This window comes from Bradyrhizobium sp. USDA 4461 (assembly GCF_054055655.1).
Genome location: NZ_JBSRXM010000001.1, coordinates 5,294,079 through 5,409,421, shown reverse-complemented (window position 1 = coordinate 5,409,421; position 115,343 = coordinate 5,294,079). Strand labels below are relative to the sequence as shown.

Sequence of the window (115,343 nt, the reverse complement as noted above, 5' to 3'; positions counted from 1 at the left end):
TTGCGGGCATAGAAGGTCGCGACCGCGCTACGGATCATCACGAAGGGAATGAGCCCGACCGCATAGGCCGCGAGCGTGGCGCCGGCGCTGGCGGCATCGGCCTTCGAGAACGCGCCGCGGGCAAACATCGCGCGCATGATCGGATCGGCAACCGTCAGGAATGCCGCCACGAACGGCACCGAGAACAGCAGCGTGAAATCGAACGCGCGGCGCTGCGCCGCCATGGCACCTGTGTGATCGTCGGCGGTCAGGCGCCGCGACATCTCCGGCAGCAACACGGTGCCGATCGCAATCCCGATCACGCCGATCGGCAATTGATTGAGGCGGTCAGCGTAATACAGCGCCGACAGCGCGCCCGCAGGCAGGAAGGTCGCGATGATGGTATCTGCAAACAGCGCGACCTGAGTTCCCATCGAGCCCAGCGTCGCCGGCCCCAGTGCGCGGAAAAAGCCGCGGACGTCCTCGTCGAGCTTCAACGGCGCGAACCGCGGCAGGCCGCCATGGCGTGCGAGGTCGCCGGCGAGCAGGACAAATTGCAGGAAGCCCGAGATCAGCACGCCCCAAGCCGCGGCATGGCCGGCGCTCGGGAAGAACGCTGCGAGCGCCAGCGTCATCATCATCGCGAGGTTGAGGAAGATCGGCGCTGCCGCGGCGCTGGCGAAGCGATGCATCACATTGAGCATGCCGCCATACAACGTCACCAGCGTGATCAGCAGCAGATAGGGAAAGGTGATCCGCGTCAACTCGATCGCGAGCTTGCGCTGCTCGGCGTCCTCGGTGAAGCCCGGCGCGAGGATGCTCATCGCCTGCGGCATGAAGGCCATCGCCACCACCAGCAGGATCACCTGCGAGGCGAACAGCAGCGTGAAGATGCGGTCGGCGAACAGCCGCGCCGACGCCTCTCCCCGCTCGCCATGGACATGGGCGTAGGCCGGCACGAAGGCGGCGTTGAAGGCGCCTTCAGCAAAGATCGCGCGGAAATGATTCGGCAGCCGCAGCGCCACGAAAAAGGCGTCGGCGACCGGTCCGGCGCCGAGGATCGCCGCGAGCATGATGTCGCGCGCGAATCCGGTGACCCGCGATAGCAAGGTATAGCCGCCGACGGTGAAGATGCGCCCAAGCATGGCTGCTTCTAGCGCATCATCACCCTACGTCAAAATGACCTATCAGGCCGAAAGCGCGCTGCGCACAGCCGCGATGACGCGGTCCTGCGCCGCCTCGTCGAGATAGGGGTGCATCGGCAGGGCGATGACGTCCTTCGACAACCGTTCGCTGACCGGCAGGCCGCCATCGGCAACCGGATAGTGGCTGTAGGCCGTCTGCTGGTGCACCGACTTCGGATAGTAGATCATGGTCGGAACGCCCTGCGCCTTCAGCGCGGCCGCGAAGGCGTCGCGATCGATGCCCTCGGACAGGCGGATGGTGTACTGGGCCCACACCGAGGTACAGCCCGGGGCAACGCGCGGCACCGCGACGAGGTTGCCGAGCGCGCGCGAATAGCGTTCCGCGACCTTGTTGCGTGCGGCGATCTCGTCGTCGAAGATCTTCAGCTTCTCGAGCAGGATCGCCGCCTGCATGGTGTCGAGCCGCGCGGTGAGGCCGAGCCGCACATTGTCGTACTTGTCCGAGCCCTGGCCGTGGACGCGGATGCTGCGCAGCGTGCGCGCGAGTTCCTCGTCGTCGGTGAAGATTGCGCCGCCGTCGCCGAAACAGCCGAGCGGCTTGGCCGGGAAGAAGCTGGTTCCGGTCGCGAGCCCGAAGGTGCCGAGCCTGCGGTTCTTGTAGGTGGCGCCAAAACCCTGCGCGGCATCGTCAAGTACGAAAAGCCCCTCGGCCTCGGCGACCGCAGCGATCGCATCGTGGTCGGCGCTCTGGCCGAACAGATCGACCGGGATCACGGCCACCGGCTTCAGCCCGCGCGCCCGCGCCGTCGCGATGCCGCGCTTCAGCGAGCTGACATCGATGTTGAAGGTCTCTTCGTCGACATCGACGAACACCGGCGTCGCGCCGGTCAGCGTCACGACCTCGCCGGTCGCACAGAAGGTGAAGGTCGGGCACAGCACCGCATCGCCCGGTCCGACATTCTTCGCCATCAACACCATCAGCAGCGCGTCGGTGCCGCTGGCGCAGCTCACCACATGCTTGGCGCCGGTATAGTCCGCCAGCGCCTTCTCCAGCGCGGTGACTTCCGGACCGTTGATGAACTGGCAGTGATCGAGCACGCGCGCAACCGCGTCATCGATCGACTTGCCGAGCCGCCGGCGCTGCGCGGAGATATCGATGAAGGGAATGGGCTCAAGCTGCATATGCTGGTTCATGGAAACTCTTTGCACGTGTTGAGTGAATGACAGACAGCCGGTGAACGGACGATCAGCCGGCGATGCGGCGCGGTCCCTTGCGGATCGTCGAGGCGGCAGGCCGCGCCGGCGATTCCAGGCAGCGGATCGCGATTTCGAGGCTGGCGACGCCCTCGTCGCCGGACACAGCCGGCAGCTTGCCGCAGCGCACGGCATCGAGGAAGGCGATCAGCTCGGCGCGCAACGGCTCGTCGTGGCCGACCGGCAGATGACGCATCGAATAGCTGCCGTCCGGCTTGAAGCCGAAGCATTCGGTGACCTGGCGGGTGAGCAGATCACCCATCACGTATTTGCCGCGGGTCGCGACCGTGACGTTGCGTGCCTTGAACGGCGTCAGCCAGTTGGTGTTGATGTGGGCGAGCACGCCGGAAGCGGTGCGGAATTGCAGCAGCGCGATGTCCTCACGCTCCGCGACCGCGCTGGAAAGCTGCGGCTGCACCTCGACGATGTCGGACTCGGTGAACCAGCGGATCAGGTCGATGTCGTGCACGGCGAGGTCGATCACGACGCCGACATTGGACATCCGCGGCGGGAACGGGCCGACCCGGGTGATGCCGATCGACAGGATGTCCTCGCCCGAGATCGCCTGCTTGATCGCGGCAACCGCCGGATTGAAACGCTCGACATGGCCGACCATCAGCGTGACGCCGGCGCGCGCGGCGGCCGCGACGATCTCGCGGCCTTCCTCGACGGTGGATGCGACCGGCTTCTCGACCAGGATGTGGATGTTGCGCGCGATGCAGGCGAGCGCGATCTCGTGATGCAGATGGGTGGGAGCCGCGATCGTCACCGCATCGATGCCCTCTGCGAATAGCTGATCGAGGGTTTCAAAGGCGCGGCAGCCGACCAGGTCGATGGCGCGGGTGCGGTGCTCCGGAAGCGGATCGACGATGCCGATCAGCAGGACGCCGGGCAGTCCGGCCAGCACGCGGGCATGGTTGCTGCCCATCACGCCCGCGCCGATCACACCGACGCGCAAGGCGCGGCCGATATCGGCCTTCGCGCCGGCTGCGGACACTTTTGCATTCATATCGTAGACCCCAAGTAACGTTCTGGCGGTTGTCCCGGCTCCTCGGGGAGCCACACCGGCTCCGAGGGAATCAGCACCCAGGCCCCTCTTCCCGATCTGCCCTTCGGCGCAAATCACCCCGCTTCGTTGGCAGCCGCTATAGCACGGCGTCACAAATGTGGCGAATGCCAACAACGAAATCCGGACACGTTTTGATTCAAAGAGTTACATCGCCCGCGGCTCAATTCCGAGCGCGGGGACCAGCTCGACCTCAGGTGCGCTGATAGTCGTCCTCGATGCGAATGATGTCGTCCTCGCCGAAATAGCTGCCAGTCTGCACCTCGATCAGCTCCAGCTGAATCTTCCCGGGATTCTCCAGCCGGTGCACCGCGCCGATCGGGATGTAGATCGACTCGTTCTCGTGCACTGTCTTGATCAGCTCGTTGACGGTGACCTGCGCGGTCCCGCGCACCACGATCCAGTGCTCGGAGCGGTGATGGTGCTTCTGCAAGGAGAGCCGCCCGCCCGGCTTGACGATGATGCGCTTGACCTGGTGGCGGTCGCCATTGTCGACCGACTGATAGGAGCCCCACGGCCGATGCACCTTGATGTGGTCCTCGGTCACCTTAGGCGCCGCCACCTTCAATTTCGCGACCAGCCGCTTCAACCCGTTGGCGTCGTTCTGGCGCGACACCAGCACGGCGTCCTGGGTCGCGACCACGACGAGATCGTCGACGCCTTCGAGCGCGACCAGCGCACGATCGGTCGAGACGTTGCAATTGCGGGAGTCTTCGAACACCGCTGCGCCGCGTGCCGCATTGCCCTGGCCGTCCTTGTCGGAGAGTTCCCAGACCTGGCGCCACGAGCCGATGTCGGACCAGCCGCACGCCACCGGCACCACCGCGGCATGGGCTGTCTTCTCCATGACGGCATAGTCGATCGAGATCGCCTTCGCCGCGCCGAAGGCCGCGGCGTCAAGCTTGTAGAACCCGAGGTCGCGCGTCGCGGACACAACCGACTGCTCCACCGCGGCAACGCTGTCCGCATCGACATTGCGATACTCGTCGAGCAGCACGCCGGCGCGGAACATGAAGTTGCCGCTGTTCCAAAGATAACCCGCATCGATATAGCCGGCTGCAGTTGCGCCATCCGGCTTCTCGACGAATTTCGCCACCGCGCGCACTTCGCCCGCGACCACCTCGCCCGGATTGATGTAGCCGTATTCGGTGGCGGGCCGTTCCGGCTTGACGCCGAAGGTCACGATGCGGCCGGCTTCCGCGGCCACCAGGCCGCCGCGGCACGCGGCGGCGAAGGCCGACGTATCCCGCACCAGGTGGTCGGCGGCGAGCGCCAGCACGATGGCTTCGCTGTCGCGGCTTTGCGCGAACGCCGCCCCGGCCGCGATCGCCGGCCCCGAGTCGCGGCGCATCGGCTCCAGCAACACATCAGCTTCGCGGCCGATCTCGGCCAGCTGCTCCAGCACCATGAAGCGATAGGCCTCGTTGGTGATCACGATCGGCCGCTCGAACAGGCCGGCATCGGAGACCCGCAGCAGCGTCTCCTGGAAGGTCGAGCGCGCCCCGAACAGCGACAGGAACTGCTTCGGATGCACCTCGCGTGACGCCGGCCACAGCCGGGTGCCCGCACCGCCGCACATGATCAGGGGAATAATTCGTCGATCCATCGATGCCTCAAGTCCTGTCGTGCAAGGCCTGCGGTGTCCATCCGCGGACGGACACCAAATTGGCCCGGCCGCCGCGGCTGGCGGCCCTGTTACCTGGGAAGCATTATCCGGGCAGTCACGCGCCCCCACGCGTCTGGTCGGATTTTACCGGTCTTGTAACCTCCCGGCGAGCGGCTGGCCGCCCCCCGTTCCGGCCTGTTTAGCCATCCCTTCGCGCCTGCCGCAATAGGGACCACTACGGGTATTGCCAGATCGGTGCGGAAACCATACCAAGGCGGCGAATTTGGGCGCGCGAAAGCGGTTTGCGCTGTTTTTGACACATCCTGAAACCTTGCAGCGCGAACGGAAATGCGCCGAATCCTGCTTTCGACCGTCAAGATCCTGATCTCGGCTGCGCTGCTGTATTTCTCGCTGCGCAAGGTCAATCTGCATGACCTCGCCTCCCGGATCCAGGCCGAGAGCTTGGGCTGGCTCGGCCTGGCGATTGCGGTCACGTTCCTGCAGATCTTCCTCGGGGTGCTGCGCTGGCGCGAGATCAGCGTAGAGTGCGGCGCGCCGCTGCAGACCGGGCAGGCGATGCGTTATAACGTGATCGGCACCTTCTTCAATCAGACCCTGCCCTCCTCGATCGGCGGCGACGCCGTGCGGCTGTGGCTGGTCGCGCGTGCCGGTGCGGGCTGGCGCGCCGCAACCTATTCGATCTTCGTCGACCGCGCGATCGGACTGATCGCGCTGGCCGTCGTGATCGCTGCCGCCCTGCCCTGGAGCTATCGGCTGATTTCCGACTTCCACGGCTGGACCGCCTTGCTGCTGCTCGACCTCGCCGCGCTCGCGGCCGGATTTGGTTTCCTGCTGATCGGCGTGTTGCCGTGGTCGTGGCTGAAACGCTGGTGGGCAACGCATCACATCCACGCCTGCGCCGTGATCACGAACCGGGTGTTGTTCAGCCGCCAGCACGGATTGTGGGTCGCGACTCTCTCGATCGCCATCCACGTGGTGACCGTCGTGATCGGCTGGTGCGTGGTGAAGTCGATCGCCGCCCCCGTCACCTTCGGCGAGATCTTCCAGCTGCTGCCGCCGGTGATGCTGATCACCATGATGCCGATCTCGATCGCGGGCTGGGGCGTGCGCGAGGCCACGATGGCACTGGCCTTCGGCTATGCCGGATTGATCGCCAATGAGGGCGTCAACATCTCGCTGCTGTTCGGCGCGGTCTCGTTCGTGGTCGGCGTGTTTGGCGGACTGGTGTGGATCGCAAGCCCGGAAAAGGCCGCCAAGGGCGCCGAGCCGATCGAAGTCCCGGGATCGCAATAACCGGACCACGATGAGCCATTTCGAAATCCTCCTGTCGTTGATCGCCGCGGTTATGGCCGCGTCGATCTCCGCTATCCTGATCCGGGCGACACGGCCACTGCTGCTGCGTGTCGCACTGGCGAAGCCGAATGCGCGGTCGTCGCACCGCATTCCAACGCCGCAGGGCGCCGGCATCGCGGTCACGGTTGCCACGCTGCTGGCGGGCGGGATCGTCATCGCGCTCGCCGGATCGCCGGACCTGACGATCCCGTTCATCGTGTTCGCAGCCTGCCTGTTCATCGCCGTGGTGGGCTTTGCCGACGACATCCGCTCGCTGCCGGTCGTGCCGCGGCTGTTGTTGCAGGCCGCCGCCGTCGCGGCCGTGGTGCTGTCGGCACCTGGCGACCTCAGGCTGGTTCCGGCTGTCCCGCTCTGGCTTGAACGCGGCCTGCTGCTGATCGCCGGCCTCTGGTTCGTGAACCTCGTCAACTTCATGGACGGGCTCGATTTGATGACGGCAGCCGAGGCCGTACCGATCACGGTCGCGGTCGCCCTGCTCGGCTGCTTCGGCCAGGTCCCGGCTGCAGCCGCGCTGGTCGCGGCGGCGCTGTGCGGGGCGCTGCTCGGTTTCGCGCCGTTCAACCGGCCGGTCGCGAAGATCTTCCTCGGCGATGTCGGCAGTCTGCCGATCGGCCTGCTGCTCGGCTGGTGCCTGCTCGAGCTCGCCTTGCATCAGCAGTTCGCCGCCGCGCTGCTGCTGCCGTTGTATTATTTGACGGATGCGACGGTCACGCTGATTCGCCGCATGGCGCGACGCGAACCGTTCTGGGCCGCGCATCGCTCGCACTTCTATCAGCGGGCGACCGACAACGGCTTCACGGTATGGCGCGTCGTCGGCGAGGTCTTCGCGCTCAACCTGGTGCTGGCGCTGCTCGCATTCGCTTCGGTCGCCCTCAACTCCCTCGCCGCTGATATCGCGCTGCTGCTGGCCGGCGTGCTCGCCGTCAGCTGGCAGCTGCGGCGGTTCTCGCGGCCGCTCTGATCAGGTCAGGCTTCCGTTTTGCGCAGCGCGCGCTTCAGTCCCTCGTCGAGGCTCAGTGGCTGCCGCCAACCAGTGCCCGCGATCTTGGAGAGATCAAGTTCAAGCGAGGCGTACAGGCTGTCATAGGCCTCCTTGCGCCCGCTCATCGTGAGCGACACCTTCAACAGCGGCGGCGGCAGCCAGAACAGGCGCGGCGAGGTTTCTGCCGCGCGGGCAAGGCGCTCAACGAACTCCCGCGTCGAGACCTGCTCGCGATCGGCCACTAGAAACACGTCGTAATCGTTCCCTGGATGCGACAACCGGTGCAGGATGAACGACGCCAAGTTCTCCGCCGACACGAACGCGCGACGATTCTTGACGTAGGCGAGCGGAAGCGGCAAGCGATTGATCACCGCGCGCTTGAGCAAGGCGAAATTTCCCTTGGCACCGGCCCCGTAGATCAACGGCGGCCGGATCACGGTCACCCTCATGCCGCTGCCTGGCGCAATTTCCTTCAAGCCGACTTCGGCAGCGGCCTTCGAGTTTCCATAGAGGCCGCGGGGCGTCAGGACATCGTCCTCGCGAAATGGCGGGCGCCCGTAATTGCTACGCCCGTGCACCAGGATCGTGCTGACGAAAATGAAATCCCGGACACCCGCCGCGGCCGCGGCACGCGCCAGATGCAGCGTGCCTTCGATATTGACATTGCGGTAAAGCTCGATCGCCTGCTCGTCGGACTGCTGGTGAACGCGGGCCGCAAGATGAACAACGACGTCGACGCCGTCGAGAGCGGCGCGCCAATCGGTGGCTGGACTGAGCGAGCCGATCGCCACGTCGTTGGCGTCTTGCGGCGTGGTTCGCACCGCGCTGCGCACCATCCAGCCATTGCGCGTCAGCGCGGGCACCACATGGCGACCGACAAAGCCGCTGGCACCCGTCACCAGTACCGTCCGCCGACCATCGCTCATGCCGTGCGCTCCACTTCGCGATTGGATAGCAGCTCCGCAACCAGCGCGGCATAGCTCGCCAGCGCCCGCTCCGGACTGAAGGTCCGCGCGGCCGCGACGGCGCGCTCGGCCATCGCAGCGTCCTGCGATCGCGACGCTAGGCGGATGGCGTCGGCGAGTTGATCCGGTCTGCCCGGAGTGACCACCCAGCCCAGCCGGTTTTCGCTGACGGTCAGCGCCGCCTCGGCCTCGGGCTCGGAGACCAGGATGACGGGCCGGCCGGCCGCAAGCAGGTTGTAGAACCGGCTCGGCACCGACACGCCGGCGACGTCCTTGCGATAGGGAATGAGCCAGACGTCCGCGCTGGACAGCAACGCGTCCAGTTCGCCGTCGGCGACACGCTCGACCAGCGTGACGTTGGCAAGCTGCGCCGCGGCTTGCATCTCTTTCAATCGCGCAAAGCCCATACCCCAGCCCGAGAGCAGGAAATGGATGTCGCTCTCGTGGCGCAACAGCTGCGCTGCGTTAAAGACGATGTCCGGATCGTGGGTGAAGCCCAGATTGCCGGACAGGCCGACCACGAAACGGGCGCCGATCGCCTTGCGAAACGGATTGTCGGGGCTGACGGGACGATTGCCCGGGGCAAGCGTAGCCCAGTTCGGGATGAACCTGATCTTGTCCTGTGTCATGCCGCCATAGCGCAGCAGCAACTTCTCGGCATCGCGGCCGATCACGATGACGATGTTCAATGCACGGAACATCAGCGCGTTGATCGCGCGCATCGCCCGCGCTACCAGCGAGGCTGGCCGCAGCAGCCCGGCCATCACGAGCACATCGGGAAACAGGTCGTGCAGGATCAGCGCCGACTTCGCGCCCTTCAACCGTGCCGCGGCGGCGACCGCATAGGGCAGCGCAAACGGGGCGGTCACCGTCAGCGCGACATCGCCGCGCTTGAGCCGCGACAACAGCGCGAAAAAGATTCTGCCGGTGAACAGCGCCTCGGCGAGCGCGCGCTTGACCAGCGCCGCCTTGCCCGGCAGCCAATTTCTGATCTCGACGACGACAGGTCGTCCGGCCTCCGGCGCGCGCGCCGAGCCTGGCATCCCCGAGACCACCATCACGTCCGTCTCCTGCGCGATCCGTTCGGCGATCGCGGCCATGATCGCGGCGGTCGTGCTGTGGTCCGGCGGATAATGCTGGCTGACGACCACGACTTTTCGAGAATGAGGCATCAATAGCTTTCGAAATAGTCCTGCCCTATCCTCCGCAGGACGGCGCGGTCAGGCGGCATTCGATCCGAACTCGGGCACGGCATCCTGCAGCACGGCGCGGATGGTCACTCGATCGTCTCGCTCGATCGCATCCTCCAGCGCCGCGAGCCACTTGCGCAGCGTCGACATCGGCGGCTGGTTCGGCTTGGCCGCCATCACGCCGGCGACGCCGATCTCGAGCGTCGGCTCCTGGCTCGCGAACAGGATCTCGTTCAGCCGCTCGCCGGGCCGGATGCCACTGAACACGATCTCGACGTCGACGCCCGGTTGCAGGCCCGACAGGCGGATCATCCGCTCGGCGAGATCGACGATCTTCACCGGCTGGCCCATGTTCAGCACATAGACCGAGACGTCGGGCCGCGCCGGCGTCATGGCGTGCGTCGCCGCGGTGATCACGAGATCGCAGGCTTCGCGGATCGTCATGAAGTAACGAACCATGTCCGCATGGGTCACCGTGATCGGCCCGCCGGCCTCGATCTGCGCCTTGAATTTCGGCACCACCGATCCGTTGGACGCCAGCACGTTGCCGAACCGCACCGAGATCAACCGCATGTGCGGCTTGCCCTTGGCCTCGGTCATCAGGTCGTGGTCCAGCGCCTGGCAATACATCTCGGCGAAACGCTTGGTCAGGCCGAGCATCGACACCGGCTCGATCGCCTTGTCGGTCGAGATCATCACCATCGCGCTCGCGCCCGCGGCACGCGCTGCATCGGCCACGTTCACGGACCCGAAGATGTTGGTCTTGACCCCCTCGCTCCAGTCACGCTCCAGGATCGGCACATGCTTGAGCGCCGCGGCATGGAACACGATGTCGGGCTTGAACTCGCTCATCAGGCGCGTGATGCGCTCGCGATCCCGGATGTCGGCGATCCGCCCTTCGATCTCGGGCCCGCTGTCGCGCGCAGCCAGCGCCTCGGTCACCGCATAGAGCGCCGGCTCCGAGTTCTCGACCACCAGGAGGCGCGCCGCCCCGAAAGTCGCAACCCGCTCGCAGATTTCCGCGCCGATCGAGCCGCCGCCGCCGGTCACGATGACGGACTTACCCTTCACCAGCGTCTCGAGTCGCGCGTAGTCGATCTTCTGGCTTGGGCGCAGCAGCAGATCTTCGACCGCGACATTGGTGAGCCGCGGCGCGTCGCCGCCCTCCAGCGACGGCAGCCGGCTGACCATCAGGCCGAGCCGTCTGGCGCGCATCAGCACGCTTTCCGGATGCGCGTCCGGCTCAAAGGCCGAGGGTGTCATGACCACGCGCTTGATCGGCCGCTGGCGGCTCTCGAAATCGCGAATCACGGCCTCGATGTCGTCGACGCCGCCGACCACCGGAATGTTGCGGATCATCTGGCCGCGATCCGCGGCCGACGGCGACAGCACGCCGACCGGCCAGAGCCGCTTGATGGCGCCGTTCTCGATGCCGCGCAGCACGACTTCCGCATCGGCGGTGCGTCCGACCAGCAGCGCCGGCGCGGCGTTGTCGGAGCGGGCGTGCAGGCGCGTGCGCGAGTAACGGAAATAACGATAACCGAGCCGCAGCGCGCTCAGCGCGAACACCTCGAGGAAGAAGAACAGGACGATCGTGATCCGGCCGAGGAACACCGGACTGTGCGAGTTCGCTCCCTTGAAGAAGTAGACGTAGTCCAGCACGACCAGCGCCAGCGTCAGCACCGCGGCGACCCGCAGGATATTCACCGCGTCCGGCAGCGAGGTGAAACGCCATTTCGCGGTGGTCAGATTGGAGAAATAGCTGACGACAACGCTGAACAGCACGAACCAGGGCAGAATGCGCAGCAGATGCGGCAGTCGATCGGTGAGCAGGCTGCCTTCGAAACGCAGGTAGAAGCTCGCCAGCAACGCAAACGTCGTCGCCAGAGCGTCATGCGCCAGGATCAGGAAGTTGCGCAGGGTAAGTTGTGAAAGACGCGTCATCTAATGGACGGGTTGCCGGCAACTGGGAATTCGCGATGGGACATTGGCAGGCTGATAGCGTATCTGCAGGGCCCTTGCCAGCGATCACGGACGGATCGGAGGCCCGGGTTCCATATCGGCCCCCGCTCGCCCCTTCAACGCCATGCCGCCGGCAACCCCGACGCCCAGCACATACATCCAGCCTTCGTGAAAGTCGAAGATGTGTGAATTAAACAACGAACTTGAAATATTCTGCACCACGACGAGAAGTCCAATCCAATTGACGAGACCGTCGCCGCGGAACAGCACCAGGTGCAGCAGCCACATCGCGTACAGGATCGCCACACCCACAATGCCCCACTGCACGGCGACGTTCAACGTCTGATTGTGCGGGTTGCCGATCACTTCGCTTGAGGCTTCCCTCACGCCGCCGGTCGCGACGCGCTCGAACAGTCCTCGCGTCGCTCCGGTGCCGTGGCCGATGACCGGAGCCTCGGCGAAGAATCCGAGCGACTTTCGCCAGAATTCGAGCCGCAGACCGAGCGAGGTCGGCTCATTGCGCTCCATGTAGAGCTTGTAGTCGCGCTGGAACGACTCGGCCGTCCAGCGCAGTTGTGGCGATGCGTACCACGCCACCACGGACGCCGCGGCGGCCGCGCACAGGATCAGGACGATGCTGCGCCAGCGCAGATGGAGCAGCGCGAACACCGCGAACATAATCGGAACCGTCACCAACGCCGTCCGCGACACCACCACCATCGCCAAGTTGGCGAACAGGCTGAGCGCAACCGCGATCAACAGCACCGCCGGCCGGACGCGCTTGGCCCGCAGCAGCATCACGATCGGATAGGCCAGCCCGACCGCGCACAGGGTGAATTCCTGGCTCTGGTCGATGTAGTTCTTGACGAAGACGCCCTGCTCGCCCGGAGCCGGCGCCCGCAGCGCGAGATGCGGATAGGCAAGCACCAGCCAGGACATCAGCATCAACAGCGTGCAGGACACGACGAAGGCCGCGAACACCCAGGTGCCGCGGGTCGAGCGCTGGAAATGATAGAGCAGGACCGGAAGCACCAAGAGCTTCGCGGTCGGCCCGACCGCATACAATCGCGCCCCCCAGGCGGCGTCGGACCACAGCGTGCCTGTTAGCGCGAGACAGAACAGCGCGATCGGCGCCACGCAGATCGGCCGTTGCAGCAGCGCCCAGAACGCCTTCAGGTCGACCGTCGGCGCGATCGCGATCAAGAGCACGACGCCGAAGATGCCGACCAGCGAGGTCGACCACGGCAGCGACAGCGCGATCAGCACCGCGACCACGTCGGTCGTGGCCTGCCAGCGCGCCGGATCGCGCCACGCCGGGCACGCCGCGGCGCCTGCCGGGGATGCCACGCTCGCGCTCACGCCTTGCCCTCGCGGGCGCGGGCCACCAGCGAGGTCGTGCTGTGGCCGGCCAGGATCTCGACCAGCACCACCTCGCCGCCGGCGGCCTCGACGATCTCGTGGCCAACCACCTGCTCGCGGGTATAGTCGCCGCCCTTGACCAGCACGCTCGGCCGCACCTTGGTGACCAGGTTGATCGGCGTGTCCTCCTCGAAAATGGCGACGAGATCGACGGCCTCCAGCGCCGCCAGCACCTCGGCGCGGGCGCGCTCGTTCTGCACCGGACGCCCCTCGCCCTTCAGCCGCTTCACCGAGGCGTCGCTGTTCAGGCCGACGATCAGGCGGTCGCAGGCGCCGCGCGCGGCGGTCAGCACCTTGACGTGTCCGGGATGCAGGATGTCGAAACAGCCATTGGTGAAGCCGATGCGCAGATCCCGCCGGCGCCATTCCGCAAGATGCGCGTCGATGTCACCGCCGGCCGGAACGATCTTCTCCTCGGCCACCAGCGAGGCATGCGGCAGGATCCGGCGCCGCAACTCATCGGACTTGACGATCGCTGTGCCGGTCTTGCCGACTGCGACCGCGGCTGCAGCGCTCGCGATCCGCAGCGCGGCTTCCCAATCGGCACCGCCCGCCAGCGCAAGCGCCAGCGCCGCGGCAACGGTATCGCCAGCCCCGGAGACGTCGCGCACCTTGACCGGTAGCGCCGGCACATGGATCGAGCCGCCGTCCCGCGTCACCAGCGTCATGCCGCGCTCGCCCTGCGTCACCAGCATCGCCTCGCAATCGGCGAGATACATCGCGTCGGGCGCAGCCTGCGCGATGCTGTCCTGGCTGTCGGCGCGGCTGCGGGTCGCCTCGGCGAATTCCTTGCGATTCGGCGTCAGCACGGTCGCGCCGCGATAGATCGCCAGATTGGCGCTCTTGGGATCGACGATCACGCGCTTGCCAGCCTGGCGCGCGGCATCGATCACGTTGCGGATCACGCGCGCGGTGAGCACGCCCTTGGCATAGTCGGACAGCAGCACGATATCGGCACGCGCGAGGCACGGCAGGATCGCGTCGATCAGCTGCTGTTCGATCGCGGGCGCGGCCGGCGCGGCGAGCTCCCAATCGGAGCGCAGCATGTGGGTCGAGAACTGTTCGGAGACGAAGCGCACCTTGCGCGTGGTCGGACGCGCAGTGTCACGCACCAGCACGGTCTCGATCCCGGCCTCCTTCGCCAACGCCTCTGACAGCATCGTGCCGGCGGCATCCTCGCCGATCAGGCCGACGAAGATGCAGCGGCCGCCGAGCGAAGCGATATTGCGCGCGACGTTGCCGGCGCCGCCGATATTGGTCTCGCTGCGCCGAACCGCGATCACCGGTGCCGGCGCCTCCGGCGAGATCCGCGATACGTCGCCATAGACGAATTCGTCGAGCATGAGATCGCCGACGCAGAGCACGGTCTGGCCCGACATGGCACGCGAGATCGTTTCAAAATCGAACATCAGTCATCCGCTCTAGCGATAGCGATCGGCACGATCGAGAAAGCCTTTCACATAGGCCCCGACCGCGTCTTCCAACCGTGTGAAACCGCCATTGTATCCGGCGCGCGCGAGGCGATCGACGACGCTCTCGGTGAAGTACTGGTAACTGCCGCGAATCTGCTCGGGCATGTCGACATACTGGATGTTCGGCGAAAGCCCGAGCGCGCCATAGGCCGAGACGATCAGATCCTTGAAGCTGCGCGCCTGGCCGGTGCCGACGTTGAACAGGCCGGAGACCCGCGGCGTCGCGATCAGCCACATCATCACCCGCACGACGTCGTCGACATAGATGAAGTCGCGGCGCTGGTCGCCGTCGGCGATGCCCTCGCGATGCGACTTGAACAGCTGCACGACGCGGCCCGCCCGGATGTCGTCGAAGCGGCGCGCCAGCACGCTCATCATCGGGCCCTTGTGATATTCGTTGGGGCCGAACACGTTGAAGAATTTCAGCCCGGCCCATTGTGGCGGCAGCGGTTCGCGCTTCGCCACGCGCTCGGCAACCGCGAGATCGAACAGGTTCTTGCTCCAGCCATAGAGGTTCATCGGCCGCAGCCGCTTGAGCGCGTCGACCGATCCATCGTCGTCAAACCCCTGCTCGCCGTCGCCATAGGTCGCGGCCGAGGAAGCATAGATCAGCGGGGTTGCGGTCGCGGTGCACCAGTCGAGAAGACGTAGCGGTGTCCTGAAATTGGCTTCCATGACCGCATCACCATCGGTCGCGGTGGTCGACGAGATCGCGCCGAGATGGAGGATGGCATCCAGCCGACGGCCCTGCAGCCAGGCCATCAACTCGCCCGGCGGCACAAAATCGGCGATCTGGCGCTTGGCCAGGTTCCGCCACTTGCCGTCGTCCCCAAGAATGTCGCAGACCGCGACGTCGCTGCGGCCGGCGTCATTCAACGCGGCCACGACGTTCGACCCGATAAAACCGGCGCCCCCGGTTACCAGAAACATGATGAAATCCCGCCAGATTCCTTTGCCAGCCGCCAGCTTTGCCCCACTCCCGCGCCACAGGCAACGACGGCTTTACCTCTCATCGCGAACCGGTTACCGACTGGGCCGCGCCCGGTCCGGCTTTGGCCTATTTAGAAATGAATATTGATTCAATATCTGACATCGAAACACAGGACACCGAGGATACCAGACCGATCCTCGTCGTACCCTATGTTTGGATCGGCGATTTCGTGCGCGGCCACACCGTGGTCCGGGTGCTGCGCAAGCGCTGGCCCAACCGGCCGGTCGATCTGCTGACCACCCGCCAATGCGCCCCGCTGGTGGACTACATGCCCGGGGTCCGGGCCGGGATCGTGTCCGACCTGCCGCGCAGCCGGCTTGCCCTCGGCCGGCAGCGCTCGCTCGCCGCTGAACTGCGCAAGCGCAACTACGCCACCGCGCTGGTGCTGCCGCGCACCTGGAAGGCGGCGATCGCGCCAGCGTTGGCGGGGATTCCCGAGCGGATCGGCTTCTTCGGCGAGGCCCGGTTCGGCCTGATCAACGCGATGCGCTGGGGCGAAAAGCAGCAGCCGCGCTTCATCGACAAGAACGCGATCCTGGCGCTGCCTGAGGGCGCGGCCCGTCCGCCCGAATGGCCGGTGCCGCAGCTTCGGGTTCCGGCAGACGAGATCGGGCGCTGGCGGCAGGCCAACGGCCTCGGCAACGGTCCGGCCATCGCGCTCGGCCCCGGCTCGGTCGGCGTTTCGAAGCGCTGGACCTATTACCCGGAAGCCGCGCGGCTGTTCGCCGAACGCGGTTTCGAGGTCTGGGTGGTCGGCGGCCCCGGCGAGAACGCGATGGCGCAGGAGATCGTGGCGATCGGCGGCCCGCGGGTCCGCGACCTCACCGGAACCGATTTGCGCAACGGCGCGCTGGCGATGGCCGCGGCCAGCGTCGCCATCACCAACGACTCCGGGTTGATGCACATCGCGGCCGCGATCGGCACCCCGACCATGGGCATTTTCGGCCCGACCGATCCCCATCTCTGGGCTCCGCTCAATGGCCTCGCCGAGACGGTGGTGACCAAAAGCAAGCCTTCGTGCCAGCCGTGCCAGCGCACGGTCTGCACCATGAACGACCATCGCTGCATGCGCAGCATCGCGCCCGAAGAGGTCGTGGAGCTCGCGCAGCGCGTGCTGGCTCAGATCAGCGTGCGATAGACCGCAGCGATCGCGTTCGCCTCGGCATCGAGGCTGAACTTATCCACAACTCGTTGCCGCGCCCGCGCGCCCATGGCCACGGCAGATGCCGGATCACGCATCAAGGGCTCGAGCGCCGCTGTCAAGGCGTCCGCATCGCCCGGCGGAATCAGCACGCCGGTGGCGCCATCCTCGACGACGAATTCGGCGGCGCCCGCCCGCGCCGCCACCAGCGCGGCGCCCGCCGACATCGCCTCGATCAGGGTCAGGCCAAAGCCTTCGTTGCGCGAGGTGAAGGCATAGATCGTCAGCCGCTGATACCAGCGCACGACCTCCTCGATCGGCAATTCCCCCGTGACGACGATGCGCGATTGCAGCCCGGCGGCCTCGATCTTCCGCTTCAGCTCGTTGGCAAAGGCCAGTTGCTCCGGCACCACCGCGCCGACGATGATTGCGGTGAAATCGGGATAGCGCGGCAAAAGCCTGCACATCGCTTCGACAAAGACATCGCTGCCCTTCTGCGCGCGCACCCGTCCGAAGCAGCCGATCGCATAGCGCCCCGGCAATCCGCTCTCGGCAAAGGCTGCGGCCCGATCGGCCGGCGGCGCATAACGATCGGTGTCGACGCCGTGCATCACCACCGTCGCCTCGCGCTTCAGGTACGAGGCCGACAGCGGGCTGGTGGCGATGATCGCATCCATGTTGCGGATCAGCCAGCGCGTCAGCCAGGTGTGATGACGTTGCGCCGCTGACGTGAACAGCAGTTTCAGCGGCCAGCCGAGCGCGCGCAGCACGAGGCCTGCGATCATCTCGTCATTGCGACGCGCGTGCCAGATCACGGGCCGTGCGCGCCGCCACAGCCGCATCAGATCGGCAAATCCGATCGCGTCGATGCCGTCGGGGCGATGCGAGCCGAGCCAGGCCGCGCGAAACATCTTGGCAAGCTTCGGCGCGACCATGCGGTTGGTCGCGGTGACACCCGAATAGCGTCGATGCAGATTGGGCACGATGAGCTCAAGCTCGCCGGCTGCTGTGTTCTCGATCGGCACGCAAGTCTCCGTTTCGTGCCAGTTCCTATACGCAACATTAAGCATAGTGGCCAGTTCGGCCGCGGCGAAACCCCCTCTTCACCGCACTCCCGTTAGCATCGTCGGTTAAAGATATCGGGAGAGCTCTCACCATGACCGTGCTCGTGACCGGCGGTGCCGGCTATATCGGAAGTCACATGGTTCATGCGCTGGTCGATGCCGGCGAGAGCGTCGTCGTGATCGACAATCTCTCCACCGGCTTCTCCGCGTTCCTGCCCGAAGCTGTTCCGCTGTTCATCGGCGATGCCGGCGACGAGAACCTGGTCGAGGGCGTGATCGCACAGCACGGCATCGACAGCATCATCCATTTCGCCGGCTCCGTCGTGGTGCCGGACTCGATGCGCGATCCGCTGGGCTATTACCGCAACAACACCATGACGACGCGCAGCCTGCTCAATGCGGCGGTGAAGGGCGGCATCAGTCGCTTCATCTTCTCCTCGACCGCGGCGGTCTACGGCAATCCGGACCAGGTGCCGGTGCCCGAGATCGCGCCGACCCGGCCGCTGTCGCCCTATGGCTCATCGAAATTGATGACCGAGATCATGCTGCACGACGTCGCCTCCGCCCATGGCATGAGCTACGTCGTGCTGCGCTACTTCAACGTCGCCGGCGCCGACCCGAAGGGCCGTGTCGGCCTTTCCACCATCGGCGCCACCCATCTGCTCAAGATCGCGGTCGAGGCCGCGACCGGCCAGCGCGCCAAGATCGACGTGTTCGGCACCGACTATCCGACCCAGGACGGCAGCTGCGTGCGCGACTTCATCCATGTCAGCGACCTGGTCGAGGCGCATCGCTCGGCGTTGTCCTATCTGCGCGGCGGCGGGCAATCGGCCACGATGAATTGCGGCTATGGCCGCGGCTATTCCGTGCTCGAGACCATCGAGGCGGTGCGCCGGGTTTCGATGCGCAATTTCGCGGTCGCCTACGCCGGACGCCGGCCCGGCGACATCATGACCATGGTGGCCGATACGGCGCGGATCCGCTCAGTTCTCGACTGGACCCCGCGGTATGATGATCTCGAGACCATCGCGAGCCACGCGCTGGCCTGGGAGGAGAAGCTGTTCCGGGAGCGCGGCGGCGCCGCGCGACAGGCAGAATCGGCCTAAAAATCAAGCCGTTATCAAGTCGTTATTGGACTTGAAAAAGCCCCGCCAAGCGGGCAAGGAGGACCGCAACCTGACGGCCGGCGCTACCCGCCGTCAATGGAACGCGGATGGCTCAGTTTCCAAAGAAGATTACCGACGATCCCTATGGCGCGGCGATCCTGATTCGCCGCCTGGTCACGGAGCAGGGGATCATCTACTGGCGGCGCTATCTGACGGCGTTCGCCCTGATGGCTGTGGCGGCCGGCGCGACAGCCGGCGCCACCTACGTGCTCGGCCAAGTCATCAACCAAGCCTATGTCGACAAGAACATCCCCGGCATCGCGATGTTCGCCGGGATCACGGTGATCCTGCTGTTCATCAAGGGCGTGGCGACCTACGGCCACATGGTGATCCTGTCGAAGATCAGCAACGCCATCCTGGCGCGGAACCAGCGGCAATTGTTCGCCAAGCTGATGAGCGAGAGCATCGGCTTCTTCTCGCAGCGGCACTCGTCGGAGTTCCTGGCGCGGCTCACCGCCGGCGCCAAGTCGATCACCGACGTGCTCAACATGCTGGTCAATGCGATCGGCCGCGACTTCCTGATGCTGATCAGCATGGTCGCGGTCATGGTCTGGCAGGACCCGCTGATGTCGTTCATCGGACTCGTCGCGGTGCCGCCGGCGATGCTGGTGCTGCGCAAGCTGGTGAAGCGGATCAAGGGCCTTGCCTATAACCAGTTCACCGGCACCGCCGACATCATGGAGACGATGCAGGAATCGCTGCAGGGCATCCGCACCGTGAAGGCGTTCACGCTGGAAGATGCCATGCAGCAGCGTATCGACGAGAACATCGCGATCGTCGAGCGCAACGCCAACAAGATGGCGCATGTCGCCAACCGCTCCAACCCGCTGATGGAGATGCTCGGCGGCTTCGCGGTCGCCGGCTGTCTGATGTATGGCGGCTACAGCGTGGTGGCGCTCGGTTCGACGCCGGGCCAGTTCTTCACCTTCCTGACCGCCTTCCTGATGGCGACCGAGCCGGCCAAGCGGCTGGCGCGGCTCAATATCGATCTCAACAGCCAGCTGGTCGGCGCGCGCATGCTGCTCGAGGTGGTCGACAGCCCGGCAAGCGAGCAAGCCGACGACGACAAGCCGGCGCTGAAACTGTCCGACGCGCGGATCGAGCTGCGCGATGTCGGCTTCGCCTACCGGCCGAGCGAGCCGGTGCTGAACCACATGAGCTTCACAGCCGAGCCCGGCAAGGTCACCGCATTGGTCGGCCCCTCCGGCGGCGGCAAGTCGACGGTGCTCGCACTGCTGCTGCGCTTCTACGAGACGCGCGAGGGCGAGATCCTGATCGACGGCCAGTCGATCCTGTCGGTCTCGCGCAAGTCGCTGCGCCAGCAGACCGCCTATGTCGGCCAGGACGTCTATCTGTTCCGCGACACCATCCGCGCCAACATCGCCTTCGGCAAGCAGGGCGCCACCGAGGCCGAGATCATCGACGCCGCCAAGGCGGCCTGCGCGCACGACTTCATCATGAGCTTCCCGCTCGGCTACGATACGCCGGTCGGCGAGCACGGCACGCAGCTGTCCGGCGGCCAGCGCCAGCGCATCGCGGTCGCCCGCGCGCTGATCAAGAACGCGCCGATCATCCTGCTAGACGAGGCCACCGCCGCGCTCGACTCGGAATCCGAGAAGCAGGTGCAGGAGGCGATCGAGCATCTCTGCCAGGGCCGCACCACGATCGTGATCGCGCACCGCCTGCACACCATCATGCATGCCGATGCGATCCTGGTGGTCGAGGGGGGCACGATCGTCGAGCGCGGGCGGCATGAGGAGCTGCTGCGCCGCGGCGGCCGCTACGCCTCGTTCTTCCGCCTGCAGCACCATCACGACCCGTCGCCGCTGGCACTGGCGCCGATCAGCGCCACCGGCTGAGGCTCATTGCCTGTCGTCCTTGGCGACAAGGCCTGCGCGCAGCACGCGCAGGACGTTGCCGCCCATCACCTTGCGGACGTCGTCATCGGAGAATCCGCGCGACATCAGCGCCTGGGTGACGGCGACGATCCCGCCGGCATCAAAGCCCGTGGTGGTCGAGCCGTCGAAATCCGAGCCGAGGCCGACATGGTCGATCCCGACCAGGTCGCGGACATGGGCGATCGCCTTAGCGACATTGCTCGGATCGAGCGAGCACACCGCCCCTTGCCAGAAACCGATGCCGACCACACCGCCGGTACGCGCAATGCCCCTGACTTCGTCGTCGGTGAGATTGCGGTTGATCTTGCAGGTCGCCTGAACACCGCCATGGCTTGACACAACCGGTCGTGTTGCCATCGCCAGCACGTCGGCAACCGCCGCGTGGCTGGCATGGGCGAGGTCGACGATCATGCCGATCGCCTCCATCCGCTGCACCACCCGGCGGCCGAGCGGCGTCAGGCCGCCCTTGGCGACGCCATGCATCGAGCCCGCGACATCATTGTCGAAGAAATGCGCGAGGCCGGCCATCCTGAAGCCGGCGGCGTAGAGTACGTCGAGATTCTCGATCTTGCCCTCGAGATCATGCAAGCCCTCGATCGACAGCATGCCGCCGACCACCGTCGCGCCGCTGGTGCGGTCGGCAAGCAGGCGATCGATATCGGCCGGTGTCCTGATCACGCGAAGCCGCCCGGCCGACTGCTCGGCGAAGCCTTGCAGTTTCTCGGCATGCCACAGCGAGCGCTGCAGCAGCGAGAACCAGGTCCGCGGCGGTTGCAGATCGATGATCGCGAGGTTCGTGATCGTGTCGCTGTCGCCGCCATTGGCGTCGTAGTTCTGGCCCTTCGGCGACTTGGTCACCGACGAGAACACTTGCAGTGCGTAATGCCCCTCGATCAGGCGGGGCAGGTCGATATGGCCGCGGTCGGATCGCGCGAGCAGGTCGCGCTTCCACAACAGGCTATCGGCATGCATGTCCGCCACATCGAGGCTCGCCTGCAGGGCCTGTGCGGCGGGCGCGATGTCCACGGCCACGTGCTGGACCTTGTTCTGCCCGCGGTCGATCCGTTCCGGGGTGATCACAAAGAAACGGACGGCGGCGGCGACCAGGACCGCTGCGACCAGCGCAACGCCGAGGGAAAGCCATTTCCGCATCGGCATCACCGCCGGCCAGCGATGGGCACACCCGGCGGAAAGCTCGCCTCACATCTGCGTCTGGTGCAGCCGCAGCCCCTAGCCCCCAGCGCCGTAACCGCGTAAACACGGCCCGCGCTGCCTCCTTCAACCCTTCGGGACCCGTTCATGAACGCCGCTTCCACCGTCATTCCGCTTCCCCCGCAGCCCTCGCTTCCCGTTGTCGGCGAATCCGGCACCTATCCGGTCCGCCGCATCTGGTGCGTCGGACGCAACTATCTCGAGCATATCAGGGAGATGGGCAATGACGAGCGCGCGCCGCCGTTCTTCTTCGGCAAGCATGCCGACATGCTGGTGCCTGATGGTGCGACGATCCCCTATCCGCCGCTGACCAAGGACCTGCATCACGAGGTCGAGCTGGTCGTGGCGATGAAGAGCGGCGGGCTGAACATTCCCGCCGACAAGGCGCTCGAGCATGTCTACGGCTATGCGGTCGGCATCGACCTGACCCGCCGCGACCTGCAGATCGCCTCGCGCAAGAAGGAGCGGCCCTGGGAGGTCGGCAAGTCGTTCGACTATTCGGCGCCCTGCTCCGCGATCCAGCCGGCTTCCAAGATCGGTCACCCGACCGCGGGCAAGATCTGGCTCACCGTCAACGGCAAGGAAGCCCAGAAGGGCGACCTCACCGAATTGATCTGGAACGTGCCTGAGATCATCTGGCAGCTGTCGCAGCAGGTGAAGCTCGCCGCCGGCGACCTCATCATGACCGGCACGCCCGCGGGCGTCTCGCAGCTGCAGGTCGGCGACAAGCTCGAATGCGGCGTCGACGGCGTCGGCAAGCTCACTGTGACGATCGGCAAGCCGGAATAGACCCCGGATTCGCCTCATCATCAGGCTGCGGCCCCGAACCTGGTTCGGGGCCGTTTGCTTTTTCAGAATTGCTCATGGCCGGGATGATTGGGGTCGCCCAAATATCCGCCGCCTCCGCTGCCACCGGCACTGTCGCCGCTATAACCACTTCCGAGGCCCGGCGACGGATCGATCGGCTGACGATGCGGGCCGCCCGAGCCGCCCGGGGGCAGTTTCGCGCCCACATTCTTCGGCGGCGCCATGGGAAGTCTGCCCGCCTGCGCGGAGTTCAGCGCGGTCACGCCGAACGCGACAACGGCAACGAAGGCAAGAAGCGAATTGCGTGTCATGCGACGTCTCCTTGAACTCGGGCCGGGCACCATGCACCAGCTCCGACGCCGCAGTCGTCACACGATCGCATCAGCCTGGCTGTGAGGCGGGTCACGCTCAATCCCGGCCCCTTCCCGACGCCCTTGTATCGTCCCGGAAACCCCGGACCAAAGGTCCGGGGCTTTGCGCGGCGTGTACTCAGCGCATCGTGCCGGGCATGCAGGGCGGTTCGGTGAAGGGCGCGGTTGCGAACGAGCCGACGTTCGGCGCCCGCACGCAATCGGTGGTCTTGCTGCTGACCGGTGTCGTCGCCTGAGCATGGGCGCGCCGCGCCGCAGCATTGCTGCCGGCGGCGGACGCCTGAGCCGAATACGCAGCTGCCGCAACCAGAGCAACCGTCACGAGGGTCAATTTGGTCATTGGGTTTCTCCGCAATGGGTGAAGCCGACCAAGCTCGGCTCCTGTGACTAGGGAGCGTCATCGCCCTATCATTATTTCATCACGTGCGATCACCGAACCGAGAGCGCTTCATCACGCGCATCGAGCGGGAATATCGGAACGACAGAGGCACTCCATTTCATCAGGGCCGCCTGCAAGCGCGGCGATGACGGTATGGAGATTCTCATGAGCAATTGTCGGCGGCTTGGCAGGCAGGTTGGCCTGGCCGCAATCCTGTCTGCGACAATGGCGACAGCTTGCTTCGCACAGGTATCGGTGCAGGAGCCTAGCGCCTACGCATCAAACGAGACGGCGACGCGGCCATGGTCGGCGCCGGTCGGCCATCGCCAGCCGCGCGCCGCCGACATCCCCGCGGCAGCGGCGTCGCAGCAGACCATCGATCAGGAAGACGCGATCGTCGATCGGAAGATCAGAGGCATCTGCCGCGGCTGCTAGCTTCTAATGCTTTGCTGTGGCCTGCGACGCTGCCGACCCGAGATGCGTCTTCTCGTACTCGAGCCACAGCTCGAGCAGCGCCATGAACGCGACTACCGCACCCGCCGCAATGGCAAAATGCATCGCGCGGGTGTGGGTGAAGCCGAGCAGCCAGGGCGAGACGATCAGCCAGCATCCGACGACCAGGTTGATCCATTCCTCCCAGATTGAGAACGCTGCGATCGCCGCCAGCGACATGATCGCGATCGCGGCGCCACTGATCCTGAGATCGATCGCGGCCGTCGGGTTGGCGTGTGCGAACAGCCACGGCGCAGCGAGCAGGAAGATCGCCGCGACGAGGTTGTAGAGATCGAGTGCCGATTCCTTGCGCCATTTCACCATCGTCTTCTCCCTTGCTGTCTCGAACTCACCGCCGGTGCGCGGCTGCGGCATTGATGTCCTTGCCGGTGTAGTCGGTCATCAGCGCGGTCGCGACCAGCGTGATGACGGCGCAGAGCGCGACATAGATCGCGATTGCGGTTGCCGAATGATAGCTGCCGAACAGCCAGGCCGCGATCAGCGGCGCCGGTCCGCCGGCGATGACAGATGCGAGCTGGTAACCGAGCGAGGCGCCGCTGTAACGCAGCCGTCCGGTGAAGCTCTCGGCGATCAGGGCGGCCTGCGGCCCGTACATCATGTCGTGCGGGATCAGCGACAACACGATCGCAAGGAAGATGATCGCCGCCGATCCGGTGTTGAGCATTGCGAAATAGATGAAGCCGAAAATTCCGGTCACGACCGCGCCGATCATGTACATGTTCTTGCGGCCGATCTGGTCGGACAGGTGCCCGAACACCGGGATCGAGACGAACGACAGCACCGAGGCCGAGAGCACGGCGGTCAGCAGGAAGTCGCGCGACACGTGCAGCGTGCCGATGCCGTAGGAAAACACGAAAGCGGTGAAGATATAGAACGGCGCCTGTTCGGCCATCCGCGCGAAGGCGGACAGCAGGATCTCCTTTGGATGATCGCGGATGACGGTCAGCATCGGTGTGCGGTCGAGCTGGCGCTCGGCCAGCAGCTTGCTGAACACGGGCGTTTCCAGAATGCCGAGCCGGATATAGAGACCGACTCCGACCAGAACGATGCTGAGCGCGAACGGAATGCGCCAGCCCCAGGCCAGGAACTGCTCGCCCGACATCTGGCTGAACGCCAGCACGGCAAGGTTGGCGAGGAACAGCCCGCAGGGCACGCCGAACTGCGGCCATGACGCGACCAGGCCGCGGGAGCGATCATTGCGCGCCCACTCCATCGACATCAGCACCGAGCCGCCCCATTCGCCACCGACGCCGACGCCCTGGATGAAGCGCAGCACGGTGAGGATCACCGCGCCCCAGATGCCGATGCTGGAATAGGTCGGCACCAATGCGACCGCAGCGGTCGCAAGGCCCATCAGCAGCAGCGTCGCGATCAGGGTCGACTTGCGGCCGATGCGGTCGCCATAATGCCCGAAGATCGCGGCGCCGATCGGGCGCGCGACGAAGCCGACCGCATAGATCGCGAATGCCTCCAGCGTACCGACCCAGGGGTCGGAATGCGGAAAGAACAGTTTTGCGAACACCAGGCCGGTGACGGTGCTGTAGAGGAAGAAGTCATACCACTCGATCGCGGTCCCGACCGTGGAGGCGATCACCGCACGGCGCAGCTGGAGCTGGTGTTCGGATGGCGTGAGCTGGCTGGCGTCGAGGCCAATTGATGGGCCAAATATTGCCATGGGGGCGTCTCCCTTGGACAAGCCCCCGGATGAATTTTTGACCGTTTGGGTCGTTTGAACGCAAACGATACGGCGGACCGGAAGTTCCAACTGAAGGGAACGCAACGGCTAAAACTTTAGTCGAGCCATTGCCGGATAAGGCGTCGAGGCGAGCATTTGCCGCGCGGCCACAAAGTTTTCCAAATTCGAACCTACGCGAAAAACGGGGTGACGAAGATGGCTCGCATGCGTTCATTCTCGATCGGAGTCTTGCTGCTGGTGCTGTCGGCGACCAGTCCTGCCGCGGGCCAGATCCCGGATCTCAGGACCGGCGGTTCGGTCCCGACATTGGCGCCCCTGGTCCGCCAGATCACCCCGGCCGTCGTCAACATCTCCGTGCACGGCCGGATTCGCGAGGACAACCCGCTCTACCGTGACCCGGTCTTCCGTGAGTTCTTCGACATCCCGAAGCAGATCGAGAAGGAGGTCAACGCCACCGGGTCGGGTGTGATCGTCGACGCGCAGCGCGGCTATGTGCTGACAAACAATCATGTGGTCGAAGGCACCTCGGTCGTCCAGATCACGACCAAGGACGGCCGTCAGTTCTCCGCCAAGGTGGTCGGGCGCGACCCGCCGACCGATGTCGCCGTATTGCGGATCCAGGATCCTGGCGGACTCAAGGCGCTGCCGCTCGGCGATAGCGACGCACTGGAGGTCGGCGACTTCGTACTCGCGATCGGCAATCCGTTCGGCCTCGGCCAGACCGTGACCTCGGGCCTCGTCAGCGCGCTGGGGCGCACCGGGCTAGGCAAGCAGGGGTATGAGGATTTCATCCAGACCGATGCAGCGATCAATCCCGGCAATTCCGGCGGCGCGCTGGTCAATTTGCGCGGCGAGCTGATCGGCATCAACTCGGCGATCATCTCGCCGGCCGGTGGCAATGTCGGAATCGGATTTGCGATCCCGGTCAACATGGCACGGCGCGTGATGGAGCAGATCATCGCCACGGGACGGGTCGAGCGTGGCCGGATTGGAGTTGCGCTGCGGGACCTCCATCCGTCCAGCAACAGGGGCCGCACCGAAGGCGCCGTGATCGCCGAAATCGCGGCGGATTCGCCGGCAGAGCGGGCCGGATTGCGCAAAGGCGACGTCATCACCATGGCCGACGACCGCCCGATCCGCACCGCGGCGCAGCTCCGCAATCTAATCGGCCTCGCCCGCATCGGCCAGGAGGTGAAGTTCACACTGCTGCGCGACGGTGCCACCGGCAGCGCGGTCGTGAAGGTGGCGCCGCCGCTGGAGCAAAGCGGCACGCTGACCAGCGGGAATTGGCTTCGCTAACGCCTGATGCGAATAGGTTGAGCAGGAGCGGCGTCGAAGGTTCACCGCTCCCTTTGGACACGCGGATTTCTGAGCCGACGCATATCGCGCCAATACGCGACGGATGGCGCTACTCGTCAGCCCGCCACGCTGCGCCGATGCGGTACGTAGCGCGGGGTCCAGACCTTGGCCTGGATGCGGGCTTCGACCTGGTCGATCGGAATATCCTTGGCGAGCCCTTCCTTGTGCGCCTGCAACGCCACCGCGAGCGCAACGGTCTGTGAGACTTCGCGCAGCGCGCTGACCGGCGGCAGCAGATTGTGCTTCGGGTTGTTGCGCGCCGGCGAGGCGCTGGCCAATGCCTTGGCGGCCGCCATGAACATCCCGTCGCTGACCCGGCTGGCGCCCACCGCGAGCGCGCCGACGCCAACGCCCGGGAAGATGTAGGAGTTGTTGGTCTGGTCGACCTTGAAGCGCACGCCGTCGCGCATGATCGGCGGGAACGGGCTGCCGACGCCGATCAGCGCCCGCCCCTCGGTCCAGGCTTCGATGTCGGAAGGCGTTGCCTCCTCGCGCGACGTCGGATTGGACAGCGGGAAGATCACCGGCCGCTTGTTGCACTCGGCCATCGCGCGCACGATCGGCTCGGAGAACGCGCCGGCCTGGCCGGAGACGCCGATCAGGACCGTCGGCTTGGCGTTGCGCACGACGTCGAGCAGCGCGATCTTGTCGGGATGGCTGAGCTGCCAGCCGGCGATCGCCTCCTTGTTTTGGACGAACGGCAGCTGGAACGGCGCGAGCCCGCTCATGCCTTCGAGCAGCAGCCCGTCGCGGTCGACCATGAAGAAGCGTTTTGCGGCCTCGCTCTCCGACAGCCCGGCATCAATCATCGCGGCACGGATCAGGCTGGCGATGCCGCAGCCGGCCGAGCCGGCGCCAAGCACGGCGACGCGCTGCTCGGTCAGCGGCACACCGGTGACGTTGATCGCGGAAAGCAAGGCGCCGGTCGCCACCGCCGCGGTGCCCTGGATGTCGTCGTTGAAGGTGAGGAGCCGGTCGCGATAGCGCTCGAGCATGCGCGTCGCGTTGTTCTTGGCGAAATCCTCCCACTGCAACAGCACGCGCGGCCAGCGCTTGATCACGGCCGAGACGAATGCCTCTATGAAGTCATCATATTGCTGGCCGCGGACGCGCTCGTTGCGCCAGCCGATATAAAGCGGATCGGCCAGGCAGTCCGGATTGTCGGTGCCGACATCGAGCATGATCGGCAGCGTCGTCGCCGGATGCAGGCCGCCGCAGCCGGTATAGAGTGCGAGCTTGCCGATCGGGATGCCCATGCCGCCGGCGCCCTGGTCGCCGAGGCCGAGAATCCGCTCGCCGTCGGTGACGACGATCGCCTCGACGTGATCGAAGCGCGGATGGGCGAAAATGCGGTCGATCCGGTGCTGGTGAGGAATGCTGAGGAACAGCCCGCGCGGCTTGCGAAACAGCCGGCTGAATTTTTGGCAGCCCTCGCCGACGGTCGGCGTGTAGACGATCGGCAGCAGCTCTTCCAAGTTGCCGACCAGGAGCGCGTAGAACAGCGTCTCGTTGGTGTCCTGCAATTCACGCAGAAAGGCATAACGCTCGATGTCGGTCTCGTAGCCGCGCAACGCCTCGAGACGGCGCGAGACCTGCTCGTCCAGCGTCAGGATGTTGGGCGGCAGCAGGCCATGCAGGTCGAATGCCTCGCGCTCGGCCTCGGAAAACGCCGTGCCCTTGTTCAACTGCGGGTCGGCGAGCAGCTCATAGCCGCTCAGCGCGGTGGTGGCGAAATCTGCAGTGGACTCGGACATGACAAGGCCTTTCGCTACGGAGGTCAGCGGCACTGTAGCACTTCGACGCCAGCGACCGGAACCCGAACCCCGGCTCGCCAGCTCTTGTCAAGCCATGAGGCCGCGCCGGTTGCCTCGCAGCCACTGATGACAGTGCGATGAAGCCGGCACCGATGCCCGGATTGCGTGCGCCGGCTGCGATGCGCCTGTGGAACGTTGCATGGTTGCTAATCACATCATCGCGAGCGCGAGACCGATGGTCGTAGCGGAGAGGCGATCAGGACCGCGAGCAACATGTCGTCCATGTCGAAATCGCAACGCAGGCTTGGCAACTTCCGTTCTGGTTCGACGCCAGCTGCGCCGATACTGTCCGGCAAAACAACAGGTGAGGAAAAACGAATCATGTCGGGAATGCAGTTTGCGACGCCACGTCTGAAATCGATTCAGCGCGTCGCGCTGGCTCTGCTGGTCGTTGCCGGGGTCGTCAACTACATTGATCGCGCGACGCTTGCGGTGGCCAATCCGCTGATCCGCGAGGAACTCGGATTGTCCATTGCGGACATGGGTTATCTGCTTTCGGCGTTCCTCTGGGCCTACGCGTTCTCGCAGCTCCCCACCGGCGCGATGGTCGACCGGCTCGGCCCGCGCCTGCTGCTCACCATGGGCCTCAGCCTGTGGTCGCTGGCGCAGCTCGTCGGCGGGCTGGTGCAGAATTTCGGCCAGTTCTTCGGCGCCCGCGTCCTGCTCGGAATCGGCGAAGCCCCGCAATTTCCGACCGGCGCGCGCGTGGTCCGCGACTGGTTCAATCAGCGTGACCGCGGGCTTGCCACCGGCGTGTTCAATTGCGCATCATCGCTCGGCACCGCGATCGCCGTACCGCTGCTGACCTACCTGATGCTGACCTTCGGCTGGCGCGCGATGTTCGTGATCATGGGCGTCGCCGGCCTTGTCGTCGCCGCCTGCTGGTACCTGCTCTATCGCAATCCCGAGCAGGTCGCGCTCACCGCGCAGGAGAATGCCTACCGGACGCAAGCCGATCCGCCCGGCGGGCGCACCAAGGTCACATTCCGCGACTGGTCGCTTCTGTTCCGCTTCCGCACCACTTGGGGCATGATCTTCGGCTATTTCGGCTGCATCTACCTGACCTGGATCTACACCGCTTGGCTGCCGGGTTATCTCGAGATCGAACGCCATATGAGCGTGAAGTACACGGGATGGGCCGCCGCGGTGCCGTTCGCCTGCGGCGTGGTCGGCGGCGTGCTCGGCGGATACATCGCCGATTTCCTGGTGCGGCACGGCGTCGAGCCGCTGCGGAGCCGGCGCTATCCGGCCGCGATCGCCCTGCTCGGCACAGCCGCGTGCACGGTGGCCGCGGCCTATGTCGAGAGCAACGCGCTGGCGATCGCCTTCATCTCGATCTCGCTGTTCCTGGTCTATGTGACCAGCACCTGCGCCTGGGCTCTGAGCTCGGTCGCGGTCCCGACCAATTGCACCGCCTCGATCGGCTCGGTGCAGAATTTCGGCGGCTATCTCGGCGGCGCGCTGGCGCCGACCGTGACCGGCCTGATCGTGCAGACGACCGGTTCGTTCGTGCCGGCGCTGGTCGTCGGCGCCCTGATCGGCGTCGTCTCGGCCGGATGCTATCTGTTCATCGTCGACCAGCCGATCACGGCGGCCGACATGGATGCCGCGGCCGACGCCATCGGCTCACTCGGCGTCGGCGCGAATCGGGAACCGTAATTCCGAACAGGCAGCGGAGAAATCGTAGGGCGGATTGCGCTTCGCTAATCCGCCCTACCGCATCTTACGCATTCACATCAGCGCGCATTCGACGTCACCGCGGCATGAGGATCGGCGCGTCCACAACATACCTTGGTATGCCGTTCTCATTCGTTGTGATGTCCTGTGCTGACGCGTGTACAGTTGAGCGGTGGCAGGCGATTCTTAAACTCGCAGCTACGTCAACGGATGCGCATGAGTTCCGTGATCGGGATCACTGCTCCGAAGCGTGAGTCGCGAAACGATCGCGACAAGCAAATGCCACCTGGAACGCGGGATCTACGAGGAACACTCCGATGATCGTCAACATTCAGAAGCTGGACGGCCTGTGGCACCTCATCATCGGGTCGTGCAAGATCCGAACGCCGTTCCTGGAGACCCAGGACCGGGAGTGGGTGGTCGCGTACGCCCGGCGCGTCTACCCCGGCGCCAAGGTTTTCGAGCGCGACTGACGCTGCTGCGCCGCGCAGCTTATCCCGCAGACAAAAGCCCCGGAGCATGCTCCGGGGCTTTTGCTTTCAACGTGGCAACGCCGCGGCGATCAGCGCAGCGCCGACATCACGATCAGGCCGAGGATCAGCGCGGTCGCGGAATATTTGAGCGTGTAATATACGTTCCGATTCCATTCCTTGACCTTGCGGCTGGCGAGATGGATCTCGTAGAGCTTCCCGAACACCTTGTTCAGCGCGCCGACATGCTCACCGTCGACGTTCTGGGTCGCCGACGCCTTGACGATGTTGTGGCTGACCCAGCGGTTGATGCGGGTCATGAAGCCATACTTCATCGGACGCTCGACGTCGCAGAACAGGATGATGCGGTTGACGTCGGTCTTGTTCTCGGCGCTGTGGATGAAAGTCTCGTCGAACATGAAGGCCTCGCCGTCGCGCCAGACGCATTCGACGCCGTCGACGAGAATGCAGCACTCATTCGAGTTCGGCGTGACGAGGCCGAGGTGATAGCGCAGCGAGCCGGCGAAGGGGTCGCGATGCGCACCGAGCTTGCCGCCGGGCGGCAGCATCGCGAACATCGCGCCGTGCACGTTCGGGATCGAGTTCAAGAGCTCCACCGTCTGCGGGCACAGCGTGCGCGCCGACGGCAGGAAGTCGTCGTACCATTTCAGGTAGAATCGCTTCCAGCCGCTCTTGAAGAACGAATAGAAGCCCCAGTCGTTGTTCTTGGCGGCGGCGCGGATGAAGCCCTCGTCGAACAGCCGCGTAGCCTCGTCACGGATCGTCTGCCAATTGTCGGAGAGCATTTTGAGCTCGGGAAACTGCTCGACCGGAATCACCGGCGTGTTGGGCACCGCGGAGCCCGCATACATCAGCACATTGTAGGGCGCGAGATAGGTCGAGTGATCGCCGAGCTGGCGGGCGAAGCGGAGCCGCTGCTTGCCGCGGAAGTGGACGTAGAGTGTGGAGGCCACCAGCACGTAAAGAATGACGAGCTGCGGCGCGAAGAGCTGTCTCAACATGATCCGTCTATGATCGCAGCCCGCCGACGCCCTTGATGCGCCGCCCCCTGCAGCCTTCCCCCGTGACGGGTGGCTCAGTCAGGGCGGCGAAGCGCGCTACCGTTCCGCGAAAATCCCCTGTTTCATAGTAACTTGGTACTTCAGCAAGCTCTGGCGCGAGCCGAAAGCCTGCTGCCGTGCCATCCCGGATGAGCCATGTAAGCGTCTACTCACCAAATGTGAAGCACCGCCTCATTCGAAGAAGTATCTTGTGGCAACATTCCCACACGATGATTTGCCATTGACAAACTTATTAGATAATTCCTAATCGTAAGATGAACCGCCGAAGATGCGGACATCCAGGGAGGAATGATGAGACATTTGTTGGCGGCAGCCATTCTCGCGGCGATGACCACGGCCGCGCACGCCCAGATTTCCGATGACGTCGTGCGCATCGGCGTGCTGACCGACCTGTCGAGCTGGGGACGCGACAATTCCGGTCCCGGTTCGGTCGAGGCGGCCAAGATGGCGGTGGAGGAATTCGGCCCGACCGTGCTCGGCAAGCCGATCGAGATCATCTCCGCCGACCACCAGATGAAGACCGACGTCGGGGTCCAGATCGTGCGCGGCTGGTTCGACAACACCAAGGTCGACGCCGTCGTCGACATTCCCAACTCCGGTATCGCGATCGCCGTGCACAACATGGTGCGCGAGCGCAACAAGATTGCGCTGTTGTCCGGTCCCGGCGCGAGCTCGCTGACCGACGAGCTGTGCAGCCCCAACACCGTGCACTTTACCTACGACACCTACGCGCTTTCGAAGGTGACGGCGTCGGCGGTGATCGCGGAAGGCGGCAAGTCCTGGTACTTCATCACCGCGGACTACGCTTTCGGCCAGCAGCTCGAGAAGGATGCGACGCGCTTCATCAACGAGATGGGCGGCAAGGTGCTCGGGGGCGTCAAGCATCCGACCAACACCGCCGACTTCTCCTCCTTTGCACTGCAGGCGCAGAGCTCGAAGGCCGATGTAGTGGCATTCGCCAATGCCGGCCAGGACACCGACAATTCGATCAAGCAGTCCGGCGAGTTCGGCCTCGTGCGGGGCGGCCAGAAGCTGGTCGGCCTCCTGATGTTCGACACCGACGTGCATGCGATCGGCCTCAACGCCGCGCAAGGCACCTACATGACGACGGCGTCCTACTGGAACATGGACGAGAAGACCCGCGCCTGGTCGAAGAAATTCTTCGCCCGCACCAACGTGATGCCGACCATGATCCAGACCGGCGTCTACGGCTCGGTGCTGCACTATTTGAAGGCGATCCAGGCCGCCGGCACCGATGATCCCAAGGCGGTGATGGCCAAGATGCGCGAGCTGCCGATCGAGGACACCTTCGTGCATGGCGGCAAGCTGCGCGAGGACGGCCGCGTGATCCGCGACATGTATCTGGCCAAGGTGAAGAAGCCCTCGGAATCTAAGGAGCCGTGGGACTATCTTGACATCATCAAGACGGTGAAGGGCGAGGACGCCTTCCGTCCGGTCTCCGAGTCGAAGTGCCCGCTGCTCAAGAAATAGGATCGATCGCGTGGCCCACGAAGAAACCTATGAATGCGACGCGCTGGTCGTCGGCTCCGGCTGCGCCGGGCTGTCGGCGGCGGTCACCGCCGGCCATCACGGACTGAAGGTCCTCGTCGTCGAGAAGGAGCCACGCTTCGGCGGCACCACCGCGCGCTCCGGCGGCTGGCTGTGGATTCCCGGCACCTCGCTGGCCAAGGCCTGGGGCATCGAGGAAAGCCCTGACCAGGCCAAAACCTATCTGCGCCACGAGGCCGGCAACAGCTTCGATGCCGCGCGCGTCGATGCGTTCCTGACCGAAGGACCGAAGGCGGTCGACTTCTTCACGACCAGCACCGCGGTTCGCTTCGACATGCCGCTGACCTTCCCGGACTATCACGCCGAAGCACCCGGCGGCGCGCAGGGCGGCCGCTCGATGGTGACGCGGCCATTCGATGCCCACGAGCTTGGGCCGGCCCTCAAGGATCTCGGCAGCCCCCTGCCCGAGCTCACCGTGTTCGGCATGATGCTCGGCTCCGGCAAGGAGATCGTGCATTTCATGCGCGCGACGCGGTCGCTGAGCTCGGCGGCCTATGTCGCCAAGCGATTGTCGAAGCACGCCATCGACGTGATGCGCAACGGCCGCGGCATGACCCTGACCAACGGCAATGCGCTGGCCGGACGGCTGGCGAAATCCGCCTTCGACCTCAAGATCCCGCTCTGGCTCAACTCGCCGGTGCGCGAATTGATCGTCGAGAACGGCGTGGTGCGCGGCGCGGTGGTCGTGCGCGAGGGCCGTGCCATCCGCGTCGACGCGAGGCGTGGCGTCGTGCTCGCCTGCGGCGGCTTCCCGCACGACGTCGCACGGCGGCAGAAGATGTTTCCGCATGCGCCCACCGGAAAAGAGCATTATTCGCCGGGCCCGCCCGGCAACACCGGCGACGGCCTGCGGCTTGCGGAATCCGCCGGCGGCCGCATCGACGATTCGCTGCCGAATGCTGCGGCCTGGGTGCCGGTCTCGGTCACCACGCGCAAGGACGGCTCGAAGGGCGTGATGCCGCATTTCATCGACCGCGCCAAGCCCGGCGTGATCGCCGTGATGGCCGACGGCAAGCGCTTTGCCAATGAAGGCAATTCCTACCACGACTTCGTGCAGGCGATGATCAAGGCGGCGAAGCCTGGCGAGGAGATCGCAGCGCACCTCGTATGCAATCATGCGACGCTGCGCAAATACGGCCTCGGCTGCGTGCCGCCGCGGCCGATGCCGCTCGGCCATCATCTCAAGACCGGTTACCTGAAACGCGGCGCGACGCTCGCGGAGCTTGCCGCGCAGACCGGCATCGATGCAAAAGCCCTCGAGGCAACAGTCGCCGAGTTCAACATGACCGCGGCCGAAGGGCGGGATCCCGCCTTCGGCAAGGGCTCACGCGCCTACAACCGCTACCAGGGCGACGCATTGCACGGGCCCAATCCCTGCATCGCGCCGATTCAGCACGGGCCGTTCTACGCCATCAAGATGGTGATCGGGGATCTCGGCACCTATGCCGGAATCCGGACCGACGCCAATGCCCGTGCGCTCGACGCCGACGGCCAGCCGATCGAGGGCCTCTATGCGGCCGGCAACGACATGGCGAGCATCATGGGCGGCAACTATCCCGGCGCCGGCATCACGCTCGGCCCCGCGCTGACCTTCGGCTATATCGCGGGCAAGCACCTCGCGGGTGCAATGGAGGAGCGAAACGCAGCATGAACCGACTCCCGTCGCCCTGAGGAGGCCGCAACGCGGCCGTCTCGAAGGGTCGACGGCCCGACTGTGGCCGTGCATCCTTCGAGACGCCGCTTCGCGGCTCCTCAGGATGACGGAGAAAGACGGATGCAGTGCGCCAGGATTGTGGTGCCGTCACGCGTCTCGCGGACGGCATGGTTTCCTGCTAATTGCGACAGCACGAACGCGAACAGGGGCACATGGCCAGAGAAAGCCGCGGCATACAGTCGATCGAGGTCGGCGGAGAATTGCTTCGCGCGCTCGCGCGCAGCGGCGAGCCGATGATGCTGCGCGATCTCGCGCGCGAGGCCGGCATGCCACCGGCCAAGGCCCATCCCTATCTCGTCAGCTTTTCCCGCATCGGCCTGATCGAACAGGACGAGACCACCGGCCGTTACGAGATCGGTGCATTGGCGCTCGAGCTCGGGCTGATCAGCCTGCGCCGGCAGTCCGCGGTGCGGATCGCAACGCCGCGCATCGCCGCCCTTGCCGACAGCATCAATCACGCAGTGTCGCTGTCGGTGTGGGGCACCCACGGCGCGACCGTGGTGCGGCTCGAGGAGCCGAGCCATCCCGTGCACATCGCGATGCGCGTCGGGTCGGTGGTCGCGCTATTGGAGACCGCGACCGGCCGGGCCTTCGCCGCCTTCATGCCGCCGAACGCGATCAGGACCGCGCTCGACAGCGGCCTCGACCGCCTCGGCGTCGGCTTCAATCCGAAGCGTGAGACCGCCGGCGCCAAGATCACGGAGCTGCTCGCCGAGGTCCGCAGCCGCGGCCTTGCACGCGCGATCGGCGATCCCCTGCCCGGCGTCAACGCCTTCGCCGCGCCGGTGTTCGATCACGCCGGCCACGTCGCGCTGGTCATCACCGCGATGGGCCCGGAAGGCACCTTCGACGCGGGCTGGGACAGCGCGATCGCAACCGCCCTGCGCAGCTGTGCCGGCGATATCTCGCGGCAACTCGGACACAGCACGGTGCAGACATCAAGCTGATGGAGGCTGCCCCCTCCGGTCGGGAGAAGGCCTTCTCGTTATGCTGCATGCGGAGCGGAGGGAGTATTGGCTCAGCGCTCCCTGAAGGCCTCGGACGTAACCTTTGTAAGCGGCGAGAGCAGATAGCTGATGATGCGGCGATTGTCGGTCTTGACTTCGGCGGTCAGGGTCATGCCCGGCGTGAGCGGGATGATGGCATCATCGATCTTCATCGCCGTCTCCTCCAGCGCTATAGTGACGAGGAAGACGAAATTCTGCGGCTGCCCCGGCGCGCCCGGCTGGTTTGCCATCGCATTCACGGTGCTGGTCGGATTGGCCTGCTGGCGTCGAGCGGTCTGTTCATCGATCGCATCATTGGCCACGTTGATGACCTTGCCGTGCAGCGATCCGAAGCGGGTGAACGGGAAGGTATCGACCTTGACCACGACGTCCTGGCCGACTTTGACGAACCCGATATCGGTGTTCGAGACGTAGACCTCGGCCTGCAGTTTCCCGCCGTCCGGGACGATGCTGAGGAGCTGCTGGCCGGTGGTGACCACCTGGCCGAGCGTGGTGACGGCAAGCCCCTGTACGGTTCCGGAGGTCGGGGCAAGCAGTTTGGTGCGGGCCAGCTTGGTATTGGCCTTGGCATATTGCTGCACGGCGTCGTCGAGCTTCTTCTCGGCGTCGGCAAGCTTCGTGCTGTTGTCAGCGATGAAAGTCGCGAGATCCTTGTCCTTCTCGGCTCCCAGTTCGGCGATCGCGGCCTCGGTCTCGAGCAGCTGGCCCTTGTCGCTGGCAAGCGACGATCGTGACTTGTCCAGCGACTCCAGCGCATCAAACAGGTTGATCTTGGTGCCGACCTCGAGCTTGAGTGATGCCTCGCGAACCGCCACGCGGTCCTGCAGTGTTTTGATCAGTTCGGTCTGATAGGCGATGCTCATGTTCAGACGTTCTCGGGTCGCGTGCTTCTGCGCGATCTGCTTCTCCAGCGTCCCGAGCGTCTCGGCGAGCTGGGACACGTCCGCCGCCAGGACACGCGTCTCACGGCCGCGGAAACCGGGCGGTACATCGTCCTGCCATTCGATCTCGGTAACCGGAAGCAGCGGCTTGAGCGGCCAGGCCTTGGCCTGATCGATCGCCACTTTCCGCCGCGCGACCTCCGCGCGAAGCGCGCTCGCCGCCTCGCTTTGCCGCCTGGCCTCGGCCTCTGCCTCGGCGGCATCAAATGTCATCAACTCCTGCCCGGGCTCGACATGCATTCCGTTGGTCACAGACAGCGAGACCACGGTACCCGGATCGAAAGGCTGGATGAACTTGGTTTGGCCGGACGGAACGATCTTACCGAGCGCCACGGCATGCACGTCCAGCTTGCCGAACACCGACCAGGCAAGCGCCGCTGCCACGAATGCGCAGATCGTGAGCATCAGCGCCACCTTGACCGGCGACGCAGGAGTTTCCAGGATTTCGAGCGCGGACGGCAGGAACTCGCGGTCGGGACCGCGAACGTCCGACTTGAACGGAAAGAGAGCCTGGCGAACCGGCGTGACGTCCTTGCCCATCACTTTGTCCAATCATTCTGCAGCGACCACAGACGCGCGTAAAGGCTGCCGCTGTTTGCAATCAGTTGGTCGTGATTTCCCTGCTCGACGATCTTCCCGTCGGACATGCCGATGATCCGGTTGCACGGCCGCACCGCGGCGAGTCGGTGCGCGATGATGATGACGGTACGCCCCTTGGTGATGGCGCGCATGTTGTTCTGGATGATGCGTTCGCTCTCGTAATCGAGCGCGCTTGTCGCTTCGTCGAGGATCAGGATCCGCGGGTTGGTCGCAAGCGCTCGGGCGATGGCGATGCGTTGACGCTGCCCCCCCGAGAGGTTGCTGCCGCGCTCCTCGATCATCGTGTCATAGCCTTGCGGCAGCGCACCGATGAACTCGTCCGCACCGCCCAGACGCGCGACGTGCATCACCTGCGCACGCGTCATGGCGGGGTTGGCCAGCGCGATGTTCTCGTGAATCGTCCGGTTGAACAGCAGGTTTTCCTGCAGCACGACTCCGATCTGCCGGCGCAGCCAGCTCGGGTCGAGTTGCGCCACGTCCACGCCATCGAGCAGAACCTGGCCACGCTCCGGCAGATAGAGCCGCTGAATCAGCTTGGTCAACGTCGACTTGCCCGAGCCTGATGGCCCGACGATCCCGATCACTTCGCCGGCCTTCAACCGCAGCGAGACGTTGCGCAGAACCTCGGGGCGGCCAGGCTGATAGCGGAACGAGACCTCGCGCAACTCGATATCGCCTTTCGGTGGCGGCAGCGTCGGCAGGCTTGCCGGAATCGGCTCGACCGGCGTGTTGAGAATGTCGCCCAGTCGTTCGACCGACACCTGAACCTGCTGCAAATCCTGCCACAGTTGCGACAGCCGCAAGATCGGCTGCAGGACCTGGCTCGAGATCATGTTGAAGGCGATCAATTCGCCGACCGTCATCGACCCGGAGATCACCGCCTGCGCGCCAAATAGCAGGATCATCGCCGTGGTGAGCCTGCCGACATACTGGATCAGATTCTGCCCGAGGGAGCCCAGCATCGACGCTTCGAAGGATGTGCGTACATACGCGGCCAGCCGGTCTTCCCACTCCGCCTGCATGATCGGCTCGACACTGGCGGCCTTGAGCGTCAGCGCGCCGACGATCGACTCGACCAGGAATTGCTGGCTACGTGCGCCGCGATTGAATTTCTCCCGGATCTTCTCGCGCAGAAACGGGCGGATCAGGCCCGCGATGAGGATGTAGAGCGGCAGCGTCGCCAGCACGACGAGCGTCAATGGCACGGAATAGAGGAACAGGACACCGACGAAGACAAAGGTGAAGAACAGGTCGAGAAGCGACGTCAGTCCCTGGCCGGTGAGGAAGTTCCTGATGGTCTCGAGCTCGCGCACGCGCGCGATCGTCTGGCCTGTTGCACGGGTCTCGAAATAGGCGATCGGAAGCCGGAACAGATGATGGAACAGCCGCCGCCCGAGTTCGACATCGATGCGGTTGGTGGTATGGCTCAGGGCATAGGTCCGAAGGTATTGCAGCGTCGCCTCGAACAGGCCGAGCGACACCATGCCTACGACCAGCACGATCAACGTCGACATCGCCTTGTGAACGAGCACCTTGTCGACCACGAGCTGGAAGAACAGCGGCGTGATCAGGCCGAATATCTGCACAAAGAACGAGGCCAGCAAGACGTGCGAGAGCACGCGCCGGTAACGCCAGATCGACGGCAGGAACCAGCTGAATCCGAACGTCTTCGGATCGATGCCGGCGCCGCCGGCCCGCCGCGTGACCAGCACGATCTCGCCGTTCCATTGCTGGGACAATTGCTCGAGATCGACTTCGGCGGTGGCGCGCCGCACAGGGTCGGCCAGACGGAACTGGCCGGTCTTGGCGCCGGGCGCGAGCACCAGGAAGCCGCCTTCCTTGAGTCCGATAATGGCCGGCAACGGACACCTTGTCAGACGCTTCGCCGTGGCGTTGGTGATCCAGCGCGCCTTCAACTCCAGACGTTTTGCGGCCGCAACGAGGTCCGCGGACTCGGCCATCCGTCCGGCCAGCCCCAGTTCGTGGCCGAGCTGCCGCGGATCGGCGGCGATGCGGAAATAGCCCGCCACCAGCGCCACGGAATACAGGCCCGTGTCGACCTTTTCGACCGACGCCGGAGCGTCGTCATCGCGGATTGCTGATTGCAACGTCATGACTATCCCTTGCTACCACCGCAATACCGCTTTCAACACCAAGGACCCGTTCGACGCTTGCTCTTGCCGGTTTGCCGGGCCTGGCCGGATCGAACTGTCGAACAAATTCCATCCATTCCGGCAGGCAGCGCCGCTTCAGATCGTACCGATCGACGATGGTGCGGCGCGCAGCTTTCCGCAGGCCCTGAAACCGCGACGGCGCCGCCAGCGCCTCGATCGTGAGCTCGGCGAGCCGTTCCGCGTCAAAGAAATTGACCAGCAGTCCGTTCTCGCCGTCGACGATCACCTCTTCGACGGGCGCCGTCTTCGAGGCGATCACCAGCGCGCCGGCGCTCATCGCCTCCAGCATCGACCAGGACAGCACGAACGGATAGGTCAGATAGAGGTGCGCGCTCGATATCTGCATCAGCGCGACGAATCTGTCGTACGGGATCGATCCGACGAAATGCACCCGATCGAGCGGCAGCGAATCCCGGACCTCTTCCAGGAAGATGTTTTTCCAGCTGCGGCCGTCCCGCGGCCGCGGTCCATAGGACGCGCCATCGCCTCCCACGATCACCACCTGGGCGTTCTTTCGCTCCGCGAGGATCGCCGGCAGCGATCGCATGAAAATATGATAACCCCGGTAGGGTTCGAGATTGCGGTTGACGAAGGTAATGACTTCGTCCTTGGCGCCGAGCGTCCGGCCGTTCGGCAGCACGAAGGTCGCTGCCGGATCGGGTGCCACGACGTCGGTGTCGATGCCCTCGTGCAGCACCTGGATCTTCGATTGCAGATGCGAGGGATATCGCGCCCTTTGCCACTCCGTCGGAGCGACCGCGGCGTCGGCGTCGGCCATCGAGAGCAGGATCGGCGCGTTGTTCAGGCGCGCGGCATAGCGTTCGTTGAACGTCAACGTCGCGCGGAACTCGGGATCGAAACCGATATTGGCCCCGTCGGCCGAATAATAGAACTCGGCGTGGACCGCGAGCTTCGCCGACGGCCAGACGTCGCGCACCGCGAGCGCTTCGCCCCATCCGACATGGCCGAAGACGAGATCGGGAACGTACCCTTGATCCCTCAACTTCAGCATTTCGTCGGCGGCATGCCGTCCACGCACCACGTGTTGCGAGAAGGAAGCCGCTAGCGGAGAGGGCTTGCCAATATTCGCTTCATTGAAGCGGTAGCGCCGGACCGGCACGATTTCCGGCCTGGTGTTACGACTATCGCAGAGCGCCAGGACGTCGTCGCCGGACTTTTTCAAGAGCTGCGCGATGTGTCTGAACTGCGCCGGAAAGTTCTGGTGAATGAAAAGAACGCGCATGATCTGATGTTCGGTTTGAAATGATTTTCCTAGCGCTGCTTCTCAATAAGCAACGTCTTCGGCCGCCGCGATCTGGCGGTCTCGAACAATGAATAGGTCCGGCTGACATAGTTGGTCACCGAGGATACGCCCTGCATGTACTCGCGCAGCTGTGGCGTCATGTCCGCCTCGACCAGACGAACGGGCCGGGTCGGATCCTGGAATTCGAAGCGAACGTAGAACCACGGGTCGCCGCGCTTCAACACCAGCTCTTTGCTGATATCGTGCCATTCGAACGCCCACATCATCGGACGCGGCCAGATATGGATCGGCAGTCGGCCGCCGATCATGACGCCCGGCAACGGCGTCGAATAGTAGTGATTGAAAGCGGGCAACTGCATCATGTAGGCGAGTTCATCGGCCAGGAAGATGTAGGGGCTCGCAATTTGCAGAATCGGCCGCTTGGGATGCCGCCATTCCTTTGGGGAATTGAGCCGGACCAGTTCCGCAAGCGCCTTGGGCCGGATCGTGGCCATGTCGCCCGCCGTACTGCGGAGCCGTGGCTCGTTGGTCTTCGGATCGAGTTCGATACGGATCTGAATGTCGACGGGGCAATTGACCTGGAATATCCGCGAGTCGTGATCGATCACGGCAGGGCAGAACGACACGCTCTTGGCGTGCGAGGTGCGCTTCTCTTCCCGGGTGAGCCGGCTCGGCGCCTCCCAGATGAAGGTGGCCTTGGTGGTATCAAGCGTCCAGCCGACCTCGACAGCCCGGCTGAGGGATACCTTCTTCTTCAAAAAATCAAACATCCCCTGAACCTCTGCCGGCCATCATAGATTGCCTGGGCCGGCCCCTGCAATTGACACCCCCACCGCAGCCACCTCCGCAAAAACACGGTGAGAAACACTCCGCGCCCGGCCGCTTCGAGAGCGGACGGGCGCTTTCGGTCTGAAACCGGGGGTCGTGGACCATCCAGCTCCGGTTGCGGCCGCGAAAAGGGCCCGGGAGAGTACTCCCGGGCCATTTCGCGTTAACTGACAATCGAGAAATTCGACGCCGTGACCGTCGATGCGGTAGCCCCATTCAGCCAGACCGCAGTGTCGCTGTCGACCTGGATGACGAAGTACGCGCCGTTCTGGAAGGAATGCGACAGCACGTCCGCGAACGAGGTGAAGCCGGAACCATTGAACTGCACGGTATCGGTGGCCGCGTTGAAGTCCTGGACCACCTGGACGCTCGGCACGTCGTTGGAGACGAACGTGTTGTTGCCGCCGCCGCCGAAGTAGTAGTTCACGCCTTGGCCGCCATCGAAATAGTCGTTGCCGGCACCGCCGAGAAGCACGTCGACGCCGTCACCCCCGTACATGGTGTCGTCGCCGTTGCCGCCGTAGAGATAATCATTGCCCTTGGCACCGTACAGGACGTCGTTGCCGTCGTCGCCGTTCTCGACCACCGAACCCTGGGTGGCGATCAGGACGTCGTTGCCCGCTCCGCCATAGGCGTTGCTGAGATTGCCAGCGCTCAAATAGATCCAGTCGTCGCCGGCATCGCCTTCGATCAGATCGACGCCGTCGTTGCCGACCATCGTATCGTTGCCATTGCCGCCATATGACGTGTCGTTGCCGTCGCCGCCGTACGTCAGATCGTTGCCGTCGCCGCCGAACAACAGGTCATCGCCACCGCCGCCTGCCAGCACATCGTCACCCGCACCGCCGTACAGACCAGGCGCGACACTGATGCCGGCGGCCACGATATTGGCGCCGCTGTCATTGCCGTCGCCGCCGAAGATCGTATCGTTACCATTCGAACCATACAGTGCGTCTCGGCCGGCACCGCCGTCGATTATGTGGGCCTGAGTGGTTAGGCCGAACGTATCATCGTTGATATAGTCGTCGCCGGCGCCACCGTACTCCTGCTGAACGACGGCGCTATTGCCGCCCTGGATCCAGTCATTTCCGTCGCCGCCATAGAAGTTGCCCCAAGCAGGACTTGTCCACAGGGCGTACAGGTAGTCGTTACCTTGGCCGCCTTCCCAGTAGTCGAAACCGACGATGCTGCTACCCAGCGTGTCGTTGCCCTGGCCGCCGTAGAGTGAGTCATAACCAGCTGTGGAGCTGACGCTGTTGTCAGTGCTGTCGCCGTAAAACACGGGCATAGAATGTCTCCGTCAATATGGGCTCTCGGTCGAGCCAGCCAAAAAACACGAAGGCAGCAGCAGAATAAAATTAAGAGCTGCCCGACGAACCGGCCTCGAGAGGCCGGGCGTAAAAATAAGCCGTTAACCTAGCATCCAACTGTTTTGGTATCGGCGCTGGGTGCGAGGTTCAATGGAAACGAAAAAACACCTACCTTAACTTCCAAAGCCGGCGGTGGAGCTGGGTGACCGGCGTTGGCACCAAGTGCCGGAGTTGCGAAGATGTGCGGTCCGGCTTGGAACAGTGCACGCGGCTCGGCAACAGAGTCCCGGAGCCTGTCTTGCCTGCTAACAATAGAGGAAATCATCGCCGATTAATGTGGTCGCGCTCACACTTGGTTCGACCGACCAGAAGGCCATGTCGCTACGCACCATGGAACAGCTCCGTCAATATCCGGGCTCTTGGTCGAGCCCGCTGAAAATATCCGGCGACGCAGCGTTGACGTCACCCCGACAAAATGGCCGCGGAGGCCAGACCTGCAATAGACTGATACGCTAACACGGTCTTGGCCAACCACGCTATCGCTCGCAGGTTGCAGGTTCAAGGAGATTGCAAAAAGAAAACGGGTTCCAATATCTTGCCCTCTCCTGATATCAATCTCCGGTTTAATTTATTTTGGATAACCAGATGTCGTTTCCGACTGCCGCGATCTCGTATCTTCCCGAAGCCTACTCGCTTGGCGATAAGCGAATCATGGGACGCCAGGCCGCTGGCGCCGGATTTCTTAAGGCGCTCGCGCGCGAGAAACCGGAACGGCTGTTCTGCTACACGCCAAAGCGGGAATTCGTCGACCAGTTCGCGACCGACATCCGGCGCTCCGGATCGGATGCCACCACCATCGAATGGCTGCCGCCGCCGGCGCACCGACGGCTTGGCGAACCGGGGTTGCTGTATCTGCCCGATCCCGGCCTCAGCCAGTATGCCTGGCGACGGGCGCGGCATTCGCCCCGCGCCTACAGCCTGTGCGGCATCACGCACACGACGATGACACATGTCGCGATGGGCATGCTGTCGTCGATGCCCCTCAGTCCACTCGAGCATTGGGATGCCGTGATCTGCACCTCGCTCGCGGTGCACAAAAGCGTTGACCAGTTGCTCTCGGCACAGGCCGCGTTCCTGAAGGCGAGGCTCGGCGCGCGGCGCATGCCGATCCCGCAGCTTCCGGTTATCCCGCTCGGGGTGAACTGCGCCGACTTCACGTTTCGCGATGGCGAACGGCAGCGCGCCAGGCAGATGCTGGGCATCGACGACGATGAGATCGTCTTGCTCTACGTTGGACGGCTGTCTTTCCACGCCAAGGCCCACCATGTTCCGATGCTGCTGGCTGCGGAACAGGCCAGCAAGGGGCATAGGGTCGTGCTGGTGCTGGCGGGTTGGTTCGGCAAGGACGCCACCGAGCAGCTCTTTGTCCGCGAGTGCTCGGAATTCGGCCCATCGCTGCGACGCATCTTTGTCGACGGACGCAAGCCCAAGGACCTCAGGGCCGCATGGGCGGCAGGAGACATTTTCACCTCGCTTGCCGACAATTTTCAGGAAACGTTCGGGCTTACGCCGGTCGAGGCAATGGCCGCCGGACTGCCGGTCGTGGTGTCGGACTGGAATGGCTACAAAGAGACCATCCGTCACGGCACCGATGGCTTCCGGGTACCAACGTTCACCCTGCCACCCGGTTCGGCCGAATTCCTGGTCGAGCGGGCAGACTTCGGCTTCGACAACTACGATACCTACACGGCACTGACGAGCGCAATGATCGCCGTCGACATTCCCGCCGCAGCAGCCGCCTATGCCGCACTCTTTGCCAATCCCGATCTGCGGCGACAGATGGGCGCGGTGGGGCAGAAGCGCGCGCGCGATCATTATGACTGGTCGCAGATCATGAAGCTGTATCGCCAGCTGTGGACCGAACTCGCCGACCGCAGGCGAAGCAAAGTCGAAGGCACAGTTCCGGCCGGAATGGTTCGTCCGGACCGGCTCAATCCATACACCATGTTCAACGGCTATCCGACCCGAACGCTCGAGGGCGCATGTGCGTTCGCGCTTGGCGATGGCGTGGACCGCAAGGAAGTGCAACGCAGGCTATCAGCCGAAAGCATCGGTCGTGCCGCACAGACACTGACCAGGCCGCAGGCCGTGGACGGCATCGTCAACGCATTTGAAAAGCATGGTCCATCATTGTCGATGTCGGAACTGGTTAAACACACACCCGACATCCCGCGCGATGTCGTCGACAGAACGGTGATGATTCTCGCCAAGTGTGGCGTTCTCAGGCTCTTGCCCAACCCGCACGCGACGCCTTCCGCGAGCAAACGATAATCCGGCAGCCGGCTGTCCTGCTCGCAGCTTCACCGCACCGACCCCCGGGAACGGGATCACAAATGAGAAGGCCGCCTCAACCGGCGGCCTTCTTTGGAGCGTATTGCAGTCAAAACTCCGGAGATCAGGGCCCGGTCTCAATTCTCAACTGAACTTGAACATGCTCGCATCGAGCTGTGCCGGCGCCACGCCGATCAGCCAGACCGCACTGCCGGCAGCATCGGTGATGATCGTGGTGTTGATCCCGGCAACGTAGGTCTCGGCCGCCTGTACGTCGGCAAACGAATGCAGCGATGTCCCTGCAAAGTTCACGAAGTCATTCACGCCGCCCGTATTGAAGTCCTGGACGACCATGACCTCCGAAGAGGCGTCGCTGATCACGAACGTATCGGAGCCACCACCGCCCCAGGCGTAGTCAACGCCGCCGCCACCGCTGATGACATCGTTGCCGCTGCCCATCAGGAACACGTCGACGCCGCTGCCGCCGGTCACCGTATCGCCGCCGTTGGAGCCATAGACGTAGTTCTGGCCCGAACCGCCGTAGATGACATTGCCGTCGGCCTCGCCCGACGAGATGAAGATGTTCAGGCCCGAGCCGCCGTACATGGTGTCGACGCCTGCGCCGCCGTAGAAGTAGTTGGTGCTGTTCCCGCCATAGAGATAGTCGGTGCCATCACCGCCAAACATCACGTTGACATCGCTTCCGCCGGTCCCACCCGAGCCGATCAAGGTATCGGTGCCGGCCCCGCCAAACAGATAGTTGAAGCCGGCGCCTCCATAGAGCACATCATTGCCGTCCTCTCCCAGCAACACGTCGAGGCCGTTGCCGCCGATCAGGACGTCATTGCCGGCGCCGGCATAGATATAGTCGTTGCCGTCGCCGGCATCGCCATAGTCGTCGCCATTGCCGAGAACGAGCACGTCGTTTCCGGCGCCACCGGTCGCGGTATCATTGCCGTCACCGCCGTAAAGCGAGTTATTGCCGGCATTGCCCGTCAGGACGTTGTTCAGCGCGTTGCCGGTGCCGAAAAGATTGCCCGAACCGTCCAGGATCAGATTCTCGACGTTGGCGGTCAGGCTGTAGTTGATCGTGGTGTGAACAGTGTCGGTGCCTTCACCGGTGTTTTCGACCACCACGTCGCCGGGATCGTCGACGTAATAGGTGTCGTTGCCCAGCCCGCCGGCCATCGTGTCCGCACCGGCCCCGCCGTCCAGCGTGTTGTTGCCTGCGCCGCCCGTGATGAAATTGGCGAGCGCGTTGCCGGTACCCGAGACATTGTTGGACGTCGCGATCGCGAGGTTTTCAACGTTGGCAGCGAGCGTGTAGTTGAAGTTACCGACGATCACTGCCGTGTCGGTGCCCTCGCCCACATTCTCGGTGATGGTGTCGCCGGGATTGTCGAGAATGTAGGTATCATTGCCGGCACCGCCGACGAGCGAATCTGCGCCGCCGATACCGTCGAGCAGATTGTCGCCGCCGTCACCGATCAAGGTATCGTTGAAATTCGACCCTCTCAGTCCTTCGATCGAGGTGTAGGTATCGCCGGCAGCGTCGCCGGTGTTCGAGGCCGGATTGGCCAGGCTGGCCAGCACGCCGGCCGCGGCGTTGACATACTCCGCAACGTCGTTGCCGGCTCCGCCATCGAGCGCGTCGGCACCTGCGCCACCACGCAGATTGTTGTCACCGCCGTCTCCGGTCAGCGTGTCGTTGAAGGCCGAGCCGATAATGCCTTCGATCGAGCTATACGTATCGCCCGCGGCCTCGCCGGTATTGCTGGCCGGATTTGCAAGACTGACGACCAGCGCCGTCGCCGCATTGCCGTAGTCCGCGTAGTCCGTGCCGGCGCCGCCGACGAGCGAGTCGGCGCCGAGGCCGCCTCGCAGGTTGTTGTTGCCTCCGTCGCCGATCAGGGTGTCGTTGAAGTTACCTCCCTGGATGCCTTCGATCGAGGTGTATGTGTCGCCGGCAGCTTCACCGGTGTTCTGGGTGGGATCGGCTAGGTCGGCCACAATGCCCGTGGCCGCATTGCCGTAGTCGGCGTAGTCGTACCCCGCTCCGCCATCAAGCGAGTCCGCGCCGGCGCCACCGCGCAGGAAGTTGTTGTTGGCGTCGCCGATCAGCGTATCGTTGAATGCACTGCCTCTGATCGCTTCGATCGAGATGTAGACGTCTCCGGCGGCTTCTCCGGTATTCAGCGCGGAGTTCGCCAGATCGGCAACGACCCCGGTCGTTGCATTGAAATAGTCGGCATAGTCAAAGCCGGCGCCGCCATCCAGCGTATCGGCTCCGAGACCGCCCTGCAGGAAGTTAATTCCGGAATCACCGACCAGATGATCGTTGAAGTCGCTGCCGCGCAATCCTTCGATCGAGATATAGGTGTCGCCGGCCGCTTCGCCCGTATTCTGGGTCGGGTCTGCGAGGTCTGCCGTGATGCCGACGCCCGAGTCTGAATAGGAAGCGAAGTCGAAGCCGGCACCGCCGTTGAGCACGTCGGCTCCGGCGCCGCCGCGCAACGTATTGTTGTTGGAGTCGCCGATCAGCGTGTCGTTGAAGGCCGAGCCTCTGATCTTGGAGATGTTGGAGTAAGTATCGCCGGCTGCTTCGCCGGTGTTCTGGGTGGGATCGGCGAGGTCGACCACAAGCCCGGCGGATGAATTGGCGTAGTCGGCATAGTCATTGGCCGAGCCGCCGATGATCGAGTCGGCCCCCAACCCGCCCTGCAGGTAAGAGGTGTTTCCATTGCCGATCAGGGTGTCGTTGAAGTTGCTGCCGATCAGGCCTTCGATCGATGTATAGGTGTCACCGGCCGCAAAACCCGTATTGACGGCTGGGTTTGCCAGGCTCGCTTTAATGCCGACGCTGGAGTCGATGTAGGATGCAAAGTCTATCCCGGTTCCGCCGTCCAGGGAGTCGGCGCCATCGCCGCCGATCAGCGTGTCATTGCCGGCAAGTCCCAGCAGCGTGTCATTCGTGTTCGAGCCGTTGGGTGTTCCGGTTACGGTGTCGTTGCCTGACGTGCCTGTAAATGTCGCCATGATATAATCCCCTTGCGTGGTCAAAAAAGTCGTTGTGCAATGCGAGTAGTCGGCAGAATCCAGATCTCGGCAGGAGAAACGAAGCGGGAAACGCCGATTGGCTAAACAGAGCGTGAGAGCAAAAACGACAGCAGTGCAGCAGCGAAAGAGCTGCCGCTCAGTTAGTGCGTTGAGTTGATCAGGTGACGAAAATCCAATCGGGGCGCGTTCAGCCGACCTGGACCGGCAATGAGTTCCCCCTCCCCTTTTCCAATATTAACGAAATAGTAAATATGGAAACAATCTAAGCGAGAGGATTTACGCGAGTCAACGCTCATCTGCACGACGATTGTCGCGGAATTCGCCTGGTCGATCTGCGGACCAGCTCACGGCAGCGCCACGAGCTCGGGTGGGTAGTCTCGTCGGCCGCAAGCTTGCGACTATGCGCTGCGGTGCACTCGCAACCGCAACATGATTCCAGAGCCTGGCATGAAGACAACATTGCGTTCAGCTTGACGACGATAGGTCGCAGACGCTTTGGCCAGGATCTCGGGCATCGGCACTTGCCGGAACCGAAAATCACTGGAAACTGCGCGTCGATTGCAAATGTCAGGGAAGGTGGAGGATCAAGCGATGGGAAGCGTATGGCGAAACCCCGTACTGATCGCGAGCGTGCAGCCCAATCCTCCTGTCAACGGCACCGATAACGGGTCCAACAACCTCGATGCACCTGTGCTCGCCGCCATCGGCAACGACCAGATGGCGATGGTCTACATGCAAGGTGGCTATGCCAACTTCCCTGACCTCAGCTACCGATCCATCGCTCTGCAACGGGTCGATCCGCTCGGCAATACGTTCGGGACCCCGATCACGATCACCAGCAGTTCTTACAGTCCGACCTTGATCGGCTCGGTCGTTTCGTCGCCTGGCGTGACCGCGCTCTCCACTGGATCGGTCGCCGTTTCCTACACTTACGGATCCTACAACACGGGCACGCTGCGGACCGACGTGTTCGCGAAGATTGTCGCGCCAGACGGCACCGTCGGGGCGGAAATCAAGCTCAATACCACCGCGGGCAACCAAACCAACGCAACGATTACGGCCGTGGCAGGCGGCGGATTTCTTGCGGTCTGGCAAGATGCCATTTCCCCTCTACCGGGCGGCGTCGGCGGCGACGGCTCCGGCTCGGGCATCAACGCCCAGCTGTTCGATGCCGCCGGTAACAAGATCGGTTCCGAGTTTGCGGTCAACACGACGACCGCCGGGAGCCAGACCACCCCTTCGGCGACGACGCTCACCAATGGCAACATCCTGGTCAGCTGGATCAGCGGCGCCAATGTCGAAGCGCAGATCTACACCTCGGCCGGCGTTGCGGTCGGATCGGAGATGACCTTGTCGACCGCGCCCGGGCCCAGCGCCTCGGTCGGCTACGACAAGGTCGTCGCGCTCTCCGGCGGCGGCTTCGCGCTGGTGCGGGACTACACGAACTCGATCATCGCTGCCCTCAACCCCGTGATCGATGTGCAGGTGTTTGACGCGACGGGCACGGCGGTCGCGCCGGCGCTGCAGATCGACGTGTCGGCACCGGCTATTTCATCAATTCAATCGACGCAGCCGCGGCGAGCGACGGCGGCGTGACGGTGACCTACAGCGCCAACGACGCGATCGTTGGGGTCACGGCGGTCAGCCGCTACCACATCGCAAGCAACGGATCGCTTGGTGACGCCAGCACGGTGACGACAGCCTCGAACAGCACGTCGGCAATCGGCGCGGCCGCGATCGCCATGTATGGCGACGGACGCGAGCAGATCGTCTGGGAGCAGCACCAGCCCGGCTTCGCCGACACCTTGCAGGAATCGATCTACGACGATCGCAACACCACGACGTTTTACGCGACCGCCACGCAGCCGACCGCGGTCGGCAGCATCTCGAACGACCTGATCTACGGCCACGCCGGCGCGGACACGCTGTATGGCTACAGTGGCAACGATGTTCTTGTCGGCCAGGGCGGTGACGACATCGGCTATGGCGGCGACGGCAATGATTATTTCTATGCCGGCGCCGGCAACGATACGCTGTTCGGCGATGCAGGGCTCGACGTGCTGCTTGGCGAAGACGGCAACGACGTGCTCTACGGCGGCACCGGCTTCAACTATCTCTATGGCGGCAACGGCAATGATATTCTGAACGGCTCGGGCGGCGCGGCTCCCAGCGACGTCAACGTGATGTACGGCGGCGATGGTGCCGATCTGCTGTATGGCGGCGCCGGCACCAACTATTTTTACGGCGGCGCCGGCGTCGACACCATGTACGGCGGATCCGGTCTCAACATCTTCATCTCGTCGGGCGAGAGCGACGGCAATGTCATCTATGGCGGCACCGGCCAGAACTATGTCTATGGCTCGAACGGCGGCGACACCGTCACCGGCGGCACCGGCGTTGACGTTTTCCTGATGGGTTCCGGCAACGACAGCATCACGGGCGGCGGCGGCGTTGATTATGCCTCGGGCGGCGGCGGCAGCGATACCTTCACCCTCAACGATTCGACGTCCGAGGTGATGGTGATCCAGGACTTGAATGCCGGCGGCGTCAACGACCTGATCAATTTCGCTGGCACGTCGCTGCACTCCTTCGCCGATGTCCAGGCGGCGTCATTCTACGTGGCCGGTACCAACACCACCATCATCACCGACGCCGCAGGCAACGCGGTCTGGCTGACCGGCGTCGCTCCGGAACAACTGGACGGCAGCATGTTCAAGTTCAGCTGAATGCTTCGGGCCCAGACGGCATCTGCAACGCCCGGCTTGATCCGCGCCGGAGCCGCTAGTAAATGTTACCGCTCGTTGTTGAGCCTTGCGAGTGCCCCGCGCTAGGCCCCCAACACCGGAACCGTCACGGCCGCGAACCTCTCGATCGTGAGCTAAAGATTTTTTAGGCGGGCTTTTCCGCGCCGAACGCCCCCCGAAAATTCCGCGGGCCGAGCGAGTTTTTTCGCCTCGGATCAACTAAAAGTGGTATCAAGCGTCGATAAAGCGAAATTATTCAAATGCATCTTGCAACGGGCGGTTGGATCGGGCGGACGATTTTACTGAGGGGTAGGAAATGGCTTGGACTTATACTGTTCAGCTCAGCGGTAGCGCTGGAGCGGCGACGGATTCGGCCCTGGTTTACGACCTGCAACAGGCGCTAAGCGTCTGGCAGGACTATATCGGCGGCATCGGCAATCTTGTTGTCGACCTCAATATTACGACCACCGCCGTGGGGCGGGCAGATGGCGGGCCGACGTCGTCCTATTATGTCGGAACCAACGGCGGCTTCGACGTCTATGAGCCTTCGAGCCAGTACGAACTGACGACGGGACAACACCTCAGCGGCACGACGAGCGACATCACCATCGATGTCGACACCTCCTATCTGCAATATCTCGATCTGGACTACGGTCTGAGTCCGAGTAGTCAGGTCCCGTACAACAAGCTCAACCCGATCGACGTGTTCCTGCACGAGGTGATGCACGGGTTCGGGATGACGGGCTGGTACAGCCAGAGCGGTCAACTCCCCAGCAACTATGAATCGACCTTTGACACTTTTATCCAGAAGTCCGGATCGCTGGCCTATTTCATCGGTGCGCATGCGGAGGCCGCGTATGGCGGCCCGGTACCGCTGACGACGGACAGCAACGACGGGGAAAACTACTATCACTTCGGCAATCAGCAATCCGACTTCAACGCTTCGCCATCAACAGTCACGGACCCGCTCACGCTGGATCTGATGAATGGGATCGTGTTCTTCGACGACTACCAATACGTCGTTTCATCGCTCGATCTCGGAGTGCTGAAGGACCTCGGATACAGCGTCCGTGGCTACGCCGACGACACCATGTACGGCACGGTTGGTGCGGACTCGCTCTATGGAACGGCATCAAACGACCTGATCTCCAGCGGCGCAGGCAACGACATCATCGTTGCGGGCGCCGGCTTCGATACCATCGACGGCGGCGACGGTAACGACTACATCTACGCCGGCGCCGACGCTGACGTTTTGAGCGGCGGCAACGGCAACGACGTATTGCTCGGCGAAGACGGCGATGACGTGATCTATGGCGGCACCGGCTTCAACTATCTGTTCGGCGGCAGCGGCAATGACACACTGGTTGGCGCGGGCGGCACGTCGGCCAGCGACGTCAATGTGATGTATGGCGGCGACGGCGCCGATTATCTGTTCGGCGGCGCCGGCACCAACTACTTCTATGGCGGCGCCGGCGTCGACACGATGTATGGCGGCTCGGGTCTGAACATTTTCATCTCGTCGGGCGAAACCGACGGCAATCTGATCTACGGCGGCTCCGGCCAGAACTACGTTTACGGCTCGAACGGCGGGGACACCGTCACCGGCGGCACCGGCGTCGACGTCTTTCTGATGGGCTCGGGTGCGGACGATATCACCGGCGGTGGCGGCGTCGACTACGCCTGGGGCGGCGGCGGCAGCGACACCTTCAACCTCAACGACAAGGCGTCCGATACCGAAGTGATGGTCGTCGAGGACTTCAACGCCGGCGGCGTCAACGACTTCGTCGATTTCGCAGGTACCTCACTGCATTCGTTCGCAGACGTCCAGGCTGCCGAATTCTACGCGGCCGGCATCAACACCACCATCATTACCGACGCCGCAGGCAACGCGGTGTGGCTGATCGGCGAGGCACCCGCACAACTGAACGCGGGCATGTTCAAGTTCAGCTGAGAGTGTTGGCTTCACGCCGTGGGCGATAAACGCGCCCGCAGCAAAAAGCCCCGGACGATGCCGGGGCTTCTCACGTGATCGATCGCAATGACCGCAGCTCAATAGCGGTAGTGATCCGACTTGTAGGGACCTTCCTGCTTGACGCCGATATAATCGGCCTGGTCCTTGCGCAGCTCGGTCAGCTTGACGCCGATCTTGGCGAGGTGCAGGCGGGCGACCTTCTCGTCGAGCGTCTTCGGCAGCACGTAAACCTTCTTGGCGTACTTGCCGTCCTTGTTGTTGGCGAACAGCTCGATCTGCGCCAGCGTCTGGTTGGTGAACGATGCCGACATCACGAAGGACGGGTGGCCCATCGCATTGCCGAGGTTCACGAGGCGGCCCTCCGACAAGAGGATGATGCGGTGCTTGTCGGGGAATTCGATCTCGTCGACCTGCGGCTTGATGTTGGTCCACTTCAGATTGCGGAGCGAAGCGATCTGAATCTCGTTGTCGAAGTGGCCGATGTTGCAGACGATGGCGCGATCCTTCATCGCGCGCATGTGCTCGATGGTGATGATGTCCTTGTTGCCGGTGGCGGTGACGAAGATGTCGGCGCGCGGCGCGGCATCTTCCATGGTCACGACCTCATAGCCTTCCATCGCCGCCTGCAACGCGCAGATCGGATCGACTTCGGAGACCATGACGCGGCAGCCGGCCTGGCGCAGCGAGGCCGCCGAACCCTTGCCGACATCGCCGAAGCCCGCGACCATTGCGACCTTGCCCGACAGCATCACATCGGTACCGCGGCGGATGCCGTCGACCAGCGACTCGCGGCAACCATAGAGGTTGTCGAACTTCGACTTGGTGACGCTGTCGTTGACGTTGATCGCCGGGAACAGCAGCGTGCCCTTGTTGGCCATCTCGTACAGGCGATGCACGCCCGTGGTGGTCTCTTCCGACACGCCCTTGATGTTCTTGGCGATCTCGGCGAAGTAGCCCTTCGGCTTCTCCTTCAGCAGGCGCTTCACCAGCGCGTAGAAGATCTCCTCTTCTTCCGAGCCCGGCTTGTCGAGGAATGCGGTATCGCCCTGCTCGGCGCGCACGCCGGCATGCACCAGCATGGTGGCGTCGCCGCCGTCATCGAGGATCATGTTTGGCGTGCCGCCGCCGTGCCAGTCGAACAGCTTGGCGGTGTAGTCCCAGTACTCGGTCAGCGTCTCGCCTTTGATCGCGAACACCGGAATGCCGGCAGCCGCAATCGCGGCGGCGGCATGATCCTGGGTCGAATAGATGTTGCAGGAAACCCAGCGGATATCGGCGCCGAGCGCGGCCAGCGTCTCGATCAGCACGGCGGTCTGGATCGTCATGTGCAGCGAGCCCGCGATGCGCGCGCCCTTCAGCGGCTGCTTGGGGCCGAATTCTTCGCGGGTGGCCATCAGGCCGGGCATCTCGGTCTCGGCCAGCGAGATCTCCTTGCGGCCGAAATCGGCGAGCGCAATGTCCTTGACGATGTAGTCGGTGAAGCCGGGCTTCGTGGGGGCGTTCATGTGAGCGTCCTGTTGTTGAATTGGTCATTCCGGGACCCCTCAAAGAGGCGAACCCGGAAGCTCGAGGTGATGGATAAGGATTCCGGGTTCGCTCGCTCCCGCGAGCGCCCCGGAATGACGCAAGTCAGAGCGCGCGCTTGAGCTGTTCGACGAGATCGGTCTTCTCCCAGGAGAAGCCGCCCTCATTGTCGGGCGTGCGGCCGAAATGACCATAGGCCGAGGTGCGCGCGTAGATCGGGCGGTTGAGGTCGAGATGGGTGCGGATGCCGCGCGGCGTCAGATCCATCGCCTTGGCTGCCGCCTTCTCGAGCTGATCCTCCGACACCTTACCGGTGCCGTGGGTGTCGATGTAGATCGACAGCGGGCGCGCCACGCCGATTGCGTAGGCGAGCTGCAGCGTGCAGCGGTCGGCGAGACCGGCCGCGACGATGTTCTTGGCGACGTAGCGCGCGGCATAGGCGGCCGAGCGGTCGACCTTGGTCGGATCCTTGCCGGAGAACGCGCCGCCGCCATGCGGAGCCGCGCCGCCATAGGTGTCGACGATGATCTTGCGACCGGTCAGGCCGGAATCGCCGTCGGGACCGCCGATGAAGAACTTGCCGGTCGGATTGATGTGCCAGATCGTCTTGTTGCTGATCCACTCCTGCGGCAGCGCCTCGCGCACATAGGGCTCGACGATGTCACGGATCTGCTTCGAGGTGAGGTCCTCGACCAGATGCTGGTGCGAGACCACGATCTCGCGGACGCCGACCGGCTTGCCGTTTTCATACTGCACGGTGACCTGGCTCTTGGAGTCCGGACCGAGCACCTTCTCCTTGCCGGAGTGGCGCGCTTCGGAGATCAGGCGCAGGATCTTGTGGGCATAGAAGATCGGCGCCGGCATCAGGTCCGGCGTCTCGTTGGTGGCATAACCGAACATGATGCCCTGGTCGCCAGCGCCCTCTTCCTTGACCTCGCCCGGCTGCAGCGCGTCGACGCCCTGCGCGATGTCGGCCGACTGCGGATGCAGCAGGATCTCGATGTCGCAGTTCTTCCAGTGGAAGCCGTCCTGCTCGTAGCCGATGTCCTTGATCGCGTTGCGAACGACGCTCTCGATCTGCTCATTGGTGACCGAGCTCGGGCCGCGCGTTTCGCCGGCGATCACCACCTTGTTGGTGGTCGCGAGCGTTTCGCAGGCAGCGCGGATCTGCCACGGGTCGATGCCCGCTTTCGGTCCCTCGCGGTAGAACAGGTCGACGATCTCATCGGAGATACGATCGCAGACCTTGTCCGGATGGCCTTCGGAGACCGACTCGCTGGTGAAGAGATAAGACGCGCGCATCAACTAAACCCCTTGTTTCGTCGAAGTCCGACGTTGGTTGGTGAATATGTCCCCGGAATGTCAGTCTCGTCGCCGTGAGATGACGTAGGATTCGTCGTAGAACCACAGCCCGTTGTGTTTGCGGAGAACCTCGCGTGTGGCCTCGAGAGCTCGTCCGTTTTCGGTCGTTTCGGTCAACCGCTCGTCTTCGATCTGCGCGACATATACCGCCGCATTCCACGCCGCAAAGGCCGTCGAGGTTCCGATCGAGCCGGTCACCTCATTGGGCAGCGCTTCCATATCATATCGAAAGATCGAACGGTTATCGGCGTAGGCGTTGAAGTTCAGCTCGCGTCCGGCGGAGCCCAACTCGTATTTCACGGCGCGCAGTATCTCATGGCGGCTGACGGCGAAAGGATTTTCTCCGGGCCACACCGCTTGAATCATTTCGAGCCCGGGATCGCCGCCGTGGGAGTGGATTCCTATCAACCGTCCGCCGCCGCGCAGCGCGCGGGCGAGCGGCGCGATGATCCGCTTGGCGCGGAAGTTCACCGAGGATTTGGCGCGGTAGGGCTGCGAGGCGATCACGAGATCGAAATTAGCCTCGGTGCGGCCGGCCCGCGGAATGATGGAATCGAGCAGGAAGCGGTGATCATCCCGATACAGCACCAGCGCCACCGGCCGCTCATAGATCGGCATCGCATTGCCGGGGCTCAGATTCGCTCGCCAGTTCTGCTCAAGGAATGGGCCGAGTTCGGCGATCTGGGCCTCGAATTCCCCAGAGGACGCACCCCGCAAGGCCACCTCATGCCAGATCATGCTGGCGGCGGCCGCGGAATTCTTCGGCGTCAGCCAGGGTGCCTCGGCGTAGTACATGTTGGTGAAGACGAAGACGCTGGCCGGATGCTCGAACAGGCGGTCGGGGACCTTGTCGAGGGTGAGACGGACGTCCTCGAGGCTCAGTTCCTTGCCGGCGACATAGAACGGCATATGTGGGAAGCGGCCATGCATGGCACGCAGGACCCGCGCCAACACGGTGCCGTCGCCCATCCCGGCATCGAATACCCGCAGCGCCGGCGGCCGGGGGTGGATCGCGGCCAGTTCCAGCGCCACCCGGTCGGCGATCACCCGCTTCTCGCTGCAGGTGTGCACGAACAGCAAATAGCGCTGGCGATTCTCGAAGAACCGGAAATTGCCCCGCGGATCGCGCTTTTCCGGCGGCACCACGAGGCCGCGCGGCGGCGCCACACCGCCCGGCGTGGACGTCGCGATGAAGCCGTTGATGCGGTCGAGCGTGTCGATGGTGATGCGCTTGCCCTCGCGCAACCGGTGCACCAGCTTGCCGTCGTTGACGGCACGGCGGCCGAACGTCGTCTCCGCCATGTCGGAACGGCGGCAGAAATCCGTGATCTGACTGAGGATTTCGTCGTTCTTCATGGGGCCAAGGGCGGACGGCGGTGTGGGCAGCGGTGAGTGGGACAAACGTGGGCAGAGATCGTGCGTGACGGCGTGTTACCACCATTTTCCCACCAATTGAACCCCCTCCGCGGCTCCATCACCAAACAGTCATGGATTGCACCTGGACCGCCGTTTCAACCGCCTCGCCGTCGCCGATCACCATGACCGCTCACCGCGGGGATGACCGATGCGCCGCCTGCTCCTGATTCCCTGCCTGCTTGCCGCCCTGCTGTGGGCGGCGCCCAATTTCGCCCAGACGCGCGCCCAGCTCGGCCCTCTCTGCACGACCGACACCACGCCCGCCGACCAGATGATCGACGCCTGCACCAAGATCATCGCGTTGAAGGTATTTTCCGGCGAGAAGCTCGCCACCATCCATTTCTGGCGCGCGGTCGGCTGGAACAAGAAGGGCAACTATGCGCAGGTGATCGCTGACGCCACCGAGGCGTTGCGCCTCAAGCCCAGCACCGCCGTCTACAATTTGCGCGGGTCGGCCTATTACGACAAGGGCGAGTACGACATCGCGATCGCCGACTTCAACGACGCGCTGCGCATGGGGCCGCCAAGCGGCATCATCTTTCACAACCGCGGCAACGCCTATCGCGGCAAGGGCGACTATGCCAAGGCGATCGCCGACTACGACGCCGCGATCAAGGCGGGCCCGAAGTCGGCGTTTTCCTACCAGAACCGCGGCTCATCGAAGCAGGCGCTCGGCGATCTCGACGGCGCGCTTGCCGACATCAACGAGGCCGTGCGCATCGACCCGTCGCTGCCGCAACCACTCATCAGCCGCGCCGTGATCTGGCGGGCCAAGGGCGACATCGCACGCGCGATCGCGGACACCACGGAAGCGATCCGACTGGCGAAGGCGAAGGCGCCAGCCAACATCATGACGCCGCCAGGCAGCGTGCTGATCTCAGCCTATACCCAGCGCGGCCTCGCCTATGAGGCCAACGGCGACGCCGCGCATGCCAAGGAGGATTACGCCGCGGTTCTCGAGGGCGCCTCCTCCGATGCCGGCAGCAAGGCCAACCAGGCCACCGCCAAGGTGCGGCTCGCGCTGCTCAAGGAGGCCGACGCGGCGCCGCGCAAGACGGCATCGTCACCTGCCGCCGAGAGCAGCCCAGCTCCCGCACCGCCGGCGCCCACCGCTGCACCAGCCGCCCCCGCAGCGCGCATGCAGGCCGCCACAACCGGCCGGCGCGTCGCGCTGGTGATCGGCAACGGCGGCTATGCGCATGTGAAGGCGCTGCCCAATCCGCCGAACGACGCGCGCGCCATCGCCAGGAGCCTGCGTGAGATTGGCTTCACCGTCACCGAAGGGCTCGACCTCGATCGCTATGCGATGCAGACGACGATCCACGATTTCCTGCGCGAGGCGGCGCGGGCGCAAATCGCGGTGGTCTACTACGCAGGTCACGGCGTGCAGGTCGACGGCAGCAACTACCTCGTGCCGGTCGATATCGAGTTCAAGGCAGGAAGCCGCATGACGGACGCGATGGTCGACATGGACACCATCATGGCCGGCCTCGACGATCAGATCCGCACCAACATCCTGATCCTCGATGCCTGCCGCAACAATCCGATGGCGCCGCAGCTGGCCTCCGCAGGCCCGAGCCGCGGCATCGAGGCCGGCTCCGGCCTTGCCGCGCCCGCGACGCTCGGATCCGGCTCGACGCTCGGCGCCGGCACGCTAATCGCGTTCGCGACCGCGCCGGGCCAGATCGCGCTCGACGGCGAAGGCGCCAACAGCCCGTTCTCGGCAGCGCTGTCGCGCCATGTCGGCACGCCCGGCCTTGAGGTGCAGCAGATGCTGACGCGGGTCCGCGCCGAGGTCGTCGCCGCGACCAAGGGCAAGCAGGTGCCTTGGTCGAACTCCTCGCTGCTCGGCGAGGTGTATCTGGCGGAGCAGTGACGGTACAAGAGACAGCGTCATTCCGGGGCGATGCGAAGCATCGAACCCGGAATCTCGAGATCACGGGTTCGCGCTTTGCGTGCCCCGGGATGACGCTAGCGCGTCACTTGCCCCACACCTCGTTCGCGACTTCGACGGCGAGCCGCAGCTTGGCCCACTGCTCTTCCTCGGAGAGGATGTTGCCTTCCTCGGTCGAGGCGAAGCCGCATTGTGGCGACACCGCGAGCTGCTCGAGCGGGGCGAACTTCGATGCCTCCTCCAGCCGCCGCTTGATGTCGTCCTTCTTCTCGAGCTCGCCGAACTTGGAGGTGATGACGCCGACCACCACGACCTTGTTGCCCTTGGGCAGGAAGCGCAGCGGCTCGAAGCCGCCGGCGCGATCGGAATCATATTCGAGGAAATACCCGTCGTAATTGGTGCCTCCGAGCATGGTCTCGGCGACCGGCTCGTAACCACCGGAGGAGATCCAGGTCGAGCGGAAGTTGCCGCGGCAGACATGCGTGGTGATCACCATGTCGGACGGCCGATCGGCGATCGCGTAGTTGATGACACGCGCGTAGATCTCCTGCAGGCCGTCGGGATTGTCGCCGCGGTCGCGCGACTTCTGCAGTTCCTCCGGCGAGCACAGATAGGCCCACACCGTGTCGTCGAATTGCAGATAGCGGCAGCCTGCATCGTAGAACGCCTTCACCGCTTTGCGGTAGGTCTTGCCGAGATCCTGATAGAATTCCTCGAGGTCCGGATAGACCTCCTTCGAGATCAACTTGCGGCCGCCGCGGAAGTGCAGCACGGCCGGCGAAGGGATCGTCATCTTCGGCGTGACATGGGCCTGGTCGGCGTATTTCTTCAGGAACCTGAAATGATCGAGCATCGGGTGCTGATCGGAGAAATCGAGCTTGCCGATCACCCTGATGGCGTCGTGCCGGGTCTGCACGCCTGCGAACTGGATGCCCATGTCGGGATGAAACAGTTCACAGCCGGTCAGATGGCTGAGGAAGTCGAAGTGCCACCAGGAGCGGCGGAACTCGCCGTCAGTCGCAAGCTTGAGGCCGACCGAGGCCTGCTTGTGCACGACCTTCTCGATCTCCATGTCCTCGATCTTGCGCAGCTCGTCGGCCGAAATCTCGCCCTTCTCCAGTTTGGCGCGGGCCTCCTTGATCTTCGGCGGCCGCAACAGGCTGCCGACCTCGTCGGCGCGGAACGGAGGCTTGGTTCGCTGCATGATCAACTCCCGAACGTTTCTAATGTGCTTTGGCCCCGGAGACGCCGAGATGGCGCTCGAGGATGGACGGATCGGCCTTCAACGCGGTGCTCGCGGCATCGTGCACGATGGTGCCGCGTTCCAATATCACAACGCGGTCGGCGAGCCCCAGAATCTTTTGCGCGTTCTGTTCCACAATGATCGAGCAGATTCCGCCAGAGCGCGTGATGGTTCCGATCGCCTTTAACAATTCCTCAACGATGATCGGCGCGAGGCCTTCGGTCGGCTCGTCGAGCAGCAGCACTTTCGGGTTCAGCGTCAGCGCGCGGCCGATCGCCAGCATCTGCTGCTCGCCGCCGGACAGCTGGTTGCCGAAATTGCCGCGCCGCTCCTTCAGCCGCGGAAACATCTCGTACACCCGCTCCACCGTCCACGGCCCGGGCTGCGCCACCGCGGTCATGTTCTCTTCCACCGTCAACGAGCGGAAGATGTTGCGCTCCTGCGGCACCCAGCCGATCCCGGCCCGGGCGCGCTGGTCCGGCCGCATCGCCGTGATGTCATGGCCTGCGAGCGCGACGCTGCCACTGAAGCGTCTGACGATGCCTATGATCGCATTGATCAGCGTGGTCTTGCCGGTGCCGTTGCGGCCGAGCACCGCGAGCACCTGGCCCTCTGCAAGCGTTAGCGACATGTCGGGCAGCACCATGGCCTCACCGTACCCGGCGCGCAGGCCCTGGATGGAGAGGGGATCAGGCATCGGCGGCCTCGCCGAGATAGACCGCCCGCACCTGCGGATCGCGCGCGACCTCGTCGGGTGCGCCCTCGGTGAGCAGGCCGCCATTGACCAGCACCGAGATGCGGTCGGCGAAGGAGAACACGAGATCCATGTCGTGCTCGATCAGCAGCACGGTGACATCGCGCGGCAGTGCCGCGACCGCCGTCAGGATATCGTGGCGCTCGCTTTCGGGCACGCCGGCGGCGGGCTCATCGAGCAGCAGCACCCGTGGCTTGGCAGCGATCGCAACTGCGATCTCGAGCAGGCGCTGCTTGCCGTAAGGCAGCGTCGAGGTGAGCTCGGTCATCACGTCGAGCAGATGGAAGCGCGACAGGATCTCGGCGATCTCGGCATTGACGTCGTCGTGTGTCCCCATCGGGCGCCACCAGTCCCCTCCGCGGCCCATTCGCTCGGACACCGCAAGCCCGATGGTCTCGAGCGGGGTCAGGTCGGCATAGAGCTGGTTGATCTGGAAGGTGCGCGACAGCCCGCGCAGCACCCGTCTGTGCACGGAGAGGCCCGTAATGTCGTGTCCTTCGAGCAGGATCTGCCCGCTGTTCGGCGTCAGCACGCCGGTGAGCTGGTTGATGACGGTGGTCTTGCCCGCACCGTTCGGCCCAATCAGCGCGTGGCGGGCGCCCTGCATCACCTTCAGCGACAGGTCGCGGGTGACGCGAAGACCGCCGAAGGATTTTTCGAGATTGCGGGTCTCGAGCGCCACCGTCATGACGCATCACCCTCGGGCACCGCGACAGCCGACTTGCGGCCCGCGAACTGGCGGATGATCAGGTTCGGCACGAACAGCACCCAGCGATGGATCCGCGCGCGGCCGACCAGCACGATCACGACCAGCACGAGGCCGATCCAGAACAGCCAGTATTGCGGGGTGATGCTCTGAAACAGCTCCTGCAGCATCTTGAACACGACGGCGCCGATCAGGCCGCCATAGAGATAGCCGGTGCCGCCGATCACCAGCACCAGCATCAGATCGGCCGAGCGCTCGAACGAAAACACGTCGAGCGAGGCGAGTGCCGTGGTCTGGGTGAACAGCGCGCCGGCGATCCCGGCATAGAACGCGGCGAGCGTATAGACCGAGATCAGGCGGCGGTTGACCGGCACGCCGATCGCGGCCGCGCGCAGCGGATTGTTTTTGATCGCGCGCAGCGACAGGCCGAACGGTGAATGCACGACGCGGCGGGCGAGCAGGAACAGGATGAACAGCACGATCAGCGAGTAGAACAACCCGGTCTTGCCGAACATGTCGAAGGCGAACAGCCCGAGGATCGGCTGCATCTCGATGCCCTGCAGACCGTCGGTGCCGCCGGTGATGTTGGAAAACCGTTCGGCGAGCGCTTCCAGCAGCAGCGCGATGCCGAGCGTCACCATCAGGCGTGTCAGATCGACGCCGCGGATGACCAGGAAGCTGGTCAGGAAGCCGAGCACCGCCGCGACGAGGCCAGCGGCGACCAGCGCGATGACCGGCTCGTTGATGATGCCATGTAGCGCCAGCAGCCCGGCCGAATAGGCGCCGACGCCGAAGAACGCTGCATGGCCGAGCGAAACGATGCCGGCATAGCCGAGGATCAGGTCGAGCGACAGCGCGAACAGGCCGAGCCGCACGATGTCGGTCATGATCAGGTAGCGCGACGGGAACATGAAGGCGCAGGCCAGCGCCAGCACCCAGAACGCGATCTCGCTGACCCGCCAGCGCGCGGTGGCCATCGCATGAGTGGATACGTCGGACAGCGCGGTCATGACGGCCTCACCGCGCCACGGTGCGGCCGAACAGGCCGTTCGGGCGCCAGAGCAGGATCACGATCATAACGGTGTAGATCACGAAGGGGCCGACCTTCGGCACGTAGTATTTGCCGGCGACGTCGGCAATCCCGAGCAGCAGTGAGGCCAGGAACGGCCCGGTGATCGAGGACGATCCGCCGACGGTCACCACGATCAGGAAGTAGATCATGAACTTCAGCGGGAAGTACGGATCGAGCCCGAGGATCTCCGCACTCAGCGCGCCGCCGAGACCAGCGAGGCCGCAACCGAACGCAAAGGTGAAGGCGAACACCTGCGGCACGTTGATGCCGAGCCCGATCGCGGCACGCGGATCGTCGACCGCGGCGCGCAGGCGGCTGCCGAATCGGGTTTTCGCCAGGATCAGTTGCAGCGCCAGCGTGAGCAGGCCGCAGATCACGACGATCATCAGCCGGTACCGGCCGATGCCGACGCCGAACAGGTCGATCTGGCCCTCCAGCGCCGCCGGCAGCTTGATGAAGACCCGCGACGATCCCATGATGTAATCGACCGCCGCGACCGACATGAACACCAGACCGATCGAGAACAGCACCTGATCGAGATGGCTGCGGCTATAGAGATGGCGGTAAAGCGTGCGCTCCAGCGCGATGCCGATCACGGCGCTGCCGACAAAGGCGAGCGGCAGCGCGGCGAAGAACGGCCAACCAGAATTGTTGACCAGCACGGCGCAGATATAGCCGCCGGCCATCGCGAAGGCGCCGTGCGCGAGATTGACGAAGTTCATCAGCCCGAGCGTCACCGCAAGCCCGCAGGCCAGCACGAACAGCAGCATGCCGTAAGCGACGCCGTCGAACAAATTGGTGAGGATTGAGGCCATCAAGTCAGCTCAGCCGAGAGGACGCAAAGGACACCACGTCGCGTGGAACGTCATGGCCGGCTTGTCCGGCGATGACGTGGAGGGAGGCGGAGCTTCGCGCGTCACTTCTTGGTCTTGCCGGAATCCTTGACGGCCTCGAAGGTCGCGAACTCGACATTGTAAAGCTCGCCATCGACCTTCTCGACCTTGCGGATGTAGATGTTCTGGACGATGTCGCGGGTTTCCGGGTCGATCGAGATCGGGCCGCGCGGGCTTTCCCACTTCATGCCCTTCATCGCCTCGATCAGCTTGTCGCCGTCGGTCGCGCCACCCGTCTTCTTCAGCGCCTCGTAGATCAAATGGATGCCGTCATAGCCGCTGACCGCCATGAAGCCCGGACGGTTGCCGAACGCCTTCTTGTAGGCGGCGACGAAATCCTTGTTCATTGCGGACGGATGCGCCGCAGAATAAAGATGCGCCGTCACTGCGCCAAGCGCGGCATCGCCCATGTTGTTGAGCAGGTCGTCGTCCATCACGTCGCCGGGGCCGATCACCTTGATGCCGCTCTTGTCGAGCCCGCGCTCGGCATATTGCTTCATGAAGTTGCCGCCCTGCCCCGCCGGCACGAACACGAACATCGCGTCGGGCTTGGCATCCTTCATGCGCTGCAGGAACGGCGCGAAATCGGGATTGGCGAGCGGGACCTTGACCTCTTCCACGATCTCGCCGCCGCCGGCGGTGAAGTGCTGCTTGAAGAAGGTCAGCGCGTCGTTGCCGGGCGCGTAATCGGAGGTCAGCGTCGCGACCTTCTTGATGCCGTTCTTGACCGCCCAGTCGCCGATGATGGTGGAGGACTGCGCCAGCGTGAAGCTGGTGCGCACGATATAGGGCGAGCGCTCGGTGATGATCGAAGTGCCGGCCGCCATCACGACTTCCGGGATCTTGGCCTGCGTCGCCAGCGGCGCCGCGGCAAGCGCCGCGGGCGTCACGCCGAAGCCGGCGATGAAATTGACCTTGTCGTTGACGATCAGTTCCTGTGCGAGCCGCTTGGTGTTGTCGGGCACCGCGGCGTCGTCCTTCAAGATGATCTCGATCTTCTTGCCGGCGACGGTGTCGCCCTTCTGCTGCATATAGAGCTTGATGGCGTTATCGATCTGCTTGCCGGTCGAGGCCTGGCCGCCGGTCATCGGCAGGATCAGGCCAATCTTGACGGCGTCGTCCGCCTGCGCGGGCACGCTGGCGCACACCGGAAGCACCGCCGAGGCGGCGGCCCACAGCAACATTTTGCGACGATTGAACATCGACATCCCTCCCCCTTCCATTCTTCTGTATCGAGCCCTGGTCCCCGGCTCGTGCCTTCCATAACCCAAGCATGTCGCGCGACAAGGCGTCTCCCCGCGCCCTCTGTCAATCGGACGATCGACGTGTGTCGCGCGCGACGAGGTCCGACCAGGTCACGAGCGAAAGTATCATGATACCAAAGCGGTCTCGCAAAACTCAATGTCTCCACGAAACCGGTCACGCGCTCGCAACGCCTCCCGGCTCGATTCATTTGTACGATCGTACAAACAACGTCGCAGTGTCAACAAACAAGCACAATTGCAGCCGAACGGTCGCTGCCGCGATCATCATCCATAAAGACCAGGGCTGTATCCTGCCGCCAATGCCGATCCTCATCCGCCCGATCCCTGTCCTGACTGCCCTCGCGCTCGTGGCCTGCGCGCTCGGAGGATGCAGCACCATGAACCAGAAGCTCTCGGCCGGGATGGCCGACTACATTCCGGCCTGGGCCGGCGGTCTGCCCGCAGACGCGCCGCCGCGGGCGGGCACGCCGGAATACGACAAGTTCATGCAGGAGCGCGAACGCAAGCGCCTGATGCCGGCGGCCGAGCGGGGCGACGACACGTCCAAGCCGGCAGCGCCGGCGCAGGACGCTGCCCACTGAGCGTCGGATCGGGCCGCGAAGTCTACACCGCGTTGTGGCGGCGGCTTGAACCGCGAATCAGTCCACGAATACCACGGTCTTGCGCCCGTTGAGGATGACGCGGTCGGCGAGGTGGTAGCGGATCGCGCGCGCCAGCACGCGGCGCTCGATATCGCGGCCCTTGCGCACGAGATCTTCGGGCGTGTCGCGATGGCTGATGCGCTCGACGTCCTGGTCGATGATCGGCCCCTCGTCGAGATCGCTGGTGACGTAATGCGCGGTGGCGCCGATCAGCTTGACGCCGCGCTCATGGGCCTGGTGGTAGGGCTTGGCGCCCTTGAAGCCCGGCAGGAAGGAATGATGGATGTTGATGCAACGGCCCGACAGCCGCGCCGACATCTCGTCGGACAGGATCTGCATGTAGCGGGCCAGCACCACGAGGTCGGTCTGGGTGTCCTGGGCGAGCTTCCACACCGCGTCTTCCTGCTGGCGCTTGGTCTCTTTGGTCACCGGCAGATGATGGAACGGGATATCGCCGAAATCGAGCGAGCCATAGGTCTCGCGCGGGTGATTGGAAACGATCGCGGTGGGGATCATCTCGAGCTCGCCGGTGCGCCAGCGATAGAGGATGTCGACCAGGCAGTGATCGGACTTCGACACCAGCAGCATCACCCGGCGGCGGCTGGCGCGATCGCGCATCTGCCAGTCCATGCCGAAGCGTTCGGCGATCGCGGCAAAACCGGTTTGCAGCGCCGACAGCCCGACCGCGAGGTCGGCGGCGGTGAACACCACGCGCATGAAGAACTTGCCGGTCTCCATATCGTCGAACTGCTGGGCGTCCAGGATGTTCTGGCCGTTATGCGCGAGGAAGGTCGAGACCGCGGAAACGATCCCGGGCCGGTCGGGACAGGACAGGGTCAGAACAAATTGATGGTCGGGCATGCCAATTGACCAAAGCTTGAGCAGATGAGTGGAACAGTCATTTTCGGCCCTCGTCTATCACCGGGGGCGGCCTTGCGCCAATCCCGCCGCAGGGTTCAAATCGAACAAATGACGGCAATGTTAGTTTAAGGACCATCATGGCTGACCGGCTGAACGGCTACCGCATCCTGATCCTCGAGACGCGCGAGGAAGCGCAGTTTTCCCGCCTGCTCGCCGAGCAGGGCGCCGACGTGCTGCAATGCCCGATGTTCACCATCCACGACGCGCCGGATCCGGCCCCGATCGAGGCCTGGATCCGCCGCGTCGTCGAGCGGCCGTTCGACGACCTCGTGCTGATGACGGGGGAAGGCCTGCGCCGGCTGATGAAGGTTGTGCGCCGGATCGGGGTCGAGGCGGAGTTTGTCGGCAGCCTCGGCAACGCGCGCAAATTCGCCCGCGGCCCCAAGCCTGGCCGGGCGCTGCGCGAGATCGGACTGGAGCCGCAGATGACGACCGAGAAGCCGACCTCGGAAGGCGTCGCCGAGATGCTGTCGAAGCTCGACCTGAGAGGACATCGGCTCGGCTTGCAGCTCTATCCGGACAAGGACCACGCCACCCTGATCGGCGCGATCGAGGCGCAGGGCGCCGAGGTCGATCCGGTGCTGCCCTATGTCTATGACGCGCAAGCCGCCGACGCCAACATCGTCACCGCGATCGGGGAGATGGCGCAGGGCCGCATCGACGCCATCGCGCTGACCAGTTCGGGCCAGGTTCGCCGCCTGATCGAGGTGGCGCAGGCACACAAATGCGAGGCGCAATTGCGCGAGGGGCTGAAGCAGACGCCGATCGCGTCCGTCGGGCCGGTGGTATCGGACGAGTTGAAGGCCTATGGTCTGCCCACCGATATTTATCCGGCGAACGATGCGTTCTTCATGAAGCCGCTGATCTCGGCGATGGCGGTGGCGTTGGCAAAGGCGCCGCCACGCGCTGCCAAGTAGCCGCAACAGGCGTCATTGCGAGGAGCGAAGCAATCCACGTCTACGCGGCGCAATGGATTGCTTCGCTCCGCTCGCAATGACGGCGTGGAGGCAGTCGAAACTACTCAGCCGCCTGCTTGGTTTCGCTCAGATAGGCTTGGTACGCGCGCTTGATACCATCCTCGAGCGAGGTCGAGGCGCGCCAGCCGAGCTTGGTGAGCCGGCCGACGTCAAGCAGCTTGCGCGGCGTGCCGTCCGGGCGCGAGGTGTCGAAGCTGATCTCGCCGCGATAGCCGACCGTGGCGGCAACCACGCGGGCGAATTCGGCAATGGTGATGTCCTCGCCAGTACCGATGTTGACCAGTTCCGGCGAGGAGTAGGTCTTCATCAGATGGATGCAGGCGTCGGCGAGATCGTCGACATAGAGGAATTCGCGGCGAGGCGTGCCGGTGCCCCACACCACGACATTGCCGGCGCCGGAGACCTTGGCCTCATGGAAACGGCGGATCAGCGCCGCGACGACGTGGCTGTATTCAGGATGGTAATTGTCGCCGGGACCGTAGAGATTGGTCGGCATCACGCTGATGAAGTCCGAGCCATACTGGCTGCGATAGGCCTCGGCCATCTTGATGCCGGCGATCTTGGCGATCGCATAGGGCTCGTTGGTCGGCTCCAGCGGGCCGGTCAGCATCGAATCCTCGCGCAGCGGCTGCGCCGCCAGGCGCGGATAGATGCAGGACGAGCCGAAGAACATCAGCTTCTCGCAGCCATTGGCGTGAGCCGCCTGGATCACGTTGGTTGCGATCGCCAGATTGTCGTAGAGGAATTCGGCCCGCAGCGTGTTGTTGGCAACGATGCCGCCGACCTTGGCGGCGGCAAGAAACACCGCCTGCGGCCGCTTGGCGGCAAACCAGCCATGGACCGCAGCCTGGTCGCGCAGATCGACCTCGCTGCGCGATATCGTCAGCAGATCGGTGTCTTCGCGCGACAGCCGACGCATCAGCGCCGAGCCGACCATGCCGCGATGGCCGGCAACGAAAACCGTCTTGCCTTTGAGTTCAAACGCCGTGCTTGGCATTGGCCGCATCCTGCCTGGCCTCGACGAGATCGCCGGCGACCATTTCCTTCACCAGTTGCACGAACGACGTCTTCGGCGCCCAGCCGAGCGTGGCGCGCGCCTTGCTGGCGTCGCCGATCAAGAGATCGACCTCGGTCGGACGGAAGTAGGTCGGATCGATCTGCACCAGCGTGTTGCCGGTGGCCTTGTCGAGACCGACCTCCTCGATGCCCTTGCCGCGCCATTCGATGCTGCGGCCGACCTCCGCAAACGCCAGCTCGACGAATTCGCGGACCGACCGCGTCTCGCCGGTCGCAAGCACGAAATCGCCGGGCTCGTCGACCTGCAGGATCCGGTGCATGCCCTCGACATAGTCGCGGGCGTGGCCCCAGTCGCGCTTGGCATCGAGATTGCCGAGATAGAGCTTGCTGTCCAGTCCGAGCTCGATGCGGGCGACGCCGCGCGTGATCTTCCGCGTCACGAAGGTCTCGCCGCGGATCGGGCTCTCGTGGTTGAACAGGATGCCGTTGCTGGCGAACATGCCATAGGCCTCACGGTAGTTCACCGTGATCCAGTAGCCGTAGAGCTTGGCGACGCCGTAGGGCGAGCGCGGATAGAACGGCGTGGTCTCCTTCTGCGGCACTTCCTGCACGAGGCCGTAAAGCTCCGAGGTCGAGGCCTGGTAGAACCGGGTCTCCTTTTCCATGCCGAGGATGCGGATCGCCTCGAGCAGCCGCAGCACGCCGATCGCGTCCGCGTTGGCAGTGTATTCCGGGCTCTCGAAACTGACCTGGACGTGGCTTTGGGCCGCGAGGTTGTAGATCTCGGTCGGCCGGATCTGCTGCACCAGGCGGATCAGATTGGTCGAATCGGTCATGTCGCCGTAGTGCATCAGGAACGGCACGTTGCCGATATGCGGGTCCTGGTAGAGATGGTCGACGCGCGCGGTGTTGAACGAGGACGAACGACGCTTGATCCCGTGCACGGTGTAGCCGAGCCCGAGCAGATATTCGGCGAGATACGCGCCGTCCTGCCCGGTCACGCCGGTGATCAGCGCAACGCGCCGCCTTGAGTCCTGAGCCGCCGAACCTTGAACCGCCATGTCATCTCCAGAGAGCGCGAAACCCGCGCGGTCCCGACGAGGGCGGTCTGTAGCATCCGGCCCGCTCCAAGTCTAATGGCTTAATCATTTGAAAGATCAGGACTTTAGAGCATCCGAAAACGGCTCGGTCCGGCCCCGGCGCCGGTCACTCCCCATAGTGGCGCAGCCGGTCGAGCTCGATGATCGTCACCCCGCCATATTCGAGCCGCAGCAGCCCCTCGCGCTCGAGCCGCTTCAGGCACTGGTTGGCGTTCTGGCGGGAGATTCCCGACAGCGCCCCGATCTCCTCCTGGGTGATCTCGAGGTGCAGGGTGAGTTCGGGGTAGAGAATCGGATTGAACAGCGAGGCGATCGAGCGCGCCAGACGCGCGGTTGCGTCCAGCGTGCGGCCATATTCGAGCAGCGCGATGAACTGGCCGAGCCGTTCGTTGAGCTGTCCCACCAGGAAGCGGTTGAAGCCGACGCTGTTCTCGAACAGCCAGACGAAGGTCCGACGGTCCATCATCGCCAGCCGCGTGTCGCGCAGCGCGACCACGTCGTAGCGCCGCGTCTCGTTCTTGAGGACGGTGCCCTCGCCGAACCACGCGCCGGCGGTGAGGCCTGCGAAGCTCGCGGCCTTGCCGCCGCGCGAGACGATGCCCATGCGCGCCAGCCCGGTCACGATGCCGGTCCAATACTGGAAGTTGTCGCCCCGCATGAAGATGAATTCGTTGGCGCGGTAGGATTTCTCGGAAATGCCGGCGCGCGCGATTTCGATTTCGTGCTCGCTCAGTTCGCGCGACCAGGCCGCGATGCGCTTCAGGTAATCAGCAGCGATCATTCTAGCGACGGCACCCCACCCCAAAGACCGGACACGATATTGCACCGCAGCAATGCCGTACGCCAAGTCGTGCGCAAAGTCAGGAACCCGCCTCCTGGAATGCCAGCGAAAATTCCTGGCCAATTGTCGGGCACATGACAATTCAACCTATCGCTTTCTCGTATTCAGAGCCACCTCGCGTAACGCCGCGCGCCGCTCCTCGATGGATCGCGGACAGCGGACGACGCGAGAGACGGGCTTGCAGGCAGGCTGCGGCGTTACCGCGCATGATGCAGGCGATCGGGGCAAGCGATGCTCCCGAACGCCGGCATCATTAGTCGGATGGTCTCCCTTCGGCGGCCCGTATAAGATCGAGGCAAGATCGAAGCGAAAGATAAAGAGCGCACCAAAGCGCCCGTATCTGGAGGGAACAGGGTGGCCAACAGTCTCGAGGTGCGCGGAGTCTCATTGCGCTTTGGCGGCGTCCGCGCGTTGACCGAGGTGAGCTTCGGCGTCAACGAGGGCGAGCTGTTCTCCATCATCGGCCCGAACGGCGCCGGCAAGACCTCGATCGTCAACTGCATCTCCGGCCGCTACCGCCCCACCGAAGGCCAGCTGTTCTACCGTGGCCAGGACATCACCGGCCTCACCCCGAACGCACGGCCCCGGCTCGGCATCGGCCGGACCTTTCAGAACCTCGCGTTGTTCCACCACATGAGCGTGCTCGACAACATCATGGTCGGCCGCCATCACCTCCTGAAGAACAATTTCATCACGGGCTCGCTGTACTGGCTGACCGGCGCCCGCCGCGAGGAGCTGGAGCACCGCCGCAAGGTCGAGGAAATCATCGACTTCCTCGACCTGCAGTCGGTCCGCAAGGCGACCGCCGGCACCCTGCCCTACGGCCTGCGCAAGCGCGTCGAGCTCGCCCGCGCGATGGCGCTCGAGCCGCAACTGATCCTGCTCGACGAGCCGATGGCCGGAATGAACTTCGAAGAGAAGGAAGACATGGCGCGCTACATCGTCGATCTCAACGAAGAGTTCGGCATGACGGTGATGATGATCGAGCACGACATGGGCGTCGTGATGGACATTTCCCACCGCGTCATGGTGCTCGATTTCGGCCGCAAGATCGCCGAGGGCGATCCGGCCACCGTGCTCGCCGACCCCCACGTCAAGCGCGCCTATCTCGGCGAAGAGGACGAGGCACTGGTCGATCCGGACGACAAGCCGGCGGTGCGGGAGAGCGCGGCATGATGGACTATGCCGGTCGGGCCGCGCAGGCCGACACCTTCCCCAAGATGCTGCGCCTCAACGCCAGGGAGCACGGCAACGAAATCGCGCTGCGCGAGAAGGATTTCGGGCTGTGGCGTGAATTCACCTGGAACGACCACCAGACGCGCACCCGTGATTTCGCGCTCGGCATGGTCGAACTCGGCCTCGGCCGCGGCGACGTGATCGGCATCATCGGCGACAACCGGCCGGATTGGGTCGCCGCCGAGATCGCTAGCCACGCCATCGGCGCGTTGAGCCTCGGCCTTTACCGCGACGTGCTGGACGAGGAAGCCGCCTACCTCCTGACCTATGGCGAGGCCAAGCTGGTGTTCGCGGAGGACGAGGAGCAGGTCGACAAGCTGCTCGGCCTTGCCGACCGGGTGCCGCATCTCAAGCACATCATCTATTCCGACCCGCGCGGCATGCGCAAATACGACGATCCGCGCCTGATGGAGGCGAACAAGCTCGTCGAACTCGGCCGCGACCGCGCCGCGCGCGAGCCTGGCCTGTACGACCGGCTGGTCGACGCCACTGATGGCGAGGACGTCGCGATCCTCTGCACCACCTCGGGCACGACGGCCAACCCGAAGCTCGCGATGCTTTCGGCCGGACGCGTGCTGCGGCACTGCGCGACCTATCTTGCCTTCGATCCGAAAGGGCCGGACGACGAATATGTCTCGGTGCTGCCGCTGCCCTGGATCATGGAGCAGATCTACGCACTGGGCAAAGCGCTGCTCTCCCGGATGAAGGTCAATTTCGTCGAAGAGCCCGACACCATGATGCACGACTTCCGCGAGATCGCACCGACCTTCGTGCTGTTCGCGCCGCGGGTCTGGGAATCGATCGCGGCCGACGTCCGTGCCGGCGTAATGGATGCCTCGCCGTTCAAGCAGCGCCTCTACGAGCTCGGCATGAAGACCGGGCTTGCGGCGCTCGCCGAGGGCAAGCGCTCTGTTTTCGCCGACCAGCTCCTGTTCCGCGCGCTGCGCGACCGGCTTGGCTTCACCCGGCTGCGCTCGGCGGCGACCGGCGGCGCGGCGCTCGGGCCGGATACCTTCAAGTTCTTCCAGGCGATGGGCGTGCCGCTGCGGACACTGTATGGCCAGACCGAGCTGCTCGGCGCCTACACGCTGCATCCCGCGGGCAAAGTCGACCCCGACACGACAGGCGTGCCGATGGCCGACAACATCGAGATCCGCATCGACAATCCCGACGTCAACGGCGTCGGCGAGATCGTGGTGCGGCACCCCAACATGTTCCACGGCTATTACAAGAACCCGGACGCCTCGGCCGCCGACATCAAGGACGGCTGGATGCATTCGGGCGACGCCGGCTACTACAACGACAACCGGCAGCTCGTGGTGATCGACCGCATCAAGGATCTCGCCGAGACCTCGCGCGGCGAGCGTTTCTCGCCGCAATATATCGAGAACAAGCTGAAGTTCTCGCCCTATGTCGCCGAGGCGGTCGTGCTCGGCGCCGGCCGCGACGCGCTCGCCGCAATGATCTGCATCCGCTACTCGATCATCTCGAAATGGGCCGAGAAGAACCGGATCTCGTTCACGACCTACACCGACCTGTCCTCGCGCCCCGAGGTCTATGCGCTGCTGAAGAAAGAGGTCGAGACGGTCAACGCCACCCTGCCGCCGGCGCAACGCATCTCGCGCTTCCTGCTGCTGTACAAGGAGCTCGATGCCGACGACGGCGAGCTGACGCGCACCCGGAAAGTCCGCCGCGGCGTGATCAACGAGAAATACGCCGACATCATCGAGGCGATCTACCGCGGCAAGGCCAAAATCCCGGTCGACACCGTGATCCGCTTCCAGGACGGCTCCACGCAGCGCGTCCGCACCACGCTCGAGGTCGTCGATCTCGGCCGCGCGGCCATCGCGGAGGCCGCGGAATGAGACAGCCTCAAGCGATGGCAGTTGATGCGCCCTCTCCCCTTGTGGAAGAGGGCTGCACTGCCGGTAGACACGAACTCGCTTCGGTGAGGGGTCCTCTCTCCACAATCCCGATGCGGAGACAACCCCTCACCCGGCTTCGCTTTGCGAAGCCACCCTCTCCCACAAGGGGAGAGGGTGCAGCCGCCGCAGTCCGGAGCTACCACACCCCATGAACACCCAGTTCCTGATCCAGCTGATCGTCAACGGCCTCGTGGTCGGCACGCTTTATGGCGTGGTCGCCATGTCGTTCGTGCTGATCTACAAGGCGACGCAGGTCGTGAATTTCGCGCAAGGAGAGCTGCTGCTGGTCGGCGCCTGGGTGTGCTGGGCATTGCTGACCAAATACCAGCTACCGTTCTGGATCGGCATGCCGATCACGCTGGTGTTCATGTTCATCTTCGGCATCGCGATCCAGGTCGTGATCCTGCGTCCGATGATCGGCGAGCCGATCATCTCGGTCATCATGGTGACGATCGGACTCTCGACGGTGTTCCAGGCCGCGCTGAAGTGGATCTTCGGCGTCAACCCGCAGCCGTTCCCGCATATCTTCCAGAGCCAGTCAGTCAGCCTGTTCGGGCTGCAGATCCAGACCGTCTATGTCATGAGCCTCGTGGTCTCGCTCGCCATGATGGTCGGCATGGCCTGGTTCTTCCGCGCCTCCAAATACGGCCTTGCGATGCGCGCCACCGCCTTCAACCAGCAGGTCGCGCAGTCGCTCGGCATCTCCGTGAAGAGCGTGTTCGCGATGGCCTGGGCGATTTCGGCCACGGTCTCGGCAGTCGCCGGCGTCGTGGTCGCGGTGGTCAACGGCGTATCGTCCGGCCTCTCCGCCTACGGCATCAAGGTGTTTCCGGCCGCCATCCTCGGCGGGCTCGACTCGGTCGGCGGCGCCGTGCTCGGCGGCATCATCATCGGACTGTTGGAAAACGTCGCCCAATATGTCGACAGCCAGTATCTGCACTGGGGCAATCTCTACGAGATTGCGCCGTTCTACGTCCTGATCATCATCCTGATGATCAAGCCGTACGGCCTGTTCGGCACCAAGGACATCGAGCGGGTCTAGGCATGGTCGCCGAAAAGTGGAAACCGGTTTTCGGAAACGACCATGCCCAGACAAAAAGGGGCGTGACGATGACTTCACTCCGGCAGGGAGCACAATAGAGCCCCATGGCAACGAGCACCCTCATTCCGTCAGGCGATTTCCGCACCAGCTATGCGGCCGACACCACCATCTTCCCGACCGCGACCAGCCGCAATTTCGCGATCCTCGGCATCGTGCTCGCCTGCTTCGCGCCGATGCTGCTGTCCAATTACCTGCTCTCGATCGCGATCCAGATCGGCATCTTCGCGATCGCGGCCCTCGGTCTCAACGTCCTGGTCGGCTTCACCGGTCAGATCTCGATCGGCCATGCCGCGTTCTTCCTGTTCGGCGCCTTCACCTCGGCCTACATCTCCAACAACGCGCCGATCCCGGTGTTCTTCGCCATCCCCCTCGCCGGCGTGATCACAGCGCTGGTCGGTCTGATCTTCGGCGTGCCGGCGGCGCGGCTGAAAGGGCTCTACCTCGTCATCGCGACGCTCGCCGCGCAGTACATCCTGCTCGACTTCTTCTCGCGCGCCGAATGGTTCTCGGGCGGCTCCGTGCCGGCCAGCGCCAACCCTTTCTCGATCTTCGGCTACACCCTGCGCGGCGACCGGCAGTATTTCTACGTCGTGCTCGCCTACATGGTGGTCAGCTATCTGCTCGTCACCAACCTGATGCGCACCCGCGACGGCCGCGCGCTGGTCGCGATCCGCGACCACTATCTCTCCGCCGAGATCATGGGCATCAACCTGACCAAGTACCGGACGCTGTCGTTCGGGCTGGCCGCGTTCTTTGCCGGCATCGCGGGCGCGCTCTATGCGCATTATCAGCTCGTCGTGTCCCAGGAAGGCTTTGGTATCGAGCGCTCGGTGCTGTTCCTCGCCATGGTCATCATCGGCGGCACCGGCTCGGTGATGGGCACGCTGATGGGCACGGCCTTCGTGGTGCTGCTGCCGGAATCGATGGAGTGGCTGAGCGCCTGGCTGAAGGGCGGCGCCATCGACAAGGCGCTGCAGCTCAACAACAACATCACCTTCCTGCGCGAGATCGCGATCGGCCTGATCATCATCGGCTTCCTGATGTTCGAGCCTGATGGCCTCGCGCATCGCTGGCGGCAGATCAAGGCCTACTGGAAGCTTTATCCGTTCTCGCACTGACGCATCGAGCAACTCAAATTCGGTTCAACGAATAAGCAGGAGGAAACAACAATGACGATTAGATCCCTTTTGAGCTCGGTCTCCCTCGCGCTGCTGATCAGCAGCGCAGCCGCCACCGCACAGGCGCAGATCGCCATCGGCCATCTGCAGGACCTCTCCGGCGGCACCTCCGACGTCGGCACGCCCTATGGCCAGGGCGTCGCCGATACGTTTGCCTGGGTCAACAAGAACGGCGGCATCGGCGGCAAACAGCTCAATGTCGACAGCAACGACTACGGCTACCAGGTTCCGCGCGCGATCGCGCTGTACAAGAAGTGGTCGGCGCCCGACGGCAAGGTCGCCGCAATCATGGGCTGGGGCACGGCAGACACCGAAGCCCTCACCGGCTTTCTGGCGCAGGACAAGATCCCGGACATCTCCGGCTCCTATGCGGCCGCGCTGACCGATCCGGAAGGCACCAGCGGCAAGGCCAAGCCCGCACCGTATAATTTCTTCTATGGTCCGAGCTATTCGGACTCGATGCGCGCAATGCTGACCTGGGCCGCCGAGGACTGGAAGTCAAAGGGCAAGCCGGGCAAGCCGAAATTCGTTCATATGGGCGCCAACCATCCCTATCCGAACGCCCCCAAGGCGGCCGGCGAAGCGCTTGCGACCGAGCTCGGCTTCGAAGTGCTGCCGCCGCTGGTGTTCGCGCTCTCGCCCGGCGACTACTCGGCACAATGCCTCAGCCTGAAGAGCTCCGGCGCGAACTATGCCTATCTCGGCAACACGGCGGCCTCGAACATCTCGGTGCTGAAGGCCTGCAAGACCGCCGGCGTCGACGTTCAGTTCCTCGGCAATGTCTGGGGCATGGATGAGAATGCGGCGAAGACCGCCGGCGATGCAGCCGACGGCGTCATCTTCCCGTTGCGCACGGCGGTGAGCTGGGGCGGCAACGCGCCCGGCATGAAGACGGTGATGGAGATCTCCAAGATGTCCGACCCGTCGGGCAAGGTCTATCGGCCCGTGCACTACATCGCCGCGGTCTGCAGCGCGCTCTATCTGAAGGAAGCGCTCGACTGGGCCGTCAAGAATGGCGGCGCTACCGGCGAGAACGTCGCCAAGGGCTTTTACCAGAAGAAGGACTGGGTGCCGGCAGGCATGGACGGCGTCTGCAATCCCTCGACCTGGACGGAGAAAGATCACCGCCCGACCACGAAGGTCGATCTCTATCGCTCGAAGGTCTCGGGCGCGACCGATGGCGACATCAACGACCTGATGGCCAAGGGCACGATCAAGCTCGAGAAGGTGAAGACCGTCGAACTGCCGCGCAAGCCGGAATGGTTTGGCTGGTGAGGTCGTGAGGCCGGCACCAGCGCAGCCTCGACAACAATCGTCATCCCCCCGAAAGCGGGGGATCCAGTACGCCGCGGCCTCTCGTTTGGTCTCTGGCGCCTCTGGAATACTGGGTCACCCGCTCTACTGCGCTGTTGCGCACGAGGCGCGGGTGACGACAGCGGAGAATAATCGAGATGAACGAAACCCTCGAAGCCACCCGCCCGGTGCCGACGGCCGTCCCGCCGCCGCCGCTGCTCAGCGTCAACAACATCGAGGTCGTCTATGACGACGTCATCCTGGTGCTGCGCGGCCTCAGCCTCGGGGTGCCGAAGGGCGCGATCGTGGCGCTGCTCGGCGCCAACGGCGCCGGCAAGTCGACCACGCTGAAGGCGATCTCCGGCCTGCTCAAGACCGAGGATGGCGAGGTCACCCGCGGCGAGATCCTGTTTGAGGGCCAGCGCATCAACGGCATCGATCCGGACAAGATCGTCCGCCGCGGCATCTTCCAGGTGATGGAGGGCCGCCGCATCGTCGCCGACATGACGTCGCTGGAGAATCTGCGGCTCGGCGCCTTCACCCGGCGCGACGGCGAGGTCTCTGATGATATCGACATGGTGTTCAAATATTTCCCGCGCCTGAAGGAGCGCACCGGGCTCGCCGGCTATCTCTCCGGCGGCGAGCAGCAGATGCTTGCGATCGGTCGTGCGCTGATGGCACGCCCGAAGATGATCCTGATGGACGAGCCGTCGATGGGGCTGTCGCCGCTGCTGGTCAAGGAAGTATTCGCGATCATCAAGGAGATCAACCGCGATCTCGGCGTCACGATCCTCTTGGTCGAGCAGAACGCGCGCGCCGCGCTGTCGGTCGCGAGCCACGGCTACATCATGGAACAGGGCAAGGTGGTGCTCGACGGCTCCGCCGACGAGCTGCGCGACAATGAGGACGTCAAGGAGTTCTACCTCGGCGGCGCCGGCGACCAGCGCAAGAGCTTCAAGAATTTGAAGAGCTTCAAGCGGCGCAAGCGCTGGCTGTGAGGCCATGGCGCGCTTTTCGCGCGGAGTTGAGGACCAGTTCGCGTGCAGAAAGCGCTTGCAGCCATCAAGACGGTTCTAGCCGAGCACCTGCTCGGCTTCGGTGACCGCGCAGAGCACATGGTAGAACGACGACGCCGGGATCGTGGCGACCAGCGAATTGCCGTCACGGTCGAACTGGTCGTACCAGCCGCCGGCCACCGGATGGCTGAGATAATGCCGCTCCAGCAGCACCAGCGCCGCGCGCGCCTCGTCCGCGGCGCCGGCTTCGCCCGACTCCGCCTGCGCCGTCCAGGCTTTCGCCAGCTCGCTCTGCGGCCACAGCCGCCTGGTGTGGCGGCGAATGTTGCCCTCGGCATCGCCCTCGTCGACAAGGCAGCCGGTGGCGGCGTCGCGATAGCGCAACGCCGAGGCCAGCAGTTCGCCGCGCGGGCGCCCGGTGGGGCAGCCGGTGATGCGCTCAAATCCCTTCAGCAGCCAGATCCACTCCGCGAGGTGCCCCGGCTCGACGCTGACCGGCGGGATCTTCGACCAGTCCTCCTCGAAATATTCGCCGAGGGTGCGCGTCTGCTTGTCGTAGAGATTGGCCAGGAACAGCGCGAAGAAATCGCCGGCGCGGTTCTGGAACGACAGATCGTGGGTCGCGTCGAAGCAGGCGATCATCGCCTCGAACAGATGCATCTGCGGGTTCTGCCGGCGCGGCATCGACGGCGGCAAGCCCTCGTGAAAACCGCCATGGGACGAGCGCAGCTGCGTATCGAGAAACGCCAGCAGCGCATCGATCTCGGCGCGGACCTGCGCGTCCTGCTCGAGGCCATAGACGGTCGCCAGCGCGAGCAGGATGAAGGCATGGCCATAGGTGTCGCGCAGCGGGTCGAGCACGCTGCCTTCCGCGGTCAGGCTGTAGACGAAGCCCGGCCGGCCGTCGGGCGCCTTGGCCTTGGCCAGCAGGTAGTCCAGCCCCTCCAGCGCGATCGCGCGCCCGTCCGGATACCAGCCCAGCTGGGCCGCCTTGGCGTAGCAATAAATCTGGCGCGCCTGCACCATGACCCGGCGCGGCGCCGCGTGATCAGCTGTCCCATCCTGACGCAACCGGTCGACGAAGCCGCCGGCGGTGCCGTCCCAGCCGGTGGTCGACCACAGCGGCAGCGCCTGGTCGATGATGCGGCGCTTCAATCTCGCGACGACATCGGCGGCCCCGTCCGCCGCAACGCTCTCTGCCTCAGCCATCGTGCTTCCTGGAACCGTCCCACTGTCAGCGGTCACCGTCTGATAGCACGGGCGGACCGGCACGCAACCTGCGCACATCCTCTCAAGGACCTGACATGACCGACCATTACGATGCCCTTGAAACGCGCGATCCGGCCGCGCGCGAGGCCGCGCTGTTCGCCCGCCTGCCGGAGGTGCTGGGCAAGGCGATAGCGGCGCCTGCCTACGCCAACCTGCTCAGGGGCATCGACCCTGCCTCCATCACCAGCCGCGAAGCGCTGGCGGGGCTGCCGGTGCTGCGCAAGTCGGAACTGCCGGCCCTGCACAAGGCGGCGCCGCCATTCGGCGGATTCGTGGCCGACAAGCCCGGCTCGTTCGCCCGGCTGTTCACCTCGCCCGGACCGATCTTTGAACCCGAAGGCCGCCAGGCGGACCCCTGGCGCGGCGCGCGGGCGCTGTTTGCGGCCGGCTTTCGCGAGGGAGATGTGGTGCTGAACACCTTCAGCTATCACCTGACCCCCGGCGGCTTCATCTTCGACGTGTCGGCACGGGCACTCGGCTGCGCGGTGATCCCGGCGGGCCCGGGGAATACCGAGCAGCAATTCGAGCTGATCGAGGCCTATCGCCCGATCGGCTATAGCGGCACGCCGGATTTCCTGAAAATCCTGCTCGACGCCGCGGCCAGCGCCGGCCGCGACGTCTCCTCGATCAAGCGCGCTCTGGTCTCGGGCGCCGCATTTCCGAAATCGCTGCAGGAGGAGATGAAGTCGCGCGGCGTCGAGGCCTATCAAGCGTTCGGCACGGCCGACCTCGGCCTGATCGCGTTCGAGACGCCGGCGCGCGAGGGAATGACGGTCAATGAGGATTTGATCCTGGAGATCGTCAAGCCCGGCACCGGCGATCCCGTCGCGTCCGGCGACGTCGGCGAGATCGTGGTGACCTCGCTCGATCCGCACCATCCCTGGATCCGCCTCGCGCTCGGCGATCTGACGGCCGCCCTGCCCGGCGCGAGCCCGTGCGGACGCACCAACATGCGGATCAAGGGCTGGATGGGCCGCGCCGACCAGACCACCAAGGTCAAGGGCATGTTCGTACGACCCGAGCAGATCGCCGAGATCGGCAAGCGCCATCCCGAGCTCGGACGGCTGCGTCTCGTGGTCACGCGCGCCGGCGAGGCTGATGCGATGACGCTGCGGGCCGAATGTGCCTCAGCGCCGGCGGCCCTGTTGAATGAGGTTGCGGCAACACTGCGTGCCGTGACGAAACTCGGCGGGGCTGTCGAGCTGGTCGGTAGCGGCTCGCTGCCGAACGACGGCAAGGTGATCGCAGACGAGCGATAACCGTCGAAATCACCCGAAGCGTGATCGATCCGCATTTGTCGCGCGCGGCATTGTGAACTATTGAGCAGGCTCATGCCGCGTGGAGACGAACGGATCATCAGCTCATGAGCAGCGCTTCAACGAATCAGCCGCGACGACCGGCGGTTTTCTTCGATCGGGACGGCGTCTTGAACAGGGACATCGGCTTCCTGTTCGAGAGTCACAGATTGATCTGGATCGACGGCGCGCGCGAGGCAGTGAAGGCTGTCAACGACCAGGGCTACTATGCATTTGTCGTGACCAATCAGTCCGGCGTTGCACGAGGTCTCTATGAGGAAGCACACGTCCAGCAGCTCCACGACTGGATGGCGGCTGAGCTCGGCAAGATCGGCGCCTATATCGACGCCTTCGAGTACTGCCCGTTCCATCCTGAGGGGACCGTTGAGCAGTATCGGCAGGACAGCCATCGCCGCAAACCCTCGCCGGGCATGATCAATGATCTGCTGGAGCGTTTCCCGGTCGATGTCGGACGCAGCTTCCTGGTCGGCGACCAGCCGAGGGATCTCGAGGCGGCGCGCGCCGCCGGTCTGAAGGGATACCTGTTCGCAGGCCCCAATCTGGAGCTGTTCCTGAAGCCTCTGTTGCAACGCAGCTGAGCGCCGCGCGAGGCGCGAGGCCAGGATCGAGATCAGAACCTTCGGACCAGCTCGATCACCTCGTCCTGCTGCTCGCGCGTGATCTCGGCGAACATCGGCAGCGAGAGAATCCGGCCCTGATCGCGATGCGCGTTCGGGAATTGCTCCGGCCGGTGGTCGAAGCGCGCATAGGCCGGCAGGAACGGCAACGCGGTGGGATAGTTGATCGCGGTCTGCACGCCGTTGGCGTTGAGATGGGCGGCGAGCGCGTCGCGGCGTGGATGTCTGATCGTGTAGAGATGATAGACGTGGCTGCGCCCCGGCGCGACCTCAGGCACCACGACGTCCTCGATCTGGTTGAGGCCGGCATCATAGACTTCGGCGGCGGCCTGCCGGGCTTCGGTCCAGGCGGCGAGATGCGGCAGCTTGGCCGACAAGATCGCGGCCTGCATGCCGTCGAGCCGGCTGTTGACGCCCTCGGTGTTGTGCTGGTGCTTCACCAGCCCGCCATGGCGCGCCAGCATGGCCATCTGCTCGGCCAGCGCCTTGTCATTGGTGACGACCGCGCCGGCGTCGCCCATCGCGCCGAGATTCTTGCCGGGATAGAACGAATAGGTTGCGGCCTCGCCGAACGTGCCGACCATGCGGCCCTTGTAGCGCGCGAGATGGGCCTGGGCGCAATCCTCGATCACCCAGAGCTTGTGCTTCTGCGCGATCGCCATGATCGCGTCCATGTCCGCGGGCTGGCCGTAGAGATGCACCGGGATGATGCCGACCGTGCGCGGCGTGATCGCCGCCTCGATCGCTGCGGGATCGATCGTGAACGTCGCATCATCAGTGTCGCAGAACACGACGGTGGCGCCGGAATGGGTGATCATCGCCGCGGTCGATATCCAGGAATGCGCCGTCGTGATCACCTCGTCGCCCGGCTTCACCTTCAGCGCCCGCATCGCGAGATAGAGCGCGTCGGTGCCGTTGGCGCAGGAGACGCAATGCGCGACCTCCGCGGCCGCGGCGAATTCGCGCTCGAAGGCGTCGACATAGCCGCCGCGGATGAAGGCGTTGTCGCGGATCACGCCGGCGATCGCCGCATCGATCTCGCCCTTGATGGACTGGTACTGCAATTGCAGGTCGGCATACGGCACAGCCATCGATATTCCCCTATTGCCCTATTGGCTCGCCAGCAGCCGGCGCGCCGGATTGCCGGCATATGTGCCCGGCGTCGTGATGTCCTTGGTCACAACCGATCCCGCACCGATGACGACGTCGTCGGCGATCCTGACCGGCATGATCGTGGCGTTGGAGCCGACCGACACGCGGTTGCCGATCACGGTCTCGCGCCACAGCTCCTTGCGTCCGCGCGCCGGGCCGCCCGTGGAGAACGTGTCGTTGACGAACATCACACCGTGGCCAACGAAGCAGTCCTCGCCGATGGTGACCAGTTCGCAGACGAAGGCATGCGACTGCACGCGGGTGCGCGCGCCCACCACCACGCCCTTCTGGATCTCGGTGAACGGCCCGACGAAGCAATCGTCGCCGAGCGTGCAGCCATAGAGATTGCAGGGCTCGACGATCTTGACGCGTTCGCCGAACGCGACGTCACGGACGCTAGCCTGATGCACGTCCGGCCGATTCACGAAACGACACCCAGCCGGCTCAGCCGCGGCGTGAAGCGCAGCGCGACCTCCTCGCCGGTCTCGATCGATTCATAGAGCGCCGAAATCAGCTCCAGGCTCTTGCGGCCCTCGAGCCCGTCGACCAGCGCCGCGCGCTGGTTCTCCAGGCAATCGACCACGTGATGATAGTAGGCCTGATGGCCGAAGCCGTAGACGTTGGGCGGGTTGACCGAGAACTTCTCCACCACGTCCTTGTCCGACGGCAGCTCATTGACGAAGCGCCAGTGCCGGATCTGGTTGACGGCGAAACCGGAAATCTCGACCGTGCCCTTTTCGCCGAGGATCGACAGCGAGCCCTCGAGATCGGTCGGACGCGCCGCGGTGGTCGCCTCGATGATGCCGAGCGCGCCGTTGCGGAACTTGAGCGTCGCGACCGCCGTGTCCTCGGTTTCGATGTGGGCGAGCGCCGTCGCCGCGCGTGCATGCACGCTGACGACGTCGCCGAAGAACCACTCCAGCATGTCGACATGGTGGCTGGCCTGATTGGTCAGCACGCCGCCGTCATAGGCCCAGGTGCCGCGCCAATCGTCCTGGTCGTAATAGGCCTGGTCGCGGCACCAGCGCACCCGCACGGTCCCCAGGATCAGCTTGCCGAAGCGGCCGGCATCGAGCGCCTCGCGCGCCTTGACCACCGGCACGTTGAAGCGGTTCTGCTTGACGATGAACATCTTGACGCCGGCCTCGTCGCAGGCCCGGATCATGTCGTCGGCGTCCTGCAGCCGCAGCGCCATCGGCTTCTCGACCACGACGTGCTTGCCGGCTTTGGCGCAGGCGATCACATGCGCGGGATGCAGCCCGCTCGGCGTCAAGACGGCAACCGCATCGATATCCTTGCGCGCCAGGAACTCGTCCATGTCGCAATGGGCCGGGACGCCGAACTTGCCGGCAACCGCATCGGCGCGCGCGCGAATCGGATCGCAGACCGCGACCAGGCTCGCCCCGGCGATGTGATTGCCACCCAGGAGATCGGAATGACGCTTGGCGATACGCCCGCATCCGAGCAGGCCAAATCTGATCATGCACAGGCCCTGTCTTGTCTCGTGGCCGACCGTTGCGGCCGGCCGAAGAGCCGAGGGAACAAGCGGCCTTGCGGCCACGCGGTAAGGTCCATTACCCGGAAAACTCGGGATTAGGCAAGGCCATGCGCCAAACCCGCCGCTAGGCTGGCGCCATCATCGCGTCCTAGCCTGCGCAACCGATCAGTCTCGAAATTTGCGGCCTCAAACCAGGACATTTGGCTCAGGCGCCCGACTTGTTGCAGCTCCAATAGATGTCGAGTCCGCAGTACCGCGGAATTGGCGAGGCAAGGAGCTGAGGACGCTTCCATCGTGTGAATGGGCGCTCCTGATCGGCGTTCTCGGGAGTGGCCTGAAAATTCGAAAATCCCGCACAGAGCGTCCGCAGAGACCTGGCCGAGATGAACTCGGTCGCCGGCGCGAGCGAACCGTCCTGCGTTTTATCATAGGCGCCCGTTTCGCCGTCGCGGAAGGTCCCCCGATAGCCTCCGAGTTCACGCATCATATAGCGGAGCGCTCGCTTCGGCTCGAGCACGAACTGCCGATAGGAGTAGGCGTAATAAACCATGCCGATGAGGCGTCCGCCCGGCACCAACAGCCGGCGGCAGGCCGCGATCGCGGCAGCAAGGTTGCCAGTATGATGCAGGCAGCCGATCGCGACGACCGCATCAAACGAATTGTCGGGAAGCGAGTTGCTGAGGATGCTGCCTTGAACGGCCCTGCCCTTCAGCCCGCTCTGCGCGATCCGGTGATTGACCATCGTGCACGGATTCGCAGCGATATCGAGGCCGGTGAAGTCCGCGCCGCTCTCCGCGATCTTCTGCGAGACGCTGCCGTAACCAAGCCCGATCTCGAGCACGCGCTTGCCGCGCATCGACTTCCAATCGATGTATTTCTCGAGATACGGATAGAACTGGAAATAATTCTCGTCGTAGCGACGCAGCGACTCCATCGAGGAATCGGTGATCCCCCACGCCCGCGCGGCCGCGGAGCCGCACAATTCGTCCCAGAACGCCGCATTGGCCGCGTCGATCGCCTGTTGAGTTTCAGTCATTGCGGCCCCTACCTGCTTCAGCCAAGGAATGTGTCCCGACGCATCCGACGCCGAATATCCGGTATTGCTCGTTCTGCCAACAACCAAAGCCCCGCGAGCTCCGAAGCGCGTCTGCTATCCCAACCGCTGGGCTTGGTAGCCTCGCCGCAGAATCTCGTCCCACCAAGGCCTATTATTAAGGTACCAATATACCGTCTTCCTGATGCCAGTTTCGAAACTCTCTTGCGGGTTCCAACCGAGGTCCCGCTCGATCTTGGATGGATCGATGGCATAGCGGCGATCATGACCCGGACGGTCCCTGACGAACGAGATCAGGCGCTTGTGCGCGCCCGCCTCGGCTCCCTTGGCCTGATCGAGCAGTGCACAGAGCAGTTCCACGACCTCGAGATTCGTTCGCTCGCTCCTGCCGCCAATATTGTAGGTGTCCCCCACTCTCCCGTGCTGAAGAACGCGGATCAACGCGTCCGCATGATCCTCGACATACAGCCAGTCACGGACGTGCTGACCGTCGCCGTAAACAGGCAGCGCCTCGTCGGCCAATCCCCGGATGATCATGTGAGGGATCAGCTTCTCGGGAAACTGAAAGGGTCCATAGTTGTTGGAGCAATTTGTCACTAGGGTCGGTAGTTCGTAGGTCTCGTGCCACGCACGTACGAGATGATCGGAAGCGGCCTTGCTGGCCGAATAAGGCGAATTCGGCGCGTAGGGGCTCGTCTCCACGAAATGGCCATCGATCCCCAGCGTGCCGAACACCTCGTCCGTCGAGACATGAACGAGCCGGAATGCGTCGCGCTCGGCAGGGTCCGACGCGCGCCAGTAGCGGAGGGACTCCTGCAGCAGCGTGAAGGTACCCACAACATTGGTCTGAATGAAATCGCTGGGAGCGTCGATCGAGCGATCGACATGGCTTTCCGCAGCAAGATGGATGACCGCCTGAGGCCGGTAATGATCGAACAACCTGCGCAAGTCCGGGCCGTTGCAGATATCCGTTTGCGAGATAACGTAGCGTTCGCTGCCGGCTGCCGACGGTACCGAGTGAAGGCTGGACGCGTAGGTCATCTTGTCAACATTGACAATCGAAGCGTCGGTGCAGGCCAGCAAACGGCGTATGACGGCAGAGCCAATGAAGCCGGCTCCCCCGGTGACAAAGATAGTTGCTCTGCTAGGCAGCACTGGCCCCGACCTCAGTTCGACGGCCTGGAATTTGCGAACAGATCATAGATCGACAGAAGATACTCGCCATAGCTGCTCTTCGCATTACGAAGTGCGGCGCTACGAAATGCCTCGAGCGAGATGTAGCCGAGCCTCAGCGCGATCTCTTCCGGACACGCAATCCGCAGGCCCTGGCGCTGCTCGAGAATTTGGACAAAATGACTCGCTTCGACCAGCGAGGCGTGCGTCCCGGTGTCCAGCCACGCGAAGCCGCGTCCCAAAACCTCGACATGCAGATCGCCGCGATTCATGTAGGCGCGATTGACGTCCGTGATTTCCAGTTCGCCTCTGGGCGAGGGCCTGATCGAGGACGCAATCTTCAGCACGTCGTTGTCGTAGAAGTACAGACCCGTCACCGCGAGATTGGATTTTGGCCGCCGCGGCTTCTCCTCGATCGAGATCGCCTTTCCATCCGCGTCGAGCTCGACGACACCGTAGTCCTGAGCGCGCTTGGCGACATAGCCGAAAATCGTGGCCCCCGAGACTCTCGCGGCGGCGCGCGCCAGCATTTCAGGGAGTCCATGACCGAAGAAGAGATTGTCGCCGAGGATCAAGGCGACGTTGTCGTCAGCGACGAAATCGCGCCCGACAATGAAGGCATCGGCAAGCCCGCGCGGATGATCCTGGCTGGCATACTCCAGCTTGAGGCCGAAATCCGAGCCGTCGCCCAACAATCGGCGAAACAATGGCTGATCCTGTGGCGTGGAGATAATCAGAATCTGGCGGATGCCGCTCAGCATCAAGGTCGACAGCGGATAATAGATCATCGGCTTGTCGAATATCGGCAGGAGCTGCTTCGAAACCACGGTCGTCACCGGGTAGAGGCGCGACCCGGTACCACCAGCAAGAATGATGCCCTTCATCCAATCCCGCCTGTGCAATTATCCCAATAGTCTATCAGAGGCCCGCGGTTCGGCAAACGCGCCGCCCGGTAACGGGCGCGTGGTGCCCCCGAAGGAGCAAGACGCATTTGCGCTCTTGGGCAGGAATAATAGAATGAAGCACAAGCATAATTCTTGTCGTCTTCCCTATGTCGTGCCATGTCCTTGACCCAAGAGGGGACATCGGTTGGCGATCGTGTAGGGATGGTCTGCCGATACGAAATCAACAGCGAACCAGTCCAAACGCACAGCCGATACGGCGGTAGATGAGAATGAACGATCGCGCTATTGAGCTGGAGCCTGGTTTCGGTTGGCGCCAGGCGAAACTTGCCCTGCTCGCTTATGCCCACATCGTGGTGTGCTGCATCTCGCTCTACTGCATCACGGTCACCGAATCCTTTCCAGGCATCATCGGCTTCGACAAGTCGCATCTTGCGGCTGCAATCGTGAATGTCCTGGCGTTCAGCCCGGTCGTGATCGTGTTCGCAATCGGTCGCTTCAGCTTCGGATACCTGGTCGGCTTCTACTTCTACGTCATGGTGCTTGGATATCTCTGGCTGATCGAATTTTCACTGCTTGATTACGATCACCGCCTGGCGCTCGTCTCGATCGTGCTGTCGGCATTTGCGTTCCTCGCCCCTGCGCTGCTCATCACCGCGCCCATGCGGCAAGTTGTCGTGATGCCGGAACGCGCCTTTCACATGATGCCGTCCGTTATCTTGCTCGTCTCAGCGGTCATCATCGGCGTCGGTTCTCTGTACAATCTCAAGCTTGTCGACCTCTCGGAGATGTACAAATACCGCGCGGAGGTGGCGCTACCGGGCGCCTTGCGATACGCGACCTGGATCGCCTCAAATGCGCTGCTGCCGCTCGCCTTTGCCTGCTTCGTTACCAGCAAGCGGTTCTGGCAGGCCGGCATCGCGCTGCTTCTGATGCTTCTGTTCTACCCGATCATGCTGACCAAGATGGCGCTGTTCGCGCCGGTCTGGCTGCTGTTTCTCGCGCTCATCTGCAAGCTGGCCGAGGCCAGGGTCGCTACGATCCTTTCGTTCTTCGTGCCCGTCCTGATTGGCGCGATCCTGTTCGGCCTGGTCAAGATTGGCCTGGTTCCTTTCAAGCCCGGGATGGTCTATTTCGGTACCGTCAACAACAGGATGATCGCCATCCCCTCGCTCGCCCTCGAGGTTTACAACAACTACTTCTCCGCGCACCCGCTGACCCATTTCTGCCAGATCAACGTGGTGAAGCTCGTGGTCCCGTGCGCCTACGACGAGCCGATATGGGCTGTGATGGCCAAAGCCTACGATCTCGGGGCCTTCAATGCTTCGCTGTTCGCCACCGAAGGAATCGCTTCGGTCGGCCTTGTGCTTGCCCCGCTGTCCGCGCTGGGCTGCGGCCTGATCATCGCACTCGGAAATCGCCTGTCGTCCGGCTTGCCGTCGCAATTCGTACTGCTATCCGCCGGGCTCCTGCCTCAAGTTCTCCTCAACGTACCGCTCTCGACAGCACTGCTGACCAACGGCACCGTGCTGCTCTTCCTGCTCTGGTACGTTACACCGCGGTCGGCCTTCGATCGGAAGACCGCATCGACCGCCACGCTAACCGAACATCTGCAAGAGGCGCACGCCGGCTAGCGCTCCGAACGCAGCGGCCACCGCTCTTCAACAGACCGCACCGGCTGCGAGGGCAGCCGGTACGCCTACGCGCGAATGATGTTGTCTGCCGGCTGCGGGAACTTGCCACGGCAGTCGACCAGCAGCGGAGCATGCGCGCCGAGCAGTTGATAGTCGAACTTGTCGTGATCGGTCGCGAGCAGGACACAGTCGAAGCGCCGCAGATTATCCTCGGTGAGCGCGACACTCGACAGGTCGAACGAATGCGCTCGCATTTTCGGGAAGGCGGGGACGTGCGGATCGCTGTAGGCGATCTTGGCGCCGAGATCGCGAAGCCTTTCCATCAGGAGGACCGAAGGCGATTCGCGAACGTCATCGACGTTCTTCTTGTAGGCGATCCCGAGAACCAGGATCGAGCTGCCGCTGATCGACTTGTGTCGCTGATTGAGGGCCAGCGAGATCTTCGACACCACGTAGTCCGGCATCGAGGAATTGATCTCACCGGCGAGCTCGATGAAACGCGTGTGCATCCCATATTCCCGCGCCTTCCAGGTCAGGTAGAACGGGTCGATCGGAATGCAGTGGCCGCCGATGCCGGGACCGGGATAGTACGGAACGAACCCGAACGGCTTGGTCGCCGCGGCGCGGATCACCTCGTGAATATCGATCCCCATCTTGTCGGCGACCATCTTCATTTCGTTGACGAGGCCGATGTTCACCGAACGATGGATGTTCTCCAGCAGCTTGGTCAACTCGGCGGCCTGCGTCGAGCTGACGGGAACGACCTTGTCGATCACCTGGCGATAGAGGGCGATACCGGCCTCGAGACAGGCGGGGGTGCAACCGCCGCAAACCTTCGGGATCGACCGGGTCGAAAAATTCTGGTTGCCGGGGTCTTCGCGTTCCGGCGAGAAGACGAGAAAGATGTCGCGGCCGACGGTGAAGCCGCACTTCTCGATACGCGGCTTCAGCTCCTCCTCGGTCGTGCCCGGATAGGTCGTGCTTTCGAGCGACAGCACCATCCCCCGGTGGAGATATGGCAGCAGCGACTCCGTCGTATTCAGCACGAAGCTGAGATCCGGCTCGCGATATTTGTTGAGCGGGGTCGGGACGCAGAGGATCAACGCGTCGACCTCTTTCGCACGCGAGAAATCCGTGGTCGGCTCGAAGCCGAGCTCGGTTGCTCCCTTGATGCTGTCGCTCGAAATATGTTCGATGTAGGAACGCCCGGCCCGAAGTGCATCGACCTTGGCCTGGTCGATATCAAAGCCAACAACCTTGTAACCGACCTCGCTGTAGCGAAGCATGAGCGGCAGGCCGACATAGCCCAAGCCCACGATGCCAATCTTGGCGGTCTTGCGGTCCAGCCTATCGATGAGTTCGGTATTCATGTCTAACGCTCATAGGTGTGTTGTGTGTTCAAATCAGCGTGCCGAAAAATCCGCAAGGTCGAGCGCCTTTGGCGACGGTTGCATAGACGCCCCGCCCCCCTCCGACAAGCCCCAAAAGCAGGGCCAGTCGTGGCCCTTGCCCCTGGCAGGAGCGGCTCTCAAGCCCGTCCACCCGCCGTTGCCGGCCACCCGTCCCACATCAAATAGTCGATCACGGAAAGGCCCGGAATGAAGGCCTCGTCCGGGCCATAGCGCAGGGGCACGAAACCCTGGTTTACCAGACGGATGCCGTGTTCCTGGAACAGGCCGTCCTGCTGATAGCCTCCGGCACCGCCGCCGGCAAGGTAAGCATCCCCGCCGACCGCTTTGACGAGCGATATCAGCAGTTCCGTCGCCTTGCCTGCATGCGGCAGCTCGGACTGCCGCTGAAATCTCGTCGCAAAGCCGAGGTGCTCCGCGATCGCCTTAATGGCCGCGATGTTGAATGCGGCGAGGTTCGTTTCATGCTGCTCGATCAGGGGCTGCAGCAGCGCCATCGCCTCGCCAAAGTGAGGCGCCTTGCCGTAACTTGCCCGCAGCGTCGCAATCATCTTGCGACGCCAGGGCCGGCCGTCGTCGATCTCCGCGGCATTGATGGGTGCCCCGAAGGGCAGCCGACGGACCGGACAGGTGGCCCAGCGCGCCTCGCCCTGGATCGCAATTCGTACCCTGTTCGACCACGAACCCATGCCGCCCGATCCCGAGCGCGGATAATCGACGGCATCGAGCAGCACGAACACGTCTGCTCGCCGGATCTTGTCAAAGTATCCGAGCCACGGAAAGAAGTTGGGTTGATGGATCGCAACGAGGCACCCCATCGCAAGACACTCGCTACAGCCGCGTATCGAAGAACGATTTGAGCCGGCGGAACCACCACAGCCCGGCCCAGAAGGCCGCCGCGCCAACCACTGCGAGATAACAGATCATCCAAAGGCTCGGCATCGCCCCGTCCACGACAGCCATGCGGTAGCACTCCGCGATGACATAGAACGGGTTGAATTGCAGAACGGGCCGAATGAAATCCGGATAGGACGACAGTGGGTAGAAGATCGGAGAGGCGAACAGCAGGACGGTGAGCACATTCGGCAGCGCCAGGGCGGTATCCCGCACAAAGACGTTCAGCGCGCCCAGGAATAATCCCAGCCCCGACACGAACAGGATGTGCAGGGCCACGATCAGCGGCAGCGCCAGATAACCCGGACCCGGCATCTCGCCTGAAACGACCTGCAAGGTGAATATGATGGCGAACGCGACGACGAGCGGCACGATCCCCATCAGGGCGCCCACCATCGGCAACAACTCCGACTTGAAGGCAATGTTCTTCACGACACCGGCATTTCCGACCACGGACGTCGTTGCCGCCGACAAGCCTTCACTGATCGCGAGCCACGGCCCGTAGCCGCTGAGCAGCCAGATCACGTACGGCAAGGCGCCGGTACGCCCTGGCAACCGTCCTGGAAAAACCACCGTGAACACGAACGTGAAAATGCACATCAGCATCAGCGGCGACAGCACCGCCCACACCAGGCCCAGCGCCGACCCCAGATAACGGTCGCCCAGCGTCATGCGGAACAAATTGTTCAGCATGCCGAGGTCTCGCCGATCAAAACCCGCCAGCATCATGTCTTGACATCCTCAAGGCGTCGCGCGGCGATCCGCGGAGGATAGAAGATCAGCGGACGCCCACCGACTTGCCCTTCCTCGTCGATGACCTCCAGCACGCGCGACGTGACTTCCCCGTCGCATCCCTGACCGAGAAGCGCAACATCGAAGCGATACAGATCGGCTCCCAGCACGAAGGGATCCATATTGATGGTGACCGTGAAGGGTCCCGACGCCGGCAGCGCCTTGCCCACCTCTCCAAGACGCCGCCGCCAGACCAGTCGTCCGTCGACCCGTGTCAGAACAAGCTCGAGATCATGCGTTGGCCGGGCCGGATCGATCCGGCCCCGCACCACGATCGCCAACGGCACCATCGCAAGCGCGGTCGCCTTGCATGCGTCTCCGCGTTGAATGATTTCGACGGCATCGAGCTGAAGCGGATGAAGCGGTGCGGCCCTACTCACCAAGCGCCCTTCAAACTTGCGCATCAGCTCCGCTTCATCCGCCTCGCGCACGGCGGCCTCATAGGCCTTGGTGACGACCTGGGGCGAGCCGTCCATGACGAGCCTGCCGCCGTCGAGCCAGAGGCATCGTGAGCACATTTCCACGATCGAACCCAAGCCGTGACTCACGACGATGACAATACGGCCGCTGGCCGCGACTTCCTGCATGCGCCGCGTCGCCTTGGCCGCGAAGAAGGCATCGCCGACCGAGAGCGTCTCGTCGATGACGAGAATGTCGGGATTGATGAACGCGCCCATCGAGAACGCGAGACGGGCCTTCATTCCCGAAGAATAGGTTCGCACCGGGCGATCGATGAATTCACCGAGTTCGGCGAACGCGATGATTTCATCGGCGACTTGATCGATCTGCTGACGGCTGCGGCCATGCACGGCAGCGTCGAGGAAAATGTTGTCGCGGCCGCTCATGTCCTCGCGCAACACTGCGCCCACGGTAAGCATCGCGTGCAGGTCGCCGTCGACCTCGACGGAGCCCGAGGTCGGCTCTGTCAGCCCCGCAATGATTGAAAGCAGCGTCGTCTTGCCGGCACCGTTGCGGCCGATGATGCCGACGCGTTCGCCCTCAGCCACCTCAAAGCTGATCTGGTCGAGCGCCTGCACATGACGCGTCGTGATTTCGCGCCTGCCGGTGCGCAGCGCCTCGATCAGCGACACGGGGCCGCCGCCATGGTCGGCAAGCGCAAACACTTTGCTGACGTCCTTCACCCGAATTGCCGCGCGCATCAACCGACCACTTTCCACTCGGCCGGCAGACTGAAACCGCGCCCGTCCACCCCCTCGACGCCGAGCTCGAGCCCGTTGCCGTCGAGCCAGCTGAAGCCGTCGAGGACAATCTTGACCGTCGAATTGTGTGGGTCCGGCATCACAAGGTGCATACTGATCTGATAGCTGCCTGGCGGCAGCGGTAGCGCCGGAATATCGACGCTGAACGCGTAGCGCCCCGGCTCTTCGCCGACAGGCGTGGTCCGGCGCGACATCAGCCCGGTCTCCCAGCCGTAGGCCGGCTGGAGGCGCTCGACCGCCACCACCACACCTACCTCCGCCCGGGCGAGGATCTCGACCTTGGCCTCAAGGCTGAAATCCGTTCCCGTCATGATCGTGCGCGGATAGACCGGCGCGCTCGCGAAGCGCGCGATGCCGTCCCGGTAGGTCGATTTAGCCTGCTCGCCGTAGAGATAGCGCCGCACGGCACGCTCTGCCGGCCCGGAAAAAACCACCTTGCCGCGGTCCAGCACGTGCGCCGTTTCGCACAGGCGCACAATCGCCGACCAATCGTGCGTCACGAGGACACCCGATGCCCCGCCTGAGACCCGTTCGCGCAATCGCCGCCAGCACTTCGACTGAAAATGCTGATCGCCGACCGCAAGCACCTCGTCGAGCAGATAGACTTCGTATTGCCCGGCGGTCGCGGTCGAGAAATAGAGCCGCGCGCTCATCCCGGCCGAATATGTCAGCACCGGATCCTCGAACCGATCTCCAAGTTCGGAGAAGTCGTGAATATCCAAGATCATTGCCGCGCGCTCGCCGGGCGAAAACCCATGCACGGTCAACAGCCGATCGGCGTATTGTCGCCCCGTGAGCTCCGGATTGCCAACGAGGCCTAGCTCATAGAGGCCCGACATGGCCCCGTGCACTGCGACCCGGCCGGAATCCGGCGCGTAAACGCCGCCGATGACCCGAAGCAGTGTCGACTTGCCGGCCCCGTTGCGGCCGAGCACCCCGAGGAACTGGCCTTTGGGCACATCGAAGCTGACGTCCTCCAGCGCCGTGAAATGAGGGACATCACCACGCAGTCCAAATGCCAGTCGCCAGGCGCTGCCGCCGTCGACAAGTGCAAAGCTCTTCGAGACACCCTGACAGGTGATCGCAACGGCCCGCGACATCATGCCTTCGTGCGCCGCCGGTGCCGACAATCAGCTGTAAAGTCAGTGAACGGGTGTTCAAACATTTTCGAGATCGAAGTACGCATTCATTTCTGTAGGCGGAGACCGCCTGCCGATTCGCTGTCCGATACACGTCCATTGGGGACGCCAAACGGCCGGCTCGTCGTCTAGCTCAAGGCGCAACCGAATCCAACGGCTATTGCGCAGGTCCGGGGTGGTTCTCACCGGCTCAACAGTTGCGGCCTTTCTTCTTGTCGATGCGAAAAGTCCAGCCTTGAATTTCCACGGTTAGATTGTCGTACATCTCGCCGTCGAACGCCCGGAACCGGCGTGCGAACTCGGCCTCCGAGATATCGGCTGGAATGCGACACGCGGCCAGGAAATCGGCGCGGGTATGTTTGGGCTGCCCCCAGGCCATGTCGGCCAAAGGTGGCATCGGTTGCTCGGCACAGATCAAGCGTGCGTTCGCCTCGATCAACCGAACTCCCGCGGCGTTTGCCAACCGGAGCAGCTCACCAGGCTTGATGGCTTCCGGCACGTCGAACAGCTCCGTCGCAACGATTGGACCCGCATCGACGCTCGCTGTCATCACATGCAGCGTCGCCCCGTAGCGGGTCGCCCCGGCGTAAACAGCAAAATGGTGCGGATCCCGTCCAGGAAACGCCGGCGACGCCGCGTGGAGATTATACGCCGGCCGCGACATGGATTTGAGCAGCGCCGCCGGAACAATCACCCCGGTGCCGAACGCCAGCAGCGTGGTGCGTTGATCGAACTCCACCTTTTCCAGATCGGCCAAGGCGCGAGCCACGACGACTTCGCAGCCGACCTCGGCCAGTATCGCATTCAGGCGAGCAAGATCATCTCCCTCGAAGACAGTTAGCAGAACAACCCGGTGCAGCACAGAAAATCCTTACTCGACCAGCAAGCGACACGATGAATGTTCGTCCAGCCCCGCCGATCACCGGATGTTCGGACGATCATGCGTGGCTGTGATCTCGTCGTACCAGCGACCCATCGCGCTCGCGTAGCCGTCAATGGCTCTTTGCAACCTCTCCCGCGGCGGCATGACTTCGGGGGTCCACCACTCCGGATGCGTAAGCACCTGCAGCCGCTCATCCGTCGCCTGCTCGAGCACGGTCTTGAGGCGCCGGTGGCGCCAGACGCCATTGCTATCCGATACATAGCCATAGCTTGCCCTCAGCGAGCGGCCATACGCGTTGACCATGCCGGCGATGATATCGTCCTCGAGTTCGGACGGATCGAGAATGCCGAACAGATGGAAACTGATCGCCAGGGGCTGCGAACCGAATTCACCGGCGATCAAATCGCGCTCACGGGTTATTGCCTGCAGCAAGGCCGGCCCTCGCAGCGTCTGTCCGTAATATGTCGGATCGAAATGCAGCGCGCGATGTCGTGCCCCAGCGACCTTATCCTGCGTACACACTGAGCCACGTCTGCCGACATCAGATTATAGTAGAGACACCTCGGAAACAGGAAATATGTCGCCTTGACGCCCTCCTCAGCTTCGATCTCCGCAAGTTTCAAGGCGCGATGCATCGAGGCGTCACAGTCGTGGCGCCAAAGGATCGTGCGGCTGGCACCGGCCGTCGAAAAATCAACGAACCGATAGGATGCCTTGGCGAGCCGAAGCAAATCCCGATAGCTTGCCTCGGTGAAGTCCACGAATTCCAGTTCATGCTGACGATCGGACAACATCGATAGTCAATCCTATCTGGTTCAGATCAGCCGGTTACGAAGAGAGCTCAAAACGAACTGCTTCGCGCTCTTCGTTGTGACGGTGCCGTCCAGCTCCAGATCCGTCAGCCTCAATAGCCCGTCGCCGGTCGCAATGACGGGATCGCCGGCCGCGGTATGGACGACCTGTCCGGGCACCGCAACAAATGGCTCGCGATGCGCCTCTACGCGCGCGCCCCAGACCAGAACTTTCGTATCGCCTTCGAGCATGGTGAAGGCGCCCTCAAATGGCCGTCCGGAAGCGCGAACAAGCCGCGAGATGGTCTGGGCAGACTGCGCCCAATCGATCCGCCCATCCGACGCGCGTCTCGGATAACATCGCAGACCAAGTTCCGGGCTGGTCGGCTGCGGTGCCAGGCTGAGATTACCTTGTGCCACGGTCCCGATCAGGTTCGAGAACTGAACCGGCACTTCAAGTCGCAGCCAGTCGTAGACATCGGCGATCGTGGTCTCGGCATCGATCGGAAGAAAGGACTTTGCAGCGACCGGTCCGGCATCCAGTCCGTCCGACATTTGATGGATCGTCAAACCGATACGTTCCTCACCGAGCAATATCGCCCAATTCGGACACGCATTGCCCTTGAAGCGAGGCAGATCACCCGGATGAGAATTGAAAATTCCATGGGTGAACTGGGCTCGGACAACCGGCGGTATCAGACCGACCCAATTCATCGAAATCGCGGCATCGCAGCGCGCATCCTGCAGCGCCGCGATTGTGTCTGGCTGGTCAAGTCGCGAACCGAGCAGGAAGCGGGCGCCGATGTCCGCAGCCCATCTCTCGTAGTCGGCTTCCTTCTTCAATTCATGGCCCGATGCCCGGCACGTGGCGACGATCGGAATGTCATGCCCAGCATCGTGGATTCGTCGCGCCGCCTCGAACAGCATCTCGGTTCGACCGATCACGCCGATCCTGAGCTTGCGGGTCACGACGCACCTCCGATCTCGGTGTCGCCGGACGATTGATCCCACGGGGCGGCAACTTCCGAGATTGTGAACGACTGGGCGCAGCGCAGACGGGCCAGGCACTGGTCGAGGAACCAGCCAGTTCCGGGTTGTGTTCTGCTGGCAGGACTCAGATCGCTTCGCCGCCACTGCGGAAGCGGTCTGCTCGACTTGAGCGCCTCATAGACCGCCACACCGTTCGAGTTCAGCCACGCATGCACCGGGTGAAAATTCAGGACCTTGAGACCCGGCGAGCGCAGCCATCCCGGCTCTGCCGACCACTTGTGTCCGGCGATCATGAACATGTTGTCCTGGAAGACATGCGGGATGCGGACGAGTTCGGCTCCGCCGGGGCTGTAGCGAAGCTTGTGCGGCCTGACGTCGCGCGTCAGAGGCAAATAGATCGAACAATCCACTTTGAAGCCGTAGGTATCAGCCATCAACTGAAGCAGCCGCTCCGACTGATGGAGCGAATGCGTCCGCACGACAGTTGCCGCGTCGAACCATCTCCGCATGGTCTGGAGCACTTCATCCGGAGTTGCCCCCTGCGTGCTGCCGGCGAGAAAATTTGGATGCACTCCGACTTCAAACAAAGGATTGCCCAGCAGCCGGGAAACCGCCGCGCTCTGATGGGTTGCAAACCAGGTTGCGCGGACGTTCGCCTCGATCACGCGCTCGGCAATGTCGTCGATCATCCAGTCCGGCGCCCAGTCGATATCGAATGTCAGAACCATCAGAGACTCTGAAAGCATCGAACAGCCTTGCATGTCGTCGCAGGTCTACTGTTTGGTCGCTTCGAGATAGATGCCGAAGCGATGCGGATCACCCTTCCAGCCATATCTCTTGATGCGAGCAACTGAAAATCCTCTCAAGGCACCTTGAATCTCATAGTCGCGGAAGTGATGAAAATGGATCGAGTCTCGATAGAGCTCGGCGCGTTCCGTCCAGATCAGGGTTGCCAGATAAAGCTTTCCCCCCGGCCTCAGCACGCGCGCCGCTTCGGTTATGGCCGTGTGGTGGTCGAGAACGTGATCGAGGCTGGTCAGGAACGCGACACAATCGAAAGTATCGCTGGCGAACGGAAGGAATTCGGCCATCCCGACGACCCGAAAGTGGTCGCGTCTGCCGAGCGACGGTTCGATCCCAAGATATTCGCAAGAGGCCGGAAACAAGCGGCGGCTCAAGTCCGGGTTGTCGCAACCGACGTCGAGTACAAGGCCCTGGGCTGTTGCGACGAGGCTTCGGGAGCGGAACAGATGGCGCCTATACCAATGGTCCTGCAACGGCGTATTTGGCTCGCCGACCGCGTTTTTGATCGCGCACAAGTATAGATACTGGTCAAAGGCGTTCTTTATCGATCCGATCGACAAGGTCTCGATCGGCAGATCGCAGAAATGTCGCGCAGCCTGCGGCAAGAGGACCGGCAACTTGTCCTCGATCGGAAACGATTCGCCTGCCCCCGTCGTTAGAGCCAATCCATTGAAATGAAGTGGCAGGCCGGAGTCGGGCGAAATGAGCATTTCATTGATTCGACCGAATTCGACGGCGCTGGCATGCCCTTCGGGGTAGTCAAACGTGGGATCGAAAAGATCTTCATTTTCGTCGATGACGACATCGCGCCAAGGCGCTCTCAGCCAATCCATGAGTGTTCAAGCTTTCTAGAACTGGCCCGCGCGCGATAGCCCGTCTCTGAGTCCGGTCGCCGGCGGCCCGAGCAATTGCACCATTCGGTCGATCGCGCCGACATAATCTTCAGGCTGCTTGTCGACGGTTTCGATCGTGAAACGATGATTCGACGCGCTCGCAATCATCTCTGCAATTTCCTGAAGCGACGCGACCTCGGGGCCGGCGACATTGATGGCATGAGACTCCTTGAGCTCCAACGCCGCGATAGTCGCCTGTGCTGCATCGTCGAGAAAGATCGGGTTGAGGCGTGGGCCGCAGGACTTGGCAAGGCGGATCGGCTCTCCGCGCGCAATGGCCCCCCTGATCCGGGCAATGAGAAATTCCCTACTTTGTCCTGGACCGTAGACAAAGAAATATCTGAGGCGTGAGACGACAAAATGCGGCTCAAAACAGCGCAGCAGCGTTTCAGCGGACACCTTCGCCTGAAGATAGAAGCCCAGCTCATTAGTCGGTCGAATGGGCGCATCCTCGTTCAATGCATGCGCGGATGGTCCATAGATTCCGCCGGAAGAGGCCAGGACGAATTGGCGAGCGCCATGACCGACCCCGTATTCCGCCAAGCGTGCGGCAGCGGCGATCGAAACCGCGGCTATCGCGCCTGTCTGCCGGGGAAACTCCTTCCAGCCGCCTGCTTGCGCAAGGTGAATGATTGCATCGATCCGACCGACCTGTTGCAGGTCAGATGAAAAATTACCCGACAGATCGGCTTCCACGATGCGCACATTGCTGGAACGCGCCAGCTGCGTTCCCGGCCTGATCAACGCCGTTACGGACGCTCCCCTGCCCTGCAGCAGGCTCAGCAGGCGGGAGCCAACGAACCCGGTTGCGCCCGTCAGCAGGACGTGGCGATCCGCCAGATCCAATCCGGAATGCCCGATATTCTGCGAAGCCATTCGCTCTTACTCTAGCGTCGCGGGAGGCCGGCCATGCCGATGCAGGTGGTCGTAAACCCGTTCATAGCGTTCGGCCAATACGTCCCTGGACCACCAGCGCTCCGCGTGCGCGCGGCTCGTGGCGCCGATGCGGGCGCGTTCGCCCGGATCGGCCACCAGGCCCCGCAGCACCTCGTAGATGGTTTCCTCCGACGCGTCGACGATCGGACACTCGGCAATGGCCTGGACGGCGGGCAGACCGCGTGCCTCGACCTTGTTGACCCGACCAACGACGGGACGCCCGAGCATCATGCCTTCGCGCGCAGTGGCGCCATAGCGGCCATAGTTGAGCTGATCGACGATGATGTCGGCTTGTGCGAGCATCCAACGATTGTCGGCGCTCGGCACGTCCTTGCGGAATAGCAACCGGACCGGATGCCCCTCCGCCTTCAGCCGATCGATCGCAGCAACGACCGCGCCGGTCCCCTTGACGTTGACGCCCTGGCGGGTGCGCATCTCATAATTGCCGACCGAGTGATAGATCAGGATTTCACCGTCGGCCTTGGGCTCGCGCCACAATTCGGGCACGGGAATTGTCCTCCCAAGTTCCGGGTCCCAGAACTCGGGATCGACAGCAAAGGTGAGCGGCTCGCGAAAAACAGCCGCCGCATCCCGGAAATCGAGCGGGGGATCGGTCTCGATGCAGATCAGATCCGCCAGTTGCCGGACCTTCCAGCCCCAGGCAGACATGCGATGATCGGAACAGATCTCGGGCCGCTCGCGCCAGGCGCATTTCGGGCACATTCCGGGGCTCCAGGCCTCGAAGCCCGTTTGCGTGATCAAGTCATGGCATCCCGTGATGCTGTAGGCGATCTTCGCGCCGCGTCGCTTCAGTTCCAGCACATCCCAAGGGATGCTGTCGTGATTTTTCGAGATGTCGTCATAGTTGTAGGGAAAGAACGACAGCGTCCCTACGCCGGCGAAATGAAACATGTCAAATCGCTCGGCCGCTTCCTGGAATCGCTCACGCAAGACCTGTTGCTGTTTGTTGGCGTCCGCTTCGAACAGGTTCCAATCGTGGCCGTGGAAATGCTGGGCGTAGTCGGAGTTCGGGTCAATGATCGCCATCGACACGGCATCCCAGCCACGCTTGCGCAACGAGCCGGCCAGAAAGTGAAAGTTGTAATAGCTCGGATTGACGAAGAGAACCGAACGGCGGCGGGGAACGGCAGGATCCCTCTCAGGCCGCGGAACGTCTCGAATCGGCTCCTCGCCATAAGGCGGATTGAGGGTGGGCGGCTGCCCCGCGGCTTCGATATGGTGCAGCGCCATCAGGCTTTTAGGGAAAGCAAGACCAAGCGCGATCATCAGCCGACGGCGGCGAACGTCAGGATTGGCCTGCTCCGGCCGGAATCCGAGGGGCCAGGCCGTTAAACTCCCTGCGCCACCGGTTGCTTGATCAGAGGTGATCAAGGTCCTCCACACCAATTCGTTGTCGCGCGTCGACGAAGCGATCAACGCGCGCACAGCGAGACAGCTCTTCTCCGACCAACGATCGTCGCGAGACTGGGGATCGCCGGATATGCACTCGGCCAGCTTCCACTCGAGGGCCGTATCCCGGGCCCACTCCCGTAATTCGGATTTGTTCGGTACAAGTGCAACCAGATCTGCCGGAAGGTCCGCTCTAACCTGGAGCAACGTAACCGAAGTCGACGCGCGGATCGGCAATAGCCGCAAGCGGCGAGACCTGGTGCCCACCATTCGGAACAGGACGGAAGCGTAAGTCCCACCAAACGGCTTCATACCCGTGATCACGGCATCTTTGGCGCGAAGGACGCGCATCGCGTCAACCTCTGCCTTCGACTCCGAACGTGCGGTCCGTAGGGTATCCTTCCACTTCTTCGCGCGGCGTACCACGTTGAACGGAATGGTAGTCATCAACGACTTCAAAACTGGCGACCTTTCGTGGGGCCGAGCGACCCTGCAAACATCTGGATTACAGATGGCCAGCCGGCTACTCCGGATCAAGGAGCTGATGTCCTCAGCCGGCACTTTAGGTGAGGCAAGTCGGTCGGCTCCGAGATCGGAAGATCAACTCGGCATCGGCGGTACAGCATCCGGGCGTTGGCGACGACTCAGCTCTACACACATCGATCCGACAATTTGTCTTTGTTGAGATCGCGCGGGAAATTGCTCGCGGCTCTGCTGGGATATCACCCGCGGTTCTCAACATGTGCACGCAACGCGTATTCAACGTTGATCAGCGACCAAATCAGCAGTCTGCGGTTCTCCCGGCCGTTGAGGTGATCATCGACCAGCTCCCTAATCGGCTTGGGATCGAGATAGCTATAGATCTTCGCCTGATCATCGAACAGGACGCTGCGGACGAAGTCGATGCTCTGACCCTTGAACCAGCTTGCGTCAGGACCAGAGAAGCCTTGCTTCTCGCGTTCCACGACTTCCTGGGGGATGTGCTGCTGCATCACGTTTCGCAACAGCATCTTGCCATCACGGGCCTTCTGAAAGTACCTGGCCGTTTTCCTGCCCAGCTCGTTTTCGTCCAAGGCCACGACTTCATCGAGCTTGCCGAGCTTCATCCGGACCGGAAGCTTCATGGCAAAGTCGACGAGATCGTTATCGAGGAACGGCACGCGCGTCTCGAGCGAATGCGCCATCGACAGCTTGTCTTCCATGGTCAACAAGCCATGGAGAAACGTCTTGGCTTCCAGATAGAGCGAATGATTGACGTAATCCTCCGGACGGGTCAGACGCTCGGCGTGCTGATTGAACATGTCCCTGAAGATATCGCGGGTCGATACGCCCTGCACGTCGCTCCAGACCGGAGCGAAGACACGCTTCAGCACATCGTTGGGCATCAGCCGTTGCCAGTACTCGTAGTACTTGTCGATGTACTCCTCGAAGCTCTGGTTGACGACCGCCCGGTAATAACGCCAGGGATAGCCGCCGAAGATCTCATCGCCGCCGGTTCCTGCAAGGACGACCTTGTTGAACTTGCTGGCGAGCTGAGCGACGTAGTAGTTCGGATAGCTCTGTCCAACGCGCGGCTCTTCCAGATGCCATGCCAGCTTCGGCAGCACGCGCTCCATGTCACCGGACTTGAGCACCATTTCGTAGTGTTCGGTACGAAACAGATACGACATTCGCTCCGACGCCGCGCGCTCGTCGTAGTAAAGCTCGATACCGGACACGGAGCTCAGGTCGAAGCCGCAGGTGAACGTGCGCATGTAGCTCAGTGACTGCGCCGCGATCGCTGTGACCGTGCCTGAGTCCATTCCGCCCGACAGATACGCGCCGATGTCCACGTCGGACACCAGTTGCCGCTTCACCGCCTGCTGAATCAGATGGTCGAGCTCATCCTGATAGTCCGCCTCCGACCGGGCGGTTTCCGGCTCATGAAAATTGTAATCCCAGTATCGCGTCGGTCGTGGCTGCGTTCCGGGCGCATCCTCAGACGATATGCTTAGATAGCAGCCTGCCGGAAGAATGCGGACACCCTTGAGCAGGGTCCGGTCCGTGAAGAAATTCTGGAATGTGAAGTATTCCAGCAAGCCCTCGGAATCGAGCTGCGCGTCGAAGTTTGGAGCGGCACGAAACGCCTTCGATTCCGATGCAAACAGCAACTGGTTGCCGCCGAACCAATAGTACAGCGGCTTGATCCCGTAGCGATCCCGGGCAAGCGTAAGCCTGCGTTCCTTGCGGTCCCACAGCGCGAAGGCGAACATGCCGTTGAAGCGCTGCAGGGCACCAAGCCCCCAAGTCGCGATCGCCTGCAGCAGGACTTCGGTATCGCTGGTCGACCTGAAGACATGTCCCTGCGCTTCGAGCTCGGCGCGGAGCTCCCGATAATTGTAGATCTCGCCATTGTACGAAATCACAGACCGGCCGTCGGCGGTATGCATCGGCTGCGCGCCGGTCGGGCTCAGATCGATGATCGCCAGCCGGCGATGCCCGAGACCGATCGAACCGTCGATCCAATGGCCTTCGCCGTCAGGGCCACGATGCGCGATCGCCTGCGTCATTGCACGCAGCACATCCGGCGACACCGGCCGCCCATCGAGGTTAAGAATGCCCGCGACGCCGCACATGTCTAAATCCGCTTGACCTCGGACCGCAGGGGTTTACTCAATGCCAGCCTTGGCGCGGCGCCGCTCGACTCCCGCGCGATGCCTCGACCGCCATTCGATCAGCATCTGCAGGCCTTCGCGCAAATCGATCTCGGCGGTGAAGCCGATTTCGTCGGCTGCACGCTTGGTGGAGCCGACTCGATTGCGCACGAACGTCGCATTGCTGCGCGGCGCATATTGGATCGGCTGGTTCGACCCGGTCAGCTGCAGCAGCATTTCCGCGAGTTCCTTGAGCGAGGTGCGCTCGCCCGTTCCGACATTGTAATAGCGCGCAACCGTATCGGCCGACATCGCGCAGATATTTGCGCGCGCGCAATCAAGCACCGACACAAAGTCGAACGCTTCCGAGCCATCTCCCAGGATCGTCGGCCCTTCGCCGCGATCGATCGCGTCGAGCATCTTCATGATAACCGCGATATAGGCGCCCTGATAGTCCTGCCTCGGCCCGTAGACGTTCATGTAGCGCAGGCCGACCGCGGGCAGGCCGTAGCGATGACAGAATGCGGTGGCCATCGCCTCACCGGCGATCTTGGTCGCTCCGTAGAAGTTCTTGTTGTTGAACGGATGATCCTCGGTCATCGGTTCTTCGATGGCGTCACCATAGACCGATGCCGACGACGAATAGACCAGACGTTTGATCCGGTTCGCGACGCAGGCTTCGAGCACGTTGAACGTGCCACGGATGTTGGTGTCGAACGCCGCTCGCGGAAATTCATGACATTGCAGCAGCCACAGCGCGGCAAAGTGGAACACGCCATCCTTGCCCTTCATCGCGGCATCGAGGATGTCGGATTGGCAGACATCGCCGCCCGCCTCGAATATCTTGACCCGTGGATCGCTGAGAATCCGGTCGAGATTCTCGAGGGAGCCGCGCGCGAAATTGTCGTAGATCACGATCTCGCCGACGTCGTGCTTCGCGAGCTGCTCGACTGCATGCGAGCCGATCAATCCGGCTCCGCCGATGACGAGGAACTTCTTGCCATTGACTTCCAAGGCTGACCTCTTGGACTGGAGTTTTACGCTTCACCGCGAGCGGACAATGTCGAGCTCGCGGCAAGGTTAAGATGAGTGTCGGACGCCGGGACGACCGCCGTGCTGCCCACAGGTGCGAACCCCGTCGGCTATGGTCTCAGCCTGCTGCATGCAGTGGGGCCTGGGCCCGCAGCAGCTCCGCGATCGCGAAAGCCGCCTGGCCCTCCCCGTAGTCTGTGATGTCGTTCCGCGCCAGATGCGCCGGTCCTTTCCAGAGCCGGTTCCAGCCGTTTTCGACCGTCTCGGTCCACTCGGTTTCATCACGCAGCGTCACGCACGGCACCCGATGAAAATAGGCTTCCTTCTGCAGGCCGCCGGAGTCCGTGTAGACGTCAGTGGCGTGATGCAGCAGCTTTGCCATGTCGAGATAGCCGACCGGGTCGATGATGCGCAGCCCGTCAAGGCTCACGCCCAGCCGCGAGGCCGCGGCGCGGGTGCGCGGATGCAACGGCAGCACCACGGTGCGCCCGCGCGACTGCTCCAGCAGGAATTGAACGACCTCGCGGAGCCGCTCCGGATCATCCGTATTCTCCGCGCGGTGCACGGTTGCGAGCGCGTATCGCTTCGTCTGCAACTGCAACTCGGTCAGGATCGTGGAGCTGCCCTCGGCCTTCTCCAGCGCGAACAGCGTAGCGTCGTACATCACGTCGCCGACGTGATGTACGCCCTTGACCACGCCCTCTGCTGCCAGATTCGCGATCGCCGTCGCCGTCGGGCAGAGGTGAAGCGTCGAGAGATGATCCGTCACGATGCGGTTCAGCTCTTCCGGCATCCGCCGGTTGAAGGAACGCAGCCCGGCTTCGACATGGGCAACCGGAATGTGGATCTTGGCCGCGGCGAGCGAACCGGCCAGCGTCGAATTGGTGTCGCCGTACACCACCACCCAATCCGGCTTTTCGGCAAGCAGGATCGGCTCGATTTCCATCAGCATCCGCCCGGTCATGTCGCCGTGACCACCGCCATTGATGTCCAGATGATGCTTCGGCTTCGGGATCGCCAGTTCCTCGAAGAACAGATCGGACATGTTGGCGTCGAAATGCTGCCCGGTGTGAATCATCACCTCCGCCAAGCCATCCGTTTCACGGATCGCCCGGCTGACCGCAGCGGCCTTGATGAACTGCGGTCGCGCGCCGACCACAGTGAGGATCTTGATCGACATCAGGAATACTTCGCGACGTCGGGCACGTGGGTCACGTGATTGCGCATGCAGCCGAGGATGCGGCGGCGGTTTTCCTGCGTCCAGGCGATGGTCCGCCTAAGGCCATCCTCATGCGCCACGCTTGCAACGAAGCCGAGCTTCTCGCGCGCCTTCGCCGGATCGCCGAAACGCTGGCCCGACCGGTCCCAGTCGCGTGCCGGCGTGAGCGCGATCGGGGTCTTGTTGCCGGTGATCGAATTCACCCGCTTCGCCAGTTCAAGAATGCTGGTCTCGACGCCCGAGGCGAGATTGTAGATCTCGCCGGGATCACCCGACAGGGCGCAAGCCATCAAGCCGCGCGCCATGTCCTCGACGAAGATGAAGTCGCGAGACGCGATTCCGCCATTCTCGACCGGCAGCGCTTCGTCGTGCAGCGCCTTCCAGATGAAGGTCGGGGTGACGTTCCGCCAAACCGTGTGAACGGTGCCGCGCCAGCGACCAGCACCCAGAATTTCGCCCGGTCCGTAGACGTTCTGGAACCGTGCTTTCACGAACGGCAGCTTGTAGCGGGTGAAATAGTAGTTGCCGTACATCTCGCCGATCAGCTTGGAGATCGAATACGGACTGTCGTGATACAGCGAGACCGGAGCATCCTCCTTTGTCGCCGAAGCGCCTTCGAAGGTCTTCTCGGCCACCGCACAGCCGGCTGCGGCATACACCACCTTCTGCAGCGAGCGGATGTCCTTGAGCCTTTCGAACAGCTTCAGGCTGGTCAGCGTGTTGTTGTCGTGATCCGCCATTGGATCTGCGATCGACGACTGGTTGCCGTGGAAGCACGCAAGATGGAAGGCAAAGTCGAGATCGTCGGGCAGTGCGGCAAGCACGGCATCGTCGGTGATCGGACGCGAGACGAACTGAATCCGCGGATCGGGCGGCACGTTCGAGGCGTCGGCCGACAGCAGATTGTCGACAACGATGACCTTGGTCGGCGCCTGCTCGAGCAACAGCCGCACGAGATTTGAGCCGACGAATCCGGCCCCGCCGACGACGAGAATGGTCGATCCATTAAAAGACTTCATGATCAGCTCTTGGGTGCTGCCAGGTGACTGTAAACGTCGCTCACGCCATGGGCGTCGTACCACGCAAGCAGACGACGAATGGTCTCATCGAAGGGCACCTTGGCCTGCCATCCGAGACGCTCGCGGGTCCGGCTTGGGTCCGGAACGACCGACGGTACGTCGTCGTCGCCCACCGGCACCACCTTCACGTCGGGATCGGCCGGCAGCCCAAGGTGGGCCCGCACGAGGTCGTAGATTTCCTTGATCGAGTGGCCGATCCCGCTCGAGACGTTAAAGACGCCGGTCGGCGCCTGCTCGGCCATCGCGAGGTCGACCGCAGCGAGGAAGTCGGACATATCGAGGAAGTCGCGCTGCGCGTCGCTGCAGAAGCAGCCCTGCCCGGCCTTCAGGCGCTTGTAGAAGGTCGGGATCGGACCGATCGCCAGACGGGGACCGGTCACGTTCGCAAGCCGCAACGACATGTAGGGCAGGCCGCTCATCGCCAGATACTGCTCGCCCGCAACCTTCGAGATTCCGTAGCTGGTGAACGGCCGCAGCGGGTGCTCGACCGGGATCGGCGTGGTTTCGGGCCGCCCGTAGCACAGCACGGTCTGAAAATTCAGGATCCGGCTCGCGCCGGCGGCACGTGCCGCGTCAATCACGTTCACGGTGCCATCGACGTTGGTTACGACGTCTTCCCGCCAATTCGCCGGATCCTTGTAGGACGCCGCCGAATGCACGACATGCGTCGGCCGGAACTTCTCGAACGCCGAGGTGACGAGATCCCGATCGGCGATCGAGCCCTCGATCAAGGTCAGGCCGGGAAGCGCGGGCACGACCTCGCGCTTGCCGGTGGCGAAATTGTCGATCACGAGGATCTCGTGGCCCTGCGGCAGCCAGTGTTCGATCAGGTTCGAGCCGAGGCAGCCCGCGCCGCCGGTGATGATGATGCGCATGTCGCTGTTCCGATCAGGTGCGGATTTCCGCACGCGCTTCCTTCAGGTGCGTATAGCCGCCGACGACTCCTTCCTTCTCCCAGCGCTCGACCGACAGCCGAGCGATCTCATCGAGCGAGGTGAATTCGACGGTACCGAAATCCTTGAATGTGCGTGACGGGTCGAGCAGGATCGAAGGCGCATCGTCCGGGCCGAGCGGCTTCACTTCCGGCTCCGGATAATCATTGATCTTCATCGCCCGCACCACGGAATCGTAGAGCTCCTTGATCGCGACATCCTTGCCCGACGAGAAGTGATAGGTGCCGCGGCCTACACCATCGGCGGCCTTGACGACGACGCGGGCAAGGTCGCCCGCGTAGCAGAAGTCGCGGCGCGCCGGAGTGACGAAGCACTTCTGTCCCTTGGCCAGACGTCCGTAGAAGATCGGCAGCGGTCCCGACACGTTGCGCGGCCCGATCACGTTGGCCAGGCGGAACGTCACCCATTCGACCCCGGAGAACTGCACGTAGTGCTCGCCGGCGGTCTTCGAGATCGCGTAGCTGGAATTGACCGGGTTAATCGGATGGTCGAGCGGAATCGGGGACTGCAGCGGCTTGGTGCCGTAGCAGAGCGCGGTCTGGAAGTAGATCAGGCGGGATACGCCGAAGGTCTTGCAGGCCTTCGCGATATTGGCGGTGCCGACCGCATTCACCAGCGCATCGCTGCTCCAGTCCTCGGGATCCTTGTAGGACGCCGCGGTATGGATGACGACCTCGGGCCGGAAATCCGAGAATAGCTGGTCGACCACCGCGGCGTTCGCGATCGTGTCCTCGACCAAGGTCAGATCTTCATGCTTGGTGAGGTTGTCGGCCCGACCGGTCGCATAATTGTCGATCGCAACCACCGTGTCGCCGCGCGACAGCAGCATGTCAATGACAGTCGATCCAACCTGCCCGGCACCGCCGGTCACAAAAATCTTCATAGCCACCATCCAGATTGAGAAGTTTAAGCCTTGACCATCGCACGGAACTCAGCCGCCCGGTCATGAAACCGTTGATGCCAGAGCTCCAGACTGAGGAGACCCCAGGTCTTTCGAGAGAAGCGGGATTGCCCGCCGAAGCTGGAGAGCACGACATCGCTGTTGAAGAACGGCCGATGCTTCGAACGCTGTTCGCCAAAGATGTCGAGCACGAAGTCCTTGAGCTCGCCGTCAAACCATTCCTTCAGCGGCACCGGGAAGCCCATCTTGTCTCGCCGCTGCAGCAGCAGATTGGGAAGTGTGTCGCGATAAGCGGTCTTCATGAGCTGCTTCATCTGACCGCCCATGAACTTCACGTCGGCCGGCACGGTCGCGAGAAACTCCACCAGCGGATGATCCAGCAGCGGCACGCGGCTCTCCAGGCCGTGCGCCATGCTCATCCGATCCTCGACGTGAAGCAGCGCCGGCAACAGGCACTTGAAGTCGAAGTGCGTCATCTTGTCGAAATAGGCTTCCTTCCGCACATTGTCCTGGTTGTTGAAGATCGCGCGGAAGGAGTCGAACACCGCCTCCTTGTTCAGCGCACTCCAATCGACCTCACCGACCATGTCGGTCGAACGATCGACTAGGCGGAAGTACCTCCGATCAAGATCCTCGAACAGGCCGGCGCGCCAGAATTCCTTGATCATCGGCTTGTATTCGCGCAGCAGGCCGAGATTGGGCACGATCGACTCGATCGTCACCACGTAGTGGCCGCTCTGGTAGGTACCATCGATCGCCGCCTTGATGCATTGCTCGAAGTAGGCGACCAGATACCGCGCATAGCCGCCAAGCAGCTCGTCGCCGCCCTGCCCGCCGAGCACGACCTTGACGTTCTTGGCCGCGAGCGCGGACACCATGTATTGCGGAAACGAACCCGGCCCGGCGACCGGAAAATCCAGATGGTAGATCACGTCGCCGATGCTGTCGCGGAAATCGGCCGCGGTGATGTCGACCATGTGGAGCGACATGTCCGCCAGATCGGTCACCGTCTTGGCGTAGCCGCTCTCGTCATAGCCTGGAAATTCGAGAAAGCGGCCGTGGAATGCGTCACGGCTGCGGTGATCCAGCTTGGAGGCCATCAGCGCGACGAGGCTGGAGTCGAGACCGCCCGAGACGTAACCGCCGACCGGAACGTCGGAGCGCAAATGCACCTGCATCGAGTCGGACAGCAGTTCGGTGAAGCGCCGCTCGAAGTAGCTCGGACTGCGATCGAAATCGACATCGTACTGCACGTCCCAGTAGCGGGACGTCACGACGTCGCCGCCTTCGAGCCGAAGCAGATGGCCGGGCAGCAGCGCCGATATTCCCTTGAACAGGGTCTTCTTGCCGATCGTGTACTGGAACGTGAGATACTCGCTCAGCGCATCGGCGTCGGTTTGGATGTCGCTCAGGAACGGCAGCAGCGCCTTGGCCTCCGACGCGAAGTAGAAGACCCCCTGTTGCACCGTGTAGTAGAACGGCTTGATCCCGAAGCGATCGCGCGCGGCAAACAGCTTCTTGTTCCTATTATCCCAGATCGCGAAGGCGAACATCCCGCGCAGATGATCGACGCAGCGCTCGCCCCATTTGGCGTAGGCGGCGAGGATCACCTCGGTGTCCGAATGGGATTGGAACGTCCAGCCGTCCGCGAGTTGCTCGCGAAGCTCGATGAAGTTGTAGATTTCCCCGTTGTAGGAAATCACGGTGCCGTTGGCCCCCTTCATCGGCTGGGCGCCGGCAGGCGACAAATCGATGATCGCAAGCCGGCGGTGCACCAGCCCGACGCTTCCGCCGTCATCGCTCCATTGCCCCAAGCCATCTGGCCCGCGATGAGCGATCAGGCTGCTCATCGCATTGAGCGACGCGACGCGCCTTGCGACGGAATGACCGGACAGAGATGCAAATCCTGCAATGCCACACATGAATTCAGAGAACCTCGATATTCAAGATCGCTGCAAAGACACTAAAGCTATCCGCGAATTCTGCGCGCGAGTGACAGCATCTGGCGGACAAGCGTAACGACAACTGTGTGAACGAAATTGGGTAGCAACCTGATTTCCTTCACATCCTCGATGTGATGCTGATGCGCGCGAAGAACGGCGCGGGTAAACGATTCCCGCAAGGAAAGCTCGTCTGTTACCGCACCGGTTGAGGTGCCGCAATCGGGGAGTGACCGCCCCTTCCTGCCCGCAGCATCACGGACTTCCGCTAGCAGACCTGCCACGAAATTCCCATAGCGGAACTTCGGGTTCTCGACCAAAGCGCGGTAACATGCCTCGATCCGCGCCATATTGGCGTCCTGGTCCTGCATCTGCTCATAGACGTCTTCGGCATTCGAGCAATCAGGCGCGAGCGCGATGTAGTGCTCTCCCGCCTTCAGGGCACCGGCGTAATTGCCTGGCGTCAGTATCTGACAGGACCGCGCGATCGCCGCCTCGAACAGCCGCGGACCCGCCGCGGTATAGACATTCCTCATGTCCTGGCCGGGAAAGCAGGCCTGCTCAAGTTCCTCGAAGCTGGCCGCCGGATTACGCTGCAGCCGCCGCTCGACGCATTCCCTGATTTCCCCTCTGGCGTCCAGGAGCGAACTTCCGCTCTCGCAGCCCAGGGTGAACTTGCTGTTGCCCAGGAACCGGAGCCAGGCGTCGCCGACGAGCGCGTCGCGCGCCTGTGTCGAGATATCGAGCTTCAGCCGGCGATCGGTCATGCTGGAGCGGAAGCGGTCACCCAATTCGGTCTTCAGCTGGCCAATTCTTCCGAAATAGGCCGGCAGCGCCCTGGCCCGATAGCCGACGTCGATCTCCCGGTCCCCGAACGGTACCGCAAAGCGCTGCATCAGGCCGATGTCGGCGTCGTCGACGTATCCGGTAAGCGCCTCGAGCACCCGGGCATGCTTTCGCGCGCGAGGATAAAACTCCGCATGTTGATCGTAGCAGACGGAATAGATGAGATCGACTTTCCAGTCCGAGAGCCAGTTGTCGAGTATCTCGGCATGGTCGTATTCGTCCTGGGGCAGCGCCACCTTGATCGCATCCGATTTCGCGACGAAGTCGTAGGCATCGAGGATCCGGTCCAGCCACAGCGATTTCGGCCTCGCCCACCTCCAGCACAGAAAGGTGGTGTCGAGAATGATCGCGTCGAAGACCTGCTCGCGGAGGCGCGCAGTGACGGGTTGGCGTGCGCTATGCAGCGTATATTCGTGCTGAGGAGCATATTTGACGAGTGCGAACGCGTGATTGATCGACGTACGCCGCGCCGAGCCAAGATCGTCGAGTTCGTGCAGGATAAGGATGCGCACGATCGAAGATTAACCCTGCACCCGGCACCGTGGGACGGCAACTGTCACGCATCAATCCCGATCAGCCGACGAATTCTCGTGTGGCGCAACACGATCCGTTTCGCCCAACGACGGAGCGGCCCCGGCGTCAAACGCGCCACGTGGATGACGCCATTCGCTGCAACGACCTTCGCGATGACGACCAGACGGTGGCGCACCATCTGCTTCGCCTTCCGCATCACCTTCTGCACAAACTCCCGGCGTCGCGCGCGGCGCTTTTCGCGCTCGAGCAACGTGACAAGCTCCCCTTCGGCATAACACCGCTTCGTTGCCGCCATTTCGGGCTGATACCGACGGTCGATAGCGCGATCGACCTGACGGACCATTGCATCGAAGCTGTTGTCGGGATTGAGCGCAACCTCACGATAGGCCCGATCAACAATCTCCTGCGCCCGTACCGGATCGCGCAGCACCTCGATGACCTCGGCCATGTTGGAATGATCCTTTTTCAGCGGCACATAGTGTCGCCAGGGCTCAAGCCTGCCGGAATAGGTGCCCTCGTACAGGATCATCAATGTCCGCAGCGCTGCCGCCTCGAAGCATCGCGGCGAGATGACGGCAAGAATGACGCGATTGTCCTCATCCTTGAAATAGAGATCGCGCAGCGTTTCAAAGCTCGCCGACGGATCGCGGGCCAGATGTTGATCCACATTGCGCTGAATCTCGCCGGTGAAGTCGCAGACGCTGGCGCCACTTTCGGTGCCGAGGACGGCCTTGCAGTTGGCAAGGAAATTGATCCAGTTCTCGCCGTAGATGCGGTCTTCCTCGCGCGTGGACATGTCGCAGGTCAGTCCGTACGGGGCGGCATCCGCCTCAAACCGACCGGCTATCAGCCATTTCTCCTGGGCGAAGCTCCCCAGCCAGTCGGGAACCTTTCGCGCACGGTAGCCGACATCGATGGAACGATCCTCGAGACGCGGCACCTTCCTGTCGAGCAATTCGCCCGGCACGTAGCCGGTGAGCACGGTTTCCCGGACGACATTCGGCAGCCGATCCTGCGGATAGTAGTCGTCCATGATCTCCTGCGGGACGACACTGAACAGGATATGGATGCCGAGCTGCCGGAATGCGGCCATCGTGTCGTTGATCCAGCGATACTCGTCCTGGATGAAGGCTGCCTTCAACCCCTTGAACCTGCAGATGGCTGCCCGCAGATTGGGACCAATATAGGTGTCCATGCAGGCGACGAGAGAATAGTGGATGATGACACCGTCAAACCGGTCGAGCTCAAGCAGGCTGGAGACGTCGCCCCGCGAGTTGAAGATCTGGATCGAGTGCCTGGAGAACTCCTTCAGGCCCATGACGTGGTCGATAATCGTGGAGGCGCTGCCCGGCATGAAATCGCAGAGCAGCAGAAAGTTGAGACGCTTGAGATTGGGCGCGTCGACCGCAGTGAGCGGAGAGACCGGATGGGTGACTGGAATCATCTGGACTAACTGAAGGTTGGTTTGAAAAAACGCTGACCTAGTGCTTCTGTTTGAGAAGGCCGTCAATTTCAACGTAAGCTTCGCCGGATCGCGGGCACTTCAGATCGTTGCCGAGCCGCTCGCCGGCCCTGCTCATCCAGCCGATCCGTCTTGCGGGATTTCCCGCCATCAATGCAAACGCAGCAACATCCTTCGTGATCACCGAACCGGCCCCGATGAAGCAGTATTCGCCGAGCGAATGCCCACAGACAATCGTCGCATTGGCGCCGATGCTGACGCCGCGCCCGATCGGCGTCTTGCGAAACTCATCCTTCCGCGACACATCGGCGCGCGGATTGTTGACGTTGGTGAAGACGCAGCTCGGGCCGCAAAATACGTCGTCCGCAAGCTCCACGCCATCATAGATCGAGACGTTGTTCTGGATCTTGCAGCCATTTCCGATCCTGACGTTCGGACCGATCATCACGTTCTGGCCGATCGAGCAATTCTCGCCAATCACCGTGCGCGACAGAATGTGACAAAAGTGCCAGACCTTGGTGCCGCGTCCGAGCACAGCGCCATCGTCGACGTAGCTCGATTGATGGATCAATACGCCCGGGAAGCGCGGATCCTCGCGCATCTCGCTCATTTGTGCATCGCCTTCTGGGCAAAGGCGTGAACGCCATTGCTCCGAACGATCGGTGCATGGCGGAACGTGGACACGATATCGATCGAGGGACGGACTTCGTCCAGCCTGAATCCGCGGCCGGCAATGATCTCCTCATAGCTTCGCGTGTGGAGATCGGTGAACCCTTCGGAGAACTCGACCTCTTCGCCATCGACGGTGATGGAGCGGAAGGTCGTCTTCTTGCCCTTTACGCTCTCCGGCAGGTCGTTGCGGTCGAGCGACAGGAACCAGCTGACGTCGGCGCGCTCGCACTCCAGCGAGCCTGCCGCCCGCTCCGCCTCGCGCAAGTGCGCCTCGTTGCGGCTGGCCGGTCCGAACACGAAGCTCAACATGTCGAAGAAGTGCACCCCGATGTTGGTCGCCACGCCACCGGACCGG

97 protein-coding genes (2 of these 97 cut by a window edge) are annotated in these 115,343 nt (G+C 63.5%); 29 read left to right on the top strand and 68 right to left on the bottom strand.

Annotation, left to right across the window (positions count from 1 at the left end):
- The 4 genes from murJ to ACVINW_RS25010 form a co-directional block, all read right to left on the bottom strand.
- Positions 1-1,124: the 5' portion of a murein biosynthesis integral membrane protein MurJ gene (gene murJ / locus ACVINW_RS25025; protein WP_456753773.1), read on the bottom strand. Its footprint begins 406 nt before the window's first position; the window shows 1,124 of its 1,530 coding nt (coding positions 1-1,124); the start codon lies at positions 1,122-1,124; the stop codon falls past the left edge of the window.
- Between the two features lie 42 nt (positions 1,125-1,166).
- On the bottom strand, positions 1,167-2,318 hold the full coding sequence (locus tag ACVINW_RS25020; protein ID WP_456753772.1) for a DegT/DnrJ/EryC1/StrS family aminotransferase: 1,152 nt from the start codon (positions 2,316-2,318) through the stop codon (positions 1,167-1,169).
- A 52-nt stretch (positions 2,319-2,370) separates the two neighbouring features.
- Positions 2,371-3,387 (bottom strand): Gfo/Idh/MocA family oxidoreductase, encoded by a 1,017-nt coding sequence (locus tag ACVINW_RS25015; RefSeq protein ID WP_456753771.1) that lies wholly within the window; start codon positions 3,385-3,387, stop codon positions 2,371-2,373.
- A gap of 250 nt (positions 3,388-3,637) precedes the next feature.
- Positions 3,638-5,050, bottom strand: a complete 1,413-nt coding sequence (locus ACVINW_RS25010) for a mannose-1-phosphate guanylyltransferase/mannose-6-phosphate isomerase (RefSeq protein WP_456753770.1) — start codon at positions 5,048-5,050, stop codon at positions 3,638-3,640.
- 348 nt (positions 5,051-5,398) lie between these two features.
- Between ACVINW_RS25010 and ACVINW_RS25005 the strand changes: the two genes are divergently transcribed.
- A complete protein-coding gene (locus ACVINW_RS25005; protein ID WP_456753769.1) occupies positions 5,399-6,364 on the top strand; it encodes a lysylphosphatidylglycerol synthase transmembrane domain-containing protein in 966 nt (321 codons plus the stop codon).
- 10 nt (positions 6,365-6,374) lie between these two features.
- Positions 6,375-7,385 (top strand): glycosyl transferase, encoded by a 1,011-nt coding sequence (locus ACVINW_RS25000; RefSeq protein ID WP_456753768.1) that lies wholly within the window; start codon positions 6,375-6,377, stop codon positions 7,383-7,385.
- 5 nt (positions 7,386-7,390) lie between these two features.
- Here ACVINW_RS25000 and ACVINW_RS24995 read toward each other — a convergent pair whose 3' ends face one another.
- From ACVINW_RS24995 to rfaD, 6 genes are all read right to left on the bottom strand, one after another.
- Complete coding sequence (locus ACVINW_RS24995) at positions 7,391-8,332, bottom strand: NAD-dependent epimerase/dehydratase family protein (protein ID WP_456753767.1); 942 nt, start codon at positions 8,330-8,332, stop codon at positions 7,391-7,393.
- Positions 8,329-9,543 (bottom strand): glycosyltransferase family 4 protein, encoded by a 1,215-nt coding sequence (locus tag ACVINW_RS24990; RefSeq protein ID WP_456753766.1) that lies wholly within the window; start codon positions 9,541-9,543, stop codon positions 8,329-8,331. The genes ACVINW_RS24995 and ACVINW_RS24990 overlap by 4 nt, the downstream gene beginning before the upstream one ends.
- A gap of 48 nt (positions 9,544-9,591) precedes the next feature.
- The gene (locus ACVINW_RS24985) at positions 9,592-11,505 is read right to left on the bottom strand and encodes an SDR family NAD(P)-dependent oxidoreductase (RefSeq protein WP_456753765.1); all 1,914 of its coding nucleotides are present in this window, start codon (positions 11,503-11,505) and stop codon (positions 9,592-9,594) included.
- Positions 11,506-11,589: 84 nt separating this feature from the next.
- A complete protein-coding gene (locus ACVINW_RS24980) occupies positions 11,590-12,870 on the bottom strand; it encodes an O-antigen ligase family protein (protein ID WP_456753764.1) in 1,281 nt (426 codons plus the stop codon).
- 8 nt (positions 12,871-12,878) lie between these two features.
- Positions 12,879-14,351, bottom strand: a complete 1,473-nt coding sequence (rfaE1, locus tag ACVINW_RS24975; RefSeq protein WP_456753763.1) for a D-glycero-beta-D-manno-heptose-7-phosphate kinase — start codon at positions 14,349-14,351, stop codon at positions 12,879-12,881.
- 12 nt (positions 14,352-14,363) lie between these two features.
- Positions 14,364-15,344, bottom strand: a complete 981-nt coding sequence (gene rfaD / locus ACVINW_RS24970; RefSeq protein WP_456753762.1) for an ADP-glyceromanno-heptose 6-epimerase — start codon at positions 15,342-15,344, stop codon at positions 14,364-14,366.
- 137 nt (positions 15,345-15,481) lie between these two features.
- On the opposite strand from rfaD, the gene waaF reads away from it, so the two are divergent.
- Positions 15,482-16,543: a lipopolysaccharide heptosyltransferase II gene (waaF, locus tag ACVINW_RS24965; RefSeq protein WP_456753761.1), complete on the top strand. Its 1,062-nt coding sequence runs from the start codon at positions 15,482-15,484 to the stop codon at positions 16,541-16,543.
- On the opposite strand, the gene ACVINW_RS24960 is transcribed toward waaF, so the two are convergent.
- Positions 16,525-17,571 carry a glycosyltransferase family 4 protein gene (locus ACVINW_RS24960; protein WP_456753760.1) on the bottom strand — a complete coding sequence of 349 codons (1,047 nt, stop codon included), beginning with the start codon at positions 17,569-17,571 and terminating at the stop codon, positions 16,525-16,527. The genes waaF and ACVINW_RS24960 overlap by 19 nt on opposite strands.
- A gap of 131 nt (positions 17,572-17,702) precedes the next feature.
- Between ACVINW_RS24960 and galE the strand changes: the two genes are divergently transcribed.
- Positions 17,703-18,716 (top strand): UDP-glucose 4-epimerase GalE, encoded by a 1,014-nt coding sequence (gene galE / locus ACVINW_RS24955; RefSeq protein ID WP_456753759.1) that lies wholly within the window; start codon positions 17,703-17,705, stop codon positions 18,714-18,716.
- Positions 18,717-18,823: 107 nt separating this feature from the next.
- Complete coding sequence (locus ACVINW_RS24950; protein WP_456753758.1) at positions 18,824-20,635, top strand: ABC transporter ATP-binding protein; 1,812 nt, start codon at positions 18,824-18,826, stop codon at positions 20,633-20,635.
- Positions 20,636-20,638: 3 nt separating this feature from the next.
- On the opposite strand, the gene ACVINW_RS24945 is transcribed toward ACVINW_RS24950, so the two are convergent.
- On the bottom strand, positions 20,639-21,826 hold the full coding sequence (locus ACVINW_RS24945) for a dipeptidase (RefSeq protein ID WP_456753757.1): 1,188 nt from the start codon (positions 21,824-21,826) through the stop codon (positions 20,639-20,641).
- Between the two features lie 147 nt (positions 21,827-21,973).
- Here ACVINW_RS24945 and ACVINW_RS24940 point away from each other — a divergent pair, with 147 nt between their 5' ends.
- Positions 21,974-22,675, top strand: coding sequence for a fumarylacetoacetate hydrolase family protein (locus ACVINW_RS24940; RefSeq protein WP_456753756.1), 702 nt, complete (start codon positions 21,974-21,976; stop codon positions 22,673-22,675).
- Between the two features lie 62 nt (positions 22,676-22,737).
- On the opposite strand, the gene ACVINW_RS24935 is transcribed toward ACVINW_RS24940, so the two are convergent.
- Together ACVINW_RS24935 and ACVINW_RS24930 are read right to left on the bottom strand one after the other, a co-directional pair.
- Positions 22,738-23,004: a hypothetical protein gene (locus ACVINW_RS24935; RefSeq protein ID WP_456753755.1), complete on the bottom strand. Its 267-nt coding sequence runs from the start codon at positions 23,002-23,004 to the stop codon at positions 22,738-22,740.
- Between the two features lie 178 nt (positions 23,005-23,182).
- Positions 23,183-23,404 (bottom strand): hypothetical protein, encoded by a 222-nt coding sequence (locus tag ACVINW_RS24930; RefSeq protein ID WP_456753754.1) that lies wholly within the window; start codon positions 23,402-23,404, stop codon positions 23,183-23,185.
- 294 nt (positions 23,405-23,698) lie between these two features.
- Here ACVINW_RS24930 and ACVINW_RS24925 point away from each other — a divergent pair, with 294 nt between their 5' ends.
- A complete protein-coding gene (locus ACVINW_RS24925) occupies positions 23,699-23,878 on the top strand; it encodes a hypothetical protein (RefSeq protein WP_456753753.1) in 180 nt (59 codons plus the stop codon).
- A 3-nt stretch (positions 23,879-23,881) separates the two neighbouring features.
- Here ACVINW_RS24925 and ACVINW_RS24920 read toward each other — a convergent pair whose 3' ends face one another.
- Positions 23,882-24,310: an SPW repeat protein gene (locus ACVINW_RS24920; RefSeq protein WP_456753752.1), complete on the bottom strand. Its 429-nt coding sequence runs from the start codon at positions 24,308-24,310 to the stop codon at positions 23,882-23,884.
- Positions 24,285-25,631, bottom strand: coding sequence for an MFS transporter (locus ACVINW_RS24915; protein ID WP_456753751.1), 1,347 nt, complete (start codon positions 25,629-25,631; stop codon positions 24,285-24,287). Before ACVINW_RS24915 ends, ACVINW_RS24920 begins: the two co-directional genes overlap by 26 nt.
- 216 nt (positions 25,632-25,847) lie before the next feature.
- Between ACVINW_RS24915 and ACVINW_RS24910 the strand changes: the two genes are divergently transcribed.
- The gene (locus ACVINW_RS24910; RefSeq protein ID WP_456753750.1) at positions 25,848-26,951 is read left to right on the top strand and encodes a trypsin-like peptidase domain-containing protein; all 1,104 of its coding nucleotides are present in this window, start codon (positions 25,848-25,850) and stop codon (positions 26,949-26,951) included.
- A gap of 116 nt (positions 26,952-27,067) precedes the next feature.
- Here ACVINW_RS24910 and ACVINW_RS24905 read toward each other — a convergent pair whose 3' ends face one another.
- On the bottom strand, positions 27,068-28,765 hold the full coding sequence (locus ACVINW_RS24905; RefSeq protein ID WP_456753749.1) for an NAD-dependent malic enzyme: 1,698 nt from the start codon (positions 28,763-28,765) through the stop codon (positions 27,068-27,070).
- 381 nt (positions 28,766-29,146) lie between these two features.
- Here ACVINW_RS24905 and ACVINW_RS24900 point away from each other — a divergent pair, with 381 nt between their 5' ends.
- Both ACVINW_RS24900 and ACVINW_RS24895 read left to right on the top strand, forming a co-directional pair.
- Positions 29,147-30,484: an MFS transporter gene (locus ACVINW_RS24900; protein WP_456753748.1), complete on the top strand. Its 1,338-nt coding sequence runs from the start codon at positions 29,147-29,149 to the stop codon at positions 30,482-30,484.
- Between the two features lie 335 nt (positions 30,485-30,819).
- Positions 30,820-30,975, top strand: coding sequence for a hypothetical protein (locus tag ACVINW_RS24895; protein ID WP_456753747.1), 156 nt, complete (start codon positions 30,820-30,822; stop codon positions 30,973-30,975).
- Positions 30,976-31,064: 89 nt separating this feature from the next.
- On the opposite strand, the gene ACVINW_RS24890 is transcribed toward ACVINW_RS24895, so the two are convergent.
- Positions 31,065-31,994: an aspartyl/asparaginyl beta-hydroxylase domain-containing protein gene (locus tag ACVINW_RS24890; protein WP_456753746.1), complete on the bottom strand. Its 930-nt coding sequence runs from the start codon at positions 31,992-31,994 to the stop codon at positions 31,065-31,067.
- A 351-nt stretch (positions 31,995-32,345) separates the two neighbouring features.
- Between ACVINW_RS24890 and ACVINW_RS24885 the strand changes: the two genes are divergently transcribed.
- The 3 genes from ACVINW_RS24885 to ACVINW_RS24875 all read left to right on the top strand — a co-directional run bounded on the left by ACVINW_RS24885 (position 32,346) and on the right by ACVINW_RS24875 (position 36,284).
- The gene (locus tag ACVINW_RS24885) at positions 32,346-33,545 is read left to right on the top strand and encodes an ABC transporter substrate-binding protein (RefSeq protein WP_456753745.1); all 1,200 of its coding nucleotides are present in this window, start codon (positions 32,346-32,348) and stop codon (positions 33,543-33,545) included.
- A 10-nt stretch (positions 33,546-33,555) separates the two neighbouring features.
- A complete protein-coding gene (locus ACVINW_RS24880; protein WP_456753744.1) occupies positions 33,556-35,274 on the top strand; it encodes an FAD-dependent oxidoreductase in 1,719 nt (572 codons plus the stop codon).
- 215 nt (positions 35,275-35,489) lie between these two features.
- Positions 35,490-36,284, top strand: coding sequence for an IclR family transcriptional regulator (locus ACVINW_RS24875; RefSeq protein ID WP_456753743.1), 795 nt, complete (start codon positions 35,490-35,492; stop codon positions 36,282-36,284).
- 71 nt (positions 36,285-36,355) lie between these two features.
- Here the strand turns inward: ACVINW_RS24875 and ACVINW_RS24870 are convergent, their stop codons facing one another.
- From ACVINW_RS24870 to ACVINW_RS24850, 5 genes are all read right to left on the bottom strand, one after another.
- The gene (locus ACVINW_RS24870; protein ID WP_456753742.1) at positions 36,356-37,825 is read right to left on the bottom strand and encodes an HlyD family type I secretion periplasmic adaptor subunit; all 1,470 of its coding nucleotides are present in this window, start codon (positions 37,823-37,825) and stop codon (positions 36,356-36,358) included.
- Complete coding sequence (locus ACVINW_RS24865; protein WP_456753741.1) at positions 37,825-39,999, bottom strand: type I secretion system permease/ATPase; 2,175 nt, start codon at positions 39,997-39,999, stop codon at positions 37,825-37,827. Before ACVINW_RS24865 ends, ACVINW_RS24870 begins: the two co-directional genes overlap by 1 nt.
- Positions 39,971-41,302 (bottom strand): glycosyltransferase, encoded by a 1,332-nt coding sequence (locus ACVINW_RS24860; protein WP_456753740.1) that lies wholly within the window; start codon positions 41,300-41,302, stop codon positions 39,971-39,973. The genes ACVINW_RS24865 and ACVINW_RS24860 overlap by 29 nt, the downstream gene beginning before the upstream one ends.
- A 29-nt stretch (positions 41,303-41,331) precedes the next feature.
- On the bottom strand, positions 41,332-42,093 hold the full coding sequence (locus ACVINW_RS24855; RefSeq protein WP_456753739.1) for a hypothetical protein: 762 nt from the start codon (positions 42,091-42,093) through the stop codon (positions 41,332-41,334).
- Positions 42,094-42,314: 221 nt separating this feature from the next.
- Entirely contained in the window at positions 42,315-43,439 is a 1,125-nt protein-coding gene (locus ACVINW_RS24850) for a calcium-binding protein (RefSeq protein WP_456753738.1), read from the bottom strand.
- Positions 43,440-44,106: 667 nt separating this feature from the next.
- On the opposite strand from ACVINW_RS24850, the gene ACVINW_RS24845 reads away from it, so the two are divergent.
- Positions 44,107-45,792 (top strand): glycosyltransferase family 4 protein, encoded by a 1,686-nt coding sequence (locus ACVINW_RS24845; protein WP_456753737.1) that lies wholly within the window; start codon positions 44,107-44,109, stop codon positions 45,790-45,792.
- A 144-nt stretch (positions 45,793-45,936) separates the two neighbouring features.
- On the opposite strand, the gene ACVINW_RS24840 is transcribed toward ACVINW_RS24845, so the two are convergent.
- Complete coding sequence (locus ACVINW_RS24840) at positions 45,937-48,828, bottom strand: beta strand repeat-containing protein (protein WP_456753736.1); 2,892 nt, start codon at positions 48,826-48,828, stop codon at positions 45,937-45,939.
- Between the two features lie 585 nt (positions 48,829-49,413).
- Here ACVINW_RS24840 and ACVINW_RS24835 point away from each other — a divergent pair.
- From ACVINW_RS24835 to ACVINW_RS24825, 3 genes are all read left to right on the top strand, one after another.
- Positions 49,414-50,445 (top strand): hypothetical protein, encoded by a 1,032-nt coding sequence (locus tag ACVINW_RS24835; protein WP_456753735.1) that lies wholly within the window; start codon positions 49,414-49,416, stop codon positions 50,443-50,445.
- A complete protein-coding gene (locus tag ACVINW_RS24830; RefSeq protein ID WP_456753734.1) occupies positions 50,442-51,575 on the top strand; it encodes a calcium-binding protein in 1,134 nt (377 codons plus the stop codon). Before ACVINW_RS24835 ends, ACVINW_RS24830 begins: the two co-directional genes overlap by 4 nt.
- A gap of 334 nt (positions 51,576-51,909) precedes the next feature.
- The gene (locus ACVINW_RS24825; RefSeq protein ID WP_456753733.1) at positions 51,910-53,544 is read left to right on the top strand and encodes a calcium-binding protein; all 1,635 of its coding nucleotides are present in this window, start codon (positions 51,910-51,912) and stop codon (positions 53,542-53,544) included.
- A 98-nt stretch (positions 53,545-53,642) separates the two neighbouring features.
- Here the strand turns inward: ACVINW_RS24825 and ahcY are convergent, their stop codons facing one another.
- From ahcY to ACVINW_RS24810, 3 genes are all read right to left on the bottom strand, one after another.
- Positions 53,643-55,070, bottom strand: coding sequence for an adenosylhomocysteinase (gene ahcY / locus ACVINW_RS24820; RefSeq protein ID WP_456753732.1), 1,428 nt, complete (start codon positions 55,068-55,070; stop codon positions 53,643-53,645).
- A 124-nt stretch (positions 55,071-55,194) separates the two neighbouring features.
- A complete protein-coding gene (gene metK / locus ACVINW_RS24815) occupies positions 55,195-56,391 on the bottom strand; it encodes a methionine adenosyltransferase (protein WP_456753731.1) in 1,197 nt (398 codons plus the stop codon).
- 60 nt (positions 56,392-56,451) lie between these two features.
- Complete coding sequence (locus ACVINW_RS24810; RefSeq protein WP_456753730.1) at positions 56,452-57,807, bottom strand: hypothetical protein; 1,356 nt, start codon at positions 57,805-57,807, stop codon at positions 56,452-56,454.
- A gap of 208 nt (positions 57,808-58,015) precedes the next feature.
- Here ACVINW_RS24810 and ACVINW_RS24805 point away from each other — a divergent pair, with 208 nt between their 5' ends.
- Entirely contained in the window at positions 58,016-59,743 is a 1,728-nt protein-coding gene (locus ACVINW_RS24805; RefSeq protein WP_456753729.1) for a caspase family protein, read from the top strand.
- Positions 59,744-59,846: 103 nt separating this feature from the next.
- On the opposite strand, the gene ACVINW_RS24800 is transcribed toward ACVINW_RS24805, so the two are convergent.
- The 6 genes from ACVINW_RS24800 to ACVINW_RS24775 all read right to left on the bottom strand — a co-directional run bounded on the left by ACVINW_RS24800 (position 59,847) and on the right by ACVINW_RS24775 (position 65,631).
- Entirely contained in the window at positions 59,847-60,965 is a 1,119-nt protein-coding gene (locus ACVINW_RS24800) for a cobalamin-independent methionine synthase II family protein (protein ID WP_456753728.1), read from the bottom strand.
- A gap of 19 nt (positions 60,966-60,984) precedes the next feature.
- Positions 60,985-61,701: an ABC transporter ATP-binding protein gene (locus tag ACVINW_RS24795; RefSeq protein ID WP_456753727.1), complete on the bottom strand. Its 717-nt coding sequence runs from the start codon at positions 61,699-61,701 to the stop codon at positions 60,985-60,987.
- Positions 61,694-62,446: an ABC transporter ATP-binding protein gene (locus ACVINW_RS24790; protein WP_456753726.1), complete on the bottom strand. Its 753-nt coding sequence runs from the start codon at positions 62,444-62,446 to the stop codon at positions 61,694-61,696. Before ACVINW_RS24790 ends, ACVINW_RS24795 begins: the two co-directional genes overlap by 8 nt.
- A complete protein-coding gene (locus ACVINW_RS24785) occupies positions 62,443-63,474 on the bottom strand; it encodes a branched-chain amino acid ABC transporter permease (protein ID WP_456753725.1) in 1,032 nt (343 codons plus the stop codon). Before ACVINW_RS24785 ends, ACVINW_RS24790 begins: the two co-directional genes overlap by 4 nt.
- A gap of 7 nt (positions 63,475-63,481) precedes the next feature.
- A complete protein-coding gene (locus ACVINW_RS24780; RefSeq protein WP_456753724.1) occupies positions 63,482-64,351 on the bottom strand; it encodes a branched-chain amino acid ABC transporter permease in 870 nt (289 codons plus the stop codon).
- Positions 64,352-64,452: 101 nt separating this feature from the next.
- On the bottom strand, positions 64,453-65,631 hold the full coding sequence (locus ACVINW_RS24775; protein WP_456753723.1) for an ABC transporter substrate-binding protein: 1,179 nt from the start codon (positions 65,629-65,631) through the stop codon (positions 64,453-64,455).
- A 362-nt stretch (positions 65,632-65,993) separates the two neighbouring features.
- Here ACVINW_RS24775 and ACVINW_RS24770 point away from each other — a divergent pair, with 362 nt between their 5' ends.
- Positions 65,994-66,275, top strand: a complete 282-nt coding sequence (locus ACVINW_RS24770; protein WP_456753722.1) for a hypothetical protein — start codon at positions 65,994-65,996, stop codon at positions 66,273-66,275.
- A 57-nt stretch (positions 66,276-66,332) separates the two neighbouring features.
- Here the strand turns inward: ACVINW_RS24770 and purU are convergent, their stop codons facing one another.
- A complete protein-coding gene (gene purU / locus ACVINW_RS24765; RefSeq protein WP_456753721.1) occupies positions 66,333-67,196 on the bottom strand; it encodes a formyltetrahydrofolate deformylase in 864 nt (287 codons plus the stop codon).
- Positions 67,197-67,333: 137 nt separating this feature from the next.
- Here purU and ACVINW_RS24760 point away from each other — a divergent pair, with 137 nt between their 5' ends.
- Complete coding sequence (locus ACVINW_RS24760) at positions 67,334-68,173, top strand: uroporphyrinogen-III synthase (RefSeq protein ID WP_456753720.1); 840 nt, start codon at positions 67,334-67,336, stop codon at positions 68,171-68,173.
- A 100-nt stretch (positions 68,174-68,273) separates the two neighbouring features.
- Here ACVINW_RS24760 and fcl read toward each other — a convergent pair whose 3' ends face one another.
- From fcl to ACVINW_RS24745, 3 genes are all read right to left on the bottom strand, one after another.
- Positions 68,274-69,230: a GDP-L-fucose synthase gene (gene fcl, locus ACVINW_RS24755; protein WP_456753719.1), complete on the bottom strand. Its 957-nt coding sequence runs from the start codon at positions 69,228-69,230 to the stop codon at positions 68,274-68,276.
- Positions 69,211-70,311, bottom strand: a complete 1,101-nt coding sequence (gene gmd / locus ACVINW_RS24750; protein ID WP_456753718.1) for a GDP-mannose 4,6-dehydratase — start codon at positions 70,309-70,311, stop codon at positions 69,211-69,213. Before gmd ends, fcl begins: the two co-directional genes overlap by 20 nt.
- A gap of 145 nt (positions 70,312-70,456) precedes the next feature.
- Entirely contained in the window at positions 70,457-71,131 is a 675-nt protein-coding gene (locus tag ACVINW_RS24745; protein ID WP_456753717.1) for a Crp/Fnr family transcriptional regulator, read from the bottom strand.
- A 414-nt stretch (positions 71,132-71,545) separates the two neighbouring features.
- Here ACVINW_RS24745 and ACVINW_RS24740 point away from each other — a divergent pair, with 414 nt between their 5' ends.
- The 6 genes from ACVINW_RS24740 to ACVINW_RS24715 all read left to right on the top strand — a co-directional run bounded on the left by ACVINW_RS24740 (position 71,546) and on the right by ACVINW_RS24715 (position 78,923).
- Positions 71,546-72,367: an ABC transporter ATP-binding protein gene (locus ACVINW_RS24740; protein ID WP_076858884.1), complete on the top strand. Its 822-nt coding sequence runs from the start codon at positions 71,546-71,548 to the stop codon at positions 72,365-72,367.
- Positions 72,364-74,292 carry an AMP-binding protein gene (locus ACVINW_RS24735; protein ID WP_456753716.1) on the top strand — a complete coding sequence of 643 codons (1,929 nt, stop codon included), beginning with the start codon at positions 72,364-72,366 and terminating at the stop codon, positions 74,290-74,292. Before ACVINW_RS24740 ends, ACVINW_RS24735 begins: the two co-directional genes overlap by 4 nt.
- Before the next feature lie 208 nt (positions 74,293-74,500).
- The gene (locus tag ACVINW_RS24730) at positions 74,501-75,394 is read left to right on the top strand and encodes a branched-chain amino acid ABC transporter permease (RefSeq protein WP_456753715.1); all 894 of its coding nucleotides are present in this window, start codon (positions 74,501-74,503) and stop codon (positions 75,392-75,394) included.
- Between the two features lie 104 nt (positions 75,395-75,498).
- Positions 75,499-76,572 carry a branched-chain amino acid ABC transporter permease gene (locus ACVINW_RS24725; protein WP_456753714.1) on the top strand — a complete coding sequence of 358 codons (1,074 nt, stop codon included), beginning with the start codon at positions 75,499-75,501 and terminating at the stop codon, positions 76,570-76,572.
- A 51-nt stretch (positions 76,573-76,623) separates the two neighbouring features.
- Positions 76,624-77,907, top strand: coding sequence for an ABC transporter substrate-binding protein (locus ACVINW_RS24720; protein WP_456753713.1), 1,284 nt, complete (start codon positions 76,624-76,626; stop codon positions 77,905-77,907).
- A gap of 176 nt (positions 77,908-78,083) precedes the next feature.
- Positions 78,084-78,923, top strand: coding sequence for an ABC transporter ATP-binding protein (locus tag ACVINW_RS24715; protein WP_456753712.1), 840 nt, complete (start codon positions 78,084-78,086; stop codon positions 78,921-78,923).
- A gap of 75 nt (positions 78,924-78,998) precedes the next feature.
- Here the strand turns inward: ACVINW_RS24715 and ACVINW_RS24710 are convergent, their stop codons facing one another.
- On the bottom strand, positions 78,999-80,150 hold the full coding sequence (locus ACVINW_RS24710) for an AGE family epimerase/isomerase (protein WP_456753711.1): 1,152 nt from the start codon (positions 80,148-80,150) through the stop codon (positions 78,999-79,001).
- Between the two features lie 95 nt (positions 80,151-80,245).
- Between ACVINW_RS24710 and ACVINW_RS24705 the strand changes: the two genes are divergently transcribed.
- The gene (locus ACVINW_RS24705) at positions 80,246-81,469 is read left to right on the top strand and encodes a phenylacetate--CoA ligase family protein (protein ID WP_456753710.1); all 1,224 of its coding nucleotides are present in this window, start codon (positions 80,246-80,248) and stop codon (positions 81,467-81,469) included.
- Between the two features lie 104 nt (positions 81,470-81,573).
- Complete coding sequence (locus tag ACVINW_RS24700) at positions 81,574-82,104, top strand: HAD-IIIA family hydrolase (protein ID WP_456753709.1); 531 nt, start codon at positions 81,574-81,576, stop codon at positions 82,102-82,104.
- Positions 82,105-82,136: 32 nt separating this feature from the next.
- Here the strand turns inward: ACVINW_RS24700 and ACVINW_RS24695 are convergent, their stop codons facing one another.
- The 6 genes from ACVINW_RS24695 to rfbA form a co-directional block, all read right to left on the bottom strand.
- Positions 82,137-83,234, bottom strand: coding sequence for a DegT/DnrJ/EryC1/StrS family aminotransferase (locus ACVINW_RS24695; RefSeq protein ID WP_456753708.1), 1,098 nt, complete (start codon positions 83,232-83,234; stop codon positions 82,137-82,139).
- Positions 83,235-83,252: 18 nt separating this feature from the next.
- On the bottom strand, positions 83,253-83,720 hold the full coding sequence (locus ACVINW_RS24690; protein ID WP_456753707.1) for an acyltransferase: 468 nt from the start codon (positions 83,718-83,720) through the stop codon (positions 83,253-83,255).
- On the bottom strand, positions 83,717-84,778 hold the full coding sequence (locus ACVINW_RS24685) for a Gfo/Idh/MocA family protein (protein WP_456753706.1): 1,062 nt from the start codon (positions 84,776-84,778) through the stop codon (positions 83,717-83,719). The genes ACVINW_RS24690 and ACVINW_RS24685 overlap by 4 nt, the downstream gene beginning before the upstream one ends.
- A gap of 220 nt (positions 84,779-84,998) precedes the next feature.
- Positions 84,999-85,829, bottom strand: coding sequence for a methyltransferase domain-containing protein (locus ACVINW_RS24680; RefSeq protein ID WP_456753705.1), 831 nt, complete (start codon positions 85,827-85,829; stop codon positions 84,999-85,001).
- Between the two features lie 114 nt (positions 85,830-85,943).
- Positions 85,944-87,002: a dTDP-glucose 4,6-dehydratase gene (rfbB, locus tag ACVINW_RS24675; protein WP_456753704.1), complete on the bottom strand. Its 1,059-nt coding sequence runs from the start codon at positions 87,000-87,002 to the stop codon at positions 85,944-85,946.
- Between the two features lie 11 nt (positions 87,003-87,013).
- Entirely contained in the window at positions 87,014-87,904 is an 891-nt protein-coding gene (rfbA, locus tag ACVINW_RS24670; RefSeq protein WP_456753703.1) for a glucose-1-phosphate thymidylyltransferase RfbA, read from the bottom strand.
- A 464-nt stretch (positions 87,905-88,368) separates the two neighbouring features.
- Here rfbA and ACVINW_RS24665 point away from each other — a divergent pair, with 464 nt between their 5' ends.
- Positions 88,369-89,556 carry a hypothetical protein gene (locus tag ACVINW_RS24665; RefSeq protein WP_456753702.1) on the top strand — a complete coding sequence of 396 codons (1,188 nt, stop codon included), beginning with the start codon at positions 88,369-88,371 and terminating at the stop codon, positions 89,554-89,556.
- Positions 89,557-89,621: 65 nt separating this feature from the next.
- Here the strand turns inward: ACVINW_RS24665 and ACVINW_RS24660 are convergent, their stop codons facing one another.
- From ACVINW_RS24660 to ACVINW_RS24545, 24 genes are all read right to left on the bottom strand, one after another.
- A complete protein-coding gene (locus tag ACVINW_RS24660) occupies positions 89,622-90,926 on the bottom strand; it encodes a nucleotide sugar dehydrogenase (RefSeq protein WP_456753701.1) in 1,305 nt (434 codons plus the stop codon).
- Positions 90,927-91,084: 158 nt separating this feature from the next.
- On the bottom strand, positions 91,085-91,783 hold the full coding sequence (locus ACVINW_RS24655) for a WbqC family protein (protein ID WP_456753700.1): 699 nt from the start codon (positions 91,781-91,783) through the stop codon (positions 91,085-91,087).
- 13 nt (positions 91,784-91,796) lie between these two features.
- Positions 91,797-92,588: an ABC transporter permease gene (locus ACVINW_RS24650; protein WP_456753699.1), complete on the bottom strand. Its 792-nt coding sequence runs from the start codon at positions 92,586-92,588 to the stop codon at positions 91,797-91,799.
- Positions 92,585-93,811 (bottom strand): ABC transporter ATP-binding protein, encoded by a 1,227-nt coding sequence (locus ACVINW_RS24645; protein ID WP_456753698.1) that lies wholly within the window; start codon positions 93,809-93,811, stop codon positions 92,585-92,587. The genes ACVINW_RS24650 and ACVINW_RS24645 overlap by 4 nt, the downstream gene beginning before the upstream one ends.
- Positions 93,811-94,971, bottom strand: a complete 1,161-nt coding sequence (locus tag ACVINW_RS24640) for an ABC transporter ATP-binding protein (RefSeq protein ID WP_456753697.1) — start codon at positions 94,969-94,971, stop codon at positions 93,811-93,813. Before ACVINW_RS24640 ends, ACVINW_RS24645 begins: the two co-directional genes overlap by 1 nt.
- 229 nt (positions 94,972-95,200) lie before the next feature.
- Positions 95,201-95,872: a formyltransferase family protein gene (locus ACVINW_RS24635; protein ID WP_456753696.1), complete on the bottom strand. Its 672-nt coding sequence runs from the start codon at positions 95,870-95,872 to the stop codon at positions 95,201-95,203.
- Between the two features lie 57 nt (positions 95,873-95,929).
- Positions 95,930-96,325, bottom strand: coding sequence for a hypothetical protein (locus tag ACVINW_RS24630; RefSeq protein WP_456753695.1), 396 nt, complete (start codon positions 96,323-96,325; stop codon positions 95,930-95,932).
- On the bottom strand, positions 96,310-96,687 hold the full coding sequence (locus tag ACVINW_RS24625) for a hypothetical protein (protein WP_456753694.1): 378 nt from the start codon (positions 96,685-96,687) through the stop codon (positions 96,310-96,312). Before ACVINW_RS24625 ends, ACVINW_RS24630 begins: the two co-directional genes overlap by 16 nt.
- Positions 96,688-96,708: 21 nt before the next feature.
- Entirely contained in the window at positions 96,709-97,653 is a 945-nt protein-coding gene (locus tag ACVINW_RS24620) for a methionyl-tRNA formyltransferase (protein ID WP_456753693.1), read from the bottom strand.
- The gene (locus ACVINW_RS24615; protein ID WP_456753692.1) at positions 97,650-98,402 is read right to left on the bottom strand and encodes a polysaccharide deacetylase WbmS family protein; all 753 of its coding nucleotides are present in this window, start codon (positions 98,400-98,402) and stop codon (positions 97,650-97,652) included. Before ACVINW_RS24615 ends, ACVINW_RS24620 begins: the two co-directional genes overlap by 4 nt.
- A 45-nt stretch (positions 98,403-98,447) precedes the next feature.
- On the bottom strand, positions 98,448-99,311 hold the full coding sequence (locus ACVINW_RS24610; RefSeq protein ID WP_456753691.1) for a methyltransferase domain-containing protein: 864 nt from the start codon (positions 99,309-99,311) through the stop codon (positions 98,448-98,450).
- A gap of 15 nt (positions 99,312-99,326) precedes the next feature.
- Positions 99,327-100,247 carry an NAD-dependent epimerase/dehydratase family protein gene (locus tag ACVINW_RS24605; RefSeq protein WP_456753690.1) on the bottom strand — a complete coding sequence of 307 codons (921 nt, stop codon included), beginning with the start codon at positions 100,245-100,247 and terminating at the stop codon, positions 99,327-99,329.
- A gap of 6 nt (positions 100,248-100,253) precedes the next feature.
- Complete coding sequence (locus tag ACVINW_RS24600) at positions 100,254-102,164, bottom strand: hypothetical protein (protein WP_456753689.1); 1,911 nt, start codon at positions 102,162-102,164, stop codon at positions 100,254-100,256.
- Between the two features lie 275 nt (positions 102,165-102,439).
- A complete protein-coding gene (gene asnB / locus ACVINW_RS24595) occupies positions 102,440-104,332 on the bottom strand; it encodes an asparagine synthase (glutamine-hydrolyzing) (protein ID WP_456753688.1) in 1,893 nt (630 codons plus the stop codon).
- Positions 104,333-104,365: 33 nt separating this feature from the next.
- A complete protein-coding gene (locus ACVINW_RS24590; protein ID WP_456753687.1) occupies positions 104,366-105,364 on the bottom strand; it encodes an NAD-dependent epimerase/dehydratase family protein in 999 nt (332 codons plus the stop codon).
- A 136-nt stretch (positions 105,365-105,500) separates the two neighbouring features.
- A complete protein-coding gene (gene wecB, locus ACVINW_RS24585) occupies positions 105,501-106,562 on the bottom strand; it encodes a non-hydrolyzing UDP-N-acetylglucosamine 2-epimerase (RefSeq protein WP_456753686.1) in 1,062 nt (353 codons plus the stop codon).
- Positions 106,562-107,620, bottom strand: a complete 1,059-nt coding sequence (locus tag ACVINW_RS24580; RefSeq protein ID WP_456753685.1) for an NAD-dependent epimerase/dehydratase family protein — start codon at positions 107,618-107,620, stop codon at positions 106,562-106,564. The genes wecB and ACVINW_RS24580 overlap by 1 nt, the downstream gene beginning before the upstream one ends.
- Positions 107,621-107,622: 2 nt before the next feature.
- A complete protein-coding gene (locus tag ACVINW_RS24575) occupies positions 107,623-108,555 on the bottom strand; it encodes an NAD-dependent epimerase/dehydratase family protein (RefSeq protein ID WP_456753684.1) in 933 nt (310 codons plus the stop codon).
- Positions 108,556-108,568: 13 nt separating this feature from the next.
- Positions 108,569-109,516: an NAD-dependent epimerase/dehydratase family protein gene (locus tag ACVINW_RS24570; RefSeq protein WP_456753683.1), complete on the bottom strand. Its 948-nt coding sequence runs from the start codon at positions 109,514-109,516 to the stop codon at positions 108,569-108,571.
- A 23-nt stretch (positions 109,517-109,539) separates the two neighbouring features.
- Positions 109,540-111,456: an asparagine synthase (glutamine-hydrolyzing) gene (gene asnB / locus ACVINW_RS24565; RefSeq protein ID WP_456753682.1), complete on the bottom strand. Its 1,917-nt coding sequence runs from the start codon at positions 111,454-111,456 to the stop codon at positions 109,540-109,542.
- Between the two features lie 47 nt (positions 111,457-111,503).
- A complete protein-coding gene (locus ACVINW_RS24560) occupies positions 111,504-112,832 on the bottom strand; it encodes a hypothetical protein (RefSeq protein ID WP_456753681.1) in 1,329 nt (442 codons plus the stop codon).
- A 44-nt stretch (positions 112,833-112,876) separates the two neighbouring features.
- Entirely contained in the window at positions 112,877-114,298 is a 1,422-nt protein-coding gene (locus tag ACVINW_RS24555) for a hypothetical protein (RefSeq protein ID WP_456753680.1), read from the bottom strand.
- 37 nt (positions 114,299-114,335) lie between these two features.
- Positions 114,336-114,926 carry an acyltransferase gene (locus ACVINW_RS24550; RefSeq protein WP_456753679.1) on the bottom strand — a complete coding sequence of 197 codons (591 nt, stop codon included), beginning with the start codon at positions 114,924-114,926 and terminating at the stop codon, positions 114,336-114,338.
- On the bottom strand, positions 114,923-115,343 hold the 3' end of the coding sequence (locus tag ACVINW_RS24545) for a Gfo/Idh/MocA family oxidoreductase (protein WP_456753678.1). Its footprint extends 518 nt past the window's final position; 421 of the gene's 939 nt are visible here — the last part of the coding sequence; its start codon lies off the right edge, out of view — the gene reads right to left on this strand; the stop codon is at positions 114,923-114,925. The genes ACVINW_RS24550 and ACVINW_RS24545 overlap by 4 nt, the downstream gene beginning before the upstream one ends.

Coding starts and splice junctions, on each gene's coding strand:
- rfaE1 (WP_456753763.1), bottom strand. CDS start 14,351: ATGTTCGATTTTGAAACGATCTCGCGTGCCATGTCGGGCCAGACCGTG.
- purU (WP_456753721.1), bottom strand. CDS start 67,196: ATGCCCGACCATCAATTTGTTCTGACCCTGTCCTGTCCCGACCGGCCC.
- ACVINW_RS24640 (WP_456753697.1), bottom strand. CDS start 94,971: ATGTCGCGGGCCGTTGCGATCACCTGTCAGGGTGTCTCGAAGAGCTTT.
- ACVINW_RS24770 (WP_456753722.1), top strand. CDS start 65,994: ATGCCGATCCTCATCCGCCCGATCCCTGTCCTGACTGCCCTCGCGCTC.
- ACVINW_RS24985 (WP_456753765.1), bottom strand. CDS start 11,505: ATGACGCGTCTTTCACAACTTACCCTGCGCAACTTCCTGATCCTGGCG.
- ACVINW_RS24840 (WP_456753736.1), bottom strand. CDS start 48,828: ATGGCGACATTTACAGGCACGTCAGGCAACGACACCGTAACCGGAACA.
- ACVINW_RS24575 (WP_456753684.1), bottom strand. CDS start 108,555: ATGCGCATCATCATCACCGGCGGCGCGGGCTGCCTCGGCTCGAACCTG.
- gmd (WP_456753718.1), bottom strand. CDS start 70,311: ATGGCGGTTCAAGGTTCGGCGGCTCAGGACTCAAGGCGGCGCGTTGCG.
- ACVINW_RS24800 (WP_456753728.1), bottom strand. CDS start 60,965: ATGCAGCGAACCAAGCCTCCGTTCCGCGCCGACGAGGTCGGCAGCCTG.
- ACVINW_RS25005 (WP_456753769.1), top strand. CDS start 5,399: ATGCGCCGAATCCTGCTTTCGACCGTCAAGATCCTGATCTCGGCTGCG.
- ACVINW_RS24745 (WP_456753717.1), bottom strand. CDS start 71,131: ATGATCGCTGCTGATTACCTGAAGCGCATCGCGGCCTGGTCGCGCGAA.
- ACVINW_RS24685 (WP_456753706.1), bottom strand. CDS start 84,778: ATGATCAGATTTGGCCTGCTCGGATGCGGGCGTATCGCCAAGCGTCAT.
- ACVINW_RS25020 (WP_456753772.1), bottom strand. CDS start 2,318: ATGAACCAGCATATGCAGCTTGAGCCCATTCCCTTCATCGATATCTCC.
- ACVINW_RS24865 (WP_456753741.1), bottom strand. CDS start 39,999: ATGACGTTGCAATCAGCAATCCGCGATGACGACGCTCCGGCGTCGGTC.
- ACVINW_RS24905 (WP_456753749.1), bottom strand. CDS start 28,765: ATGTCCGAGTCCACTGCAGATTTCGCCACCACCGCGCTGAGCGGCTAT.
- rfaD (WP_456753762.1), bottom strand. CDS start 15,344: ATGTTTCTGGTAACCGGGGGCGCCGGTTTTATCGGGTCGAACGTCGTG.
- ACVINW_RS24995 (WP_456753767.1), bottom strand. CDS start 8,332: ATGAGCGATGGTCGGCGGACGGTACTGGTGACGGGTGCCAGCGGCTTT.
- wecB (WP_456753686.1), bottom strand. CDS start 106,562: ATGTCGATCAAGATCCTCACTGTGGTCGGCGCGCGACCGCAGTTCATC.
- galE (WP_456753759.1), top strand. CDS start 17,703: ATGACCGTGCTCGTGACCGGCGGTGCCGGCTATATCGGAAGTCACATG.
- ACVINW_RS24660 (WP_456753701.1), bottom strand. CDS start 90,926: ATGAATACCGAACTCATCGATAGGCTGGACCGCAAGACCGCCAAGATT.
- ACVINW_RS24705 (WP_456753710.1), top strand. CDS start 80,246: ATGACCGACCATTACGATGCCCTTGAAACGCGCGATCCGGCCGCGCGC.
- ACVINW_RS24885 (WP_456753745.1), top strand. CDS start 32,346: ATGAGACATTTGTTGGCGGCAGCCATTCTCGCGGCGATGACCACGGCC.
- ACVINW_RS25010 (WP_456753770.1), bottom strand. CDS start 5,050: ATGGATCGACGAATTATTCCCCTGATCATGTGCGGCGGTGCGGGCACC.
- waaF (WP_456753761.1), top strand. CDS start 15,482: ATGAATATTGATTCAATATCTGACATCGAAACACAGGACACCGAGGAT.
- ACVINW_RS24720 (WP_456753713.1), top strand. CDS start 76,624: ATGACGATTAGATCCCTTTTGAGCTCGGTCTCCCTCGCGCTGCTGATC.
- ACVINW_RS24850 (WP_456753738.1), bottom strand. CDS start 43,439: ATGCCCGTGTTTTACGGCGACAGCACTGACAACAGCGTCAGCTCCACA.
- ACVINW_RS24835 (WP_456753735.1), top strand. CDS start 49,414: ATGTCAGGGAAGGTGGAGGATCAAGCGATGGGAAGCGTATGGCGAAAC.
- ahcY (WP_456753732.1), bottom strand. CDS start 55,070: ATGAACGCCCCCACGAAGCCCGGCTTCACCGACTACATCGTCAAGGAC.
- ACVINW_RS24790 (WP_456753726.1), bottom strand. CDS start 62,446: ATGACGGTGGCGCTCGAGACCCGCAATCTCGAAAAATCCTTCGGCGGT.
- ACVINW_RS24775 (WP_456753723.1), bottom strand. CDS start 65,631: ATGTTCAATCGTCGCAAAATGTTGCTGTGGGCCGCCGCCTCGGCGGTG.
- ACVINW_RS24855 (WP_456753739.1), bottom strand. CDS start 42,093: ATGTTTGATTTTTTGAAGAAGAAGGTATCCCTCAGCCGGGCTGTCGAG.
- metK (WP_456753731.1), bottom strand. CDS start 56,391: ATGCGCGCGTCTTATCTCTTCACCAGCGAGTCGGTCTCCGAAGGCCAT.
- ACVINW_RS24780 (WP_456753724.1), bottom strand. CDS start 64,351: ATGGCCTCAATCCTCACCAATTTGTTCGACGGCGTCGCTTACGGCATG.
- ACVINW_RS24805 (WP_456753729.1), top strand. CDS start 58,016: ATGCGCCGCCTGCTCCTGATTCCCTGCCTGCTTGCCGCCCTGCTGTGG.
- asnB (WP_456753688.1), bottom strand. CDS start 104,332: ATGTGCGGCGTCGCGGGCATTCTTAACCTCGATGGGCGGCCGGTGTCG.
- ACVINW_RS24725 (WP_456753714.1), top strand. CDS start 75,499: ATGGCAACGAGCACCCTCATTCCGTCAGGCGATTTCCGCACCAGCTAT.
- ACVINW_RS24895 (WP_456753747.1), top strand. CDS start 30,820: ATGATCGTCAACATTCAGAAGCTGGACGGCCTGTGGCACCTCATCATC.
- ACVINW_RS24890 (WP_456753746.1), bottom strand. CDS start 31,994: ATGTTGAGACAGCTCTTCGCGCCGCAGCTCGTCATTCTTTACGTGCTG.
- ACVINW_RS24550 (WP_456753679.1), bottom strand. CDS start 114,926: ATGAGCGAGATGCGCGAGGATCCGCGCTTCCCGGGCGTATTGATCCAT.
- ACVINW_RS24945 (WP_456753757.1), bottom strand. CDS start 21,826: ATGCGGAAATGGCTTTCCCTCGGCGTTGCGCTGGTCGCAGCGGTCCTG.
- ACVINW_RS24940 (WP_456753756.1), top strand. CDS start 21,974: ATGAACGCCGCTTCCACCGTCATTCCGCTTCCCCCGCAGCCCTCGCTT.
- ACVINW_RS24860 (WP_456753740.1), bottom strand. CDS start 41,302: ATGCGCGTTCTTTTCATTCACCAGAACTTTCCGGCGCAGTTCAGACAC.
- ACVINW_RS24915 (WP_456753751.1), bottom strand. CDS start 25,631: ATGGCAATATTTGGCCCATCAATTGGCCTCGACGCCAGCCAGCTCACG.
- ACVINW_RS24870 (WP_456753742.1), bottom strand. CDS start 37,825: ATGGGCAAGGACGTCACGCCGGTTCGCCAGGCTCTCTTTCCGTTCAAG.
- ACVINW_RS24695 (WP_456753708.1), bottom strand. CDS start 83,234: ATGGCTGTGCCGTATGCCGACCTGCAATTGCAGTACCAGTCCATCAAG.
- ACVINW_RS24650 (WP_456753699.1), bottom strand. CDS start 92,588: ATGATGCTGGCGGGTTTTGATCGGCGAGACCTCGGCATGCTGAACAAT.
- ACVINW_RS24900 (WP_456753748.1), top strand. CDS start 29,147: ATGTCGGGAATGCAGTTTGCGACGCCACGTCTGAAATCGATTCAGCGC.
- rfbA (WP_456753703.1), bottom strand. CDS start 87,904: ATGAAGGGCATCATTCTTGCTGGTGGTACCGGGTCGCGCCTCTACCCG.
- ACVINW_RS24605 (WP_456753690.1), bottom strand. CDS start 100,247: ATGGCTTCGCAGAATATCGGGCATTCCGGATTGGATCTGGCGGATCGC.
- ACVINW_RS24615 (WP_456753692.1), bottom strand. CDS start 98,402: ATGGTTCTGACATTCGATATCGACTGGGCGCCGGACTGGATGATCGAC.
- ACVINW_RS24795 (WP_456753727.1), bottom strand. CDS start 61,701: ATGCCTGATCCCCTCTCCATCCAGGGCCTGCGCGCCGGGTACGGTGAG.
- ACVINW_RS25000 (WP_456753768.1), top strand. CDS start 6,375: ATGAGCCATTTCGAAATCCTCCTGTCGTTGATCGCCGCGGTTATGGCC.
- ACVINW_RS24935 (WP_456753755.1), bottom strand. CDS start 23,004: ATGACACGCAATTCGCTTCTTGCCTTCGTTGCCGTTGTCGCGTTCGGC.
- ACVINW_RS24910 (WP_456753750.1), top strand. CDS start 25,848: ATGGCTCGCATGCGTTCATTCTCGATCGGAGTCTTGCTGCTGGTGCTG.
- ACVINW_RS24785 (WP_456753725.1), bottom strand. CDS start 63,474: ATGACCGCGCTGTCCGACGTATCCACTCATGCGATGGCCACCGCGCGC.
- ACVINW_RS24710 (WP_456753711.1), bottom strand. CDS start 80,150: ATGGCTGAGGCAGAGAGCGTTGCGGCGGACGGGGCCGCCGATGTCGTC.
- ACVINW_RS24645 (WP_456753698.1), bottom strand. CDS start 93,811: ATGCGCGCGGCAATTCGGGTGAAGGACGTCAGCAAAGTGTTTGCGCTT.
- fcl (WP_456753719.1), bottom strand. CDS start 69,230: ATGCCAAGCACGGCGTTTGAACTCAAAGGCAAGACGGTTTTCGTTGCC.
- ACVINW_RS24810 (WP_456753730.1), bottom strand. CDS start 57,807: ATGAAGAACGACGAAATCCTCAGTCAGATCACGGATTTCTGCCGCCGT.
- ACVINW_RS24735 (WP_456753716.1), top strand. CDS start 72,364: ATGATGGACTATGCCGGTCGGGCCGCGCAGGCCGACACCTTCCCCAAG.
- ACVINW_RS24845 (WP_456753737.1), top strand. CDS start 44,107: ATGTCGTTTCCGACTGCCGCGATCTCGTATCTTCCCGAAGCCTACTCG.
- ACVINW_RS24760 (WP_456753720.1), top strand. CDS start 67,334: ATGGCTGACCGGCTGAACGGCTACCGCATCCTGATCCTCGAGACGCGC.
- ACVINW_RS24730 (WP_456753715.1), top strand. CDS start 74,501: ATGAACACCCAGTTCCTGATCCAGCTGATCGTCAACGGCCTCGTGGTC.
- ACVINW_RS24920 (WP_456753752.1), bottom strand. CDS start 24,310: ATGCCGCAGCCGCGCACCGGCGGTGAGTTCGAGACAGCAAGGGAGAAG.
- asnB (WP_456753682.1), bottom strand. CDS start 111,456: ATGTGTGGCATTGCAGGATTTGCATCTCTGTCCGGTCATTCCGTCGCA.
- ACVINW_RS24555 (WP_456753680.1), bottom strand. CDS start 114,298: ATGATTCCAGTCACCCATCCGGTCTCTCCGCTCACTGCGGTCGACGCG.
- ACVINW_RS24600 (WP_456753689.1), bottom strand. CDS start 102,164: ATGACTACCATTCCGTTCAACGTGGTACGCCGCGCGAAGAAGTGGAAG.
- ACVINW_RS24580 (WP_456753685.1), bottom strand. CDS start 107,620: ATGAAGTCTTTTAATGGATCGACCATTCTCGTCGTCGGCGGGGCCGGA.
- ACVINW_RS24700 (WP_456753709.1), top strand. CDS start 81,574: ATGAGCAGCGCTTCAACGAATCAGCCGCGACGACCGGCGGTTTTCTTC.
- ACVINW_RS24610 (WP_456753691.1), bottom strand. CDS start 99,311: ATGGATTGGCTGAGAGCGCCTTGGCGCGATGTCGTCATCGACGAAAAT.
- ACVINW_RS24930 (WP_456753754.1), bottom strand. CDS start 23,404: ATGACCAAATTGACCCTCGTGACGGTTGCTCTGGTTGCGGCAGCTGCG.
- ACVINW_RS25015 (WP_456753771.1), bottom strand. CDS start 3,387: ATGAATGCAAAAGTGTCCGCAGCCGGCGCGAAGGCCGATATCGGCCGC.
- ACVINW_RS24950 (WP_456753758.1), top strand. CDS start 18,824: ATGGCTCAGTTTCCAAAGAAGATTACCGACGATCCCTATGGCGCGGCG.
- ACVINW_RS24825 (WP_456753733.1), top strand. CDS start 51,910: ATGGCTTGGACTTATACTGTTCAGCTCAGCGGTAGCGCTGGAGCGGCG.
- ACVINW_RS24715 (WP_456753712.1), top strand. CDS start 78,084: ATGAACGAAACCCTCGAAGCCACCCGCCCGGTGCCGACGGCCGTCCCG.
- ACVINW_RS24680 (WP_456753705.1), bottom strand. CDS start 85,829: ATGACTGAAACTCAACAGGCGATCGACGCGGCCAATGCGGCGTTCTGG.
- ACVINW_RS24990 (WP_456753766.1), bottom strand. CDS start 9,543: ATGCCTCATTCTCGAAAAGTCGTGGTCGTCAGCCAGCATTATCCGCCG.
- ACVINW_RS24625 (WP_456753694.1), bottom strand. CDS start 96,687: ATGTTGTCCGATCGTCAGCATGAACTGGAATTCGTGGACTTCACCGAG.
- ACVINW_RS24655 (WP_456753700.1), bottom strand. CDS start 91,783: ATGGGGTGCCTCGTTGCGATCCATCAACCCAACTTCTTTCCGTGGCTC.
- ACVINW_RS24875 (WP_456753743.1), top strand. CDS start 35,490: ATGGCCAGAGAAAGCCGCGGCATACAGTCGATCGAGGTCGGCGGAGAA.
- ACVINW_RS24570 (WP_456753683.1), bottom strand. CDS start 109,516: ATGAAGATTTTTGTGACCGGCGGTGCCGGGCAGGTTGGATCGACTGTC.